We start from the raw sequence: 115,343 nt of genomic DNA, 5'->3' as shown, positions 1-115,343 counted from the left end.
ACCCACGCATCCTGGTGTGCGGTCTCAATCCCCATGCCGGCGAGAGCGGGCATCTGGGGCGCGAGGAAATCGACATCATCGAACCGACTCTGGAGCGCCTGCGCAGCGACGGCCTGGACCTGCGTGGTCCGCTGCCTGCCGACACTCTGTTTACCCCCAAATATCTGGAGCACTGCGATGCGGTGCTGGCGATGTACCACGATCAGGGCCTGCCCGTACTCAAGTACAAAGGCTTCGGCGCAGCCGTCAATGTGACACTGGGCCTGCCGATCATCCGTACGTCCGTCGACCACGGCACCGCGCTGGACCTGGCGGGCAGTGGCAAGATCGACACCGGCAGCCTGCACGTCGCACTGCAAACCGCCTACCAGATGGCCGAGACCCATTCATGACCGAGCTATACCAACACCGGGCGCGCAAGCGTTTCGGGCAGAACTTCCTGCACGACGCAGGCGTTATAGACAAGATCCTGCGCGCGATTCGTGCCAAACCCGAAGACCGCCTGCTGGAAATCGGTCCGGGCCAGGGCGCATTGACGGAAGGCCTGCTCAACAGCGGTGCCCACCTGGATGTCGTGGAACTGGACAAGGACCTGATACCGATCCTCAACAGCCAGTTCGCCGGCAAGCCGAACTTCAACCTGCATCAGGGTGATGCGCTGAAGTTCGACTTCAACAGCCTGGGTGCCGAGCCTCGCAGTCTGAGAGTCGTCGGCAACCTGCCGTACAACATCTCGACGCCGCTGATCTTCCACCTTTTGCAGAACGCCAGTCTGATCCGCGACATGCACTTCATGTTGCAGAAGGAAGTGGTCGAGCGCCTTGCAGCCGGCCCTGGTGGCGGTGACTGGGGTCGCCTGTCGATCATGGTTCAGTATCACTGTCGCGTAGAGCACCTGTTCAACGTCGGGCCTGGTGCGTTCAACCCGCCGCCCAAAGTGGATTCGGCCATTGTGCGCCTCGTGCCTCACGAAACCCTGCCCCACCCGGCCAAGGATCACCGCCTGCTGGAGCGCGTCGTACGCGAAGCCTTCAACCAGCGTCGCAAGACCCTGCGCAACACCCTGAAACTGCTGTTGAGCAGTGATGACATCACCGCTGCTGGCGTAGATGGCAGTCTGCGTCCGGAACAATTGGACCTGGCCGCTTTCGTTCGTCTGGCCGACAAGCTGGGCGAGAAAGCCCTCGCGGAGTAAGCATTGGTAACAGGTAAACGGCAGACGGCCATTGGTCATTTTCCGTTTACTTGTCCTAGACTGATGCTGCTGTTGAGCACTCCGTTTTTTTCGCTATGGATTTCAAGGCCTACTGAATGTCCGATTCCCGTTATCAGGTCGACGTCAGCGTCGTCACGCGCTTCCTCGCAGAACAGTCCCAACCCGAGCAGAATCGCTTCGCGTTCGCCTACACCATCACGGTCCAGAACAATGGCGAGCTGCCTGCCAAGCTGTTGTCCCGGCACTGGGTCATCACGGATGGCGACGGTCACGTCGAAGAAGTCCGTGGCGAAGGCGTGGTGGGCCAGCAACCGCTGATCAAGGCTGGTCAGAGCCACACGTACAGCAGCGGCACTGTGATGACGACCAAGGTCGGCAACATGCAGGGCTCGTATCAGATGCTGGCCGAAGACGGTAAACGCTTCGACGCCGTCATCGCCCCGTTCCGCCTTGCCGTTCCGGGTGCCCTTCACTGATGGCGGTGTACGCCGTCGGCGACCTGCAAGGTTGCCTGGATCCGCTGAAGTGCCTGCTTGACGATGTGCAGTTCGACCCTGAAAAGGATCAGTTGTGGCTGGTGGGCGATCTGGTCAACCGCGGCCCCCAGTCGCTGGAGACACTCCGGTTCCTGTACGGCATCCGTCAATCGTTGGTCTGCGTGCTGGGCAATCATGACCTGCACCTGCTGGCCGCCGCACGCAGCATCGAGCGCCTGAAAAAAGGCGACACGCTGCGTGAAATCCTTGAGGCGCCGGATCGCGACCAACTGCTGGGCTGGATACGCCAGCAGAAACTGATGCACTACGACGAATCGCGCAACGTCGCGATGGTCCACGCCGGAATCGCACCGCAGTGGTCGCTGAAGAAAGCGCTCAAGCATGCAGCCGAAGTCGAACAGGCTCTGCAGGACGACAATCTGTACGAACCGTTTCTGGACGGCATGTACGGCAACGAGCCTGCCAAGTGGGACAACGATCTGAACGGCGTCACCCGGCTACGGATCATCACCAACTACTTCACGCGGATGCGTTTCTGCACCAGCGATGGCAAGCTCGACCTCAAGGGCAAGGAAGGCGTCGAGACGGCCAAACCTGGCTATGCGCCCTGGTTCAGTCACAAGAACCGCAAGACCCGCTCGGTGAAGATCATCTTTGGTCACTGGGCGGCACTTGAAGGTCGCTGTGACGAGCCGGACGTCTTCGCGCTCGACAGCGGCTGCGTGTGGGGCGGTGCCATGACGCTGCTCAATGTCGACACCCTTGAACGTCATCAATGCAATTGCGATGCTGTCGGCCATGTAGCAACACCGACCATCACCCGAATACCGGCAGACGCCAGCCGTCATCAGCCGCCACAGGCTCAGGAGCCCACGCAATGACCGATTTCAAACGCATCCCCCCCGAACAGGCTCAGGCACTGCGCGAGCAAGGCGCGGTCGTGGTCGATGTTCGTGACGCCCAGACGTTCGAGAGCAGCCACATTCCCGAGTCACAGCACCTGGACAACCACTCGATCGCCGACTTCATCGCCAAAGCCGATCTGGACAAACCCCTTGTGGTCATCTGCTATCACGGCAACTCCAGCCAGAGCGCAGCGGCCTATCTCGTGGGTCAGGGATTCTCGGACGTGTACAGCGTGGACGGCGGCTTCGAGCTGTGGCGCTCGACTTTTCCTGCCGAAACCGTACAAGGCAACTGAAAAATATTTTTATGACAGTCGATCCCGCGTTCTACGCGGGCTCGCGCCCCAACTGACGAACGGTCAGCCCGTCTTCTCGCTCATCCCTTCTTTATCTTTCCGAATCCGAACTATCCTTAGCCTAGGCCATCCGTAATCAGGGGAGAGCCGGTACACCGGCGCGTGGGTCATCGGTAGTTACTTTTATGGTGTTCTGGGGGGTAAACGGCATCTGGATACTCAGCTGCTGCCAGCATCGACTGACGATCCGCCGCCGGCTCAACGTATCGAGCGAGGTGACGTCATGAGTATTTTTAGCCACTTCCAACAACGCTTTGAAACCACACGTCAGGAAGAGCTCTCGCTGCAGGAGTATCTTGAGCTCTGCAAACAGGATCGCAGCGCATACGCTTCGGCGGCAGAACGTCTGCTGTTGGCCATAGGCGAACCTGAGCTGGTGGACACCTCCGCCAACTCGCGGCTGTCGCGAATTTTCTCCAACAAGGTGATACGTCGTTATCCGGCGTTTGCAGACTTCCACGGGATGGAAGAATGCATCGACCAGATCGTCTCGTATTTCCGCCATGCCGCCCAAGGCCTGGAAGAAAAGAAGCAGATCCTCTATCTGCTCGGCCCGGTTGGCGGTGGTAAATCGTCTCTGGCTGAAAAACTCAAACAACTGATCGAAAAAGTCCCCTTCTACGCCATCAAGGGCTCGCCGGTATTCGAGTCGCCATTGGGCCTGTTCAATGCCAATGAAGACGGTGCCATTCTCGAAGAAGACTTCGGCATCCCGCGGCGCTATCTGAGCACCATCATGTCGCCCTGGGCGACCAAGCGTCTGGCTGAGTTCGGGGGCGACATCAGTCAGTTCAAGGTCGTGAAACTCTATCCATCTGTTCTCAACCAGATCGCTGTGGCCAAGACCGAACCGGGTGACGAGAACAACCAGGACATCTCGGCGCTGGTCGGTAAGGTCGATATCCGCAAGCTGGAAGAGTTTCCGCAGAACGACGCCGACGCCTACAGCTATTCGGGCGCACTCTGCCGGGCCAACCAGGGCCTGATGGAATTCGTCGAGATGTTCAAGGCGCCGATCAAGGTCCTGCACCCGTTGCTGACTGCTACTCAGGAAGGCAACTACAACAGTACCGAAGGGCTGGGCGCGATTCCGTTTACCGGCATTCTGCTGGCGCACTCCAACGAATCGGAATGGCACAGCTTCCGCAACAACAAGAACAACGAAGCCTTCATCGACCGTATCTACATTGTGAAGGTGCCTTACTGCCTGCGGGTCAGCGACGAGATCAAGATCTACGACAAGCTGCTGTTCAACAGCTCTCTGTCCAAGGCGCATTGCGCACCGGACACGCTGAAGATGCTGGCGCAGTTCACCACCCTGTCGCGCCTCAAGGAGCCGGACAACTCCAACATCTACTCCAAGATGCGGGTGTACGACGGCGAGAACCTCAAGGACACCGATCCGAAAGCCAAGTCGATTCAGGAGTACCGCGACAGCGCAGGCGTCGACGAAGGCATGAACGGTCTGTCGACCCGTTTCGCATTCAAGATTCTGTCCAAGGTGTTCAACTTCGACCCGCATGAAATCGCGGCCAACCCGGTGCACCTGCTGTACGTGCTGGAACAGCAGATCGAACAGGAGCAATTCCCCGCCGAGACGCGCGAGCGTTATCTGCGCTTCATCAAGGAATACCTGGCACCGCGCTACATCGAGTTCATCGGCAAGGAGATTCAGACCGCTTACCTGGAATCCTACAGCGAGTACGGGCAGAACATTTTCGACCGCTACGTGCTTTATGCGGACTTCTGGATTCAGGATCAGGAGTACCGCGATCCGGAAACCGGCGAGATTCTCAACCGCGTAGCACTGAACGAGGAACTGGAAAAGATCGAGAAACCGGCCGGTATCAGCAACCCGAAAGATTTCCGCAACGAGATCGTCAACTTCGTGCTGCGCGCCCGCGCCAACAACAACGGCAAGAACCCGACCTGGCTCAGCTACGAAAAGCTGCGTGTCGTGATCGAGAAGAAAATGTTTTCCAACACCGAGGATCTGCTGCCGGTCATCAGCTTCAATGCCAAGGCCAGCAAGGAAGACCAGCAGAAGCACAACGACTTTGTCACTCGAATGGTTGAACGGGGCTACACCGATAAACAGGTACGTCTACTCTCCGAATGGTATCTGCGCGTACGCAAGTCGCAGTAATGGCAGCGGCAAGCGGCAGGCTGTAAGCCTCAGGCGGGCGTAGGTTCGTCTGAGGTGCTGTTTTTGTGCCAGCGCTTGCTTTTAAGCTTCAGCCTCACGGCTTGAAGCTTGCAACTTGAAGCTGCCCGGAGGGCCTATGAGCTATGTGATTGACCGACGTCTCAACGGCAAGAACAAGAGCACGGTAAACCGGCAACGGTTTCTGCGGCGTTATCGTGACCACATCAAGAAGGCCGTGGAAGAAGCTGTCAGCCGCCGCTCCATTACCGACATGGAGCACGGCGAGCAGATCAGCATCCCCGGCCGAGACATCGACGAACCTGTGTTGCACCACGGACGTGGCGGCAAACAGACCGTCGTTCACCCTGGTAACAAGGAATTCACCACCGGCGAGCACATCGCCCGGCCGCAGGGCGGTGGTGGCGGCAAAGGGCCTGGCAAGGCGAGCAATTCCGGCGAGGGCATGGATGAGTTCGTGTTCCAGATCACCCAGGAAGAATTTCTCGAATTCATGTTCGAGGACCTGGAGTTGCCCAACCTGGTCAAACGCAACCTGACCGGCACGGACACCTTCAAGACCGTGCGTGCAGGGATCAGCAATGAAGGCAATCCTTCACGCATCAACATCATCCGTACGCTGCGCTCCGCCCACGCACGGCGCATCGCCCTGTCCGGCAGCAGCCGGGCAAAACTCAAGGAAGCCAACAGCGAACTTGAGCGCATGAAGCGCGAAGAACCCGACAATTTCGGAGACATTCAAGCGCTTGAGGTGGAGATCGAACGCCTGAAGGCGCGCATTCGTCGTGTGCCGTATCTGGACACCTTCGACCTCAAATACAACCTGCTGGTCAAGCAGCCCAACCCCAGCTCCAAGGCCGTGATGTTCTGCCTGATGGACGTCTCTGGCTCCATGACGCAAGCGACCAAGGACATCGCCAAACGCTTTTTCATCCTGCTGTATCTGTTCCTCAAGCGTAACTACGACAAGATCGAAGTCGTGTTCATTCGCCACCACACCAGTGCCCGCGAAGTGGACGAGGAAGAGTTTTTCTATTCTCGGGAAACCGGCGGCACCATCGTCTCCAGCGCCTTGAAACTGATGCAGGAGATCATGGCCGAGCGTTATCCGAGCAGTGAATGGAATATTTACGCGGCCCAGGCTTCCGACGGTGACAACTGGAACGACGACTCGCCGATTTGCCGCGACATCCTGACCAAGCAGATCATGCCGTTCGTGCAGTACTACACCTATGTGGAGATCACGCCACGCGAACATCAGGCACTTTGGTATGAATATGAGCGCATCGGAGAGGAATATGCCGACACGTTCGCCCAGCAGCAGCTTGTCTCTGCCGGTGATATCTATCCGGTATTCCGCGAACTCTTCCAGCGAAGGTTAGTGTCATGACCGCCAGAGAGCAGAAACGCCAACCCATTTCCACGGGGTCAGAGTGGACGTTCGAACTGATCCAGACCTACGACCGCGAAATCAGCCGTATCGCCGATCGTTATGCGCTGGACACTTATCCCAACCAGATCGAAGTGATCACCGCCGAGCAGATGATGGACGCCTATGCCTCGGTCGGCATGCCGTTGGGCTACCACCACTGGTCCTACGGCAAACACTTCCTCAGCACTGAAAAATCCTATACGCGCGGCCAGATGGGTCTGGCATATGAAATCGTCATTAACTCCGACCCGTGCATCGCTTACCTGATGGAAGAAAATACCATCTGCATGCAGGCCTTGGTGGTGGCGCACGCCTGTTACGGGCACAACAGCTTCTTCAAGGGTAACTACCTGTTCCGCACCTGGACCGATGCCAGCTCGATCATCGATTACCTGGTGTTCGCCAAGCAGTACATCATGCAGTGCGAGGAACGCCATGGCATCGACGCGGTGGAAGACCTGCTCGACTCCTGCCATGCATTGATGAACTACGGCGTGGACCGCTACAAGCGTCCGTATCCGATTTCGGCGGAAGAGGAGCGGCGTCGGCAGAAGGATCGGGAAGAGCACCTGCAGCGCCAGATCAATGACCTGTGGCGCACCATCCCGAAAAGCGCGAAGGAAGGCGGCAAGGAAGACAACGCGCGCTTCCCTGCCGAGCCTCAGGAAAACATTCTCTACTTCATCGAGAAACACGCGCCGCTGCTGGAGCCCTGGCAGCGTGAAGTGGTGCGCATCGTGCGCAAGATTGCGCAGTACTTCTATCCCCAGCGACAAACACAGGTGATGAACGAAGGCTGGGCCACGTTCTGGCACTACACATTGATGAACGACCTCTATGACGAGGGTCTGGTTACCGATGGCTTCATGATGGAGTTTCTGCAGTCGCATACCAGCGTCATTTATCAACCCGGCTTCGACAGCCCCTACTACAGCGGCATCAACCCTTACACGCTGGGCTTTGCGATGTATCAGGACATCCGCCGGATGTGCGAGCACCCGACCGAAGAAGACCGTCAGTGGTTTCCGGAGATTGCCGGCACTGACTGGCTGACCGCGATCAAGTTCGCGATGAGCAGCTTCAAGGACGAGAGCTTCATCCTTCAGTACCTGTCGCCCAAGGTCATACGCGACCTCAAGCTGTTCAGCATCATGGACGACGACCTGAAAGACGATTTGCTGGTCCCGGCCATCCATGACGAGAACGGCTACCGCACCATTCGCGAAATACTGGCCGCGCAGTACAACCTGGGTAACCGCGAGCCCAACATCCAGATCTACAGCATCGACCGGCGTGGGGATCGCTCCCTGACCCTGCGTCATCAGCAGCACAACCGCAAACCGCTGGGCGACTCCACCGATGAAGTGCTCAAGCACTTGCATCGTCTCTGGGGTTTCGACATCCATCTGGAAACCCTGCAAGGCGATCAGATCGTGAAAACCCACCACGTACCACCGAGAGGCGAGCACGCCGACAGTGAATATCCCCGGCTCGATTTGGCGGTTGTACACCTCTAAATCCTGAAGACGTGAAGCTTAAACCGGTCATCGTTCGGTTTTAGCCTCCGTAAGGACGACGCAAGGTTTATCCTGTCGCGCTTACGGAGGTTTTTTATGCAGATTTTTAAAGTGGGCGGCGCCGTACGCGACCGCCTCCTGGGTTTACCCGTCACCGATATCGACTGGGTGGTCGTCGGCGCGTCGGCCGAAGACATGCTGGTCAAGGGCTATCGCCCGGTCGGCACCGATTTCCCGGTATTTCTCCACCCGCTGACGGGCGAGGAATATGCGCTGGCACGCACCGAGCGCAAAAGTGGCGTGGGGTATGGCGGCTTTGTTTTTCATGCCAGCCCTGACGTCACGCTCGAGCAGGACCTGATCCGTCGCGACCTGACCATCAATGCGATGGCCGAAGACAAGGACGGCAATCTGACCGACCCCTATCACGGCCAGCAGGATCTCGAAGCACGCATTCTGCGTCACGTTTCCCCCGCGTTCGCCGAAGATCCTCTGCGTGTACTGCGCGTCGCTCGTTTCGCCGCTCGCTACGCGCCGCATGGTTTCAGCATCGCTCCCGAGACGCTGGACCTGATGCGGCAACTGAGTGAATCCGGCGAGCTCAAGGCGTTGACGCCCGAGCGCAGCTGGAAGGAAATCTCTCGCGCGCTGATGGAAAAACAACCACAGGTGTTCATCGAGGTGCTGCATGAGTGTGGCGCGCTGAAAGAACTGATGCCCGAAGTAGAAGATTTGTTCGGCGTGCCTCAGCCAGCCGCGCATCACCCGGAAATCGACACTGGCGTGCATGTACTGAGCGTGCTGGAGCAGGCTGCCCTTCATGAGCATCCGTTGAGCGTGCGCTGGGCCTGCCTGCTGCACGATCTGGGCAAAGGGCTGACACCGGAATCGGAATGGCCAAGGCACATCGCCCACGAGCACACCGGCTTGCGCCTGATCAAGGCCGTCAACGAGCGCTTCCGTGTGCCGAGGGAATGCCAGGAGCTGGCCCTGCTGGTCGGTCAGTACCACACCCACGGCCACCGGGCGCTGGAACTCAAGCCCTCGACCGTACTGGAACTGCTGCACAGTTTCGACGTGTACCGCAGGCCGCAGCGCTTCGAGGAATTCATCGCCGCATGCGAGATGGATGCGCGAGGCCGTCATGGTTTCGAGCAGCGCAGTTATCCACAGGCGGAGTATCTGCGTGGCGCGGCAGAGGCGGCACGGGCTGTGTCTGTACAGCCGCTGCTCGAGAAAGGCTTGCAGGGTCAGGAACTGGGCAACGCCCTGAAAAATGCGCGACTGGATGCGCTGAAGGTGTACAAGGCGGAGCATGGCAATCGGTAGGTTGATCGTTTCCTAGGCTCCAACGCTCATCGTTATACACAAGTCCGCAGGACGCGCAAAACGGGGGCCTAAACGAAAGGGACTGACTGAATGCATACCCCGTGGGAGGCGGCTTGCCGGCGATGGCGTCAGTTCAGTCACTGACAGGTCGCTTCAGAAAAAGCATCGCCGGCAAGCCGCCTCCCACAGTCCGTGGTCGTAGCAAGACTCGGGTATAACTCGNACAAGCATGGGCATGATCGGCGTGCTTGAGATCACGCTGATCGTTCCTACGCTCCGCGTGGGAATGCCGCTAAGGACGCTCTGCGTCCGCTCTCGATGTGGTGCAGATGCGTGGCCAAGCTCCAGCGTTACTCACGTCATGCGCTCGGCTCACTGAGTCCGCAGTCTGTGCCATTTGTGACGTGGTGCGTCACGGGAGGCATGCCCACGCGGAGCGATGGGCACGATCACTGTTGAGGCGGACTTATGTATAACGCCGAACGCAGAGCGTGGGCACGATCATAAGCCCTTGAGCAACTCCGCAGGCGTCAGCGCCTGGCCTTTCCACTCGAACGCCACAGGCCACAGCTGCTGATCGATCTGCGCGTCAGCCCACAACGTGCTGAACGGCATGCCGACACCTGGGTGCAGACGATCCGGGGCGATCAGCGATAATGGCCACAATACGAAGGCGTTCTTGAGGATTTCGGCGCGAGGCAGGATCAGCCCGTCGAAATTGCCGACCTGCTCGCCATACAGCAGCACGTCGATGTCCAGCGGCAGGCCCTTGCGGTCCGGGGCGTAGCGGCCGTTGTCGGCCTCGATGAATTTCAGACGGCGGTCCAGCTCCATCAACGGCAGATCGGTCAGAGCCGACACCACCAGGTTGAAAAACGGACCGCTCTTGATGCCCACCGGGTGACTCTCGAATACCGGCGAACAGCTCAACTCGCTCAGAAAGCTGTACAGCGCATCGAGCCCGGCATGCAGGTGCGTTTCGCGCTCGATGTTGCTGCCGAGCCCGAGGAAAATCCGCGTCAGCGACATCCGCGCTCGATCTCCACGCCCACACCGGCAGCGGCAGCGACCGCACCGGGCTTGGTCAGCCTCAGGTGCAGCCAGGGGATATTGAATTCAGCCATCAGCACCTCGGCCAGGCGCTCGGCAAACGTCTCGACCAACTGAAACTGCGCCTGCTCGGCAAAGGCCTGGATGCGGGTCGAAACACTGGCGTAGTCGAGTGCCTTGCTCAGGTCATCGCCCGCAGCGGCAGGTCGGTTGTCCCAGGCAAAACTCAGGTCAAGACGCAGGCACTGACGAATGCCGCGCTCCCAGTCGTACGCGCCGATCACGGTATCGACCTCAAGACCCTGAATGAAAACTCTGTCCAAGCACTACTCTCCACTGCACGACAAGGGCGCGATGCGCCGTTAGAATCAGGGCATCCTCGCCCGGAATGGTTAGCATGTTTTGGTTACTGGCGACCTTCGCCTACCTGCTCGGCTCACTGTCCTTCGCCATCCTGCTCAGTCGCCTCAATGGCGGTCCCGATCCGCGTGAAAGCGGCTCAGGCAACGCAGGCGCGACCAACATGCTGCGTCTGGCCGGTAAAAAAATGGCCATCCTCACGCTGATCGGCGATCTGTGCAAAGGTCTGGTCCCGGTACTGATCGCCAGCGCCTGGGGGCTTGATCCTTCGCAACAGGGCTGGATCGGCGTGTGCGCCGTACTGGGCCATCTGTTCCCGCTGTACTTCCGCTTTCGCGGTGGTAAAGGTGTCGCCACGGCTGCCGGCGTGCTGCTCGGGCTTTATCTTCCCGCTGCTGCGCTGGCCATCGCCGCCTGGCTGCTGACGTTCCGCCTGACCCGCACCAGCTCGCTGGCCGCGCTGATCGCCACCCCCCTCACACTGCCATTGCTGGCCTGGCAGGAACCTCGGGCATTGCTGCCCATGAGCGTCCTGACCCTGCTGATCGTCTGGCGACATCGCGGCAATCTACGCGACCTGCTCGCCGGGCGCGAACGGCATTTCTGATCGGTGTATTACAGCCCCGACAGTTGCTCCATTGGCCAGCGCGCCTGCACGCTGATGCTCAGGTCTTCCTTCTGGCCTGCCTGCAAACGCTGACAGCCCGCATAAGCAATCATGGCGCCGTTATCGGTACAGAACTCGGGACGCGCATAAAACACTTGCCCGCGCAGATCGCCCAGCATGCTCTCCAGCGACAGACGAAGCGCCTTGTTGGCGCTGACACCGCCCGCGATGACCAGGCTCTTGAGGTCCGTCTGCTTGAGCGCGCGCTTGCACTTGATGGTCAAAGTCTCCACTACCGCCTGCTGGAAGGCCAGAGCGATGTCGCAACGGGTTTGCTCACTGTCGTCCCCGGCACTCTGGCACTGCTGCCAGGTGTTGAGTGCAGACGTTTTCAGACCGCTGAAGCTGAACATCAGGCCCGGACGATCCGTCATCGGCCGCGGAAACGTGAAGCGCCCCGCCACACCCTGAGTCGCCAGTCTGGAAATCTCCGGACCGCCCGGGTATTGCAGGCCCATCATCTTGGCCGTCTTGTCGAATGCTTCGCCTGCCGCGTCATCGAGCGTCTCGCCCAGCAACTCGTACTGGCCGATGCCATCGACACGAACCAGCTGCGTGTGGCCGCCGGACACCAACAAAGCGACGAACGGAAACTCGGGTGGATTTTCTTCCAGCATCGGGGCCAGCAGATGGCCTTCCATGTGATGCACGCCCAGCGCCGGAATGTCCCAGGCGAACGCCAGGGCCTGTGCGCAGGACGCACCGACCAGAAGAGCGCCCACAAGGCCCGGCCCTGCGGTGTAGGCAATGGCGTCGATGTCGGTCGCCACGCAGTCGGCCTCGGCCAGCGTCTGGCGAATCAGGGGCAGCATGCGCTTGACGTGATCGCGCGAAGCCAGCTCCGGCACCACACCACCGTAGGCGCGGTGCAGGTCGATCTGACTGAATAATGCATCGGCCAGCAAACCGCGTTCACTGTCGTAAAGCGCGACGCCGGTTTCATCGCAGGACGTTTCTAATCCCAGTACTAGCATGGGTTTGCGCCTTGTAGGGGGCAGATTCGAAGGCGCGCATAATAGTCGTCGACCGAGGTGCCGACCAGCGGTTTTCGATCAGAGGCTTTGCATTCCTCTCAATGAGGGGTTAACATCCGCAACCCTTAAAAACCGACGTACTTTTGTGCAGTGTTTGCACGAAGCGTTGACCCCGGTAATGAATGAAGGTAGCTCTGGATGCCAGCCGTCAAAGTTAAAGAGAACGAACCCTTCGACGTAGCTCTGCGTCGTTTCAAGCGCTCCTGCGAAAAAGCCGGTGTTCTGGCTGAAGTTCGTAGCCGCGAATTTTACGAGAAGCCGACTTCCGAGCGTAAGCGTAAGGCAGCTGCTGCTGTCAAACGTCACGCCAAGAAAGTTCAGCGCGAGCAGCGCCGCGCCGTTCGTCTGTACTAATACAGACTTACGTCGAAAGCTTCTGCCTTGCCCGACCTTACAGTCGGGCTGTCGGCAGTTGCAGTTATAGCATCACGCTAGATTGACCGAGCAGCCAAGGCAGCACATGCGACCAGGGCTTCAGTCAAGCACGTCCCGCCTGCTTACAGGCAACATTGGTCATGCCCTCTCGGGCAGCACATCGATCAATGGACAAGACGAGTATGCCTTGATGACTTCGCAAGAAGCTCAGCCAAGGCAGCGTCTCGTGCATATGAAAATCCCTTTTCAGGCCCAAGCACCGACCTTCGGATGCCAAGACGTGCCCGCTTGTTGCAGTGCCTTTCAAAAAGGCGGCTGACAGGCCGACGGAACGCTCGTAGAGTCACCACGATAATTTCGCGACACGCTTGATATGAGAATGCCATGGCCGGGCTGATTCCCCAGAGCTTCATCGACGACCTTCTGAACCGTACCGACATCGTCGACGTGGTCAGCTCGCGTGTGCAGCTCAAGAAAACCGGGAAGAACTTCAGCGCCTGCTGCCCGTTTCACAAAGAGAAAACACCCTCTTTCAGCGTCAGCCCGGACAAACAGTTCTATTACTGCTTTGGCTGCGGCGCAGGTGGCAACGCCCTTGGTTTCATCATGGACCACGACAACCTGGATTTTCCCCAGGCCGTCGAGGACCTCGCCAAAGCCGCCGGCATGGAAGTGCCCCGCGAGCAGGGCGTCAAAGGCCAGAAGCCGCGGCAGCCCACCGATTCGCCGCTCTACCCGCTGCTGACCGCCGCCGCAGAATTTTACCGTCAGGCCCTGAAGAACCATCCGACGCGCAAAGCTGCGGTGGACTACCTCAAGGGCCGCGGCCTGTCAGGCGAGATCGCGCGGGACTTCGGCCTCGGCTTCGCACCTCCAGGCTGGGACAACCTGTACAAACACCTGAGCAGCGATACCCTGCAGCAAAAAGTGATGATCGACGCCGGCCTGCTGATCGAAAACGCAGAAACCGGCAAGCGCTATGACCGCTTCCGTGATCGGGTGATGTTTCCGATTCGCGATTCACGCGGGCGGGTCATCGCGTTTGGCGGCCGGGTACTGGGCGACGACAAACCCAAATACCTGAACTCGCCGGAAACACCGGTCTTCCATAAAGGCCAGGAGCTTTACGGCCTGTTCGAAGCCCGCAAGTACAATCGCAATCTCGATGAAATCATCGTCGTCGAAGGCTACATGGACGTCATCGCACTGGCTCAGCAAGGCCTGCGCAACGCCGTGGCCACGCTGGGTACGGCAACCAGCGAAGAACACCTGAAGCGTCTGTTCAGGGTCGTGCCCAACGTGCTGTTCTGCTTCGACGGCGACCAGGCAGGCCGCAATGCCGCCTGGAGAGCACTTGAAGCGACACTGTCGAGCCTGCAGGACGGAAGACGGGCGCGTTTTCTGTTCCTGCCCGAAGGCGAGGACCCGGACACCCTGGTGCGCTCGGAAGGCACTGACGCATTCAGGGCGCGCATCAACCAGCACGCGCAGCCGCTGGCGGATTACTTCTTCGAGCAACTGACCAAGGAAGCCGACCCGCGCTCGCTCGAGGGCAAGGCCCATATGGCCACCCTCGCCGCCCCACTGATCGACAAGGTGCCCGGCGCGAACCTCAAGACCCTGATGCGTCAGCGCCTGACCGAAATCACCGGCCTGAGCGGTGAAGCGGTCAGCCAGCTGGTGCAGAGCGCGCCCTCGGAAGCGCCGCCCAGTTACGATCCGTATGTCGATTATGACGCGATGCCTGATTTCGCCGACTACCAGCCGCAAGGCGGTTATGAAGCGCAGCAGGAATGGACGCCAAAGAAAACCGGCGGTCCGAATCAGAAAAAATGGGAAAAGAAACCCTGGGACAAAAAAGGCAAACGTGGGGACTTCGAACCGCGCACGCCACGTGTGCCGACAGCGGTTGAACCACCGATGCAGGCCGCACTCAGAACATTGCTGCACCACCCCGAACTGGCCGAGAAAGTCGAAAATGCCAGCCATTTCGCGGCAGAAGACCAGTCTCAGGCGCAATTATTGGTTTCTCTTATTGAAGCCCGGCAAAAGAATCCCAATCTTCGGTCGTTACAGTTGATAGCGCGGTGGCATGGAACCGAACAGGGCCGTTTGCTGCGCGCATTGGCCGAAAAGGAATGGTTGATCGAGGCCGATAACCTTGAACAACAGTTTTTCGACACTATAACTAGCTTATCCGCTCGCCAACGCGAGCGTAGCCTGGAACATCTGATCAGCAAAGCACGTCAAACCGAACTGAGTGCAGAAGAGAAAATTCAGCTTCGGGACCTGCTAAATCGCAATGTTCCTGCACAAACCCCGACCTCAACTGGCGCGTGAGGTCATAGCTCGGGTATAATCCTCGGCTTGTTTTTTGCCCGCCAAGACCTTCAGTGGATAGGGTGTTATGTCCGGAAAAGCGCAACAGCAGTCTCGTATCAAAGAGTTGATCACCCTGGGTCGTGAGCAGAAGTATCTGACTTACGCAGAGGTCAACGACCACCTGCCCGAGGATATTTCAGATCCTGAGCAGGTGGAAGACATCATCCGCATGATCAACGACATGGGGATCCCGGTACACGAGAGTGCTCCGGATGCGGACGCCTTGATGCTGGCCGACGCCGATACCGATGAGGCAGCCGCAGAAGAAGCGGCCGCAGCATTGGCAGCGGTCGAAACCGACATCGGTCGTACCACCGATCCCGTTCGCATGTACATGCGTGAAATGGGTACCGTTGAACTTCTGACCCGTGAAGGCGAGATCGAAATCGCCAAACGTATCGAAGAAGGCATCCGTGAAGTGATGGGCGCAATTGCGCACTTCCCTGGCACGGTTGACCATATTCTTTCCGAATACACACGTGTCACGAGCGAAGGCGGTCGCCTGTCCGACGTTCTCAGCGGATACATCGACCCGGACGACGGCATTGCGCCGCCTGCCGAAGTGCCTCCGCCTGTCGATCCCAAAGCCGCCAAGGCCGAAGGGACCGACGACGACGAGGAAGAATCGGCGGACGCTTCCGATGAAGAAGACGAAGTCGAAAGCGGCCCGGATCCGGTCATCGCTGCACAGCGCTTCGGTGCTGTCTCCGATCAGATGGAAATCACCCGCAAGGCCCTGAAGAAGCTCGGTCGCGAAGACAAGCACGCCATTGCCGAAATGGTTGCGCTTGCCGAACTGTTCATGCCGATCAAGCTGGTTCCAAAGCAGTTTGAAGGTCTGGTAGAGCGGGTACGTGGTGCTCTCGACCGTCTGCGTGCTCAGGAACGCGCCATCATGCAGCTGTGTGTACGTGATGCACGTATGCCGCGCGCCGACTTCCTTCGCCAGTTCCCTGGCAACGAAGTCGACGAGAGCTGGACCGATGCGCTGGCCAAGGGCAAGAGCAAATACGCTGAAGCCATTGGTCGTCTGCAGCCTGACATCCAGCGTTGCCAGCAGAAGCTGTCCGCGCTCGAAGAAGAAACCGGTCTGAAGATTGCCGAGATCAAGGACATCAACCGTCGCATGTCGATCGGTGAGGCCAAGGCCCGCCGCGCGAAGAAAGAGATGGTTGAAGCGAACCTTCGTCTGGTGATCTCCATTGCCAAGAAGTACACCAACCGCGGTCTGCAATTCCTCGATCTGATCCAGGAAGGCAACATCGGTCTGATGAAGGCGGTGGACAAGTTCGAATACCGTCGTGGTTACAAGTTCTCGACTTATGCCACCTGGTGGATCCGTCAGGCGATCACTCGCTCGATTGCCGACCAGGCACGCACCATCCGTATTCCGGTGCACATGATCGAGACGATCAACAAGCTCAACCGTATTTCCCGCCAGATGTTGCAGGAAATGGGTCGTGAACCGACTCCGGAAGAGCTGGGCGAACGCATGGAAATGCCTGAGGACAAGATCCGCAAGGTACTGAAGATCGCCAAAGAGCCGATCTCCATGGAAACCCCGATCGGTGACGACGAAGATTCGCATCTGGGTGACTTCATCGAAGACTCGACCATGCAGTCGCCAATCGATGTCGCCACGGTCGAAAGCTTGAAAGAAGCGACACGCGAAGTGCTGTCGGGCCTCACGGCTCGTGAAGCCAAGGTTCTGCGCATGCGTTTCGGCATCGACATGAACACCGACCACACGCTGGAAGAAGTTGGCAAACAGTTCGACGTGACCCGCGAGCGGATCCGTCAGATCGAAGCCAAGGCACTGCGTAAACTGCGTCACCCGACCCGTAGCGAACACCTGCGTTCGTTCCTCGACGAGTAATACGCGCAGCACGCTATGCGTTCAAACTGAACCCCCGGCCCGCCGGGGGTTTTGCGTTTCAGGCCCGCCGAAATTTCAAAGCGCTCTATCTCGGGTGTTTCATTGAACTCCCCTCGAAAACACGCCTGTCAGCCGTCGCCCGGCAGGCAAAATTCCGAAACCTGACCTACAACTATGTGTCACTGCAGGCAAAAAGCCTGCTCGTGATCCTTTGGCCTATCGGTTGTTGCCAGGATATTTACCGCAGCATCGTGCGCAGACTTGCCGCGATGTTGAGACCTTCTGCTAGCAATAAATCAGCAGCGGTAATGACCACAACCCTGGCCCGCTCGTGCGCAACGATACGGAGCAAGTGCTGTGGCCCCCGCGATATCGGCAGCCAGACCAAGCACGGACGTGAGCACTTATGCGTGGATTAATGACCGACATCAGTGACATCAAACAAACAGAAGAAGCGTTGCGTCTATCTGAAGACAGGTTTGCCTCCGTCTTCGCCCACTGCCCGGACATCATGGTCATCGCCAGCCTCATCGATGGCCAGATTCTGGAAGCCAATAAAGCGTTCGTAGAACAATCGGGACTTACCGCCGAAGAAGCCATTGGCAAAACGCCCACGCAGATCAACGTCTGGGCCGTTCCCGGCATGGGTCCGGGCCTGCTTGAGCAACTGCAAAAAGGCACTATCCGCAATCTGGAAGTGCCCTTGCGGCGCAAGGACGGACAGACCTTTTCCGGACTCATGTCCGCCCAGCCCTTCGAACTGGGCGCCAAGCCCGCTGTGCTGGTGGTGGTCCGCGACATCACCCCGCTCAAACAGGCCCAGCGACAACTGCAGCTCTCGGAAGAAAAATTCGCCAAGGCCTTCCACGCCTCCCCCGACGGGCTGACCATCAGCCGTGTGCGCGATGGGGTGATTCTCGAAGTCAACGAAGGCTTTTCCCGCATCACCGGGTACACCGAAAAACAGTGCCTGGAACGCTCCACGCTCGACTTGGGCATCTGGGCCGACCTGAGCGAACGCCAGGCCATGATCGAGCACATCAAGCGGCATGGCTCTGTACATGAGTTTCGCACCAGAATCCGGGGCTCCGAAGGCAACATCCGACTCTGTGAACTCTCTGCGCACCCGGTCCTGATCGACGGCGAAGACTGCCTGCTGACCATCAGCCGTGATGTCACCGAACGCCAGTACATGCAAGAAAAACTGCACCTGGCTGCCACCGTGTTCGAAAGCACCGCTGAAGGCGTGCTGATCACCGACACGCGCCAGCGCATCCATGCCGTCAATCGCGCCTTCAGTGAGATCACCGGTTACAGCGAGGCCGAAGCCATTGGCCACACGCCCCGTCTGCTTGCCTCTGGCCAGCACGACAGCGCCTTCTATGCCGCGATGTGGCATCAACTGACTGCAGAAGGCCACTGGCAAGGCGAGATCTACAACCGCCGCAAGAACGGTGACATCTACCCGAGCTGGCTGACCATCAGCGCCGTGCGCAACAAGGACGACCTCATCACCCACTTCGTCGCCGTGTTCGCCGACATCTCCAGCCTCAAGCACGCTCAGGCACGCCTGGACTACCAGGCACACCACGACCCCCTCACCGGCCTGCCTAACCGCACGCTGTTCGAAAACCGCCTGCAAACCGCCCTGCTGCACAGCGAAGAGTCCGGCAGCTTGGGCGCCGTGCTGTTTCTGGACCTGGACCGCTTCAAACACATCAACGACAGCCTCGGCCACCCGGTCGGCGACCTGCTGCTCAAAGGCATCGCCCAGCGTCTCAAGGAACACCTGCGCGACATCGACACCGTCGCCCGGCTCGGCGGCGATGAGTTCATCGTCCTGCTGCCCGGCCTGCTGCAACCCAGCGACGCCGTCAGCATCGCCAACAAACTGCTGGCCTGCTTCAGCGCGCCCTTTCAGGCGGGCGAACACGAATTCTTCATCAGCTCCAGCATCGGCTGCAGCCTGTTCCCCATCGACGGCACTGACGTCGCCACGCTGGTCAAAAACGCCGACGCGGCCATGTACCGCTCCAAAGCCAAGGGACGTAACCGTGTCGAAAGCTACACCCGCGACCTCACCTCCCAGGCCAGCGAACGCATCGCGCTCGAGCAGGAACTGAGACGCGCACTGGACCGCAACGAACTGAGCCTGTCGTTCCAGCCCAAGACCAGCCTGCACACCAACAGCATGGTCGGCGCCGAAGCCCTGATCCGCTGGAGCCACCCGACCTTCGGCGAAGTGCCGCCGGAACACTTCATACCGCTGGCCGAAGAGAACGGCATGATCCTGCAGATCGGCGACTGGGTCATCGAACAGGCCTGCCTGCAGATGCACGCATGGCGCAAAACCCACAAGCCGTTCGGCCCACTGTCCGTCAACCTCGCCGGCGCACAACTGCGCCAGCCGCACCTCGTGACCCGCATCGAACAACTGCTGGCCGACAACGGCCTGGAGCCCGGCTGCCTGCAACTGGAAATCACCGAAAACTTCATCATGAGCCAGACCCAGGAAGCCCTGGCCGTACTGCACAAACTCAAGAAACTCGGCGTCCAACTGGCCATCGACGACTTCGGCACCGGCTATTCATCGCTCAGCTACCTCAAACGCCTGCCACTGGACATCCTCAAGATCGACCAGTCCTTCGTCCGCGGCCTGCCCGAAGACACCCACGACGCCGCCATCGTCCGCGCCATCATCGCCCTGGGCCGCAGCATGCAACTGACCGTCATCGCCGAAGGCGTGGAGAACAGCGAACAGCAGCAATTCCTGGCCGCAGAAGGCTGCGAACAGATGCAGGGCTACATCGTCAGCCTGCCCTTGCCACCCGAGGAATTCTGCGCCAGGTTTCTTCTTATGAACGTTTAGGACTTTTCGGATAGCACAGCCGCGAAACCGCCGTTATAATCCGCGTCCTGCTGAGGGCCCATAGCTCAGTTGGTTAGAGCAGAGGACTCATAATCCTTTGGTCCACGGTTCGAGTCCGTGTGGGCCCACCAACCTTGAAGCCGCGTATTACGCGGCTTTTGGCTTTTTGGGTTTGTGGCAGCCGGATCAGTCCTATGGTCCGAAGGTACAAATTAGGTACAGTGCGGCTTCGCTTGCACGCCTTTGGAGTCCTTCAGATGGCCACAATCGTCAAAACCCCTGCCGGCACCTGGAAGGCCGTCATCCGCAAGACCGGATGGCCGACCAACGCCAAAACCTTCCGCACCAAACGCGACGCCGAAGATTGGTCACGACGCACCGAAGATGAAATGGTGCGGGGTGTCTATATCCAGCGCAGCGGGTCCGAGCGACTGACACTCGAAAATGCGCTGCAGCGATATCTGCGTGAAGTCAGCCCTACCAAAAAGCCCACCACGCAGAAGGCTGAGGCAACCAAGGCTCAGCAGTTGATCAAACACCTGGGCAAATACTCGCTGGCGGCTCTGTCATCCGAGGTTATTGCCAACTATCGCGATACACGCCTGGGCTCCCTGACCAACCGCGGCCAACCCACCAGCAATAACACCGTGCGGCTAGAGCTTGCCCTCCTTAGCCACCTATTCACTGTCGCAATTCAGGAATGGGGCCTCGGACTCACATACAACCCTGTGCTCAACATTCGCAAACCGAGCCCAGGTGAAGGCCGAAATCGTCGGCTTACAGCAGACGAGGAACGTCGCTTGCTGAAAGAGGTAAACAAGCACAGCAACCCTATGCTCGGATGGATCGTCAGCATCGCCTTGGAAACGGGTATGCGGTCGTCTGAAATCACAGGACTACGTCGGCATCAGGTCGATGTCAAAAAGCGCGTAGCACGCCTTCTGGTAACGAAGAACGACAGCGCCCGGACTGTGCCACTTAGCAAGCTCGCTGCAGCAACATTCCAAGCAGCGCTTCAAAACCCTGTGCGCCCCATCGATTGCGATTTGATCTTTTTTGGTGAGCCTGGAAAGGACGGAAAGCGGCGCCCTTATGCCTTCACGAAAATCTGGGGATTGCTCAAATCTAAGCTGGGCATGCCAGATTTCCGCTTCCACGACCTCCGCCATGAGGCAGTCAGCCGATTGGTTGAAGGTGGACTTTCAGACCAAGAGGTTTCTAGCATCAGCGGCCACAAGTCAATGCAGATGTTGAAACGATATACGCATCTTCGCGCGGAGGACCTGGTGGTGAGGCTCGATAGCTTGAAAGCTAAAAAATAGGCAAAAAATAATTTCTATTACACATTCGACAACAATAGATTTCAGGAAAAGCCCTATACACATTAGCTTTTCAACACCTGCCAATTAGCCAAAACTATATATTTTGGCAACCACAGACTAACAAAGTCTTTAATCCAAACTAATACGCCTTGGTCGAAAACCGAGGCGTAGCCATTTGACGACTGCGCATCATTACCCAAAGATACGCCTAACTATTAGCAACTATGGTTGATTGACAATGACGACCGAACAATATTTGCTTGAGCGCTTTGGCCCACTAATGGGCATCGTAGACATTGCCGCGATATTAGGCCGATCTCCAGAAGGAGTTAGAGTGGCCCTTTACTCGAACACCGAAATTTCTAAAAGACTCAAACCTACGATGCTCAAGATCGGCCGGCGAGTTTATTTCCGCACCCTCCAAGTCAAGGAGGTATTGTCGCTCGACGGAGAGCGTGGAATTGCAATCCCATGAGCACGGATCAAACCTTCAAAGTCAAAAGGCCGCCCTACTGCATTGTTCCAGCAAGCGTCCTAACGGAGAGTAGGCTGAGCTGGCGCGCGCGCGTGGTCTTGTCTTGGATGCTGGGTCAGAACGAAGGCTGGGAGCTTAGAGTCGGCCACATACGTGGAAAATTTGGCCTCAGCGAGCAGCAATGGAGTGCCACAAGCAAGGAGCTAAGGGCGCTAGGCTACTTCAAGCAGGAGCGTTTCCAGAATGAATCAGGAAAGATCATCTGGGAGAATTTTGTCACCTATACCCCCAGTGAACCATCCCCCCAAAAACCAGGGGATGGTCGATCATGCCATGGTGAGCCACTGCCCGGGAAACCATCCCTTGGCCCCAAGGGGGATATACCAATAAAAAGAGAAAACAATACAAACCATACCAATATAAAAGAAACTAGAACAAAACCTAACACCAGCGAGATTTTACCGAAGCATACGCTCACATGGCCAACACTGGCCGCCACAGAGCGGAGCCTCATTGAGGCTTTATTGATAGATGTGGATCAACAAGCCGCTCAGATGCTTCTTGATGAGCTAGCAGGTAACCTGGAAGCAGGTAGAGTTAAGGCACCTAACAGGTGGTTTAAAGCAGTTCTCAAACGCTACAGGGAAGGTAAGTTCTCACCCACGATTGCACGCGCCATGGCAAACAAGCAGAGTTCGTCATTGCCAGACCAGCCCCCCAAAACGAAGCGGGTAATTAAGACGAGATCGGTTGCGGATGCAAACATCTCCGGCATGCCAAAGCACATAGCCGCAGTTCTGAATAGAAAATATCAGCAGCCACAAGCGTAGGAGCGGAGCGCTGTGAAACCTCGCCTTTATTCGCCGTTCATCTCCGCGCTTCGCTTGGGCAACCCCTTCGGTTGCATTCCGCGTCCTATCCTTGCCGGACAGGCGGCAGGGGCAGGTCCGGCGGCTTCGCCTTGTTCCTTCCCCTGTCGCTAGGCTTGGTCGCTTACAGCTGCATCAAGGGTAAAGGCTTTGCCCATCATCCTCACCCGTTCGGTGCTCGCCCTTCGGGCTCCGCTCCGCTGCGGCCTGCGGTGATGCCCTTGACCCAGCTTCCAGCTATTGAGCGATTTCTACAGAGATAAATTCAGCAAGGGTCAGCTTGCCGTTCACGAAAGCCTGGGCACGTTGCTCTTCATCATTGCTGATTACAAAACCCTCAAGCGCAAGCGACGCGCGAGCGTAATCAACTGCTTTTTGACGACGAAGCATTTCCGCATCCGAAACGTCGATGATTTCTGGAGTATTCATGGGCCCTCCAAGTACTCAATGATTAAAAACAAGACAATTTCAGCGCTAGATAGGCAGAGGGAGGGTCAAGGGCGGCAACGGAGGCCGCAGCCCGCGAAGCGGGACCGGGCGAGGATGACGGCGAAGCGAACCCTTGACGCAATGCAATCCAAATCCTATCTGCGGGGGCTGCTGGGCGCTCTCCCCAGCGGCCCCTGCTACCGGCGAGGGCGGGAAGTCCAGAGGGGCAGAGCCCCTTTGGGTAAGCCCGCCAGGGCGCGCAGCGCGATTCACAGCACTGCTGTTTTACGCTGCTAGCTACTCACCTTCCCTCCCCTTGCCTTACCCCAGTTACGCCCAAGGTTTTGCATCACGTGCTGTCGATAAGCCGGGTTCCAAGCAGTGTTGCCAGCGACCCAGTGATTGGCAGCCCTCGCGCTGGTCATCATGCCTGACTGAAGATCACGCCGTGTTGTCATGGGATTAACAGCGTTATAAACCGCCTTCGCGGGATTTATCGCGGCTTGGGCCATCTGCCTCAGCGTAATCGCGCTGGACGATAAACCACCCGCAAGTTGACTTCCCAAGGAGCTGGCTTGATAGACCATGTAGAGGACTATCCCACTCAGCGCCAAGACCTCCAACATATCGGTCGCAGGGCCATTCCCCGCAGTCGGCTGGATGTCCGTCAACATCGTGGTGAAAAACTTCATACCTAGCGTCAGCACGGACGTTATCGCCGCGCTCTGCATAATGTAGTTCATCACCTGCGCAAACCATTGGTCGAACCACTTGCCGGTCATTTGGCCGAAGAGCAGCATTGCGATGAAGATCGGGCCACACCCCAGCAGAAACGACATCAGCACCTTGGCGGTAATGATCATGGCACCAGCAGGCAGCGTGATCAGAAATGTTGCGACGAGCATCGTGCCAGCCATGAGCAAGTCATAGCACATCATGCCTATCTCCGTTACGCCTCGCCTCCCTGCACGGGCAAGGAGATCAGAGGCAATTTTGAAACCATCAGTCATAGCCCTGTCGATTACCTGATAGACAGACGTCGCAGTAGCTCCCTTTCCATTGGGGGAAAACGCATCAGCCAACCCAACCTCCAAGCCACGAATCGCTTCCACAACCCACCCAAGGTATGTGTTCACGTTTAATGCCAGACCGCCAATGAACGCCCATTTAATTGCGATTTTGAAAAGATGTGGTAGAGGTTGCTCAATAAAGCCGCCGACAGACAATAGTCCCATCGTCATGAAAAATAGCGCGCCACCCAAGGCGAGCAAAACGGAGAAGTCGCCAATGACACTCTGCGCCATGAGCTGAACGTATTCGTTTAATACGACATCGATAGATCCACCTACCCATTCGTAGAAATTGGATTCCATAGTCACCGCTCCTTCAAATCTAAAGTCTCGCGCTTACGGAACCCTCGCTCGGCAAGCCGCAGCTCATTCTCGGCCTGCTTGGCATTGACGCAATTCGGCGTCAACGCAAGCCTTCCCGGATCAAGCTCACATTCCGAGATCTGAATCGCCCTTTCTGCGTTATGAGCCTTATACCAATCGACAGAACGGACAGGTTCATCCGCTCCGCACCCTGTGAGCAGTACGGGAAACAAAACCAACCAACGAGAGGTAATCATTCCTGATCCTCCCGCTCGACAACGCTCAGGTTCCGGGGCGATGCGCAACGCGCCTTAGCTCGAAACTGTTCTGCGTATTTAAGGGAGTAAGCGAGTTCGGCAGCATCGATAATCTGCAAAGCGGCAAGCGTGCGCAGGGCACTTTCTCTTGTGCCAGCCCAACTACCAGCAATGCGAGCTTCGGCCTTCGAAACCAAAAGAGCCGAGGCAAGCGCGCAGGCAAATGAAATCAAAACTGCAAGCGTTGATGAAATCGGGCCTGTTGCTCTAGGCGGGACTATCTGGAGCCAATCAGCAAGCGCCAAGAGGAATGGCATCACTGCCGTAGCGGCGGCGAGCAGATCACTCTGAATCAGTTCTGGAGCACGCCGCGATACCTCTTTCAGAGCGCCGAACCGGCCGATACACAACCAGAATCTACGCAATGACGTGAGAATGAAGAAGCAAACGATGATCGGGAGGATGTGAGCGTACGAAACCATTTCAATTTCCCCCCAGGTTCAGCATGGTGCGAGTTTTGAATCCTCGCTTATCAAGAATCTGGGCATTCAATTCACGCTGCCTCTGCTCCTGTACCTTGTCCTCTGCCTGAGCCACCATTTGGAACATCTGCAACTTGGTCTGCTCGTTTTGAATCATTGCTTGCTCTGCAGCAATGCGCCCCTGTAGCTCGGCGATGCCTTTGGGGTCTTGGGTTTTATCAATTTGCCCCATGAGCTGATCAAGCTGACGCAGCCTACCTTTGGCTTGATCATAGGCATCCAATGCGAAAGCCTTGTCCTGTGATGGTTTTACGGCTTTCGCCTGGCAGGCAGTACGTTGTTCATCCTGAGCGAAACTTTGGCATGCATCGAACACCTTGTTATCTGCATAGATCGTCTCTGCACGGCCATCTAGGCCTGTATAACCGCCACGTTTCACTGAGTCATACACCGCTTGCCATTCTTGAGGCAGATACTCTCGGAGCTGAGGATCATCGAACACTCTTCCGAGCCCTCGCGAGCCAGTGATCGCTCCGTACTGCTGCTTCATCTGGTCAATCTGAGAAGCCATCTGTTGGACCTGCTGGCTCCAACGGGTGGAGTTAGAAGCAAACTCAGCGATAGTCATCGGGGATTCGGTTACCTGGCTGGTAACGGTTACAGGAATTTGTGCAAAGCACTGCTGCGCGCACATCAACGATGAAAATGCGGCAGCAATACGAAGCGGCTGTTTGCCCATACGAGTCAAACACTTAAACAGATCCATAGTCACCTCTCCATTAGAAATGGTGAACGCTGGACCGTCTGTCCGGCCTGTCGATCTGTTTAGGAATCGCACCCGGCACGGCGTTGCCGTCCTTGGGGTGACTATGCGCCAGTCTTACCCGGTGTAGGCCCCGTCTTTTAAGGGCCGCGCCCATAATGCAAGCAGCATCAGCGAGGCGGTTTCAGCGTTCGTTTCAGAAACCAAAAAACAGTATTTTGGCGAAATAATTATCTCATTATGGTGCCATGACCTGAAGTACCGACCGTCCAGGAAATTTCGTCATGACGAAGTTTTTCTCTGTCCAAAAGCTAGTGACACATCAGCTAAAACCAAAACACCATATATTGGCAAACCAACTATATAACCTTGGCTAAACCGTCGAATAATAGCTTCCTAGCTCTTCGTCATGACGAAGTTTTAATTGTCACGAAGTACTAGTGCAGGATAGGCTAAACGCCGGGTAAATGTCATACATTCCAGATGTAAAACGCACGTAACATGCTTGATATATTTAATGAAGAGAATCCCTTGCCGAGACATGCCATGCGAGATCTTAACTAATCAACCATAGCCGACTTACCGACGATCTCAGTCCAAAACACACATTGCCGACGCCTTGGGACTACATCCGTAGCGCTAAGGCAGGCCGCTGCTTCAGTTAGGAGGAAAACCGCGACAAGCGATGGCGTTTCAGAGCTCTGCATTCAGGTGTGAAATGTCACTGTGACTTTTGAAGTGGGCGTGATTGCCAGGGCTTCAAATATCTGTGCGTAGAGCTGTCACTGCCGCCAGGCGACGCGGCCCCGGCGTTCTTAAGATCTGCTCGGCTGGATTAGGGCTTCATACGCAATATTTGAGGCATCCACGCACCATTTCTCAACCCATTTGCGAACGAAGATCACCTGTCAGACGACGCCATTTTGTGCTATCAAGATAGTAGCACAGCGTAAGAAGCCGTAATCTGCCGTAGCCTGTCTAGGTCCCACGGCAGCCATGGCCCGTATTGATTCTTGAGGAATAGCAGTGGAAGCGCACAAAGGACCAGTGATCGATGCCTTATTAGTTAAGTGGTTGAATAACGGTGGACCATTCCCTCCTACCTTCGACCTGATCACCAACGCGGACGGGTCGAAAACCACCTATGAGATCGCTGATCGGGATGAGCTTGGTTTCGTCCAAGGGCTCCTAGAACGTACGGGCAAAAAAGGATTTGTATTACGGGTAACCGATTCATTAACTAAACGGGATTTGGCAGCCAAATTCTGCATCCCAAGTGACTATCAAGATAAATCTCCAAGTCTTGAAGTTGAATTGGCCTCCAAGCTGAAAGGAGGAGGCGACTTTATCCACTTGTTAGCCACTGTCGGTCGGGCGTCTCCGTTCCCTGATCAGCCCTCTACAAAAGATAAACGCGATTGGGTCTGCTTCCTCAGCGATTGGTTAGACGGTACTACTCTCAAAGACTATATAGATAAACAGCCTGAAAAAATTACTCCAATGCTTGTGGCTAAAGTTGCAGAAACACTTATATCTGCTGTTCTATTTTTAGAACTGAAAGGATACAAGCACGACGATTTACACTTAGCAAATATTATGCTTGTAGATACGGATCCTGACCGGCTTGCGATTGATCCTACCTTACCTCCTACCTCTGTAAAAATAATTGATTTAGGCAGTGTAAAAGCGTTAGAGAAAGATACTAAAAAAGCTGATGATGACTGGTCATCAATCGCAAAATGTTTAGCACAACTACACAATCATCTACACAGAAATAGAGCAATTGCGTCACGCCACACTGCGTTTCTAACATGCCTGAGAGATTTAATTGAAGCTTTTGCTGACGACGATCCGGGTCGTCATTTCCCAGAGCCCTCCATGTATGTCGCAAAAATCAAGGAAGCGGCCAATACACTGACAATGTTTCCTAGGCCAGTTGCAAAATTCCATCCATTTGAAGCAATCAGTGCCGAGCATTTAGCGAGCGATGAGCTCCTACTGCAACTTTTTGTAGATCACCTTCCATGGATCAGCATGCTACAAAACCCAGAGCCATCGGTTTTAGTAGGACCGCGAGGATGTGGAAAGTCGATGGTGTTCCGTCATCTGAGCATTAGAACGCATGTGTCAAAATTGGAAAGCAATCCTAGTATATTAGACGCGCTAGGTTTTTTTGGTGTCTATATTGGCTGTGCAAGTGACCTACAGAATGATCTTTTGTGGATATCTCGAGAAAAAGACCGTGCGAAGAGACTTGGGGAAGAAATAACTACGTATTTTAATCTGGTCTTAGCGCGAGAGCTGTTCCGGTCATTAGCAATGTGCGCATCTAACAAGACAATGACAAATGCGCTTGAAATGACAGAGGATGCCAGAATAAAGCTATCCAAATTTGTCACTGAACAAATTGGCGAAAACGCCGAGATAGTTAGAGTTGCCGGAATGGATCCACTGCAAGCCGGAGCAGACATGCTAGATCGCTTGCGCCTCAAGGTTAGCAAAGACCTACTGGACCAGCAAAAATCCTCTATAAAGCTATCGCCGACATTTATCAGGGAGATATGTAGGCACGCGCGTACATTGATTCCGGGCCTCAAAACTTGGCGAATTGCTTTTTTACTTGATGACTACACATCGCACCGTCTCTCCCCAGAAATACAGTCAATTCTCAATACTGTTCTTTGGCAAAGGGACGAAAGCCACGTATTCAAGGTATCAAGTGAGCCCTATGGATTTATTTCAGACCATGTTGACAACGTCCGAATCGACGTCAATCGAGAATACGCGTTGATAAATGCGGGGGAGCTTTCGATACCTGCGGAGCGAGAAGGTGAGCGACGGAAATTTATTACTAACCTCCTCGACAAACGCCTAGAAGCAGCTGAATACCTGGGAAAAACTGAGTCTCTTATCGGTAGCAGTGAATTTAAGCACGACAACGAGCTAGCAGCAGCTATCCGATCAACTAAAGGCGCTCGTGCAGGCCAAAAAAGTTTTTATTATGGCATACACGTTCTTTCTAATGCATGGAGCGGCGATGTATCAACCATCCTCCACATGGTCCGAGAAATGTTTGCACGCGCTGCAGTCGATAGCCAGTCCAACAAACTAATTCCAGATCATGTACAGCACAAAGCCATAACCAAAGTATCAACGGCACTTAGAGAGCGCGTTAGTGCGTACCATCCATTTGGGGCTGAAATGAGCAAGATACTTTCCAGCTATGGAGAGCTCGCTAAAAAACTTCTAGTGGACGCACCTACGCGGAGAAATAAAGATGGAAAACTTGTAATCCAGCGACGTTATCGAATTGAGATGAGTTTACCATCCGGCATTGACCTAGATGACGAACTTAGAAATCTCGCCAACGGAGAGAATCTGGTTGCATTAAAACGCGAGCTTATCAGGCGTGCAATTTTTATCGAATTACCGCCCAGCCGCGGAAAAGAGTCTGCCAGTACCCAAACTGTCCGATGGCAACTGCGCTCTTCGCTGCTGCCGAGCTTCGGAACATCTCTGCTTCGAAAAGACTATATTGATGTCAAACATCTAGATGACTTTGCGGAACTGCTAACCAACCCTCAAAGTTTTGCAAACAAAGCCTATATAAGGTATTCCCACTCCCCCGATTCTCTATTTGGCGATTTATTTTCGGAAGAAGAAGAATGAGTGTCAGAAAGAAATTTCTAGTAAAACCTATATTGGTCAAAAATGTAATCTCTACTCTACCAGTTATTCAAAAATACGATCAACTACCTCTTAAAATAGACTTATTCATTGGTACGTGTGGTTTTGAAGAGAGGGTTTTAGCGGCTCCTAAGTCACTTCGCGACAATAGCTCAAAAATAGATAGAGTAGCTTTGGGTTTGTACAGCACAAACCCCGAAGACAACATGCGTCGGCAAAATGAGTTACGACCTGTACTTCAGGAAATGACTACCGATATTACTTACTTCGAGGCAGAGGCTCCAGAGAACATCTATCGTTCCATTTCTAGTCTGATCCCCAGCACCAATGTAGGCGCGCTAACTGTCGGTCTGGATATAAGCGGTGGCTCCGCAACCTTCATCACATCAACTATTTTGTCTTTAACACGACTGAATAGAGATATTAAACTAGTTGTTTTTTACACTACTGCTGCCGAATATCATTCACCATGCGAAAAGAGCAGAACTGAGCCAGTCTCACTTTGGAGCGACAAAGACCTAAGGGAGCGGGGCGTTCAGGATGTCTCAGCCAACGAGTTGGCACCGGGCATTCAGCACGATCACTTCCCTAATTATGCAATTGCCTTACCATCAATGTTTCCAGCGCGACTCCAACGGAGCCTTAGCTTCTTGGGGATCGGAACGCTAGGAGGCGTTGAAAAGAATGTTTTTTGGATTCTTCCAAAAACTGATGATGTATATCATCAGTGGCGTCAGTCTCAAGTAAAACTTTCTCTGATAGAGATGATATACGGTAAGCCGGATGAGGCTAACGACCAAAGCCAGCAATCATTACCCAGCGGACAATACGAGTATTGTGACGTCCTAAGCTATACTGAATGTACACGAATTATAATTGAGCAAGGCCAAAAAAACCCAAACACGAATATATCTATCATTCACGCCGGAACCAAAATTCAAGCAGTCGGCGCTGCTCTCGCGATCGCCGCTAGACCTGAAATAGCTTTAGTAAAGGCCCGACCTCAAGAATTTTCTGCCGGCAACTACTCCCAGGGCATTGGTGATATATTTACAATTTCATTTGAAAGCCTCCGAGAGACATGTGCTTCATTAGCAGCAATTGGACAGTTTGAGGTCGAAAATAATTGAACGCAGCTTACAATAACACCGGCCCTAGCAGGACTAACTCTGCATATAATTCTGTAGACAAGATTATATTATGCGCCACTTCGCTTCATCATCGTAGATATGTCGAAGATATTATACATGTGATAGGTCTACCGATCGGCGCACATGTTAGATTACGATACAGGAAGCCTTATGTGGATCAAGCCTACTGGGATATGCTCAACGCGGGAACTCTATCAAACAACTTCAAAGCTCTAGTCGCGGTCAGCGGATTGAATAGCCACGGCGCACCTAGCATTATACCCCTAAGAAAGGGCTCAATTGTTTCTGCACGATGCGATGGTGATCTTGCCACTGTAGACATCTCCCTAGAAGAATACATATTCACTACCTCACCTGGGTCAAGCTTTTTGGATTCGTTGAGTGTTATAGCTAAGAATCTGCCAAACGCAAAAAACAACACCGCACTGTATTTACAGCCGCTATCTACATCCCCGAAAGGCCTGTCTGCAAACAGCACAGTCAAGGGCTGGGAAAGGGTGGCAGCAGCTTTTTTCGAGATAGACAACCCAACAAGCGATAAACATACGGATAGTCTTGTCCCATTTTTATATCATATAAGAAAACCAAGTGACACAGTAACAAAGAAACTAAAGAAGCTTGGTCAGTTGTTCATTAAAATGGGTGACAAATTTGACATGGAGTTCCATACGATTGCTCGCCCCACGACAAACGCCATAAGAAATCCACTGGGTGAAATCGTAGTCGACTTGTCACACCCCGCAGCCAGTTTTATAAGTTCTCGGAGGGTTAGAGTCGATTCAAGTAGGGACGTAAAGACTTTGGGACTCACTACAACACCACTTTTTAGTAACGCTGATGGACATCTTTCCATTCGCACGAATATCTTCCAATACGAGAAATCCGACCCTACCTCTGTCAGTGAAAGCCTCATACCTGCTTCTAAACGCATTGAGATAACACTTGCCAGGTACGACTTCCCCTTACGCGTAGGCGGGATCAGGCCAGTCCTTGCTTCTGCCCTTATCGCAGGAGCAGCTGCGCTCTCGGTCTATAAATTTACGACACAAGGTGAATTAAAAGGCCAAGACGCGTTAATACCAGCTGTGATTTTTATTCTGACATTTTTCGGCTTGACTTTAGGCATAATAAAAAAATAGCCCTACCCGAGCGCTGTGAGAATCAAACTTTCAGTATCGACTGACTTCCAGCGCTCATCCCGGATTGAGCGCGGGAGACACCAACGAGATTGCCAGTACTCGACCCACAACTGATCATCAAACTTAGCAGTATCTGGAAGTGCATCATCTCTGCAAACCGCAAGTAGGTTGTGTACCAGCTCAAAAATAAATACTTCTCTCTTTATTCCATGTGAAAGATAGTTTCTTGACATGCCCAAATCATTCAAAGCACGCATAATATTTTGCCAGCGAACTTTTGGGCCGTTTCCAAACCCTGCAGGAACATGACGACCGGTACTTTTCAACCACTCCACCATCTTCGGATAGAGCTGTTCAAGATGAATCGTACCATATCCTTTTGTATACCCCAGAGAGGTTGCGAGAGGTCGATCAGAGTATTTTAGTCGATTATAAATTGAGCTACGGCCAAATGCACTTGCAGTCGTGATTGCCAAAAGCGGTTGCGGAGCTCGCCTGCCTAGCTGGGTACTTAGTTTGTTACCGTAAAGAGACCAATAGGCTTGTCTTATTTTTTCGGAATGTAAGTGCCCCGCTACTAGCTTCCCGCCAAGCAACGCAGAATAAGCCGGCGTAGCGCCAATAGTATAGGCATCTAAAGTGTTATTTATAAATTCTAATTTTTTAGCTTTAGGTGCACCCAAGTACTCATCTCGGCAAGCGAGATCCGCAGATGGAGACTGCAGTCCTATTATCCCCACTACTGCGTCATGATAAGTATCCATTAAAACGAACCGTATTCTTCTTCCATAGCCACGAGAATATGGCATTGACCAATACCCCCGTACAATTTTGAAGAGCTTTTCTTCCAAAGATCGTTCTTTTACAAGTACAAGTTCGGTTCTAATTTTAGATGGATCAATTTTACTGCCATGAGGAAAATAACTGGATAGCTTAGTCAGCTGAAGCTTAAGAGCAACGTAGTCCACAGAGCGGTCCCACTGCTTGGCGGCCAAATGCAATGATCGGATAACATCCTTATCGCCTGCTTCACTGGATTGTTGGCATAAGGCCCAAGCGTCGTGAATCTGCTCACCAAGAAGCGCCTTCATCTCTTCATCATGACGCGCGACTACCGATTCGTCGTCGGCGATACCCAAGCTTGAAAGCAGGTCCATTTGTGAAGCAGATGTCGTCACTGAATGCTGCACCAAATTTGAGCCAAAACCCGATGATAATGCCAAATACCTGACCTAAATGTCAACGGATATTCACAGCATCTACCATATCTGGATGTAGTTCAGCTTCGATTAAGGTACAATTGCGGTACACAGCCAACGTTCATGGTGTTTCAGCAAACTTCGCCAAACTACTATTTCACGGTAGTTTGCACTTGTGTTACTTACTTCTAGCTTGTGTAGATTTCATTGAATATACCTATTAGCTTGGCAACTCATAATCCTTTGGTCCACGGTTCGAGTCCGTGTGGGCCCACCATACTCAAAGCCGCGCATTGCGCGGCTTTCGCGTTTCTGGGTGGTGCATAATAATTACAGTTCTATGGACTATTGCAGAGATGACCCACTACTCGCTGTCAGCTTGCTGAATACCCCTGACAACGCATATGAATCACGAAACCGAGGGCCTACCAAATGGTGCTCGCCCTCAATCAGATTGCGCCCCACCCTATCCAAAGTCGACATTACCTGGCTTTTTCATCTCTGTAATAGAGACGGCCAAACCCGTTCACTTAACTATTTCCACTGCATTGGTAGTGATGAAGTATTGAAGGGCGATGCAAGCCAGCCTGTAGCCCGCGAGCCACCAGCTATCAAAAAAATACTTATTTGTAGCTATTGGGCCACATTAATCGGGTAAACCATTGCGCCAATGTAGCCCATAAGCTACATTTTTCGATATTACATCTGTTTCTGACGCTCAAGGGCCACAAGTGACCTCTCTATACGATATTTCCGAGATGCTCAAACACGCGCGCGGTGACGCGAAGCTGAGCCAAGAGACGCTGGCCAGCCGTGCCGGTGTCTCGCGCTCCACCGTGGCACGCATGGAAACGCTGGCTAAAGGCGACATGAGCGTTTCGGCGCTGGTTCGGCTGTTGGAAGCTGCGGGCTATGATCTGAAACTGGTTAAGACCGGACACCAACGCACAGTTGAAGACATCCTCAACGAGCAGCGATCAGGGAGCGCTTGAGCATGATGCTGGACGTCCACGTCAGCGCAAGGTTGGTAGCCAAGCTCTACCGGGAGCGCGATGAATACATACTGAAATACCTTCCAGACACAGCACCTGAAGACTTTGTGAGCCTGACGATGCCTGTTCGTGAAGAAGCATGGCGCTGGCCCCGCGACCTGTTCCCGTTTTTTCGGCAAAATCTTCCCGAGGGTTATTTGCTCAGTGTTATCCGCGAAGAATTCGGCCCTTTGCTCGACGGCACTGATTTGTCACTGCTGGCCGTAGTGGGAGGCACCGGTATCGGTAGAGTCTCGATCACTCCTGAGGGCGTGCGGCCTGGAGTCGAGATGGCCCCCTTGGAGATAGAACGCTTGCTCAAAACGGAGAACACTAGCGAACGGTTCGCCACATTGGTACGGCAATATGCTCGAGTAGCCATATCAGGGGTCGTGCCGAAATTCATTGCCGCCGACACCGCCGGAACTCAGGAGCCGCTAGGCAAACCGACTCTGCGTACCGGCCTTCACATCATCAAAGGCTCCGACGACACAACTCCTTTTCTGGGTTTTAACGAGTTCTATACCATGCGCGTACTGGCCAGGCTTAATGTCGTGCCGGTCGCAGCCTGTCGTATGTCAGAGGACGGCAAAGTATTGGTAGTGGATCGCTTCGATGTGGACGACCGCGGCATCCCAAGCGGTGGAGTCGAAGATGCCTGTGGGTTGCTGGGTTTACCACCCCATGAGAAGTACGCCCCCACCACCGAGCGACTATGGAATGCTACACGCCCCTATATTCCTGCTGACCGTCTGCAAACACAACGCGAGCATCTGGGCTGGCAACTGCTTACCAACTACGTCGTGCGTAATTCAGACTGTCACGCGAAGAACATCGCACTGCTTTACACCTCACGTGCGGACGTGGTTTTTACCCCGGTCTATGATCTAGTGACCACTCAGGCCTACCCACGCTTCGCCAGCAACCCTCCCGGTCTTTCCATAGGCGGCAGGAAAACCTGGACACCAGGTCGCTCGGTAGAAACGTTCTTCAAAGCTGTCTTAGGCATTTCACCGCGCCAGTACGCTGCAATGGTCGAACAGCTCTGTGAGTCGGCTATAGCCGTCGGTAAGGAAGTGATCGAAGCGTCAAAGAATGAGCCAGCTTGGCGCGATGTAGCCAAACATATGGTGCACGCTTGGAATGAAGGGATGGAGACATTGCGCAGCCCCAAGGCTGCCCCGCATTTTCGCGGTCTGGATACTTTCATCGAAGAAGCCGGCTTATCAGGGCCGAGCAAATCAGAACGCAGTCGTGACGTGATTGGCCGCTCTGAATTACTAGCAAAGAAGCGCTGAAATTTATAAAGAGGTGAACTGGCCCAATGATCCCGGACACCTCTATAGGACGGTGTGACTCTACCCCGCTCCACACATGACTAAATTGGACTCACCTGCCCGCACTCAGCCACCACCTCCCCCGAAGTCAACCAAAGCGCATACTTCCTGAACCGCTCATGGTTAGCCACCTTCAGAAAAGGCTGCAGCCCCATCTCGGTGATCCCCGCCTCGTATTTCTTCCAACTGCTGATACTGATCCCCACGACCTCGCAGAACTCGGTCTGGGTCAGGCCTTCCTGCTTACGGATGGCTTTCATTTTTGCTGGCAGATCCACTTTTTATCTTCCCTGTTGAAAACCACAAAACTCGGGGAGCGCTAAATCGTTCAGGCAAGCGACCTTCAAAACAGCCCAGTCAAAAAGCCGTTTTCAGTACGAGGTCTGGAGCGGCAATACGACGAGAAACTAACATGCGGTGCTCCTGACACACTGCGTCGACTGCATCGCCGGCAGGCCGCCTCCCACGGTTGAGCGTTTGGTCGAAGACGCGGTGGAGCCTCCCAGGCACGGCGATTAACGGCGCACTCATCAATCAACAGATGGCCCAGTCCTCAGCCCTACTCCGCACCAACCTGACCACAATCAGGAGCGGTTTCACCCGTCATCAACCACAGAGTGTACTTCTTGAAATCCGGGTGATTGCTCACCTTGCACAGCGCCCCGTAGCCCATCTCAAACATCGAGGCCTCGTATTTTTTATACGTGCTGAGGCTGATGCCCACCCGGTCGCAAAACTCGGACTGGGTTACCCCTTCCGTGCGCCGGATTGCTTTCAATTTAATAGCCAGGTCCACGATTCACCCTCTTAACAGGATCCTATATGGGGCACACCATTTGGAACCTATATAGGATCCATATTTGCCATCACAGCTGGAGAGATTATCAGAACGCCGCTCTTGACCGGTTCGGTCTGCGTAACCGCAGGTGAGCGGGCTGACTTTGTTACCTGAAAGCAGCCGATAACTCAGCCCCAAAAAACACATCAAACAAAAAACGCTGCACCAGCGCCAACGGGATTGGCTCGCCCGAAAAACGCCCAAACCCCGCATCTTCAATTATCCAAGGAGGTATCACATGACAAAAATCACACTGCACTGCCTGTCGCAACTCCAACCCCGCCCCGAGCACGCCACTGATCACACCGGCAAACGTCGAGGGAAGTTGACGGCGATTGAGTCCCTGCGCCCAGTTGGACGTCAGCGTCTATAGCGCACACACATCTCACCGCCCAGACTGTCTCCTTCAGGTTGACAGACAAACCTTTTTCAAGCGCTTTTTCAACGCTCAGATGGACATTAATCTAGCAACACGTTGAAACGACAGCCACTCACCACTTCGAAAAAGGATTCCATCATGACTAACGCCACTTACAACCGCCTGAACAAAGACGACGCCATCGTTCTGCTGGTCGACCACCAGACAGGTCTGATTTCGCTGGTACAGGACTTCACGCCGAATGAGTTCAAGAACAACGTTTTGGCATTGGCCGACGTGGCGAAGTTCTTCGAACTGCCGACCATTCTGACCACCAGCTTCGAACAAGGCCCGAATGGCCCGCTGGTACCGGAACTCAAGGAGATGTTCCCGGACGCGCCCTACATCGCTCGCCCTGGCCAGATCAACGCCTGGGATAACGAAGACTTCGTCAAAGCGATCAAGGCCACCGGTCGTAAGCAATTGATCATTGCCGGTGTGGTGACGGATGTCTGTGTAGCGTTCCCGACCTTGTCGGCGCTGGCTGAAGGGTTTGACGTGTTCGTGGTGACTGACTCGTCCGGCACGTTCAATACAGCTGTGCAGCAGGCCGCCTGGAACCGCATGACGCAAGCAGGCGCGCAGATGATGAACTGGTTCTCGGTGGCGTGTGAGCTGCAGCGCGACTGGCGCAACGATATTGAAGGTTTAGGCAATCTGCTGTCCCAGCGTATTCCGAACTACCGCAATCTGATGAACAGCTACGCAGCCTTGACTGCACGCTGACAGATCGTCGCAGGAGGGCATTTTGCCCTCCTGCTTGCACCTCAATATCAAGCCTGACTAAAGCGATGCCACCGCGCGCTTAATGCGCCACGATCAGTCCAGCATTCCCTTCAGCCTGTCTACCTCGCCAACCTGATTCACCCTCTCCTCCGCACTCAACATCCGCTCGCAATACTCACGACTCACAAAAAGTATCACGTCGTTTCCATCCGGCTCAGCGGCATACTCAGGATGCGCTGCTATCTCTGCGAGCAATGCCTTGGTTACTGGCACCACATGAAAATGCAGATTGAAGCCTGCCGAGAAACCCAGTTTGTAGACGATCACTTTCCAGGGTTCATACACCCGCATCAGAAGCTGTTCGGTCCTGCGCAAAACACCTCCCAGCTCAGCCAGCGCCTCGTCGCCAAGGTCTGTCAGGTCAGACGCCGACGCAACGGACGCAACCATCAAATAGCCGTTGTATCGCGCATCACGTCGATGGCTGACACGCCAGTGCCCGGTCTCAAAGATGTCCCACTCGGTCATAAGTCAATCCTCTGGTTCTTCATCTGCACCTGACTCGCAGCGGGAGAATATGACAGCGCACCTCAGGCGTGCGAGATTGCAGGCACTTTGTCATTCACCGCGCCAGCAGGAACACGTTCAATGGACCTGAAATTCAGCCACATCGACGTCCTCGTCACCGACCTCGAAGAAGCCTGCGCTTATTACGCGCGCGTCCTGCAAGCCAAAATATCCAAGACCCTGGTCTGGGAACGCGGCGGTCTGCATGTGCGTTATGCCATCGCGATGATCGGCACGGAGCGTTTCATGCTGGTCCAGCCGTTGGCGGGGAATCTGAAGGAGCTGCTGGATACGTCAGGCGAGGGCATGATTTATCGGCATTGTTATTCGACGCCAGATATCGAGAAGGTTTACGACGAACTGATCGCAGCCGGTGTGCAGCCGGAAGACGAGAACGGCAAGCCGCTGGCGCGTTCGAACCTGCAAACGCCATCCGGGGGAAGGATTATCTGGCTGCCCAAGCGGTTCGGGCATTTCTCGATGGAGATTCTGGAGGAGAAGACGCTGGAGGCGTTTATCGAGGCGGCGTTTGCGGATTAGCATGTAACACACACATTGCCTGACTGTGAGCAAGCGTCAGGACCGCTCTGCCACTCTGCTAGGGTGCGAAAAACCTTGGAGATACCCATGGAAACCGATCCGATTTGCCTTGTTTTCATACCTGCGTTGGTAGCCATTCTTACAGCCGTAGAAAACGAAAAAGGCTCGCCACTCACGGAGGAGGAAGTTATCGGCATCCGGGACAAGGCGACGTGCATGGCGGTTCGGTTCAGTGTCGCGCTCAGTATGGAACAGGAGCGGGGCTATCCGGATATCGTTGCGGAGAACTGCTGGGAGGAATGGCAGCGCCATCGCGAACAACGCGCCTGATTTTTTTACTGCGAGCGCGCGCTGTATCAAAGACATATAGGCGTCTTTTCTGCTCCACGCCGCTGCGTCGAGGAGGGCCTCCTACAACCCGACGTTAGCCACGACGCTGTGCAAAATCCCCCTCCCCTCGCTATTTCCAGAATCACGACTAAACCTAGTACACAGGTATTTCATGCACGTCGTCACCCAACTGTCATCAACCGGACGGATGGCGTCCGTACGGTCTAAAGTTGCCATGATCGAGGCAGATAACCCCTAAGTTGCTTTCATCCGCTGCAATGTTCAAGGATCGAACCCATGACGTCGAGTCAGTACGGTAGTACTCCAGGTCAAAGTCATCCCCGCTTCCTCTGGTTTCCGCTGGTCCCGGTCATCCCGGCCATTGCCTGGATTCTGACTCAGTCGGGCACCTCCTCTGCCAATCTTGCTGCATGCGCCGTACTGGCCGTTCTCGGCGTGAGTACCGGGGTGTGGAGCGCGCGTTCGCAACGTGAACAGGCCGTGCGTCTGACGGCGGATGCGCTCACACAGCGTCAGGCCAATGACGCTGCAATCGGCGCGAAGGCTTCTCGGGCGCAGCTCAATGAAGTGTTGCTGGGTGCGATGCCGATCTGGGCCAAGCAGGTCGAAAGCTCGCGTCAGCAGACCGAGACCGCCATTGTCGAGCTGACCAGTCGGTTCACCGGCATTTCCGAGCGGCTGCAGGAGACTGTTCAGGCGTCGCAGCAGGCCGCGGGTGAGCTGGACGGGCAAAATGCCGACGGCGCACTCAAGGTGCTGGCGCAGAGCGACAGCGAGCTGAGCCAGGTCATCGATTCATTGAAAGCCACGCAAGCCAGCCGCGACGAGACGCTGACTCAGGTGCGCAGCCTCACGGCCTATACCGGCGAGCTGCGTACCATGGCGGCCGACGTTGCCGCCATCGCGGCGCAGACCAACCTGTTGGCCCTCAATGCGGCCATCGAAGCAGCGCGTGCCGGTGAAGCCGGGCGAGGCTTTGCGGTGGTGGCCGATGCGGTGCGCAGCCTGTCGAGCAAGTCCAGCGAGACCGGTCAGCAGATGTCGGCCAAGGTCGACATCATCAACAATGCCATTACCCAACTGGTTCAGGCTGCCTCCAGCGGCGCGGATCAGGACAGCCATTCGGTGGCCGAGTCCGAACAGAGCATTCAGCATGTGCTGCAGCGTTTCCAGAGCATTACCGGACGCCTGGCCGAATCCGCCGACCTGCTGAAGCAGGAAAGCTACGGTATTCGCGACGAGATGACCGAGGTGCTGGTCAGCCTGCAGTTCCAGGACCGGGTCAGTCAGATCCTCACCCATGTGCGCGACAACATCGACTCGCTGCACACCCATTTGCAGCAGTCCAGCCAGTCTCCGGACGAGGCCGTCGCGATCAATGCCCGCGAGTGGCTGGCGCGCATGGAGTCGACTTACGCCACTGACGAACAGCGCCGCACGCACCGCGGCGAATCGGCAGCGCAACAGAATTCTCAGGAAATCACGTTCTTCTAGGAGCGAATCATGGCTAAGAGTGTATTGGTGGTCGACGACTCGAGCAGCGTTCGGCAGGTCGTCGGCATTGCGCTGAAAAGTGCTGGATACGATGTGATCGAGGCCTGCGACGGCAAGGATGCACTGGGCAAGCTCAGCGGGCAGAAGGTGCACCTGATCATCAGCGACGTGAACATGCCGAACATGGACGGCATCACGTTCGTCAAGGAAGTGAAGAAGTTGGCCAGTTACAAGTTCACGCCGATCATCATGCTGACCACCGAGTCGCAGGAATCCAAGAAGGCCGAGGGCCAGGCCGCTGGTGCCAAGGCCTGGGTGGTCAAGCCGTTCCAGCCTGCACAGATGCTGGCAGCGGTCTCCAAGCTCATTCTGCCCTGAATGTCCGGGCCACGGAGGCCAGCATGCCGATGTTGAGCGAAACCACTGCTGACACCCTGCGTGTCAGCATCGATGGCGAACTGACGATTTATACCGTGACCGAACTCGCTGCCGGACTACTGCCGCAGATGGGTAGTGCGCCACGCATGCAGATTGACCTGTCGCAGGTGACCGAAATGGACGGCGCAGGGTTTCAACTGCTGGCGGTCATTGAGCGCGAGGCTGGCAAAACCGGCACCGCACTCAGCCTGACCGGGCAGAGCAAGGCGGTCGTGGAAACATTCGAACTGTGTCATCCGGGCGCCTTCGCTTAGCGCCCGTTGCAGTGTGGTTCAGTGATCGAAAAGGAAGTTCACGTGAGCATTAATCTTGATCAGGCACAGCAGACGTTCATCGTCGAGGCGCGTGAGCTGTTGCTGGCCATGGAGGAATCCCTCCTGCAACTGGAAAGCGAGCCGGGCGATCAGGATGCCATCGGCGCGGTATTCCGTGCGGCCCACACCATAAAGGGCTCTGCTGGGTTGTTTGGCCTGACTCCGATTGTCAGCTTTACCCATATTGTCGAAGACGTGCTCGACCGGTTGCGTGAAGGCAGCGTGTCGGTGGATGCGGAGTTGATCGCGGTGCTGCTCAAGTCCGGCGACCACATGCTTGAGCTGATCGAGGTGGTGGCCAGCCGTGGCGAGCAGCTTCAGGCCGCGGCGCTGGAGCGTGAAGCCGCGTTGCGTCAGGCCTTGCAGGCGTATCAGGCACCTGCGCAAGCGGCTGCACAGCCTGTGCAGACGGAAACTGTCAGCGATATTCAGGCAGAAAGGCTGTGGCACATTTCCCTGCGTTTCGGCGTGGACGTGTTTCGCAACGGCATGGACCCGCTGTCGTTCCTGCGTTACCTCAATACGCTGGGCCAGATGGTCCAGGTCACCACCGTGACCGACAGCATTCCGACCGTTGAGGAGTGGGACCCCGAATCCTGCCATCTGGGTTTCGAGATCGATTTCCGCTCGGCAGCCGGATATGCGGCAATCAATGAAGTGTTCGATTTCGTGCGCGAAGACTGCGCCGTAGAGATCACTGCCCTGGATGAAACGGCGGAATCCACAGGCACTGACCTGGTGTCGCAGGACGACACCAGCCCGGTCATCCACAGTGGCGAGTTGCTGGGCGATCAGCGCGCCGTGCCGCGAGGCCCCGCCCAGGTTTCCACAGAGCGGGCATCGTCTGCGAACGAACAGAAGAACAAGGACGGCCGCTATGTGCGGGTCAACGCCGACAAGCTCGATGAGCTGATCAATCTGGTCGGCGAACTGGTGATCGCCAGTGCCGGGGCCAATCTGCTGGCCCGCTCCTGCAACAATGCGCCGCTTCAGGAAGCCAGCTCGACGGTATCGGGACTGGTCGAGGAAATACTCGACGGCGCCCTGCACCTGCGCATGATCCCCATCGGCGATACCTTTAACCGCTTCCGCCGCGTGGTGCGCGATGTCAGTCAGGAACTGGGCAAAGACATCGACCTGATTATCAGTGGTGCAGAGACCGAGCTGGACAAAACCGTGGTCGAGAAAATCGGCGACCCGTTGATGCATCTGCTGCGCAACGCCATGGACCACGGCATTGAAAGCGCTGAAGCGCGCCGTGCTTCAGGCAAGTCGGCAAAAGGTCATTTGAGCCTCAATGCCTACCATGACTCAGGCAGCATCGTGATCGAAATTGCCGATGACGGCGCAGGCCTGAACCGCGAGCGCATTCTGGAAAAGGCGCAGGAGCGCGGCCTGGTCGCGAGCGGCGCGGTGCTGACCGATCAGGAAATCTACAACCTGATTTTCGAGCCCGGTTTTTCCACGGCCGAGGCGGTCACCAATCTGTCGGGGCGCGGCGTTGGCATGGACGTGGTCAAGCGCAACATCACCCTGCTGCGCGGCACCGTGGACCTGGACAGCCAGCCCGGCCAGGGCACCATCGTGCGCATTCGTCTGCCGCTGACGCTGGCGATCATCAACGGCTTTCTGGTCGGCATCGATCAATCGACCTATGTCATTCCCCTGGACATGGTTCAGGAGTGCATCGAACTCGACGAACAGGACCGTCAGTCCAGCCGCGACAACGGCTATCTGGACCTGCGCGGCGAGGTGCTGCCGCTGGTGTACCTGCGTGACCACTTCAACCATGAAGGTCCCGTCGCGCGGCGCCAGAACGTGGTGGTCGTGCGTTATGCGGAGCACAAGGCCGGGCTGGTGGTGGACGACCTGCTCGGCGAGTTCCAGACCGTGATCAAGCCGCTCGGCAAACTGTTCGGCGGCCTGCGTGGCATCAGCGGCTCGACCATTCTGGGCAGCGGCGCGGTGGCACTGATTCTCGACATACCGGCGCTGCTCAACCAGATCGTCCAGCTGGAAGCCCGCTCGACCCAAACCCCTTATTCGCTGTCGGCTGCGGCCCGCTGACGCGCCTGCATTTCCATGGAGGTAACCCCGATGAAATGGTTTTACGATCTGAAGATATCCACCAAGTTGATCACCTCCTTTCTGGTCGTGCTGGCGCTGACGGCGGCCATGGGCGTGTTCGCCATCATTCAGCTCGGGCAGGTCAACCAGACTGCTCAGGACATGAAGGAAAACTGGATGCCCTCCATGCGTGCTGCCTCGGGCATGCGCTTTTACGCGGCCAGCTATCGCCTGAAGGAAAACCGGCACATCGCGGCCGATACGGCGCAGGAAAAGACCCAGATGGAACAGGAGGCTGTCGAGGCGCGCAAGCAATTCGAAACCCGCCTGGCCACCTATGAACACCTGTTGTCCAACGACACGGATCGCCAGTTGTTCAACAGCGTGACCACTGCATGGTCAGCGTACCTGGTGGTTAGCAAAGAGCTGTTCGACCTGTCTCGGCAGGGTCTTGAGAATCAGGCGCGCACGCTGTTGAAGGGCGAGTCCAAGCTGCACTTCGATGAAGCGACCAACCAGTTGCAGAAAATGGTCGAGCTCAACGATGCAGGCGCAACCACGGCCAGCGAGAAAGGCGCGGCCCTGTATGAAAATGCGCGTATCTCGATCATTGCGGTGCTGGTCGCTGCGCTGTTGATCGGACTGGGTCTGGCGCTGTTCATAGCTCGGATCATTTCCCGCCCGCTCAAGGACGCTGCCATCGCCGCCGAGCAATTGGCTGAAGGCAACCTGAGCGCGCAGATAGCGGAAGGCTCGAAAGACGAAACCGGTATGGTGCTCAACGCCATGCGCAACATGGTCGGCAAGCTGTCGCACATCATCGGTGAAGTGCGCAACGCGGCCGACAATCTTGCCAGCGCCTCTGAAGAGGTCAGCGCTACAGCTCAGTCCATGAGCCAGGCGACCAGCGAGCAGGCCGCCAGCGTTGAAGAGACCAGCGCTTCGGTCGAACAGATGAGCGCCAGCATCAACCAGAACACCGAGAACGCCAAGGTCACCGACGGCATGGCCAGCAAGGCCGCCAAGGAAGCCACAGAAGGTGGCGACTCGGTGCAACAGACCGTGGTGGCGATGAAGAAAATCGCCCAGCGCATCAGCATCATCGATGACATCGCCTACCAGACCAACCTGCTGGCCCTCAACGCCGCCATCGAAGCCGCCCGTGCGGGCGAGCACGGCAAGGGCTTTGCCGTGGTTGCCGCCGAAGTGCGCAAGCTGGCTGAGCGCAGCCAGGTGGCGGCTCAGGAAATCGGCGAGCTGTCTTCGAGCAGCGTGGACATGGCCGAGAAGGCCGGCAAGTTGCTGGACGAGATGGTGCCGTCGATCAACAAGACCTCGGATCTGGTGCAGGAGATCAGCGCAGCGTCCGAGGAACAGGCCGCGGGCGTGGCACAGATCAACACCGCCATGACTCAGCTCAATCAGGTAACGCAGCAGAACGCGTCGAGCAGCGAAGAGCTGGCGGCGACCGCTGAAGAGATGAGCAGCCAGGCAGAACAGTTGCAGCAGGCCATGAGTTTCTTCGTCCTGAGTTCGGCATCCAGAACGGCCGTGAACGACTTAAGCGTCGACACCTCCGGCAGCGCCCCGCCTCGCCAGCCATCGCGACCGGTCAAGCCCGCCCCTAAAAAGGCGTTTGCCTACAACATGGCCAGCGCGCCGGATGAATCGGAATTCACCCGTTTCTGATCGCAGACCGGATACAGGTCACACAGGGAGAACGACATGGGCGCACTGGCCAAGACACACCAGACCGCAGCCGCAGTGGAAGAAGAGGCGCAGTACCTGACGTTCATGCTCGGTGGCGAGATGTTCGCCATCGGCATTCTGGGCATCAAGGAAATCATCGAGTACGGCAGCCTGACCGTGGTGCCGATGATGCCGTCGTTCGTGCGCGGCGTGATCAACCTGCGCGGCGCCGTCGTGCCGGTGGTCGATCTGTCGGCGCGGTTCGGCCGGCAAAACTCGGAAACCACGCGACGCAGCTGCGTGATCATCATTGAAGCCAGCACCGAAGACGGTCAGCCGCAGGACATCGGTCTGCTGGTCGATACGGTCTCGGCGGTGCTGGAAATTCCCGCCTCGCAGATCGAGCCGCCGCCGAATTTCGGCGCACGCATTCGTGCCGACTTCATCAGCGGCATGGCCAAGGTCGAGGGCAAGTTCGTCATCGTACTTGAGGTCGAGCGCGTGCTGTCCATCGACGAGATGTCGAGCCTGGCCGAAGCCGGTCAGACACCCGCTCTCGATTTCGACGCGCACTGAGATCCGCATATGCCTGACACAGCCGCACTCAACGACCGCGAATTCGGCCAGTTCCAATCCTGGCTGTATCGCGCAGCGGGTATCAATCTGTCGCCGGCCAAGAAGGCGCTGGTAGCCGGCCGCCTGTTCAAGCGCCTCAAGCACTATGAACTGAAAAGCTATGGCGACTACTTCAAGCTGATCATGACGGACCAGCGCCACGGTGAACTGCAGGTCGCGCTGGACCTGCTGACCACCAACGAGACGTACTTCTTCCGCGAGCCCAAGCACTTCGATTTTCTACGCCAGAACGTGTTGCCCATGGCGACGCCGGGCAAGACGTTCAGGCTGTGGAGCGCCGCCAGTTCGTCNCTCGGACATCAGCACCCAGGTGCTGGCCAAGGCACGCACCGGCCATTACCCCATGGAGCGCGCAGGCACCCTTCCTCAGCCGTTGCTGGTCAAGTATTGCCTGAAGGGCACAGGCCGTCAGGAAGGCACCTTTCTGATCGAGAAGTCGCTGCGCAACAGGGTCAATTTCGTTCAGGTGAACCTCAATGAAACCTTGCCCGATCTGGGCGAATTCGACGTGATATTCCTGCGCAACGTGATGATCTATTTCGATCAGGAAACCAAAAGCAAAGTGGTCGCGCGCCTGCTGCCACGTCTCAAGCCGGGCGGTTTCTTCATCATCAGTCACTCGGAAAGCCTCAACGGTGTAAACGACACGTTGAAGCTGGTCGCCCCCTCGATTTACCGCAAACCATGAAAAAGCCTGTCGGCGCGGCCGAAGTAGTGCTGGCTCCTGGTGAGGTGAGCTTTGCGACCCGCCCTACCCGCCTTCGCACCCTGCTCGGGTCCTGCGTGGCCATTACCTTCTGGCATCCGTTACGGCATATCGGCGGCATGTGCCACTTCATGCTTCCGGGACGCATCCGCAGAGGCCAGCCCCTGGACGGCAAGTACGCCGATGAAGCCCTCGAACTGCTCATCCGTCACGCCCACATCAACGGCACTCGGCCAGAGGACTATCAGGTGAAACTGTTCGGCGGCGGCGAGATGTTTCCCTGCCATCGTAACGGCTTGCATATGCATGACGTTGCCAACCTCAACATCCGCGCCGCGCTGGAGCTCGCCGAGCAGCACCATTTGCACCTGATGGCGCAGGACATGGGCAGCACCGGCTACCGCAACATCATCTTCGACCTGTGGAACGGCAACGTCTGGGTCCGGCACACATCAACAGGGACCATCGATAAAGATGCCAACCAAAAAAATCAGCGTACTGCTGGTCGATGATTCGGCCGTGGTTCGTCAGGTACTGCTGGCGATCCTCAACGACACCCCCGACATGCATGTGATGGGCGCCGCTTCGGACCCGATTTTCGCAATGGACAAGCTGGCCCGGGAATGGCCGGACGTTATCGTGCTGGACGTGGAGATGCCGCGCATGGACGGCATCACCTTTCTCAAGAAGATCATGAGCGAGCGCCCGACGCCGGTGGTGATCTGCTCGTCGCTGACGCAGAAAGGCGCAGAGACCTCGCTGCAGGCATTGTCCGCCGGAGCGGTGGAAATCATCACCAAACCCACCACGGGCCTGAAGAACTTTCTGATTGAGTCGGCAGCCGAATTGGTGACAGCGATCCGTGCGGCGGCCAACTCCAACGTCAGGAATCTGGGAAAGCGCGCGGTGGTTCCGGTGCTGGTACCCGCCAGCAAGCTCACCGCAGATGCCATCCTGCCCGCAGCCAACGGCCACGCCATGGCCCAGACGACCGAACGGATTGTCGCCATTGGTACATCGACCGGGGGAACCCAGGCGCTGGAAGCCGTGCTGACGTCCTTGCCTCGGGTGTGTCCCGGCATGGTGATCGTCCAGCACATGCCGGAGAAATTCACCGCATCCTTCGCGGCCCGCCTCAATGATCTGTGTCAAATAGAGGTTCGCGAGGCGAAGAACAACGACCGTATTCTGCCCGGACTGGCGCTCATTGCGCCGGGCGGCAAGCACATGATGGTGACCCGCAGCGGTGCCTACTATCACGCCCAGGTCATCGACGGCCCGCTGGTCAACCGGCATCGGCCTTCGGTGGATGTGCTGTTTCGTTCAGTGGCCAAATTCGCGGGCAAGAACGCCACCGGAATCATCATGACCGGCATGGGCGACGACGGCGCACGCGGCCTCAAGGAAATGCTTGATGCTGGCAGCTCGACCGTCGCTCAGGACGAAGCGAGCTGCGTGGTGTTCGGCATGCCCAAGGAAGCCATCAAACTCAACGCTGCACAACGCATCATGCCGTTGCAGGAAATCCATCAGGCGATATTGCACCGATAGGGCCGGGCGTCAGGAAACCGAACCTGCTGAACGGCCCCGGCTTCTGCGGGAGGCGCCACCACATCTTCGACATAGCGCTGTCGCGCGGCAAACACCGGACCGTGGGAGGCGGTTTGCTGGCGATGAACGATGACGCGATTTTACTGACCTACCGCGTCGACTGCATCGCCGGCAAGCCGCCTCCCACAAAAACGTGTTCATTCAGCAGATCACGTATTGTTTGACACGAAGAACGCCCCGCCCATCAATCGTAAAACGGCGCAACCAGCACCCGACTGCCCACGAAAAAGCTGTCCGCCACCAGCCGCAATGGCTGCAGGTCCAGGTCGCTCTTTTTACCGACAATGAGTTGCTGAAAATGCCGGTACACCACCGTGTACTCACCCTCTTCCGCCACCGTCTGACGCACGCCATCGATGCTCAACAGTGCGCCGCCATTGTCCAGCCGAAGGACGCCTTCTGCGCAGCGGATTTCGATGCTCCACAGTTCGTTCTGACCATGGTCGAAGTCGAATTCGGCGCGAATGTCGAGGTGGCGGGCGTCGGACATTTTGATGTCAGCGGCGATGGGCGACTGGCAGTTGTCGGGGACGCGCAGTTCGGCAGACTCAACGAACAGTTGCAGCGGCAGCAGGTGGGTCACGATCGACAGGGCATTGATGCCCGGATCGAAGACGCCAAGACCGCCGGGCTGCCAGATCCAGGTCTGGCCGGGGTGCCATTTACGGACGTCTTCCTTCCACTCGATTTTCACGCTTTCCAGCGTGCGCGTCGCGAGCCAGTCGCGCGCGGTTTCGATGCCGGGTGCGTAACGCGAATGCCAGGCAAACAGGCCGGTGACGCCCTGTTCGTGTACCTGATTCACCAGTTCCATGGCTTCGCCCAGCGTGGCGCACGGCGGTTTTTCGACCAGCACGTGTTTGCCAGCGGCAATGGCTTGCTGCACCAGAGCGAATCGACCTTGAGGAGGTGTGCAGAACGCGATGGCATCGACCTGCGGCCCGTTTTCGAGCAGCTCGGTCAGGGACTTGAAGTTCTGAACGCCCGCACAAGGCTGACCCTGAGTAGCGACGGACACCAGCGTGAAAGCGGGATTGGCGAGAATCGCGGGAACATGCTGATCCTGAGCGATCTTGCCGTAGCCCACCAAACCGAGACGAATGGGTTGCATCGGTGACTCCTGATTCTTGTACTTATTAGAGGGTGCGATTAATAGTCATACTAAATAGGGAGCAAACTAGACGTAAATGGCGCGCCAGACAATGGGCAAGCGCGACATACGTGAGTTTTCCGCTCAGGCTGCGGTCACGACGTTGGCAATCCTGCCCAGAAACGGGTCGAGCCGCTCGCGTGGCGCGTCTTGCTCGACCACCAGCGCCGACACGTCTTCGCACTGGGCCACTTGGTAATGAGCGACGCTGGACAGCTTTTCGTTGGTCACGGCCACCACAATCTGGCCGCTCGCGGCGACGACGGCGCGCTTGAACTCGGCGTCTTCCAGCCCGAATGCCGTGACACCGTTGTCCGGATCCAGCGCGCAGGCGCCGAGAAAGCACAGGTCGAAGCTGAACTGGCGCAGTTGCTGGACCGCCGTCAGACCGATCACGCCCCCCGCCGTCGGGTTCAGGCGACCACCCAGCAGAATCACTTCGGCATTGGGCAGTGTCATCAGTTGCACGGCAATCAACGGTGAGTTGGTGGTGAGGGTCAGGTGAAGCCGGGGGTCGATAGCGCTGGCGATGGCGAAGTTGGTGGAACCGGCGTCAATGAAGACGTGTTGTCCGTCGCTCAGCAAAGATGCTGCGGCCTGTCCGAGGCTGTCCTTGCGTGTGGTGTCCTGCTGCACGCGCGCGGCCATGGGGCCTTCAGCGCTGCGCAGCAGAATCGCACCGCCGTAGACGCGCTTGCACACACCCGAGGCAGCCAGCGCACTGAGGTCGCGGCGGATCGAGTGTTCAGACACATTGAATTCGCTGGCCAGATCAGCCGCAATCACCCTGCCGTAACGGGCCAGGCGTTCACTGATCAACTGCTGGCGTTCGCCGGGAAAGGTTTCGTGAGTCGGAGTCATGACAATCTGAACCTGCATAAACGAGCATTAACGATCACAAACGAGCGCTAATATGCCGGGCAGGGTATGAGGCGTCAATCAGTGCGTGGCGACCATTGGACGCGGAGCATGAGCACGATCGGTGTCGAGGGATGATCGTTCCTACGCTCCGCGTGGGAATGCCGCTCAGGACGCTCTGCGTCCGCTCTTGAATGCGTTGCAGAGCGTCCTGTTCACGCCGGATCAGGCCTTCAGATCAAAGCTTCGGCAATTGCCCGATACGCCCCATCATTTCCGTCACGATCTGCAGGTCGAGCAGAAACTGCTCGGTGGTCTTGAACTCGCTGTCGGTGTGTCCGGTGTATTTGGCTTCGGGCATGGCCAAGCCGAACTGCACGCCGTTGGGCAGGTTGTGGACCGAGGTAGCGCCCGCCGAGGTGCCGAACGTGTGGGGCATGCCCAGGTTTTCGGTAGAGACGGCCAGCAGTGCTTTGACCCATTCACCCTCAGGGTTACGGTACATCGGTTCGGCGATGGAGTAATCGAACGCAGGCGCAATCTTGCTCTGCTTGCTCCATGCCGTCAGCTTTTCGGCGATCTCGGCCTTGAGCTTCTCAGGCGACTTGCCTTTCGGCACGCGCAGGTTCACCGCGAGTTTGAAGGTCTTCGCATCCATCCCCACGAAGGTCAGGGAAGCGGTCAGCGGGCCCATGAACTCGTCCGAGAAACCGACCCCCAGTTTGCTGCCCAGATAATCCAGACCCCAGTTGTCAGCCGCATACTGAGCCGCGTCGGTGATGTGGTTGTGCTTCAACTCAACCTTGCCGTCGAGGCTGTTGATGAAGTCGAGTATTCGGGCCACCGGGTTGACGCCCGACGCAGGATCGGACGAGTGGGCCGATACGCCAGTGACGGTCAGCTTCACGTCCTTACCCTCGACCGCTGCGTCCACCTGGAAGTCGCCACCGTTGCGCTTCGCGTACTCGGCACCCGCCTTTTGCAGCTCAGCGGCCAATTCTGCGGGTTTGTCCGTCACCAGCGTGGCGACCGATTTCGATGGAATCTGATTGGTCGCCGCGCCGCCGGTCAACGAGGTGATTTCGGCGCCCTTGCCCTCACCCTTACGCACAGGGAAATTCGCCATCACGGTGCCGTAACCTTTCTCGGCAATGACCACCGGGTAACCGCCGTCCAGCGCCAGGTTGTAGTTCGGCGTCGGGTTGCGCTCGAAGTAGTACGGAATCGCGTCGCCGGAGGTCTCTTCGGTGGTGTCGATCAGCAGCTTGAAGTTTCGAGCCAGCGGCAGCTTTTCTTCCTTGATGACTTTCATGGCGTACATCGCAACCACGATGCCGTTCTTGTCATCCTCGGTGCCACGACCGTACATGCGGTCGCCAATCAACGTGACCTTGAACGGGTCGAGTTTGGTACCGTCCGGCAGCACCCAGTTCGCAGGCGTCACCGGCACCACGTCAGCGTGGGCATGAATACCGACGACTTCCTCGCTGGAGCCCTCGAGCGAGACTTCATAGACGCGGTTGTCGATGTTGCGGAATTTGAGATTGAACGACTCGGCGAGCGTCTTGAGCTTCTCGGCGATCTTGATGAACTCGGGATTGTCGTGCTGGGCGACGCCTTCAACGGCAAAGGTCGGGATGGCGACCAGTTCACGCAGGGTTTCATTCGCAGCACTGCCGTACTTCACACGGGCGTAAATGCCCAGCAGCCGATGGATTTCGTTCTGCTGTTCGGCGGTCAGAGTCTTGTCGTCGAGAAAGGCACTGATCGCGGGTTCGAGATCGGCAGTTTTGGCCAGATCGCTCTTCGCGACGCTCCCCAGAAACTGTCTGAAATCAGTCGCCGACTTTTCATTGAATGTTTTCAGAATGGCGGCGCTTTGTTGCGGCGTGATATTCGCCAGAGCGGAGGGGGCGACGGCTGAAAGGCTGGCGAGCATCAGTGTGGAAGCGGCCAGATGCTTGAGTGAAAGGTTCATTGCTAAGGGCATTCCTTTGCGAAGAGTGTGTGGGAAATAGCTGATCATGTGATCAGAAACGTCCTCAAAATAACACCTCACAGGATGAATGCGGGAGCCTGCCAAACGCTTCCTGTCGCCTTGCCGGTCAAAAGCGACGCAGATATGCAAACCCGTTTGAGGGCACTTGAAGTGGTGCACAACAAAAAATACATGTCCTGAACAGACGCTTAAAACAAATCAGGTTTTAAACAACCTTCAAACTTCGAATGATCAAGCAGCCGTTCAGAAAACATACCCACACCTTCCCCAGCTTAAAATATTCCCAAGACAAATAAATGAATTCAAATTAAATAATTCACCAATCCGTGAGAAAGCTGTCGCCCGACTTAACGGCGTCGAGTTTTCAGCACGGCGCCCGTCATTTGGATCAACAATGGTGCCCGACAAGGCCGGAGCATCCTCGACAACTGCTGCCCTGCCCCGCAAAACCGGCAGTCATATCGATGATGAAATACGTCATGTCCAACACCGCCACGGATTAAAAAACAGACGCTCCATTAACTTTTATTTATAGACCGATAACAGACGTTAATTACAACGCTTATTACATTTAACCCTGAGTCGCGCAGCGACTGCGGCGCAGTGCGCACGTAGCGAAGCACACACTTAACGTTATTGGCCCGCGTGGAAAACATAGTGATGAATCAGGCTTTTCTTCCATTTTCGCGTCCGTCCGTGGGCGATGAAGAGATTGCGGCAGTGACGCGCGTATTGACGTCGGGCTGGATCACCACCGGGCCGGAATGCCAGAAGCTCGAAGAACAGTTCGCCGAGCGTGTCGGGGCGCTGCATGCCATTGCGCTGTCATCAGCGACAGGGGCCATGCACCTCACGCTGCTGGCTCTGGGCGTCGGTCCTGGCGACGAAGTGATCACCCCGTCCCAGACTTGGGTTTCCACCGCCAACATGATCTGCCTGCTGGGTGCCACGCCGGTGTTCGTCGATGTGGATCGCCACACGCTGATGGTTGATGCCGCACACGTCGAACAGGCCATCACGCCGCGGACCAAAGCCATCATTCCGGTGCATTACGCGGGCGCCGCACTTGATCTCGACCCCCTCCATGCGCTCGCCAACCGTTATGGCCTCGCGCTCATCGAAGACGCGGCCCATGCGGCTGGCACTGAATACAAAGGGCGTCCGGTCGGCTCACGCGGTACGGCCATCTTCTCTTTTCACGCCATCAAGAACATGACCTGTGCAGAGGGCGCGATGCTCGTCACCGATGACGACGCGCTGGCAACCCGTGTGCGCCAGTTGAAATTCCACGGCCTGGGTGTCGATGCCTATGACCGCCTGACACTGGGGCGCAAGCCGCAGGCCGAGGTCATCGAGCCCGGTTTCAAATATAACCTCGCAGACCTCAACGCCAGTATTGCCCTGGTGCAGTTGCAGCGCCTGAATGCGATCAATGCCAAGCGCCAGATGCTCGCCAATCGCTACCTCGAAAGGCTGGCCAGCAGCGCCGTTTTGCCGCTGGCGCAACCCGGCTACGCGCAGCGTCATGCCTGGCACCTGTTCATTCTGCGTATCGACGCCGAGCGCTGCGGCCTGGACCGCGATGCGTTCATGAAAGCGTTGCAGGCGTACAACATCGGCAGCGGCATTCATTTCATCGCCACTCATCTGCACCGCTATTACCGCCAGCGTTTCCCCGACGTTCATCTGCCGGACACCGAGTGGAATTCGTCGCGCCTGTGTTCCATCCCGCTGTTTCCCGACATGACCCTGGACGATGTCGAGCGGGTCGTGGACGCCATTGAATCAATCGTGGAAGCCCGCCCTTGAGACCCTACCCTATCCATTGTGTGTCGATCGTCATCCCGGTCTACAACGAACAGCAAAGCCTGCCCGAATTGCTGCGACGCACCGAGGCAGCGTGCGCGCGGCTGCGCCATGACTATGAAATCGTACTGGTCGATGACGGCAGTCGAGACCAGTCCGCCGAGATTCTGCAGCAGGCGGCCGAGCGTGACGGCAGCCGGGTGGTCGCGGTGATCCTGAACCGCAACTACGGCCAGCACGCGGCGATCATGGCCGGTTTCGAGCATTGCAAAGGCGACGTGATCGTCACCCTCGACGCCGACCTGCAAAACCCGCCGGAAGAGATACCGCGCCTCATCGCGCTGGCCGAACAGGGCTACGACGTGGTCGGCACCGTGCGCAACAACCGTCAGGACTCGGCTTGGCGACGCTGGCCGTCGAAACTCATCAACCTCGCCGTCCAGCGCTCGACCGGGGTCGCGATGAGCGACTATGGCTGCATGCTGCGCGCCTACCGACGCACCATCGTTGACGCGATGCTGGCCTGTCGCGAGCGCAGCACGTTCATTCCGATCCTCGCCAACAGCTTTGCCCGGCACACCACCGAAGTGCTGGTCGAGCACGCCGAACGCGAGCACGGCGATTCGAAATACAGCCCCATGCGGCTGATCAACCTGATGTTCGACCTGATCACCTGCATGACCACCACACCCTTGCGACTGCTGAGCATCGTCGGTTTCAGCATGGCGTTTCTGGGCCTTCTGTTCGCCGTGATGCTCATCGTGCTGCGGCTGATCTTCGGCGCGCCATGGGCCGAGAACGGCACCTTCGTGCTGTTCGCCGTGCTGTTCGTGTTCACCGGCGGGCAGTTCATCGGCATGGGCCTGCTGGGTGAATACCTGGGCCGCATGTACAGCGATGTGCGGGCCCGGCCGCGCTTCTTCATTGAAAAGGTCGTGCGCTGCTCAACCGAGACGACGACCGACCGTGTGGATTCCTCCGCTTCTCCTTATCTGAACAAGGTTGCGCCATGAGCATTAAAGCTGTCGTTTTCGCTTACCACGATATTGGCTGTGTCGGGCTGCAGGCGCTGCTGGAGAGCGGCTATCAAATCGCTGCGGTGTTCACCCACGCCGATGACCCTGCTGAAAAAACCTTCTTCGGCTCGGTCGCTCAACTGTGCGCGCAGCATGACATCCCGGTGCACGCCCCCGAAGACCCGAACCATCCGCTGTGGATCGAGCGCGTCGGCAAGCTGGACCCGGACTTCATCTTTTCCTTCTACTACCGCCAATTGCTCAGCGAGCCCTTGCTGGCCTGCGCCAGAAAAGGTGCCTTCAACCTGCACGGGTCGCTGCTGCCGCGCTATCGCGGTCGAGCACCGGCCAACTGGGTGCTGGTCAACGGCGAACGCGAAACTGGCGTGACCCTGCATCAGATGGTCAAACGTGCGGACGCTGGCCCCATCATGGCGCAGCAACGGGTGCCGATCAGCGCACTGGACACGGCGCTGACCTTGCACGGAAAACTGCGCAAGGCCGCCGCCAATCTGCTCTCCGACGCGCTTCCGTTACTGGCGCGGGGCAGATTGCCCGGCACGCCACAGGACGAATCCCAGGCGACCTACTTCGGCCGTCGCACAGCCGCCGACGGGCTGATCGACTGGGCACGCCCCGCTGCGCAACTGAACAACCTGATCCGCGCCGTGACCCAGCCCTACCCCGGCGCTTTCTGCCCGGTGGGCGAGCACAAACTGATCGTCTGGGGCGCCCGCGTGGAAGAGGCCGACCATGGCCTGGCGCCCGGCACCGTGATCGACTGCGACCCGCTGCGCATTGCCTGTGGCGAGGGCGCGCTGGTGATCGGTGCAGGCCAGCGCGGCGCTGACGGCCTCTACCTGAGTGGCGTGCAACTGGCCCGCGAGTTCGGGCTGGTCCAGGGCTCACGTCTACAGGGCCAGAACCAGAGCCGTCCGACGCGCCGCACCCGTGTGCTGATTCTGGGCGTCAACGGCTTTATCGGTAATCACCTGTCAGAGCGTTTGCTGCAGGATGACCGCTACGAGATCTATGGCATGGACATCGGCTCGGACGCCATCGAACGTCTACGCACCAAGCCCAACTTTCACTTCATCGAAGGCGACATCAGCATCCACACCGAGTGGATCGAGTACCACATCAAGAAGTGCGACGTGGTTCTGCCGCTGGTGGCGATTGCGACGCCCATCGAATACACGCGCAATCCGCTGCGGGTGTTCGAGCTGGACTTCGAAGAAAACCTGAAGATCGTTCGCTACTGCGTGAAGTACAACAAGCGAGTGATTTTCCCGTCCACCTCCGAGGTGTACGGCATGTGCCAGGACGCCAGTTTCAGCGAGGACACGTCGAACCTGGTGGTCGGCCCGATCAACAAGCAGCGCTGGATCTATTCGGTGTCCAAGCAATTGCTGGACCGGGTGATCTGGGCGTACGGCCAGAAAGGCCTGCAGTTCACGCTGTTCCGCCCGTTCAACTGGATGGGCCCGCGTCTGGACCGTCTGGACTCAGCACGCATCGGCAGCTCGCGCGCCATCACTCAGTTGATCCTGCATCTGGTGGAAGGCACACCGATCCGGCTGGTGGACGGCGGCGCGCAGAAGCGCTGCTTTACGGACGTGGTCGATGGCATCGAAGCCCTGGCGCGCATCATCGAAAACCGTGGTGAGCGCTGCAACGGGCAAATCATCAACATCGGCAACCCGGACAACGAAGCCAGCATCCGGCAATTGGGCGAAGAGCTGCTGCGCCAGTTCGAAGCGCACCCGTTGCGCTCCAACTTCCCGCCGTTCGCGGGGTTTCGTGAAGTGGAAAGCCAATCCTTTTATGGCAAGGGCTATCAGGACGTGAGCCATCGCAAACCCTGTGTCGACAATGCCAAACGACTGCTGGACTGGACGCCCACCATCGAGCTGAGCGAAACCATCGGCAAGACGCTGGATTTCTTTCTGCGCGAAGCTATGGCTGAAAAAGCGGATCAGCGCTGATGCAGGCAGGCCTGAGAATCGACGTCGACACTTACCGTGGCACCCGTGAAGGCGTGCCGCGTTTGCTGGACATGCTGGAAGAAGCGCAGGTCAAGGCGACGTTCTTTTTCAGCGTCGGCCCGGACAACATGGGTCGCCATGTGTGGCGGCTGATCCGGCCGCAATTCCTGTGGAAGATGCTTCGTTCTCGGGCTGCCAGCCTTTACGGCTGGGACATTCTGCTGGCGGGCACCGCCTGGCCGGGCAAACCCATCGGTCGCGACCTCGGCCCGTTGATGCGCCGCGCTCTGGACGCAGGCCATGAAGTGGGCCTGCATGCCTGGGACCATCATGGCTGGCAGGCCAATGCCGGGCATTGGAACCCGGCGCGGCTGCACGCGCAGATGCGCCGGGGTGTCGATTGCCTGAGCGACATTCTGGGCGGGCCGGTGACCTGTTCGGCAGCGGCTGGCTGGCGTGCCGATGAACGTGTGGTGCAGGCAAAGCAATCGTTCGGATTTCGCTACAACAGCGACTGCCGGGGGCACTCGATATTTCGTCCGACCCTGGCTGATGGCACGCCAGGCGCCCCACAGATTCCGGTGGACATGCCAACCTTTGACGAGGTGGTCGGCCCGCACCTTGAGGCGCAAGCGTTCAACCGTTTCATTCTCAGACGTTTCAAGCCTGACCAACTGAATGTGTATACCTTGCACGCCGAAGTCGAAGGCATCGTCATGGCTGACGACTTCAGACAATTGCTGGCACTGGCAAATGCTCAGGGCATCCGCTTCCAGCCACTGGGCAACCTGTTGCCGGACGACCTTGAGCACCTGCCAGCAGGTCAAGTGGTGCGCGGCACGCTTGCGGGACGCGAAGGCTGGCTCGGGGTGCAGCAATGACGGCAAGCCGTAATCGCGACATTGCACTGCTGTTGCTGGCGTTCGTGGTCGCCTATCTGCTTCCGCTCGGCTCCCACGGGTTGTGGATTCCGGACGAGACGCGCTACGCGCAGATCAGTCAGGAAATGCTCCACAGCGGGCAATGGACCGCGCCGTATTTCATGGGTGTGCGGTACTTCGAAAAGCCTGCAGCCGGTTACTGGTTGATCGCCGCTGGCCAGGCGCTGTTCGGCGAGAATCTGTTTGGCGTGCGGATCGCTTCGGCGCTGAGCACCGGCCTGAGCGCCCTGCTGGCCTACCTGATCGCTGCCCGGATATGGAACGAGCCGCGCAAAAGCTTTGCCAGCGCGCTGCTGTTCATGAGCTTCGGCTTCGTTGCAGGCCAGGCCGGTTATTGCAATCTCGACCCGCAATTCACCTTGTGGGTCAACCTGTCGCTGGTCGCCTTCTGGTACGCCGTCAACAGCAGCGGCCATTCGCGGCTGGTCGCGTGGACGGTACTGGGGTTCGCCTGCGGCATGGGCTTCATGACCAAGGGTTTTCTGGCCTGGGCGCTGCCGGTACTGATCGCGCTGCCCTACATGCTGTGGCAGAAACGTTTCGTCGAGTTGATCCGCTACGGGCTGCTCGCGGTCATCGTCGCCATGGGAGTGTGCCTGCCCTGGGTGCTGGCGGTCCACGCTCAGGAGCCCGATTACTGGCGCTTTTTCTTCTGGCACGAGCACGTGCGCCGCTTCGCCGGTGAAGACGCGCAGCACGCACAGCCCGTGTGGTTCTATCTGCCAACGCTGATTGCCGCCAGCCTGCCGTGGGCGTTGTTGCTGCCCATAGCGTTCAAACAGGCGTGGCAGCAACGGCGCCAACCCGCTATCGGTTTCCTGCTGATGTGGACGCTGCTGCCGTTGGCGTTTCTGAGCCTGAGCCGGGGCAAGCTGCCGACCTACATTCTGCCCTGCCTGTTGCCACTGGCCTTGCTGATGGCAAACGCGCTGGTCGAACGGCTCAAGCACGGCCAGGTCACAGCGCTACGCCTCAATGGCGGGTTCAATGCCGTCGTCGCGCTCGTCGGCCTTCTGGTGTTGTTGTACCTGCAGTGGAAGAACCCGGTCTACGACCACGAACCCATCCATCTGCTGCTGGCCATCGGTGTGCTGACGGTCTGGATGCTGACCAATGTGCTGCAAGCTCTGCGTCCTCTGTCGGCCTGGGCGATGCCGGCGGCAGGCAGTCTGCTGCTGGTGGCGCTGCTGCCCGCAGCGCTGCCGTACACCCTGGTTTATGACAAGACACCCGACCAGTTTGTAGCCCGGCATTTCTCTGAGCTGGCGGCCAGCCAGTCGCTGTTGAGCAACGACCTGGGGGCGGCTTCAGCGCTGGCCTGGCGGTTGAAGCGCTCGGACATTGCCTTCTTCAACACCGTGGGCGAACTGAAATACGGCCTCGACTATCCGGATGCCCGTCCGCGGAAAATCGATCTTAAAGACATTGATGCCTGGATGACCGAAGCCCGGCACAAGGGCCAGGTCGCGGTGATCATGCGTGGCGACGGCAAAGAGGAACTGCGCGAACTCGGTGCGCTGCCCAAAGGCGGCAAGCGTTACGAAGAAGGCGATCTGGTCATCGTGATCTACGGGCAGTCGGAATCATGACCTGGCTTTTGCTGCTCACCGCGTGCGCGCTGACCTGCCTGGGCCAGATCGCACAGAAACTTGCCGTGGAGGGCTGGCGTGGTCATTTCCCGGGCCTGTTGGCCGCCGCGCGTTCGGCCTGGCTGTGGCTCGCGATGGCGTGTCTGGGCCTGGGGTTGCTGGTCTGGCTGATGGTGTTGCAGCGCCTGGACGTTGGCATCGCGTATCCCATGCTGGGCCTGAATTTCGTACTGATCACCCTGACCGGACGTTACCTGTTCAATGAGCCGGTCGACCGTCGGCACTGGCTGGGCGTGGCGCTGATTCTGGCGGGCGTCGTTCTGTTGGGACGTCAGGCATGAGCCGCCCCGGCGTGACGCTGGCGCTTGGCAGTGTGGCGCTGGTCAGCCTCGCGCAACTGGGCATGCGCTGGAGCATGAGCCGTCTGCCCTCGCCGACGCAGTTGCTCGAATACCCGGCTGTCGCCTCAATCGATTTCAAGGCCCTGGCCGTCATCGGCGTCGCAATCGGCGCCTACGCCCTGTCGATGCTGTTGTGGCTGCTGGCCCTGCGCAGCCTGTCCCTGAGCCGCGCCTACTCCTTGCTGAGCATCAGCTACGGGCTGGTGTACGTACTGGCCGCTGGCCTGCCGTTTTTCCACGAGACGTTCACAGTTTCGAAAACTGTGGGTGTCATCCTCATCGTGATGGGGGTTCTGAGCATCAACCTTCGGCGCGTCTCTCGCATCTCTCTTCAGGGTTCTTCCCATGAAAATCAGCGTTTTCGGTAGCGGATATGTAGGTCTGGTACAAGCAGCCGTGCTTGCCGAAGTCGGCCACGACGTCGTGTGCATGGACATCGATAAGGCCAAGGTCGAACAACTGAGCCAGGGACAGGTGCACATCTTCGAACCCGGCCTCGCCAATCTAGTACGGGAAAACCTGGACCATAACCGGCTGGTTTTCACCAGTGACGAGCAGATGGCCGTCGAACATGCCGAGGTGCTGTTCATCGCCGTCGGCACGCCGTCCTGCGAGGATGGGTCGGCGGACATGCGCAGCTTCTTCGCCGTGGGCGAGAGCATTGCCCGGCACCGCAGCAAGCCGCTGATCATCGTGGAAAAATCCACGGTACCGGTGGGCAGTGGCGATGCGCTGCGCGCGCACATCGACAAGGCCTTGCGTCAGGCCGGACGCCTGCTGCAGTTCGATATCGTTTCCAACCCCGAATTTCTCAAGGAAGGCTCGGCCGTGAAGGATTGCCGCCGCCCGGACCGCATCGTCATCGGCTGCGAAAGCGAAGCGGTCAGAAAAGTCATGCGCGAGCTGTATGCACCGTTCAACCGCAATCATGACCGCATCATGTTCATGGACCTGCGCAGCGCCGAACTCACCAAATACGCGGCCAACTGCATGCTGGCGACCAAGATCAGCTTCATCAACCAGATTGCCGAACTGGCCGAGCACCTGGGTGCGGACGTCGAAGCGGTCCGACTGGGCATCGGTGCCGACTCACGCATCGGTTACGACTTCATCTACCCCGGCTGTGGCTACGGCGGCTCATGCTTTGGCAAGGACATCCGCGCGCTGATCCACAGCGCCCGCGAGGCCCATTGCTCCAACGACCTGCTGTCGGTCGTCGAGGCTATCAACGAGCGGCAGAAGAACAAGCTGTTCGAGCGGGTCAACGCATTCTACAAAGGTGATCTGCGCGGCAAGACCTTCGCCTTGTGGGGCCTGGCGTTCAAGCCCAATACAGACGACATGCGCGATGCGCCCAGCAGAGTGTTGATGGAAGCCTTGTGGGCGGCGGGGGCAACCGTTCGCGCGTTCGACCCCGAGGCCATGCAGGAAACCCAGCGGATCTACGGCTATCGCAAGGATCTGGTGCTGATGGGCACGCCGGAATCCACTCTGGACGACGCCGACGCTCTGATCATCTGCACCGAGTGGCAGCAGTTCAAGGCACCGGATTTCGACCTGATACAGCAACGGCTCGGCGCCCCGGTGATCTTCGACGGACGCAACCTGTACGACACCGAACGCCTGTCAAAAAGCGGCTTCCATTACTTCCCTATCGGCCGTGGCGAGTCGTGCGAGCTGCCGATTCCGCAGAAGCAATGGACAGCGGTGCAGCCGGTCGTCAATCGCCAGACAATCTGACCTCAGCTGCCGGGCGTCGAGCGGTCGTAGCTGACGAAATAGTAGCTGCGACTGCCGACCTTTACGTGCTGGATGGCCTTGAGCGGCGGCGCAGGCTCGCTTGTGCGCTCCATGATCGCCACGTTACGCGGATCGCTCATCAGGAAACGGTTGACGCTTGCGTCGCTGTCGTAGGCATCCAGCACGGTATGCACGTAAAACGCGCTGGCCCCCGACAACCGCTCGCTGGGCTGAAACAGAGCCACTTGATGCCCCTGAGCCTGCAGTGCCTGAACAGTCGTGGCCAGCGGCACGAACGAGAAATGCCGGTCTTCCCGAGGCATCAGCCACACCGCCGCCGACAGGTAGGCCGCGACGGTCAGCGCGATGCCCGTGGTCATCAGCGCGCGTTGGTGGCGTACCGCAAACGCCGCAATCGCCGAGCTTCGGGAATGCGCCTTGAGCCGTTCGCCCAGCACCGCTGCGTACTCTGCTGCAATCACCGCAGCGGCAGGTGCTGACGACATCAGATAGACCATGCGTTTGCTGGACGCCAAGGTCAGCAGCACGAACTGCGCGACCAGCCAGAGGCTGAAGAACAGCAGATACCGGTTGGCGAGCAGTTGCCTGCGAAAGTGCCAAAGCCCCAGATACACCAGCAGGTTCCAGGGCATGAACGCTTCGGGCAGTTTGGCGATGTAGTAGTAGAACGGCTCGTAGTGCCCGGCCTCTTGGAACGAACCGTCGAAGCGACCGACACTGTTGGTCCACAGCACATCCTTGAGCGACTGCACGCCGCCCTGCCCGTACAGGAAATACAGCCAGACCATCAGCGGTATCAACCCCAACAAAGTGAATGCTGCCGGACGTAGCCAGTCGGCTAGAATCAGCCGTCGTTGTTGCACCGTTTCGCAAAGCAGCCAGGCGAAAATCACTACGCCCGGCAACGCCAGCCCGAGCACACCCTTGCTCAGTGTCGAGATGGCGATACCCAGCGTGAACAACCACCAGGACCACGTTGTTCGAGGAGCCGACGGCGCTCGATTGACCGCGTAGACATACATCAGCAAGGCCATGGTCACGCCCAGCGCCAACAGCGCGTCTTCACCGACCTGACGTGAGTTGGACCAGAAGCTGGCGAGGGTCGCCAGCATGAACGCGGCCAGCCAGGCGATGGGCACCGGACGCCCCATGCGCTTGAGCATCGCGTACAGCAACAGCACGCTGAACAACCCCGCGAACGCCGAAGCCAGCCGCACCGCCCAGGGCGTGGCCCCGAACACCCGGATCGCGCTGGCATCGAGCCAGACACTCAGCGGCGGCTTCTCCAGAAACGGCTGTCGGCTCAAGGTCGGCGTGACCCAGTTGTCTGTCAACTGCATCTCCATGGCGATACCTGCCACGCGCGGCTCCGTTGAGCTCTGCAATTGATGATTACCCAGTGCAAAGAAGAACAGCAGGACGCTCAGCATCAACAACCACAGCGTGCGAGAAGCCAGCATTGCAGCGATCCGGTAGGCAAGGAGGGCTCGCAGTATAGGCACGCGGATATGCACGGCTCATGAAACAAAGCGTCTTGTTCAGGTGTGTCGCGCGTCTTCGAAGGTGCCTTTGGAGCGAATTCCGAAACAGTCGATTGCCCCTTGAAACATTTCCTGGGAACTGTCGAAATGCCCCACCGAATCGTCTGCTTCAGGGCTCGACCTGTTGGCGGGCGGGCGGTGTCTTAGGAGCCCCGGCCGGCATGGCAGAAGACACTTACGCACGCTATATCCGCTTTCATACCCCGGACATCAGGCTCAGCCATCGCGAGCAGTCGGCGATGACGGCCGAGGAGCTGGCAGCCGCGCGCAGCCACGCGTTCATGCAGCGCTCCGACTGGCTGACGCTGCTGTTCGTGCCCTTTCTGCTTGGCGCGGTGCTGCCGCCGTTCATTTACCTGTTGGGCGGACTGGTTTACACGAACTGGTTTGCTTCAGGTCCTGATGTTGATGAAGCCCTTTATGCCCACTTCGGCTGGACAGGGGTCGCCAGTGGGCTCCTCATTCTGTGCTGGTCGCGTTACCGAATCGTGCGTGCCAGATACGACGTGAAGGTGTGCTACTGGAAAACCATGCCGGATCAAGAGCGGGTGGATGTAGAGACCCACACGCTGACGCATGCGCTCAATCTGTGGTCGTATTGCTTCGATCCGGATTGCAGCACGATGGACCGTTGGGTGGACGGGAAACTCAAGTCAGTGCCAGACAGCGGAGTCTCGCAATGGCTGCTGGCACGCACCATCACGGGCGAGTGGCTGGTACTGCGACACGCCATAGAAGGTGCCATGTCCATTATGCGAGAGCCCGAAAAACCGCCAATAACCCTTCAACTACAACCCACTGAACACCTCGCCCTTGCCTTCGCACCTCAGACCAACCTGTGCCTGGGCAAGCGCTTCTCCGGTAACCCACTGCGTGTTGCACAGACCAGTCTCTGGCTGAGTCATGCGGAAACACAGCATCTGAGCGAAATCGCTCATCACTGGCAATTTTTCTACCCGCAGCGCTATGGCGTGGTGAGTCAGGAAGATGCCAGGTGGGTCGATGAACTGGTCGAACGGGCACGCCGTAACCGTCTGACGACCTAGCCGCTTCATGAACGGTGCGTTGGATTCAACACTCCAGCGACTTATAGAAATGCGCCCACAAGCCAGCCAAACGGGTCGGCTTGCAAACGATGCTCCAGGAGTTTCAGTCGGCATGGCAGAAAGCGATTACCAGCGGTACATGCGTTTTTTCACGCCAGACATCAGGCTCAGCCACCGCGAGCAATCGGCGATGACGGAACAGGAACTGACAGCGGCGCGCGATTACGCGCTTGGGCTGACAACCAACTGGGTGCTGGTTCTGTTCGTACCCGTTTTATTTCTCGCAGCCCTGCTCGTGATGCCTGCCGATTTCCCGGGCTGGCTCGGGCTGACTGCGGATATCGATCAGATGACTGATCACCGTCAAGGCTGGATTCTAAACGTCGCTGCGCTCGTGCTGGCTTGCTGGGCGATCTACAACATCATCAACGTCAAATGCAGCGTCGCGGCCCGTTATTGGAAGACCATGCCCGGGCAGTGCCTGGTTGACCTGGAATCGCACAGGCTGGTCTCGGCAATCAACCTGTGGTCAGCATTTATCGATTACGACGTCTGCGTGGTGAATAAGTGGGTCGATGGCAAACTCACCACGGTCTACTACACCGGCGTGTCGCAATGGCTGCTGGCAAAAACCTCCAACGGCCAGTGGTTGGTACTGCATCACGCCATAAAGGGCGAGATGCTGAAGGGAAGCCCTGCAGTCCCCGCAGACGATCTACAGCTACACCCTACTCAAGACCTCGTATTCGCCTTCGCACCCCGGACCAACCTTTGCCTGGGAAAACGCTTCGTTGGTCATGCATTGCCTGTCGCCCAGTCAGGGCTGTGGTTAAGTGAGTGGGAACAAAGCTATCTGAGCAAAATCGCCCATCATCACGACTTTTTCTGCCCACAGCGTTATTGCCTGGTGAATGAGGAAGACGCGCTCTGGATCGATGCACTGGTCCAGAAGACGCAATGCAGCATCCCGCCGATTGCCAGCAAAGACGCAGGTTGACGCAACGTCCAGCCGTCCAGGCTGGACGATGAGCCGAATAGCTCGCACAATCGGCTCATTCCATGAGCCGATTAAACTTTCTATTCGGCTCGGCTCAGAGCACACCTTTCATGTCTGAACATCTCTGGATCTGGCAACAACCGCAATGGCCTGCATTCACCTGGAACGGTGACCGTCTTGCAGCCCTGCTGCGCGAATGCACCCAAGCGCAAGGCCGCTTGCTGGGCATGAGCCGTGTTGCCAACGACGATACGGCCCTTCAGGACACTCTGGACACGTTGCTGCAAAACATCATCACGTCCTCTGCGATTGAAGGTGAGCAACTGAACGCCGGATCCGTCAGATCGTCACTGGCGCGTCGCCTGGGCCTGGACGATGATGGCAAGCGCAGTCCTCGCAGTGAAGGCCTGGCGGAACTGATGCTGGATGTCACGCAGGCCAACGCTCAGCCGCTCACGCTCCAACGTCTGTTTACATGGCATCGCTGGCTGTTTCCAACTCAGGAAACGCTTGCCTCTCATCAGGTTCAGGCAGGCCAGCTGCGCGGTAATGAGCCCATGCAAGTGGTATCCGGTCGCCTTGATCGGCCCACTGTGCATTTCGAAGCCCCGCCACGTTCCCGGCTCGAACCACAGCTAAATGACTTTCTGGACTGGTTTGCCGCCAGCCGGAACGATGCACACCTTGACCCGCTGGTTCGGGCAGGCATCGCGCACTTCTGGTTTGTCACGCTGCATCCATTCGACGACGGCAACGTTCGTCTGACCCGTGCACTCACGGACCTGGCTCTGGCTCAGGGCGAGCAGCAGACGGTGCGCCTGCACGCCATGTCCGCCAGCATTCTCGAAGACCGCTCGGGTTACTACCACATTCTGGAGCGCAGCCAGAAAAGCACGACCGACATCACCGACTGGCTGGAGTGGTTTTTGCGCACCTTTCTGCGAAGCGTTGAACATGCGCTGGCACGTATAGAGCGAGTCCTGGCAAAAACACGCTTCTGGCAACTGCATCAGGCTGATGCTTTATCCACTGAACAGGTGAAAGTACTCAATCGCCTGCTCGATGGCGGCGAGCGTGGTTTTGAACAGGGCATCAACGCGGCGCAGTATCAAGCCGTAACCAAAGTCTCAAAAGCGACTGCCACTCGCCACCTTAGTGATTTACTGGCAAAGCACTGCATCGTCCGCCTGCCCGGCGGCGGTCGCAGTACGCGTTATCAAATCAACTGGCCTTGACGATCAAGAATTCCTGGATCCGTCCGAAAGCCTTTCAACCCCCCGCCTTGCCTCCCTGCCCATGGAAAGGATTCCAGATGAATTACACCGCCATATTCGGCCCAGCCTTGAACATGCTTATCTGGCTGGTTCCGGCCGTGCTGTTCGTCGCGTTCCTGAAGTCGCCCTGGGCGAAAGGGCAGATCGGTGAGTTCTGGATACGTCTGTTCACATACTGGAAGCTGGATAGAGCGGTCTATCGTCGTCTGCACAACGTCACGCTGGACACAGCCGATGGCACGACGCAGATCGACCATGTGTTCATCTCGCCTTTCGGCATTTTCGTGCTGGAAACCAAAAACATGAGCGGCTGGATCTTCGGCGGCGAGAAACAGCCGCAGTGGACGCAGAAAATCTATCGTCGTACTTACAAGTTCCAGAACCCGCTCAGGCAGAATTACAAACACCTGAAAGCGCTTGAGGCGACATTGGGCGTCAGCCTGGAGCATCTTCACTCCGTGGTCAGCTTCGTCGGCGAAAGCACGTTCAAGACACCGATGCCCGCCAACGTGACGCAAGGCATCGGCTACATTCGTTACATCCGCTCGTTTCAGCAGCCGGTATTCAGCGACGCGCAGGTCGACGCCCTGATGCAGACCTTACTGAGCAGCAGGCGAGCGCCCACGCGAGCAACCCACCGTGAGCACGTGCAGAACCTCAAGCGCCGCCGATGATCGTTTCAGCGCCGTCAATCACCCACAAACCAGCCGCATGCATCATCAAATGTGGCTTACTGGCAGTCATCGCCATCCAATCAGGGATTTCTTCCCTACCCTCGCGGTCTTTTAACGCATGACGAATTCGCGCTCTGCTTACATACCTTCCTGGCTTCGCCCTGTTCTGCGTCCCTTGCTGGATCCGTATCGCCGTTATCGAAATGCGCGACTGATCCACGCGGCGCGGATTTCGGTGGGTTTGCTGGTGACCATTCTGCTGACCACCGGGCTCAATCTGCCCCATGGCGAGTGGGCGTCGGTGACAATGCTGATCGTGATTGGCGGTCTGCAGCACCACGGCAACATCGGCAAGAAATCAGTCGAGCGCGCCTACGGGACCCTGATCGGGGCGGGGCTGGGCCTGATGGTCGTGGTGCAGCAGGGCTATCTGGAGATACCGCTGCTGACCTACGCAATCATGTCAGTGCTGTGTGGTTTCTTTGCTTATCACGCGATTGGCAAGGGCGGTTATACCGCGCTGTTGTCGGCCATTACGCTGTTCATCGTCGCGGGTCATGGTTACAACCCGATCAGCGACGGGCTGTGGCGCACCGTGGATATCCTGATCGGTATCGCTCTGGCGCTGGCGTTCTCCTTTGCCCTGCCGCTGTACGCTGTGTTTTCGTGGCGCTACAACCTGGCCAGCGGTCTGCGTGATTGCGCCAAGGTTTATGGACGGATCGTGCAGGGCCAGCCGGTGACGGCTGATGAGCATTTGAAGCTCACCGCCAAGCTCAATGGCACGATGCTGCAACTGCGCTCGCTACTTCCGTCGGTGTCCAAGGAAGTGAAGATGTCCATGGTCGAGCTGGACGCCATTCAGGGACACTTCCGCATGTGCCTGAGCACGCTGGAAATCCTCGCCAACATTCGCCCGGCCAATCTGGACCAGATAGCGGGAGAATCGTTGAAGGCATCGCTGGATACCGAGTACAGGCAGGTCCGTCGTCAGTTGATCGGCATGGCCCGAGCGCTACAGACCGGCGCGACCGACCGGCTGGCACGCTCTTCGGAGGCGAACCCTGTGAAGCCTGAAGTTCCCGCTGAGTTGGTGGGCTATCAACTGATGACTCAGCAACTGGCGCACAACCTTGACGGTCTGCAGGCGCGTCTGGCCAAGACAGCCAGGCGCTGGAAGTTCTGATGCAGCGCTGACTCACTGCAAACTTACGGCAGTGGGAGGCCTCCCGCAAAAAGTGTTTCGTCAGTAGCCTATGTTTTTGATGGAGAGTCCCGTGTCCACTTCCCACCCGCCAGTACTGGACGAAATCGACCGCAAGCTGATCGCGGCCCTGCAGATCAATGCCCGCGAAAGTGTCGCGACACTGGCCCGCCAGCTCGGCATTGCGCGGACCACGGTCACGTCGCGTCTGGCCCGTCTGGAGAGCACCAAAGTGATCACCGGCTACGGCGTACGTCTCGGCCAGCGTGTGGTCGATGGCGGTTTGCAGGCGTATGTCGGCATCACTGTGCAACCGCGTTCGGGCAAGGAAGTGCTGCGTCGGCTGAGTGTGCTGGCGCAGGTGCAGCAGCTGTGCGCGGTCAGCGGCGAGTTCGATTACGTGGCCTGGCTGCGCACCGACTCACCCGAGCAGCTGGACGAACTGCTGGACCTGATCGGCAGCGTGGACGGCGTGGAAAAGACCACAACCTCGATCATCCTCAGCAGCAAGATCGACCGGGGCCAGCCGGTGTGATGCTGATCAAAACGACGTACCCCTGCCCAAAATAACCGCCAAGCTCGTCACTTTGCACAAACAAACATCATATCGACGACACTTTGCGTCTTATTAACGTGCGCGCGCTTATCTAGACTGTTGTTTTTCGCCGTTGCCCACCAAGGTCAGTCATGAAAAACAACCGTCACCCCGCCAACGGCAAGAAGCCGATCACCATGTTTGGTCCCGATTTTCCGTTTGCCTTCGATGAGTGGATCGAGCACCCGAAAGGTCTGGGCAGCATCCCCAAGGAACAGCATGGCGCGGAAGTGGCGATCATCGGTGCCGGTATCGCCGGGCTGGTAGCGGCTTACGAGCTGATGAAGATGGGCCTGAAACCGGTGGTCTACGAAGCGTCCAAGATGGGCGGACGGCTGCGCTCGCAGGAGTTCGAAGGCGCCAAGGGCATCGTCGCCGAGCTGGGTGGCATGCGCTTTCCGGTGTCATCAACAGCCTTCTTTCATTACGTCGACAAACTGGGCCTTGAGTCCAGACCCTTCCCCAACCCGCTGACGGCGGCCTCGGGCAGTACGGTCATCGACCTGGAAGGCACCACCTATTACGCACAGATGCTGTCGGACTTGCCCGCGCTGTTTCAGGAAGTCGCCGACGCCTGGGCCGACGCGCTGGAAAGCGGCTCGCAGTTTGCCGACATTCAGCAGGCGATTCGTGACCGCGATGTGCCGCGCCTCAAGGAGCTGTGGAACAAGCTCGTCCCGCTGTGGGACGACCGCACGTTCTATGACTTCGTCGCGACGTCCAAAGCGTTCGCCAAACTCTCGTTCTACCACCGCGAAGTGTTCGGCCAGGTCGGTTTCGGCACCGGCGGCTGGGACTCGGACTTCCCCAACTCGATGCTGGAAATCTTTCGCGTGGTCATGACCAACTGCGATGAACACCAGCACCTGATTGTCGGCGGCGTGCAGCAGGTGCCGGTCGGCCTGTGGAGTCACGTGCCCGACCACTGCGAGCACTGGCCCAAAGGCACCAGCCTGTCCTCCCTGCACCGCGGCGCTCCCCGTCCCGGCGTGAAACGCATCGCCCGCAGCGAAGACGGCAACCTGACCGTGACCGACAACTGGGGCGATACCCGTCAGTACGCCGCTGTGCTGACCACTTGCCAGAGCTGGCTGCTGACCACTCAGATCGAATGCGAGGAAACGCTGTTCTCGCAAAAGATGTGGATGGCGCTGGACCGCACGCGTTACATGCAGTCGTCGAAAACCTTCGTCATGGTCGACCGCCCGTTCTGGAAAGACAAAGACCCGGAAACCGGCCGCGACCTGATGAGCATGACCCTCACCGATCGTCTGACCCGTGGCACCTACCTCTTCGACAACGGCGACGACAAGCCGGGCGTGATCTGCCTGTCGTATTCGTGGATGAGCGACGCGCTGAAAATGCTGCCGCAGCCCATCGACAAACGCGTGAAGCTGGCACTGGATGCCCTGAAGAAGATTTACCCGAAAGTCGATATTGCGGCACGGATCATTGGCGACCCGATCACCGTTTCGTGGGAAGCCGATCCGCACTTCCTCGGCGCGTTCAAGGGTGCGCTGCCCGGCCATTACCGCTATAACCAGCGCATGTACGCCCACTTCATGCAGCAGGACATGCCCGCCGAACAGCGCGGCATGTTCATCGCCGGTGATGACGTGTCCTGGACGCCAGCCTGGGTGGAAGGCGCGGTACAGACGTCGCTGAATGCGGTGTGGGGCATCATGAATCACTTTGGCGGCAAGACTCACGCCGAAAACCCCGGCCCCGGCGACGTGTTCAATGACATCGGCCCGATTGCACTCGCCGACTGACAGAAGGAAATCCCCATGCGTGTCGCGCTGTATCAATGCGAGCCCTTGCCACGGGACGTCAGCGGCAACCTGATTCGGCTGGAACGTCAGGCACAGGCCGCGGACGCGCAAGGTGCGCAGGTGCTGGTCTGCCCGGAGATGTTTCTGACCGGCTACAACATCGGCGCCAAGGCCTGCGCCGAGCTGGCGCAAGCGCAGGACGGACCTGCCGCGACGCGCATTGCAGAGATTGCCCGGCAGTACGGGATTGCGATTCTGTACGGCTATCCGGAGCGCAGCGCCGAACAGCGGATCTACAACGCCGTGCAGTTGATCGACAGTCAGGGCGACCGTTTGAGCAACTACCGCAAGACGCACCTGTTCAGCGATCTCGACAAGTCGATGTTCAGCGCGGGAGAGGATCTTTGCCCGGTGGTCGAGCTGAACGGCTGGCAACTGGGGATGCTGATCTGCTACGACGTGGAGTTTCCCGAAAACACCCGTCGCCTGGCGCACGCCGGTGCCGAGCTGATTCTGGTGCCGACCGCCAACATGGCCCCCTTCGATTTCGTCTGCGACGTGACGGTGCGGGCGCGAGCGTTCGAAAATCATTGTTACGTGGTGTACGCCAATTACTGCGGCAACGAGGGCGAGATTCGCTACTGCGGCCTGAGCAGCGTCTGCGCACCGGACGGCAGCCGTCCTGCTTTGGCGGGCCAGGATGAGGCGTTGCTGATCGCCGATCTGGACCGGGCGCAGTTGACGCAGGCCAGAGTGGTGAATGACTACTTCAAGGATCGCAGGCCGGATTTGTACTTATCGCGCTAAGCTCGCACCAATCGTTCCCACGCCTGCGCTCGTCGTTATACACAAATCCTAAAGACGCGCAAAACAGGACAGAAACGAAAGTACCTAGCTGAATGCATACCCCGTGGGAGGCGGCTTGCCGGCGATGGCGTCAGTTCAGTCCCTGATAGGTCGCGTCAGAAAAAGCATCGCCGGCAAGCCGCCTCCCACAGTAGTCCGTGGTTGCAGTAAGACTTGGGTGCAGGGGCATGATCGGCGTGCGTGAGATCACCCTGATCGTTCCCACTCCTGCGTGGTAACGCCTCTCAGGACGCTCCGCGTCCATTCTGGAATGTGACGCAGAGCGTCGTGGGTTGCACGTCCAGGCTCCAGCGCTCGTCGTTACACAGGTAATGCGCCCGGCTCACTGAATCCGCAAGCTGTGCCATTTGTGACGCGGAGCGTCACGGGATACATGCCCACGGAGCGATGGGCACGATCAGTGTTGAGGCGGATTTGTGTATGCGATGAGCACGGAGCATGGAAACGATCAGGTTCGGATCTGTTAATCACACTCGGCACCTCGTGAAGCGTCCTGATTATCCGCTAGCATGACGCTCTGTTTCCCCAGCCCTTGCGACCCGCCATGCCCTCCTCGCACACGTCTGCCATCGAACGCATCACCCTGGCCAACGGCCTGAGCGTGGTGCTGTGCCATGAGCCGCGGCTCAAGCGCTGCGCCGCTTCGTTGCGGGTCGCGGCAGGCAGTCATGATGTGCCGCAGGCATGGCCGGGGCTGGCGCATTTTCTGGAGCACCTGTTCTTTCTCGGCACCGATCGTTTCGCCAGGGAGCAGAACCTGATGACCTTCGTGCAGCGCCACGGTGGTCAGATCAACGCCAGCACCCGCGAACGCACCACCGACTTCTTCTTCGAACTGCCGCCCGCTGTTTTTGCCGACGGTCTGGAGCGTCTGTGTGACATGCTCGCTCATCCGCGCATGACAGTTTCGGACCAATTGCGTGAACGCGAAGTACTGCACGCCGAGTTTATCGCCTGGCGAGGAGATGCCGAGTCCCGCCAGCAGAACCATCTGCTGGCGTCGGTAAATCCGCGGCATCCATTGCGCGGCTTTCATGCAGGCAATCGCTACAGCCTGTCGGTGCCCAATCCAGCGTTCCAGCAGGCGTTGAAAGACGTCTACCAGCGCTTTTATCAGGCCGGGCAGATGACGCTGTGCCTGAGCGGGCCCCAGTCACTGGCCGAACTCGAAACGTTGGCAACGCGCTACGGCGCATTGTTCGCCAGCGGCCAGCGCATCGAGCAGCACGCTCCGCCGCCATTGGCTGAAAATGTTGCGCCCGTGTCGGACACCGATTCCCGACATCTGCACCTGTTATTCGCCTGCGAAGGTTTGCCGGAGAAGGCTGACGAGGCTGTCGCATTCCTTTGCCACTGGATGAACGCTGCGAAGCCGGGCGGTCTGGTGGCGACGTTGACTGAGCGGGGGCTGATCGATTCGCTGAAAACCGCGCCGTTGTATCAGTTCGGCGGGCAGTTGCTGCTGGATGTGGCGTTTGAGAAAAGCGCCTCAAGTACGCTCACGCCCGTTGAGGCGGCGCGTCTTTTGTTCGATTGGCTTTCGTTTTTCAGGCAGAACTGGCCCTCGCTCACAGAAGAATACCGGCGTGTTCAGCAACGTCAGTTGCAAGTCAGTGGTGCCTTGGCGTTGGCCCATCACTATTGCCGCGATCTTCCGGCAGAGCTGAGCGAGCAAGGCGCCGAAGCGTTGCGCACATTACTGAACCAGCTCGGTCGCGACACGTTCATCAATCTTCCGGCTGTGGATAACTCGACGCCTGAACACATTGTCTGGCACCTGCCTGCACCCAATCCGTTTCTGCTGCCGGTTCCAGACGCCCAGCCTGTCGCCATCGAAGCGGCCGTGTACTTGCGCTGGACATTGCAGCACCCGCAGCCCGCGCTCTGGCAACTGCTAAATGACAGCCTGAAAGACCTGATTGAAGACGCCCGACAGGCCGGCGTGACCCTGACGTTCAGTGCTTACGGCACGTACTGGCAACTCGGACTGGTCGGACTTCCTGAGCCGTTTGCCGCCGTTATCGAACACTGTCTGCATCGATTGACGCATCCAGCCCCTGAAACGCTGGCCCGCTACGGACAAACGGCAAGTGAACCGACGCTGATCCCGATTCGCCAGTTGCTAAAGAAACTGCCTGATCACTTTTTACACACACCGGCAGGACCAGAGACCGGCGATCTGCAGTGTGTCTGGGCCGCGTCAAACTGGACGAGCCTTGCCATAAAGCTGCCGGGCAGCTGCAAAACTCGCGTGAATGCAGCGCTGGCCAGCGCGCCAGGCAGTCCGCAAGCACAGTTGCCAACGCCCAAGGCGAATCAGCCAGACAAGCGCTGGCAAACGCAAGCGTCGCCGTCTTCGGAAAGCGCAGTCGTGCTGTTCTGCCCGGCACCCAGCGCATCGGCTGAGGATGAGGCTGCGTGGCGGATGCTTGCTCACCTGCTTCAAGCGCGCTTCTACCAACGGCTGCGGGTCGAGCTGCAACTGGGCTACGCGGTGTTCAGCGGCATCCGGCAGATAGACGGAACAACCGGACTGCTGTTCGGTGTTCAGTCACCGGTGTGCGATGTCGATCAGCTTGTCGCGCATATCGAGGACTTCTTGAGTGCCCTGCCTGAACTGATAACCAACGCCGATCTGCCTGAACAACGCCAGGCGTTGGGCGCGCAGCTGGACCCGTCGACGCTGCCCCACGAGCAGGCCGCCGAAGCGCGCTGGCAGGCACACCTCGCCGGGCACGCCGAAAGTCATACGGATTGCTTGCGTGTCGCTCTGTCAAATCTGGATACACACTCGTTAAACGCGGCCGCACGTCAGTTGAGTGATGCCAGCACAGGCTGGCTCATCCTCGCCAATCGCCCACCAGCCCCAGCCTGCAAGGATCGTTACCTGAACGGTAACGGTCTTTCGTAGAGATTTGGCCCCTCCGGGATTGTTAAATTGAGTAAGATAGCTCCCTAAGCATCTGAACGTATGGCGTTACCCGTGCACTAAGATGTAGTCACCAACCGCAGCATTATCTGAAGGAGCTTTCCCATGTCGTGGACTAAACCTGCTTACACTGATTTGCGCATCGGTTTCGAAGTCACCATGTACTTCGCAAGCCGCTGATTCCAGTGCGCTGTAAAGCCTCGGTTCGCCGGGGCTTTTTTTATTGTCGGGCTGCTTTTGTTTTTGTTTCGGGTCATGTGGTAGGGAGCTGACATGTACATCCAGATTCTAGGTTCCGCTGCCGGTGGTGGCTTTCCCCAGTGGAACTGCAACTGCGTCAACTGCGCAGGCTTTCGCGACGGCAGCCTGCGGGCGCAGGCGCGTACTCAATCGTCCATCGCGCTGTCCGACGATGGCGTGAACTGGGTGCTGTGCAATGCTTCGCCGGATATTCGCGCCCAGCTGCAGCACTTTGCACCAATGCAACCGGGCCGCGCGCTGCGTGACACCGGGATCAGCGCCATCGTGTTGATGGACAGCCAGATCGACCACACCACGGGCCTGTTGAGCCTGCGCGAAGGCTGCCCGCATCAGGTGTGGTGTACCGACATGGTTCACGAAGATCTCAGCACCGGCTTTCCACTGTTTGAAATGCTCAAGCACTGGAACGGTGGTTTGGACTGGAACCGCATCGAGCTGCAGGGCAGTTTCGTGATCCCGGCCTGCCCGAACCTGCGCTTCACGCCGTTCCCGCTGCGCAGCGCCGCTCCGCCCTACTCTCCGCACCGTTTCGATCCGCACCCGGGCGACAACATCGGTCTGCTGGTGGAAGACACCCGCACCGGCGGCAAGCTGTTCTATGCACCGGGCCTGGGCAAGGTCGATGAAGCACTGGCCGAGAAGATGCGCGACGCCGACTGCCTGCTGGTCGACGGCACGATGTGGGACGACGACGAGATGCAGCGCCGTGGCGTGGGCACTCGCACCGGCCGGGAAATGGGTCATCTGGCCCAGAACGGTCCCGGCGGCATGCTCGAAGTGCTGGAAGGTTTCCCGACCCAGCGCAAGGTGCTTATCCACATCAACAACACCAACCCGATCCTCGACGAAGACTCTCCCGAGCGCGCCGAACTGGTCCGCCGCAACGTCGAAGTTGCCTTCGATGGCATGAGTATCGAGCTTTAGGAGCCGACATGAGCGAAGCCACTGCGCTGTCCCCTGCCGAATTCGAGCAGGCCCTGCGGGCCAAGGGCGCTTACTACCACATCTACCATCCCTATCATGTGGCGATGTACGAAGGCCGCGCGACCCGCGAACAGATTCAGGGATGGGTCGCCAACCGCTTCTACTATCAGGTGAACATCCCGCTCAAGGACGCCGCGATTCTGGCCAACTGCCCGGACCGCGAGATTCGCCGCGAGTGGATTCAGCGCCTGCTCGATCATGATGGCGCCCCCGGTGAAGACGGCGGCATCGAAGCCTGGCTGCGACTCGGTCAGGCAGTGGGCCTGGACCCGGATCAGTTGCGCTCGCAAGAACTGGTGCTGCCGGGCGTGCGTTTTGCCGTCGATGCCTACGTGAACTTCGCCCGCCGCGCCAACTGGCAGGAAGCAGCCAGCAGCTCGCTGACCGAGCTGTTCGCACCGCAGATTCACCAGTCGCGCCTGGACAGCTGGCCCCAGCACTATCCTTGGATCGACCCCGCAGGGTACGAGTATTTCCGCACCCGCCTGGGCCAGGCACGCCGCGATGTGGAACACGGTCTCGCAATCACGCTGCAGCACTACACTACGTATGAAGGCCAGCAGCGCATGCTGGAGATCCTGCAGTTCAAGCTCGATATTCTGTGGAGCATGCTTGATGCGATGTCCATGGCGTATGAATTGAACCGCCCGCCCTATCACAGCGTCACAGACCAGAGGGTCTGGCATAAGGGAATCGCGCTATGAACGTTCATACTCACAAAGACAATTCGAACCCGGAACGCCTGGCATTTCGCAACAAGGTCCCCAAATGGCGTCAAGGCTACCGCTTCCAGTTCGAGCCTGCCCAGAACGGCAATGTGCTGCTGTACCCCGAAGGCATGATCAAGCTCAATGACAGTGCCGGCTGGATTGGCGGGCTGATCGATGGGCAGCGAACGGTCGCTGCCATCATTCAAGAACTGGAACACAAATTCCCCAACGTTCCCGAGCTGGGCATGGACGTCGATGACTTCATGAAGGTCGCCCAGGAAAAACACTGGATCACTCTTGACTGACATGACACTCGCAACCTCCAGCCCACTGATACCGCCCAGGCCGGAAACCGGCCTGCCGCTGTGGTTGCTGGCCGAACTGACCTACCGCTGCCCGCTGCAATGCCCGTATTGCTCGAACCCGCTCGACTTCGCAAAACAGGGTCAGGAGCTGACCACCGAGCAGTGGTTCAAGGTGATGCAGGAAGCCCGGCAGATGGGTGCGGCACAAATCGGCTTTTCCGGCGGAGAACCGCTTGTGCGTCAGGACCTGGCCGAACTGATCGCCGAGGCGCGACGGCTGGGTTACTACACGAACCTGATCACCTCAGGGATTGGCCTGACCGAAGAGAAAATCATCGCGTTCAAGGAAGCCGGTCTGGACCATATCCAGATCAGCTTTCAGGCCAGCGACGAGCAGGTGAACAACATGCTCGCCGGCTCGAAGAAAGCCTTCGCGCAGAAGCTGGAAATGGCCCGCGCCGTGAAGAAGCATGGCTACCCAATGGTGCTGAACTTCGTGACCCATCGGCATAACATCGACAAAATCGACAAGATCATCGAACTCTGTCTGGCCCTTGAGGCGGATTTTGTCGAGCTGGCGACCTGTCAGTTCTACGGCTGGGCGCACCTGAACCGCATCGGCCTGCTGCCGACCAAGGATCAACTGGTGCGCGCCGAAGCCGTCACCAATCAATACCGTGAACAGCTGGAAGCGGAAAATCATCCGTGCAAACTGATTTTCGTCACACCCGATTACTACGAAGAACGCCCCAAGGCCTGCATGAACGGCTGGGGCAGCATCTTCCTGACCGTGACACCCGACGGCACCGCCCTGCCGTGCCACGGCGCACGTCAGATGCCTATCCAGTTTCCCAACGTGCGCGAGCACAGCATGCAGCACATCTGGTATGACTCGTTCGGCTTCAACCGCTTCCGCGGTTATGACTGGATGCCCGAGCCCTGCCGGTCCTGCGACGAAAAGGAAAAGGACTTCGGCGGCTGCCGCTGCCAGGCGTTCATGCTGACCGGCGACGCCGCCAATGCCGATCCGGTGTGCAGCAAGTCCCAGCACCACGGAATGATCGCGCAGGCTCGCGACGAATCCGAGACTGCCACCCAAACCATTGAAGAGCTGGCCTTCCGCAATGAACGAAACTCACGACTCATCGCCAAATCGTCCTGAGCCGCTTTCCGCGGCCCAGGCCGTCGCTGCAGGCGTGGACTTTGCCGAACTGGATGTCAGTTCGGCAGGCCTGTTCTGGAATGAATTCCGCCCTGAAGACGGCGCCTGCCGCATATGGCAATGGTACGCAGGCGATAGCCGCTGCCTGACGCCCGATGGCTTCAGCGTGCGCAGCCGGGTATATGAGTACGGCGGAGGATCGTTCTGTCTGGCCGATGACGCGGTGGTGTTCGTCAACGAGCGCGATCAGCAGCTGTATCGTCAGCCGCTGGATGGCAGCACGCCGGTGTCGCTGACTCAGGGCGATAAACGCTACGGCGGTGTATTCCATACCAATGGCCAGATCCTCGCCGTTGAAGAAGACCATAAAACCCACCGGCTGGTGAGCATCGACCTGGCTGACGGGCAGCGTCGATTGCTGGCCGAAGGCGCGGACTTCTACGCCTCGCCAGTCGTCAGCGCTGATGGCAGGCGGCTGGCCTGGGTCGAGTGGCAGCGCCCGCATCAGCCCTGGACGGTTACGCGGCTGATGTGCGCAGCGAAGCAGGATGACGGCAGTTGGGGTAAGACGCTGTGCATCGCGGGCGATGACGCAGAGGAATCCTTGCAGCAGCCACGCTTCGATGCGCAGGGCCGTTTGTATTGCCTGACCGACCGGGCCGGGTTTTGGCAGCCCTGGAGTGAGTCCGCGTCCGGCTTCGTCCCCTTGAAAGCGGCGGCGGCGGACCATTCGCCAGCACCCTGGCAGTTGGGCGGTTGCACATGGCTGCCGCTCAGCGATGGTTTTCTCGCCTGTTGGTCGCAGGACGGCTCGGGGATTCTGGGCTTGAGCGACACCGAGGGTTCGGTGACTGACTTCAGCGCCGGTTACAGCCGCTTTCGCAGTCTGGCGCTGGATGAGGAATACCTCTATTGCATCGCCGCGTCGGCCATCAGCACGTCGGCGGTGCTCGCCATTTCACGTGCCGACAAAAGCGTGCAGGTTGTGGCTGGAGGGACGTCGCCTCTGCCGCCCGAGCAAATCAGCCGTCCCGAGTCGCTGTGCTACCCGAGCGGTGATGCCGAGGCTTACGGATACTTCTACCCGGCCATGACCGGTGCAGAAAAGTCGCCGCTGGTAGTGTTCATTCACGGCGGCCCGACCTCGGCGTGCTATCCGGTGCTCGACCCACGTATTCAATACTGGACCCATCGCGGTTTCGCCGTGGCCGACCTCAACTATCGAGGCAGCACGGGCTATGGCCGTGAGTATCGCCAGGCCCTGCACCTGACCTGGGGCGTGGCGGATGTCAAGGACGCCTGCGCAGTCGTTGCCCATCTGGCCGACAGAGGCTTGATCGACGCGAATCAGGCGTTCATCCGTGGCGGCAGCGCCGGTGGCTACACCACGCTGTGCGCACTGGCGTTTCAGGACGTCTTTCGAGCGGGCGCAAGTCTGTATGGCGTCAGCGACCCGGTTGCACTGGCACGGGCGACTCACAAGTTCGAGGGTGATTACCTGGACTGGCTCATTGGCGACCCGGTTGAAGACATTGAGCGCTACGAGGCGAGAACACCACTGTTGCACGCTGACCGCATCAGCGTACCGGTGATCTTTTTTCAGGGCGAACTGGATGCCGTTGTGGTCCCGGCGCAAACCCGCGACATGCTCAAAGCATTGCAGGACAAGGGCATCAAGGCCGAAGGACACTTTTATCCAGACGAATACCATGGCTTCCGCAAGGCGGCGAACCTGGCAGATGCGCTGGAAAAGGAATGGCGTTTTTACCGGGATGTTCTGGACGCCGCCGTATGATCGCTCCCGCGCCGGGAACGATCAACCGCAGCACCTTTAAGCGCTGACTGCTTACTTACGCGAAACGATGATGTAGATCGCGTGGATGATGCCCGGGATGTAGCCGAACAGGGTCAGCAGGATATTCAGCCAGAAAGCGCCGCCCAGACCCACTTGCATGAACACGCCCACCGGGGGCAGCAGAATGGCGAAGATGATACGAATGATGTCCATGGAAAGCTCCTGAGTGATTGGCTCTGATTGGCCATACAGCTAATCGACCCTGGGCATCGATGAGGGTTCAACCCGCTCTGGCACGACGCCAGCATTCTTCGGCATAAATCGTTGGGTGAACGGCGAGAGAACCTGACACTGATCGTGACCATCGCTGCGCGTGGGCACGTATTTCGTGACGCTCTGCATCACATTCAAGCGCAGACGCGGAGCGTCCTGGGCGGCGTTACCAAGCAGGACCGATCAACCTTGACACTGGGCGGGGGATATAAAACACGCGCACAAAGAAAACCCCGCCGAAGCGAGGTTTTCCAGACTGTTTCCCTGACATCCCTTTCGTCCCACCATCCTGGCAGGCTTCCCTACGTGTCCCTGTTATGTTTGATTGCGCATCCTGCGCTACGTCCATGGATTTAGAGTAACTTTGGATCCGAATTAAAGGAAGAGGCCAAATGGCAGCACGACGTGTAAGCAAATGCTTACACGCTGCTACTGTTTCAAAACTGTTCGGCGTCCAGCAGGAACAACGACTCGCTACCCGCACGCACCGATGCGTTCAACGAATGGATGCGCGGCAGCAGGCGGGCGAAGTAGAAACGCGCCGTACCCAGCTTGCTGGCATAGAAGTCTTCCTGCGCTTCCTTGCCCACGGCGGCCTTGGCCATCATCGCCCACATGTAGGCGTACGCTGTGTAACCGAACAGATGCAGATACTCCACAGAAGCCGCACCGATCTCATTGGGGTTGCTGCGCGAACGGTCCAGCACCCAGTTGGTCAGCTCGTCCAGCATGTCCAAGGCTGATGCCAGAGGACGGGTGAACTCGCCAAGCGAACTGTCCGAAGCGGCGATGAACTCACGCACCTCATCCGAAAACAACTGGTAGAACGCGCCACCGGAACCGACGATCTTGCGGCCGACCAGGTCCAGCGCCTGAATACCATTGGTGCCTTCATAAATCTGGGTAATGCGCACGTCACGAACCAGTTGTTCCTGGCCCCACTCACGAATGTAGCCATGACCGCCGAATATCTGCTGGCCATGCACGGTGGTCTCCAGGCCGACATCGCTGAGAAATGCCTTGGCGACCGGGGTCAACAGGGCAACCAGGTCATCGGCGCGCTTGCGATCCGTGTCGTCTTCGCTGAACTTGGCGATATCCAGTTGCAGGGCGACGTAGCTGGAAAACGCACGGCCGCCTTCGTTGAATGCCTTCATGGTCAGCAGCATGCGCCGCACGTCAGGATGGACGATGATCGGATCAGCGGCCTTTTCCTTGTTCTGCGCACCGGTCGGCGCACGGCTTTGCAGGCGGTCGAGGGCGTATTCAACCGCGTTCTGGTACGAGCGCACGCCCGACGCCAGCCCCTGAATGCCGACACCCAGACGTTCGTAGTTCATCATGGTGAACATCGCCGCCAGCCCCTTGTTAGGCTCGCCGATCAGGTAGCCGACCGCGTCATCGAAGTTCATCACGCACGTGGCCGAAGCCTGAATACCCATCTTGTGCTCGATGGAGCCACAGCTCACGGTGTTGCGCGCGCCGACACTGCCGTCGTCGCCGACCATGAACTTGGGCACGAGAAACAGCGAAATGCCTTTCGGGCCTGCTGGTGCGTCCGGCAGCTTGGCGAGAACGAGATGAATGATGTTCTCGGTCAGGTCATGCTCACCGCCGGTGATGAAAATCTTGCTGCCGGTGATCTTGTAGGCGCCGTCGGTCTGCGGCTCGGCCCTGGTGCGGATGATGCCCAGGTCAGTACCGGCGTGGGCTTCGGTCAGGCACATCGAACCGCACCAGACGCCCGAATACATGTTCGGCAGGAATTTGGCTTTCAACTCTTCGGTGGCATGGGTGTTGATCGACACGCAGGCACCCGACGTCAGCATGGGGTACAGACCGAATGCCAGACTGGCGGAATTGAGCATCTCCTCGACCTGAGCCGAGACCACCTTGGGCATGCCCATGCCGCCGAAATCAGGATTGCCACCAACGCCGACCCAGCCGCCTTCGGCATAGGTGCGATAGGCTTCAGGGAAACCCGCTGGCGTGGTCACGACGGTGTCTTTCCAGTGACAGCCTTCCTCGTCACCCTTGCGGCTCAGTGGCGCGATGGTCTTGCTGGTGACCTTGCCTGCTTCTTCAAGAATGGCATCGACTGTCTCGGCATCGACCGTTTCAGCCAGCGCCGGCAATTGGGCCCAGCGTTTGGAAACCTCGAACACTTCATTGAGGACGAAGCGCATATCGCGCAGCGGCGCTTTGTAATCAGCCATGGCAAACCTCGTGAAAACGGAGCGAGAGACCTGTAAATGCTGATTCGTTGCGGTCGGGAACACGGATCAGCCGTCGATAGACACGAGTCTACCCGAACAACATTTCAGACACATAGGGTCGTGTCGTGACCATTAGGTCATAACAGGTCACTGGTCAGAAACGTTTTATCAGGTCGCCGCTTCGGTGGTTCGCACGGCTCCGCGCCGGCTCTGCTGCTGGTGAGAAATCACACAATTGCGCCCGGCGCCCTTGGCGGCGTAGAGCGCCTGGTCGGCAGCCTTGAGCACTTCTTCAGGCGTGCGATGTTCCGGCTGACGCTCGGCCACACCGATGCTGACAGTGACCGACACGGTGCCGGTGTGCGCGCCACCTCGGCGTTGACGACCTTGCTGGTCGTCCTGTGGCCGACTGTCCTTGTTGCGCAGCTGGATTTCGTAGCTGGCAATCGACTCGCGAATCGCCTCCAGATGCGGCAGGCATTCGTCGATGCTCTTGGCCGCAAACACGATGGCGAACTCTTCACCGCCATAGCGATATGCCTTGCCACCGCCATTGGTGATTTTCGACAGCTTACTGGCCACCAGACGCAGCACCTGATCACCGACGTCGTGACCGTGGGTGTCGTTGAATTTCTTGAAGTGGTCGACATCGCTCATCGCCAGTACGTAATTGCGCCCCAGACGCTGCATGCGTTCGTTCAGCGCACGACGTCCGGGCAAGCCGGTCAGTTCGTCGCGGAAGGCCATCTGATAGGCCTCATGAGCAACGGCCGCGGCGATCATCAGCATCACCTGGCTGCACAGAATATTCAGCGTGAACGGCAGAATGAAGGTCTTGGGCAACGCCCAGAACAGACCCAGCAGACCGACGAGTTGCGCCGCGTGCAACGGCCTGGGTTTTTCCAGGTACTGCCAGAGCAATACGGCGAACGAGATCAAAAACATCGCATACGACAGCTGGATCAGGCTCATCCACGCGCCGTGCAGTGCAGGCCAGCGAATGTCGGCAAGCCAGGTCTGCAACGCCATCGGGTAACTCTGCTCGAGCCCCAGCGCGACGCTGCCCACGGCCAGCAGCACCGCAAGCCGTGCGACCAGATCCTGAAACAGATGCGTGCGCTCTTCCCACGCGGCATAAAGCCCGTAGAGCACAGGCAGCAGCAGGCAGACCAGATGAAAGATCACCGCAGCGTCTTCGCGCACCTTGCCGAAGTCGCGGTAATAGTCGGTCTGGGTGTCCAGCAGGTAATAGGCGATGTACACGGTGATCATCAGAAACAGCTCGCGCTGACGCCGATAGACACCACAGTAGGCACCGCCCAACAGCAGCACGAGAGTCGGCAGCACGTTGAACAGCGAGGCGAAGAACACGTTCAGGTCTTTGACATACGCAGCCGCCAGCCCCGCCACCAACAATGCCAGTGACGGCAGAAAATGACTCAGTCGCGCAGCAGATGGACGTAACAAAAGAGGCTGTCTCCTCGCCGGAATCCGAGTAATCACCCGAATTGGTAGCATTGTGCCTTCATCCTGAAAACAATGCATTCAGCAGGATTGAACAGTGACTGAATCTGTAACGGCAGGAGACGGAAAAGGTTTATCGATTGATGGTGAATAGCCATACAACGCTGAGTGATCGCAGACAGGCGGCGTCTGATCGTTCGTCACGCTCCATGCCCAGGTGTACACGCTGAAATCCCTGTGACCCGACCATTTGGGACGCGGAGCGTCCCGGGCTACATACCCACGCGGAGCATGGGCACGATCAATACCGAGAGCATGATCGTTCCCACGCTCTGCGTGGTAACGCCTCCCAGGACGCTCCGCGTCCGCTCTCAATGTGACGCAGAGTGTCATGGGCACGATCAAATCCGGGACCAAAAAAAGCCGCCTGATCAGCGATCAGGCGGCCTGGGTGACTCGGACCGGACTCAGTAAGCCAGGCCGAAATCTTCCTCTTTCATTTCCATCAGGTTGCCAGCACCGGACAGCATGGTGGCGACGTGAGTGCGGGTGCGCGGCAGGATGCGCTGGAAGTAGAACCGTGCGGTCTGGATCTTGGCGCGGTAGAACGCCTCGTCCGACGTACCGGCTGCCAGCTTCTCGGCCGCCAGACGCGCCATGTCTGCCCAGAAGTAGGCGAGGCAGGCGTAGCCCGAATACATCACGTAGTCGACCGAAGCAGCGCCGACTTCTTCACGGTCCTTCATGGCGGCCATTCCCACTTTCATGGTCAGTTCGCCCCACTCCTTGTTCAGCGCTGCCAGCGGAGCCACGAATTCCTGAACGGACTCGTTGCCTTCGTTAGCCTGGCAGAACTTGTGCACGATTTTGGTAAAGCCCTTGAGCGCTTCGCCCTGGGTCATCAGCACCTTGCGGCCCAGCAGGTCGAGTGCCTGGATACCGGTGGTGCCTTCGTACAGCATCGAAATACGGCTGTCGCGAACGTTCTGCTCCATGCCCCACTCGGCGATGAAGCCGTGGCCGCCGTAGATCTGCACGCCGTGGTTGGCGGCTTCGAAGCCCACTTCAGTCATGAACGCCTTGGCGATCGGAGTCATGAAGGCCAGCAGCGCATCGGCTGCTTTCTTCTGATCGGCATCTTCGCTGTACTTGACGATGTCGACCTGCTTGGCCGTGAAGTACACCATGGCGCGTGTGCCTTCGGCGAACGTCTTCATGGTCAGCAGCATGCGACGCACGTCCGGGTGAACGATGATCGGGTCAGCCGCTTTTTCAGGTGCCTTGGGGCCGGTCAACGAACGCATCTGCAGGCGCTCACGGGCGTATTTCAAGCCACCCTGGAACGCCAGCTCAGCGTGAGCCAGACCCTGCAATGCAGTACCCAGACGCGCCGTGTTCATGAAGGTGAACATGCAGTTCAGGCCTTTGTTCGCCGGGCCGATCAGGTAGCCGGTCGCGCCGTCGAAGTTCATCACACAGGTGGCGTTGCCGTGAATGCCCATCTTGTGTTCGATGGAGCCGCAGTTCACTGCGTTGCGCTCACCGACGCCGCCATCGGCAGACGACAGGAACTTGGGCACGATGAACAGCGAGATGCCTTTGGTGCCAGCCGGAGCATCCGGCAGGCGGGCCAGCACGATGTGGACGATGTTATCGGCCATGTCGTGCTCGCCAGCGGAAATGAAGATCTTGGTGCCGGAAACCTTGTAGGTACCGTCAGCCTGAGGCTCGGCCTTGGTGCGCAGCATGCCAAGGTCGGTGCCGCAGTGAGGCTCGGTCAGGCACATGGTGCCGGTCCATTCGCCAGACACCAGTTTGGTCAGATACGCCTCTTGCTGCTCGGGCGTACCGTGTTCGGAGATCGTGTTCATCGCACCATGCGACAGCCCTGGGTACATGCCCCACGACCAGTTCGCTTCACCGACCATCTCGCTGACTGCCAGACCCAGCGATTCAGGCAGGCCCTGACCGCCGTGCTCGACGTCATGCGCCAGGCTCGGCCAGCCGCCTTCGACGAACTGTTTGTACGCTTCCTTGAAACCGGTCGGCGTCTTCACGCCGGTTTCGCTCCAAGTACAGCCTTCGATATCGCCTACCCGATTCAGCGGAGCCAGCACCTGCTCACAGAACTTGGCGCCCTCCTCGAGAATGGCGTCAACCATGTCCGGGGTAGCGTCCTGGCAGGCTGGCAGACTCTGATAGTGCGCTTCGTAGCCGAGCAGTTCGTCACGAACGAAACGAATATCACGCAAGGGGGCCTTGTAATCAGGCATAGCGATTAACCTCTGCTGATGAATCCTGGAACGAATGACCGGGCGGTGACTGGAAGCATGCTTCCAGAATCAGACAATCTCGTATGCCTTACGGTCAAACAGGTGTTTGAAACATACGTTTACGCCCAAACCTTGTCAATAGCGGCGCACGCACCATTCGTCCACGATGCGCTGCAGACCACGCAGGCAACGGAAAGCGGCGTTATGTAAACGATTGTGTGGAGTCTAGTTGAGCGGCAAGGGGCTGCAGCGGCGATACAGGATGGTGATACGGGGAGATTCAGCGCACGACGCCGTGCACGCAAGGCACGGCGCGAAGGTTACAGACAGTGATCAGGCGTAGGTATCGATCAGCGTGCCCAAGGCTTCATTACTGGCTCTCTGCGCAGCAAGTCCAGCTTCGATCTGCGATTTGCCAGCCGCCAGTTCGACGATGTTGGCGGGCAGGTCGGAGCGCTGGCTTCGATCGACCGAACGCAGGTTCTCGAGTTGGAAGTCCGAAGACTGGCTCCGACCCGACACTTCGATGTTGCTGCTGGCGATCTGCGTGGCCGCCTGATCGACACGGCTCTGCCCGACCTGCATGGCGCTCAGACCTGGGTAGAGGGTGTTGTTCATGGTGATTTGCATAAGCCGATCCTCGGTTCAAATAGCGAACAGGTTTCATTGAACCAGTAACGGCGGGGAAATGCTCGACAAATAGACTAATGGCACTAGGCCTGTTAATAGCCTGAGCCTTGAACAGTCAAAACATTCAGGCGAGTCAATGAGATAGCTGCGCTACGCATCGAGAAGCTCCAGATGCAGACAATGCGCCACGTTTTCGGCGTCGGGGTTCTTTAGCCGTGGCACCCGCCCAAGGCACGGCGCCGGAAGACGCTCGGCCAGCGTAGCGAGGTTTTCTTCCAGCCGCGATGTCTTGCCGTCAATGATGTTGGCGACCCAGCCCGCAAGGTGCAGCCCGTCTCTGGCAATCGCCTCGGCCGTCAGCAACGCATGGTTGATGCAGCCAAGCCGTACGCCAACCACCAGAATCACCGGCAGCCCCAAGGCAATGGCGAGGTCAGACAGGTTGCTCTGATCGGCCAGCGGCACGCGCCAGCCTCCAGCACCTTCGATCAGGGTGAAGTCCGCCTGTTTGCTCAGGATGTGCTGCATCGGTTGCAGCAGGGAACGAACGGTCAATCCCACGCCCGCTTCACGCGCAGCCAGATGAGGGGCGATCGCGGGCTCGAAGGCCACCGGATTGACTTCGTCATAGCTCAACGTGATGGAGCACTCGGCCTGCAACGCCAGCGCGTCGGAGTTGCGCAGCCCCTGGGGCGTGACAACACAGCCTGACGCGACCGGCTTGCCCGCCGCCGTGCTCAAGCCGCTCAGTCGTGCGGCATGCAGCAGACCGGCTGCAACCGTAGTTTTGCCAGCATCCGTGTCAGTTCCGGTGATGAAATACGCAACGCTCATCTCGGCGGCCTTCCCTTTATGAAGTGAACCCGGTCAGGTTTTTTCAAGTACCGCATAGACCACCTGATAGGTGGCGGGCAGCCCTGCGTTCTGGCGAAAGCGCTCGTACGCCCGCACCAAGCCTAGAATCCGTTCGCGCCCCGTCAAGCCGCTGGGCCGTCCGGGGTTGAGGTTGTGGGCGCCGAGCGCTTTCAGCTCATGGGTCAGGCTGCGTACGTCCGGGTAATGCAGCACATGCGGACGCACTTCAAGGCTGCTGACGCTCAAACCGCTGGCTGCGCACAACTGACGATAGTCGTCCCCACGCCGAAAACGGTTCACATGCACGCGACCATCAACCGCCTGCCAGCTTTCGCGCAGTTCATATAACGTTCCTGTGCACAGGCTGGCGAAGGCAAACACCCCGCCCGGCTTCAGCACTCGAAACGCTTCGCTCAGCACAGCCCTGAAGTCCGCGCACCACTGCACGGCCAGGCTGGAGAAAATCAGCTCGCAGGATGCATCGGCCAATGGCATGCGCTCGGCATCGCCTGCCACAAAATGCCGGGCGCCGCCCAAAGGTTGAGCATGACGCAGCATGCCTTCGGCGATGTCCAGCGCGACACCTTCACTGGCGTCGAATCTCTGCGCCAGCACGCGGCTGAAATAGCCGGTTCCGCTGCCCAGATCCAGCCAGCGTGAGGGAGCGCATTCGGTTGGCAAGCGGGACATCAGCTCATGCCCGACGGCGCGCTGCAATTCAGCGACGCTGTCGTAACTGCCCGCTGCACGGGAAAAGGAGGCCGCGACCTGACGCTTGTCAGGCAGCCCTGAAGACAGCACGGCGTGTGAAAGGTCAGTCATGGTCCGACTCATGTTCCGATTCATGTAGAAAAACCTGGATCGCAGCGGCCACGCCGTGAGGGTTTTCCAGAAGGAAGGCATGGCTGGCCTGTTCGATCACGCCGACTTCAACGTCCGGCAACAGGTCCAGCAGATCGCCCGCAGCTTCGGCCGGTACGAACGCATCGAGCCCGGCAAACAGATGTAACTGGGGTCCACGATAGGTCTGCAAGGCGCTGCGTGTGTCGAGTTGCTGCAGGATCTTCAGCCCGTCGATCAGCGCAGTGGGCGAGGTATGCGGCGCACCCGCCTTGAGCAGTCGGGCCAGACCGCGTGGATCTTCCGCACCTTGGGTGCACAGCAGACTGAAGCGCTTGAGCGTTGCATCAGGATCGGCAGCGCAACCAGCCAGAAACGCTTCGAAGTCCTGCGCAGGCATCGCATGCGGCCAGGCACCCCGCGTGACGAAACAGGCATTGCTGGCCAGCGTGAAAAGGCCACAACAGCGTTCGCCGCGCCGGGCCGCCAGTTCTCCCGCGAGCATGCCGCCCAATGACCAGCCGCCCAGCCAGGCGTCGTCGGGAAGGTTGGCGTCCAGCTCATCGAGCCAGTCGTTCAGCTCACAGCTGTCGATGTCTGGAAGCGGCTCGACCTCGACGCGCAAATGCTCGTCCAGCCCGCGCAACGCAGCCGCCAGCGGTTCAAGTGGCGAAACACCCAGGCCCCAGCCCGGCAGCAGGATCAGACGATCACGCATGATCGGGCTCCATGGATTCAACCGCGTCCAGCAGCGGGTAACACTGCTCCAGTGCATTCAACAATAGCTGCACTTGCGCCTCGGTGTGCGCCGCCGACAGTGTCACTCGCAGACGCGCGCTGCCGACAGGCACGGTGGGCGGGCGAATGGCAGTCACCATCACGCCACGCTCGCGCAGCAGTTGCGACAGGCGCAAGGCACGTCCGGCATCGCCGATCAGAATCGGCTGGATGGGTGTGAAGCTGTCCATCAGTTGCAGGCCCAATTGCTCTGCGCCGTGACGGAATTGGCGGATCAGGTGGGTCAGATGTTCGCGACGCCAATGCTCGGTGCGCAGCAGCTCCAGGCTTTTAAGCGTCGCGCAGGCCAGCGCAGGCGGCTGGCTGGTGGTGTAGATGTAGGGCCGGGCGAACTGGATGAGGGTTTCGATCAGCTCTTCACTGCCCGCCACGAAAGCCCCGGACGTGCCGAAGGACTTGCCGAGCGTACCAATCAGCACCGGCACATCCTCCATGCTCAGGCCGAAATGCTCGACAAGCCCGGCACCGTTGGCGCCCAGCGGACCGAAGCCATGCGCATCATCAACCATCAGCCACGCGCCTTTAGCTTTGGCGGCACGTGACAAAGCAGGCAGGTCGGCCACGTCGCCATCCATGCTGAACACGCCGTCGGTCACCACCAGCGTATCGCCCACCGATTTCTCCAGCCGGGACTCGAGGCTTGTCACGTCGTTGTGCAGATAACGGGAAAACCGCGCACCGCTGAGCAGACCGGCGTCCAGCAGCGACGCGTGATTCAGACGGTCTTCCAGCACGGTATCGCCCTGACCCACCAACGCTGTGACAGTGCCGAGATTGGCCATGTAGCCGTTGGAGAACAACAGGGCGCGCGGCCGACCGGTCAGTTCGGCCAGGGCTTCTTCCAACGCATGGTGCGGCGTGCTGTGGCCGATCACCAGATGCGAGGCTCCGCCGCCGACACCCCAGCGCTCGGCGCCCGCCTGCCACGCGGTAACCACCTCGGGATGATTGGCCAGCCCCATGTAGTCGTTGTTGCAGAAGGCCAGCAGCGGCTTGCCGTCGACCACCACCTGCGGCCCTTGCGGGGTCTCAAGCAGGGGTCGCTGGCGATAGAGATGTTCGTTGCGGCGCGCCTCGAGTCGGGTACGCAGATCGAAAGACATGCAGGCTCCGCTCCAGAGGGTCAGGCAGACGCTGCGTCGTAGAACAGCGCACTGCTTTGCTGCTCGACCAGCGCCTGCTCGATGGCGGCCTGATGCACTTCGTCAGGATGCTCTTCGCCCGCTTCCGGCTTGATGCCCAGACGGGAGAACAGCAGCATGTCCTTGTCGGCCTGCGGGTTGGCGGTGGTCAGCAGTTTATCGCCGTAGAAAATCGAGTTGGCACCGGCGAGGAACGCCAGCGCCTGCATCTGCTCATTCATCGCCTCACGGCCAGCGGACAGGCGCACATGGGATTTGGGCATCAGAATCCGCGCCACGGCCAGCATGCGGATGAAGTCGAACGGATCGACATCTTCGGCATTTTCCAGCGGCGTACCGGCAACTTTCACCAGCATGTTGATCGGCACCGACTCGGGGTGCTCCGGCAGATTGGCCAACTGGATCAGGAGACCGGCGCGGTCATCGAGCGACTCGCCCATGCCCAGAATGCCACCCGAGCAGATCTTCATTCCGGCATCGCGTACGTAGGCCAGGGTCTGCAGGCGTTCGCCGTAGGTACGGGTGGTGATGATGCTGCCGTAGAACTCCGGCGAGGTGTCCAGGTTGTGGTTGTAGTAATCAAGCCCCGCGGACGCCAGTGCGGCAGTCTGGTCCTGATCCAGGCGGCCGAGGGTCATGCAGGTTTCCAGGCCCATCGCCTTCACACCTTTAACCATCTCCAGCACGTACGGCATGTCTTTGGCCGACGGATGCTTCCACGCCGCGCCCATGCAGAAACGGGTCGAGCCGATGGCCTTGGCGCGAGCGGCTTCTTCCAGCACCTTTTGAACTTCGAGCAGCTTTTCCTTTTCCAGGCCGGTGTTGTAGTGACCGGATTGCGGGCAGTACTTGCAGTCTTCGGGGCAGGCACCGGTCTTGATCGACAGCAGGGTCGAAACCTGAACGCGGTTGGCGTCGAAATGAGCGCGGTGCACGCTCTGCGCCTGAAACAGCAGGTCATTGAATGGCTGTACGAACAGCGCCTTGACCTCGGCTAAAGTCCAGTCGTGACGCAGAGTGGCGGTGATGCTGGCGCTCATCGGGCGGCTCCTTGGTGGTTCTGGGGGCTGAGCGCGGGGACGAAAAGACCACAAGCGCTACACGGATGTTCGGCATATTTAAGGAAGAGCGATGCGCTGTCAACCAAACCACAAGCATGAGGTTTACATCTGGTTAAGAAACAAACAGACCTGTTTGTTATGCGATGAACGCAGCGATGTCCCGTTGCCCATTTGCATGCCGTGCGAAACGGAGCTGCCGTGGCTCGGCGACCAATGCGAGTGCTGCGCCCTGCCCTTGCCGATGTTCGGCATGAGCTGCGCGCAGTGCATCAGAAAGCCGCCAGCCTTCACTCAGGTGGTCGCGCCCTGGCTGTATGACTTCCCGATCGACAGTCTGATCACTCGCTTCAAGCACAACGGCAAGTGGCCCATGGGGCGGTTGATGGCTGAACTCCTCGCGCAGTTTCTGCAGCATCGTTTTGACGAGGGCCTGCAACGTCCTGATTGTCTTGTGCCTGTACCGCTCGCCAGCAAACGCTTTCGCCAGCGAGGTTACAACCAGGCTGCCATGCTCGCCGCCTGGCTGAGTAAAGAACTTCAACTGCCGATGGACGAGCGCCATGTGCTGCGAATCCGTGACACGCCCAATCAACAGGGTCTGGATGCCAAGGCACGCAAGCGCAACCTGCGTGGCGCGTTCGCTTTGGTGGATGCCGAATGGCTGCGCGGCAAGCATATCGCGCTGGTCGATGACGTACTCACCACCGGCTCCACCGCCGACGTGATTGCCCGCTTATTGACCGGTGCAGGTGCCAGCAGGGTGGACGTCTACTGCCTGGCCAGAACGCCCAAGCCGGTGGAAGGGTCATAGTCCTCCAGCACACCGATCGTGCCCATGCTTCGCGTCACATGCAGCCGTGACGCTCTGCCTCACATCAACAGCGTCAACAGCGTCAACAGCGGACGCTGGAGTGGGAACGATCAGCGTGAAGTTGACGAAACGAACACAGGGCATGGGAACCATCAGATGTTTTACACTCGTGCCACCTGCCGGAGCGTTCAATCACCATGCCGTTACCACCCCTGCTCACCCAACACATGGCCCGCCGCCCGCAACGCATTGCGCTGCTGCAGCACATTGACGAGCAGGGTTCGATCACCCGTGCGGCCAAGAGCGCGGGGCTGAGTTACAAGGCGGCATGGGACGCCATCGACGAGTTGAACAATCTGGCGCAGAAGCCTCTGGTCGAGCGCAGCGTTGGCGGGCGCGGCGGCGGTGGCGCGAAGTTGTCGGCAGAGGGCGAGCGGGTGCTGCGGCTTTATCAACGGGTTCAGGCGCTTCAGGCACAGGTGCTGGAAGCCGCCGAAGACAGCAGCGACCTCGACCTGCTCAACCGCCTGACCCTGCGCACCAGCGCACGCAACCAATTGCTGGGGCGGATCGTGAGCATTACCCGGCAAGGCCATAACGACACGGTTCGCCTGCACTTGGCGGACGAGGTGTTCATTGACGCGCAAATCACTCACGACAGCAGCCTGCGCATGGAGCTGATTGTCGGGACTGAAGTCGTCGCCCTGATCAAGGCCGGATGGCTGGAATTGTTCGCGGCGGACCACTCTGAAACATCGGGAAACAATTGCCTTTTTGGACAGATCGAAGAAGTGATCGACGCCGAAGACGGTCCCAGCGAAGTGCGCATCTTTCTGCCCAGCGGCCATACCCTGTGCGCCCTGGCGGGCCGTGACGTGTTACACACGCAGCAGTTGGAAACCGGCAATCCGGTGCAGGTTCGCTTCGCGCCTTCACTGGTTCTGCTGGGCACGCCGCTCTAACGATTCAGGGCCATTGTTACGACACAATTCCGTCATACACGCGCTTTAAGGTAGCCACCACATTTGTGGGAGCCGTGATGATGAAACTATTAGAAGAAAATCAGTCCACCGATCTTGAAAACATGGTCGGTCTCACCCGCCGGGGCTTCATCAGCGCGGGCGCCCTGTGCGGCGCTGCGATGTTTCTGGGCGGCAACCTGTTGACCCGTAGCGCACTGGCCGAAGGCATCAGCTCGGCTTCCCGCAGACTGCTGGGTTTTGAAAGCATTCCCGCCGCCACCGCCGACAGCATCAGCCTGCCGGCGGGCTACACCTCCTCCGTATTGATCAGCTGGGGCCAGCCGCTGGAGGCGGGCGGCCCGGCTTTCGATCCGAGCGGCAAAGGCTCCGCCCGAGCGCAGGAAGTGCAGTTCGGCGACAACAACGACGGCATGAGCCTGTTCCCGATGCGCGGCCGCAAGGATCGCGCGCTGATGGCGATCAACAACGAATACACCAACTATCGCTACCTCTTCGATCACGGCCAGACGCCGCAATCGGCCGAAGACGTGCGCAAGGCCCTGGCCGCCGAAGGCGTTTCAGTGATCGAAGTCCAGCAGAAGAACGGCAAATGGCAGTTCGTGCAGGGCTCGCGCTACAACCGTCGCATTCACGGCAACACGCCGATCAAAGTGAGCGGCCCGGCCGCTGGCCATGAGTGGCTCAAGACCGAAGCCGACAGAACCGGCACCCGCGTGCTGGGCACCTTTCAGAACTGCGCCAACGGCAAGACGCCGTGGGGCACTTACCTGACGTGCGAAGAGAACTTCACCGACTGCTTCGGCAGCACCAATCCTGATCAGGTCTTCGATGCAGGCATGAAGCGCTATGGCGTGACAGTTGCCAGCCGGGATAACAACTGGCACCTGTACAACCCGCGCTTCGACGTCGCCAAGAACCCCAACGAGATCAACCGTCACGGCTGGGTGGTGGAGATCGATCCGTTCGAGCCCGACTCCATGCCGGTCAAACGCACCGCGCTGGGTCGCTTCAAGCACGAGAACGCCGCCTTCACCCTGACCAAGAGCGGCCGTGCCGTGGTGTACATGGGCGATGACGAACGCGGCGAGTTCATCTACAAGTTCGTCAGCCGCAACAGGATCGATCGCATCAATCCGAAGAACAACCGCAACATGCTGGACCACGGCACGTTGTACGTGGCGCAGTTCGACGGTGGCGACAACAACCCGGACCACCCGAAAGGCAAGGGCCAGTGGATCGAGCTGACCCATGGCAAGAACGGGCTCGACGCAACCAACGGTTTCAACAATCAGGCAGAAGTGCTGATCCACGCGCGCCTGGCCGCCAGCGTCGTGAAAGCCACCCGCATGGACCGCCCGGAATGGATTGTGGTCAGCCCCAAGGATGGCCAGGTCTATTGCACCCTGACCAATAACGCCAAGCGCGGCGAGGATGGCCAGCCGGTCGGTGGTCCGAACCCGCGCGCCAAGAACCAGTACGGGCAGATCCTGCGCTGGCGTGAAACGAAAGATAACGCCTCGTCCCTGACGTTCGAGTGGGACCTGTTCGTGGTCGCGGGCAACCCGACCGTGCATCCGGGTACGCCGCAGGGTGGCTCCAGCAACATCACCCCGCAGAACATGTTCAACAGCCCGGACGGCCTGAGCTTCGACGCGGCCGGTCGCCTGTGGATCCAGACCGATGGCGACTCCAGCAACAAGGGCGACTTCGCGGGCATGGGCAACAACCAGATGCTCTGCGCCGACCCGGCCACCGGTGAAATCCGCCGTTTCCTGGTCGGGCCGGTCGGCTGCGAAATCACCGGCATCAGCTTCGCGCCGGACTATCGCACGATGTTCATCGGCGTTCAGCACCCCGGCGAGAACGGCGGTTCGACCTTCCCCGAGCACCTGCCCAACGGCAAACCGCGCTCATCGGTAATGTTGATCACCCGCCAGGACGGCGGCGTCATCGGCGCCTGACGCAGCCACNATCGTTCCCACGCTCTGCGTGGGAATGCCTCCCAGGACGCTCCGCGTCCGCTCTCGAATGTGGCGCAGATGTGCGCCCAGGCTCCAGCGTTAGCCACGTCATGCGCCCGGCTAACTGAATCCTCAGTCTGAACCATTTGTGACGCGGAGCGTCACGGGATGCATGCCAACGCGGAGCGATTGGCACGATCAAGCCTGACCAACCTCAGTCAATCAGTCCATTGGCATCGTAGAACGGATACGGCCCTTCATATTCCCCGAACACCGCGTTGTGGCTGACCAGCCCTTCCTGAGGATGCCAGCGGTGCAGCACGTAACCCGCAGGTTCCAGATTGAAATGCGCAGGCGCGGCTTCGTCCAGGTCGAGCACGATCTGGTGTGAAGTGCCGGGGCAGACGCAGGTCAGGCTGCCACCGAAACGACGCTGCATCGGCCGGTGCAAATGCCCGCACAACAGACGCTCCACCTGCGGGTGCCGGGCGATAACCCTCTCCAGCTCCACCGCGTTGCCGAAAGGCTTGTGATCCATGTGACCGATGCCGGACATGAACGGCGGGTGATGCAGGATGATCACCGTCGGCACATCGGGGCGACGCGACAGTTGAGCGTTCAGCCAGTCAAGCTGGCAATAATCGAGTTGCCCGCCATGCTCGCCGGGGATGGTCGAGTCCAGGCCGATCAGACGCACCGGATGCTGCTCGACCACCCAGTCCAGCGAACCGTCTGCGGACAGCGGCAGGTACACGTGATCCGCAAACGCAGCCAGCAAATGCTCGCGGTCGTCGTGATTGCCGGGTACCAGATAGAACGGCATCTGCAGACGCTCCAATTCCGGCCTGAGCACCGCGTATTCATCGGCCCTGCCGAAGTCCACCAGATCGCCGCTGATCACCACAATATCCGGGCGCTGTTTGCTGGCATTGATGTGTTCGACAGCGCGGCGCAACGCGCCCAGCGTGTCGACGACCCCGTAGGTCAGACGGCCATCGGCCTTGAGGTGCAGGTCACTGATCTGGGCAATAAGAAACGGACGATTCAAAATAATTTCTCGACAGAAAAACGGCTTACGAATGCAGGGTGAACAGCACTTGCGGATCGACACTCAAGCCGAGATGCGCGCCTGCCGCATGGATCAGGTTATCCGGGCTGTCGACCAGCAACGGCTGAGCGCCGCCGACGTCCACCAGCAGACGACTCTGCGCGCCCTGAAAGAACTGACCGACCAGCCGGCCCTGCAACTGCCCGCCTCCGGACGTCAGGCGCAGGTGCTCGGGACGGCAATACACCGTGACCGGTTGATCGACGCCCGACCATGGCAACTCACCGCCACTGACCTTGAGACCTGACTCGGTACGCCCGAGCACGCTGAACGCATTGAGGTTGCCAACGAACCCGGCCACGAACGCGTTGGCGGGCTGCTGGTAGATTTCCCTCGGGGTCGCCAGTTGCGAAACACAGCCCTTGTCCATGACCAGAATCCGGTCACCCAAGGCCATCGCTTCGCCCTGATCGTGGGTCACGAATACCGAGGTAATGCCCAGCCCGCGCAACAGTTGATCCAGCTCGCTGCGCAGGCGCTCGCGCAATTGTGCGTCCAGCGCGGCCAGCGGTTCGTCGAGCAGCAACACCCGAGGACGCGGCGCCAGCGCACGTGCCAGCGCAACGCGCTGACGTTGCCCGCCGGACAGTTCATGAATGCGGCGCTTGCCGTGATCGGTCAGGCCGACCAGTTCAAGCAACTCATCACAGCGCTTGTTGCGCTCGGCGTGGGACAGACCTCGAATCTTCAAGCCGTAGACGATATTGCCCGTCACATCGAGGTTGGGGAACAACGCGTAATTCTGAAACACCATGCCGACATCACGCCGTTCGATGGGCAGGCGCGTCATGTCCTGATCATCGAACAGCACCTGCCCGACGTCGGGACGCTCAAGCCCGGCGATCAGGCGCAACGTGGTAGTTTTACCGCAGCCCGACGGGCCGAGAATCGCCAGCGTTTCGCCGGGCTCAATGGTCAGGTGCAGGTCCTGTACAGCAACGGTGCCGTCGGCAAATGCCTTGCGGCAGCCCTTCAGGCGTATGGTCGTGCCGCTCATCGGCTGTCTCCTCGGGCAAGACGGGCGCTGATGGCCTGCAACGCAATCAGCAGCGGCACAATCAGCAAAAGAAAAAGCAGGGTGTAGGCGCTGGCCACTTCCAGCCGCGCCGACGCGTAACTGTCGGCCAGACCGACCGGCAGGGTTTTGGTCATGGGGGTGTGCAGCATCCAGGTCAGGTTGAATTCGCCCAGCGACAACGTCACCACCATCAGCACGCCGGCCAGAATCCCGGCGCGGCAGTTGGGCACCACCACGCTGAAGAAGCGCTTGATCGGCCCGGCGCCCAGACTTGCCGCCGCCTCTTCCAGCACCGGCAGTTGCTGGCGCTGCATCACAGCCATTACCGGACGTACCAGAAACGGCAGGGTGAACAGCACATGGCCAACCAGAATGAACAGCCAACTGCCGCGAAAGCTGCCGAATTGCCCGTAGGTCAGCAGCAATGCCAGAGCACTGGCCAGCCCCGGCATGGCGACCGGCAACACCATCAGCTCTTCGAAGGCGCGGCTGAACCGGTTATTCATGCGCACCAGCGCATAAGCGGCGGGTACGCCGATCAGGCAGACGCACAGCGCACAGGCCAAGGCCAGTTGCAGCGACAGCCAGACCGTTGGCGAATAGGCCTGCCAGACCTGCACCAGCCAGTCGAAGGTCAGCCCGCTGGACAGGCCCTGAAAATAATTGCGCGTCAGGCCGGCCAGCAGCGAAAGCACCACGGGCACCAGCATGAACGCGCAGACCAACAGGGTGAACAGCAACTGCGCAGCAAACAGAGGAGAACGTTTCACAGGGCGATCCCCGAATTCTTGACCAGACGGCGCGCCAGCAACAGCACCGCCCAGGTCACCAGGCCGAGGATCACCGACAACGCAGCGGCGACCGTGAAGTTGGCGTAGTTGGTGAACACGTTATAGATCGCCACCGGCGTGACATTCAGGCGTGTGCCCAGCGTGAACGCCGTACCGAATGCGCCCATGGACGTCGCAAAGCAGATCGCGCCGCAGGACACCAACGCAGGCATCAGGCCCGGCACAATCACGTCGCACACCACACGCCAGTGTCCTGCGCCCAGCGAATGCGCTGCTTCCTCCAGACTCCGGTCCAGACTTTCACAGGCCGCCATGACCGTGAGGATCACCCGCGGAATCGAGAAGTACAGGTAGCCAATGAACAGGCCGGTCAGCGAATAGGCGAAGATCCACCGTTCACCTGCCAGTTCCAGGCCGAGCGCGGCAAAGATGCCTTGCCGACCCGCCAGCAGGATCACCAGAAAACCCACCACCACGCCAGGAAACGCCAGAGGAAAGGTCAGCAGCGCGACCAGCGCGGAGCGGCCGAAGAACTGATTGCGGGCAAGAAACACACCGCTGATTCCACCAACCAGCAAGGCGGCCAGTGTCACCACGGCAGCCAGCACACAGGTCTGCGCAAGACTGCCCATGTATTGGGCGCTGCTCAGCACTTGCCAGTAACCGCTGCCATCCACTTCGTTGCCCTGCACACCGAGCACGATCAGGTGCGTCAGCGGCAGCAGCCAGAACGCCACCAGCACGGCCATCGCCGGGGCAAGCGCCACGGCAGCGGTCGGGCGCAGGCGCAGCCTGGACAATCCGCTCGAACGCAAAACAACGGCGTCTCCCAGCGAGGCTGACATTACTTCACCTCACGCAGGTAACGGGCCGCGAAAGCTTCCTGCACCGCCGCCATGTGCTGGTAATCCACCACACCTGCGCGGGCATAGTCGCTGTCCGGCAGGAACTGCGCGGCCACCTCGGCAGGCATGTTCGAGCGCACCGGACGCAGATAAGCCTTGGCCCACAGAGCCTGACCTTCGTCGGACAGTACGAAATCCAGCACCTTCTCGGCGTTGGCGCGATGCGGCGCCTTGGCCACCAGACTCATCACGTACGGCACACCGATGGTGCCTTCCTTGGGAATCACGAACGCGACGTTGGCTTTGTCCTTGTAGCGGGCGCGGTAAGCGTTGAAGTCGTAGTCGACCAGGATCGGCAACTCACCGGACAGCACGCGGGCATAGGCCGTTTGTTTGGGCACGATGGGCGAGTTTTTCGCCAGTTTCTGGAAATAGTCGATGGCAGGCGCAAAATTATCCAGCGTGCCGCCCATCGCCTGGTTGATCGCCACAGCGGAGACATAACCCACGAATGCGCTGGACGGATCAAGGTAGCCGACCATGCCCTTGTACTCAGGCTTGAGCAGGTCTGCCCAGCTCTGCGGCACAGGCAGGCCGCCCAGTGCGTCGACGTTGACCATGATGCCCAACGTACCGGAGTGAATGGCGAACCAGTGCCCCGCCGGGTCTTTCAGGCCAGCCGGAATATCATCCCAGTGCTTGGGCTTGTAGGTGTCGACCACCCCGGCCTTCTGCGCCTGCAGACCGAAGGTCACGCCGTAATACACCACGTCGGCAACCGGTGCAGCCTGTTCGGCAACGATCTGCGCCAGCGCCTGCCCGGAGTTCTTGTTGTCGAGCGGCACCTGCACGCCGGTGCTGTCGGCGATGGCCTTGAGCTGCGAGCCCCAGTCCGCCCACTCGGGCGGGCAGTTGTAGCAAATCGCGGTTTCGGCGGCCTGAGCGAGGCTGGCCGCGCCACACAACAACAGTGCCGCGAGGGTTTTACTGAAGCTGAGCATGAAGCGTCTCCTGATAGGACTGGGTACTTTCACCGGGCCGGATATGGCACGGCAGGCAGTGGGAAACCGGCGCAGATCCAGCGATCTGCGCCAGCAATTGATCAATAAGGGTGTGCGCCAGCTCGGCAATGGGCTGAACGACGGTGCACAAGGTCGGGTGCATCTGGGTGCCCAGAGCAATGCCATCGAAGCCCATCACCGAAACGCGGCCGGGAACCTCCAGACCGTTGCGCCGCAGTTCGGCAATCAGGCTGATGGCCAGCAGGTCGTTGGAACAGACCAGCGCTGTCGGCGCGTCGGGACCGCGCAACAGAGGCTCGATTGCGGCGAAATCCGCCTGGGTGTGAGCCGGCATTTCAATGACCGGCAGTTGTTGAAGCCCCTGCGCAAGCATCGCCTCGCCATAGCCCGCGTAACGCAGGCGCGCACGGTCGGACTGCATGGCCGGACCCGCGACCATGGCGATGCGCGAGTGCCCGAGTTCGATCAAATGGCGTGTGGCCAGCGCCATGCCTGCCCGGTTATCCACCGACACTGCGCTGTAATCCGGGTTGCTGGTCTGGTGGTAGGCGAGCACGAAAGGCGTGTCTTCATTGATCAGGCTTTGCAGGACCTGATTGTGCTCGGCGTCGGTCACCGTCAGCACCAGTCCGTCCACCCGCTGGCGCAACAGCTCTTCCACCACGTCGCTTTCACGCTCGCTGGCGTAATCGGTGGTGACCAGCAGCAGGTTGTACCCGCAACGACGGGCGGCGCTTTCCATCGCCTGAAACTGTTCGGCGAAGACCGGGTTATGAAGGTTGGGAACGACCACGCCGATCAGGTTGGTGGTCTGCAGGCGCAACTGACGGCCCAGCCGGTTCGGACGGAAGCCCAGCTCGCGTGCGGCGACGAATATTTTTTCACGCGTGTCGGCGCGCACCACATCGGGCGTCGCAAAGGCGCGGGCAGCCGTGGCCCGGGAAACCCCGGCCAGTCTCGCAACCGCTTTCAGATCCGTCATTGTCGCCCCTTTTTGAGATCGATCTCATTGGCGGCGACTCTAGTGATCCCATATGGCTGAACAGAGAACGGACGATGAACGTTTGGTGACAATCGAATGCTTGCGCAGATAAACCATCAGGGCTTTGGCGAACCGGGACCGGTCTGCGTTAACATCAGCGGTCCGACGCGGCAACCTGCTGCGCGCAGGAGTAGTCATGGCTCATCCGTTCGCAACACTTACTCCCGATCTCGTCCTCGATGCCGTCGAAAGCATCGGTTTTCTCAGTGATGCGCGCATCCTGGCGCTCAACAGTTATGAAAACCGGGTGTATCAGGTCGGTATCGAAGACGGCCAGCCGCTGATCGCCAAGTTCTACCGCCCGCAACGCTGGACCAACGAGGCGATTCTCGAAGAGCACAGCTTCACGCAGGAGCTGACCGCAGTCGAAGTACCCGTGGTCGCGCCCATGGTGCACAACGGTGAAACCCTGTTCGAACATGCGGGCTTTCGCTTCACCCTGTTCCCACGTCGTGGCGGGCGCGCGCCCGAGCCGGGCAATCTCGATCAGTTGTACCGCCTGGGCCAGTTGCTGGGCCGCATCCATGCCGTCGGTGCAACCAAGCCGTTCGCGCACCGTGAAGCGCTGGGCGTGAAGAATTTTGGCAATGACTCGGTCAACTACCTGCTGGAAAACGACTGCATCCCGCGCAGCCTGTTGCCCGCCTACGAGTCGGTGGCGCGCGATCTGCTCAAGCGGGTCGAGGACGTCTACGCCGCAACGCCGCACACCAACATTCGCATGCACGGCGACTGCCACCCCGGCAACATGATGTGCCGCGACGAAGTGTTCCACATCGTCGACCTGGACGACTGTCGCATGGGGCCTGCGGTGCAGGACGTCTGGATGATGCTGGCCGGTGATCGCCAGGAACGTCTCGGCCAATTGTCCGAGTTGATGGACGGCTACAACGAATTCCACGATTTCGACCCGCGCGAACTCGCCCTGATCGAGCCGTTGCGCGCCCTGCGCCTGATGCACTACAGCGCCTGGCTGGCGCGCCGCTGGGATGACCCGGCATTCCCGCACAGCTTCCCCTGGTTCGGCACCGAACGTTACTGGGGCGACCACATTCTGGCCCTGCGCGAGCAGATGTCGGCGTTGAACGAGGAGCCACTGAAGCTGTTTTGAACACTCAATAATCGTTCTCACTCCTGCACTCTTCGTTACGCACACGTCCTGAAGACACGCAAAACAGGGCTAAACGAAAGCGTCTGACTGAATGCAGGCCCCGTGGGAGGCGGCTTGCCGGCGATGGCGTCAGTTCAGTCATCGATATGTCGCTTCGGAAATCGCATCGCCGGCAAGCCGCCTCCCACAGTCCGTTGGCTGCAGCAAGACGTGTGTATAACCATGAGCACTGTGCGCGGGCACGATGAAACACTTATAAAAACCTGCTTTTAAGGGACGACCCATGCAAGCTGCAAATCCGCGTCGCGGATACATTCTCGGCCTGAGTGCTTACACCATCTGGGGTCTGTTCCCCATCTACTTCAAAGCCATCGCCGCCGTACCGGCCATCGAGATCATCATTCACCGAGTGCTCTGGTCGGCGCTGTTCGGCTCGATCGTGCTGATGTTCTGGAAACACCCCGGCTGGTGGCGCGAACTGCGAGACAACCCGAAACGCCTCGCGGTGCTGGCACTCAGCGGTTCGTTAATCGCAGCCAACTGGATTGTGTACGTGTGGGCGGTGAACAACGGGCGCATGGTCGAAGCCAGTCTTGGGTATTACATCAATCCGCTGGTCAACGTGCTGCTCGGCATGGTGCTGCTCGGCGAACGGCTCAGGCGTCTGCAATGGCTGGCAGTGGGTTTTGCAGCAGCCGGGGTGGCGCAGCAGGTCTGGCAGGTCGGCAATCTGCCGTGGGTCTCGCTGGTGTTGCCGCTGACATTCGGCTTCTACGGGCTGATCCGCAAGAAAGCCCCGGTCGCTGCCCTGCCCGGGCTGGTCGTGGAAACCTGGATGCTGGTGCCGCTGGCACTGATCTGGCTGGCGCTCAATCCGGGCGCACTGAGTGCGCAGGCCGAGTTCTGGACCACCTCCCAGGCCATCTGGCTGGCAGCCGCAGGCCCGGTCACGCTGATTCCGCTGGTGTGTTTCAACGCTGCTGCCCGACATCTGCCTTACACCACGCTGGGGTTTCTTCAGTACCTGGCACCAACGCTGGTCCTGCTGCTGGCCGTGTTGCTTTACGACGAGCATATGAACGCCAGCACCATCGTCACCTTCGCCTGCATCTGGGCGGGTCTTGCGATTTACAGCATCGACGCCTGGCTGAGTCTGCGCCGCCGAAGCTGATCAAAAAACATACAGAACCTTGCAAGCCACGTTCTACGTGGCCTGCAAGGGGTTCTCCAACGGTTATCCACAAGCAGACTCACGCTATTTGTGCACAAGCCGTTGAAACTGTAGAATTTTTGATCAGTTCTCGCAAAGCCGCGCTACACATGGCGTGCAACGCGATTCCCCCAGCTTATCCACAGGCAGGTGCAGGATAAGCGTGGATAAGCCTCAGCGTGGGTTGTCTTCTGAACGCAACACCAACTCCACCATCAAATCATCCGCCAGTGTTTCCAGCCGGGCCTGCAGGTCGTCCAGCGACAGGCTCAACGGCACGCCAAGCAACGCATCGGCATGAAACAGCAGTTCGCTGCTCATGGGCGCAGGCGATACATCGGTGATCAGCCGTTCGACGTTGACGCCCTGCTCCGCCAGCACACGGGTGATGTCGCGCACGATACCGGCGCGGTCGTTGCCGACCAGTTCCATGCTGATCGGTCGAGTCTGGCCGGTGGTCTCGACCACGCTTTCGGCGAGCAGCATGCGGATGCCATGAGTGGAGAGCCCATTCAGCGCGGCGATCAGGTCATCGTACTTTTCAGGTTCCACGCCCACTTTCAGAATGCCTGCGAACTGCCCGGCCATGCGGGACATGCGGCTCTCCAGCCAGTTGCCACCCTGCTCGGCGATGCATTGGGCAATACGCTCGACCAGTCCGGGCTTGTCAGGTGCAACCAGCGTTACGACGAGATGATCCACAGTCAATTCCTCTTGTTGTTCACAATGCAAGGGTTGGATGAGTATAGGCACGGTTGCGCAGCGGACCGCGAATGGCAAATCGTGTACCGTTCAACACGACATGTGGAACAATCCAGACGGCTTTTGAGCACAGCACGAAGAAAGCGTGACCGGATAAGACAAACCAGTCGTTCTATCGACATATTCGCCAGCGTTTTCACAAGGCTGCCGCTCATGTAGTATTTCGCAGCGCGCACTACATAACACCGAAACCAATAACAGAGCGCTCCTTGAGTGAGCTCGACCCTGCTGAGCAGAGTGAGGCAAGTGCAATGACTGAGTACGTTCAAGTCGGTGGCCTGCGGGTCGCCAAAGCCCTGTATGACTTCGTTCAGAACGAAGCCATTCCCGGAACCGGCCTCAGTGTCGATGCGTTCTGGGCCGGTGCGGACCCACTGATCCACGACCTCGCTCCGAAAAACCGCGCTCTTCTCGAAAAACGTGACGACTTGCAGGCCAGAATCGATGCCTGGCATCAGTCCCATGCCGGACAGGCCCACGACGCCTCGTCTTACAAGGCATTCCTTCAGGAAATCGGTTATTTGCTGCCAGAAGCGGCGGATTTCCAGATCACGACGCAAAACGTCGATGAAGAAATCGCCACCATGGCTGGCCCGCAACTGGTCGTGCCGGTGATGAACGCACGCTTTGCGCTCAACGCATCCAACGCCCGTTGGGGCTCGCTGTACGACGCGCTCTATGGCACCGATGCCATCAGCGAAGCGGGCGGAGCCGAGAAGGGCAAAGGCTACAACAAGGTGCGTGGCGACAAGGTCATTGCCTTCGCACGCGCCTTCCTTGATGAAGCCGCGCCGCTGTCAGCGGGCTCGCACGTTGAATCGACCGCCTACAGAATGATCGACGGCAAGCTGGTGGTCAGCCTCAAGGGCGGCAGCAACACCGGGCTCAGGAACGACTCACAACTGATCGGCTTCCAGGGCGATGCCTCGGCACCGATCGCCGTGCTGCTCGAACACAACGGCCTGCATTTCGAAATCCAGATCGACGCGTCCAGCTCCGTCGGACAGACCGATCCTGCAGGCGTGAAAGACATCCTGATGGAAGCCGCGCTGACCACCATCATGGACTGCGAAGACTCCATCGCTGCGGTCGATGCCGACGACAAGGTCATCGTGTATCGCAACTGGCTGGGCCTGATGAAAGGCGATCTGGCCGAGTCGGTGTCCAAGGGCGGCGAAACCTTCACCCGCACCATGAACCCGGACCGTGTCTACACCACGCCTGCTGGCGGCGAAGTGACGCTGCACGGACGCTCGCTGCTGTTCATCCGCAACGTCGGTCACCTGATGACCATCGATGCGATTCTGGACAAGCACGGCAACGAAGTGCCAGAAGGCATCCTCGACGGTCTGCTGACCAGCCTCGCGGCGATGCACAACCTCAACGGCAATACCACACGCAGCAACAGCCGTCGCGGCTCGATGTACATCGTCAAACCGAAAATGCACGGCCCGGAAGAAGCGGCGTTTACCAACGAGTTGTTCGGCCGTGTCGAACAGGTACTGGGCCTGCCACGCAACACACTGAAAGTCGGGATCATGGACGAGGAACGCCGCACCACGGTGAACCTCAAGGCCTGCATCCAGGCTGCCAGCGAGCGCGTGGTGTTCATCAACACCGGTTTCCTGGACCGCACGGGCGATGAAATTCACACCTCGATGGAAGCAGGTCCGGTGGTGCGCAAGGCGCAGATGAAGGCCGAAAAATGGATCGCGGCCTACGAGAACTCCAACGTCGATATCGGCCTGAAATGCGGCCTGCAAGGCAAGGCGCAAATCGGCAAGGGCATGTGGGCGATGCCTGACCTGATGGCTGCAATGCTGGAGCAGAAAATCGCTCACCCGCTGGCCGGTGCCAACACCGCGTGGGTGCCTTCGCCGACGGCTGCTGCCTTGCATGCGCTGCATTATCACAAGGTCGATGTGTTCGCCCGTCAGGCCGAACTGGCCCAGCGCGAGCCGGCGTCTGTGGACGACATTCTGACCATCCCGCTCGCACCGAATACCCACTGGACGCCTGAAGAAATCCAGAACGAACTGGACAACAACGCGCAGGGCATTCTGGGTTACGTGGTGCGCTGGATCGATCAGGGCGTAGGCTGCTCGAAGGTGCCGGATATCAACGACATCGGCCTGATGGAAGACCGCGCAACGCTGCGCATTTCCAGCCAGCACATGGCCAACTGGCTGCGCCATGGCGTGGTCACTGAAGCGCAGGTGCTGGAAAGCCTGAAACGCATGGCGCCGGTGGTGGATCGGCAGAACGCAGGCGATACGCTGTATCGTCCACTGGCTCCGGACTTCGACAGCAATATTGCCTTCCAGGCAGCGGTTGAACTGGTGATCGAAGGCACTCGCCAGCCGAACGGCTACACCGAGCCGGTGCTGCATCGTCGTCGTCGCGAGTTCAAGGCTAAAAACGCTCAGTAACGCCGCAGGTAAACCGCGCTCCAGGGCTCAGGCCCTGGCGGCGCACCTCATCTCACATCCCCAATTCCCGCCTGATCAGCTTGACCAGTTGCTTGGTATTGAGCGGCTTGAGCAGAAAATCCACAACGTTCAGGTGCATCGCATCGATGGCGTCACGCACATTGGCATCGCCTGAAACAATGATGATAGGCAATTCGGCGCGATCGGATTCGCGCACCTGACGTATCAGGTCCAGACCATCGGATGGCGCCATGCGCAGGTCAGTGATCAGCAGCCCAATGGACTCACGCGTCCTGATCAGCTCAAGCGCCCCGTCAACATCGGACGCTGTCATGCAGCTGATGTCGTTGAGGCTGAGAATTTCGGCCAGTAGCTCGCGCGCGTCGTTGTCGTCATCGACGATCAGCACGCGTTGTGGCGCATCGCGGTCAGGCTCCAGCATGACCTCAGTGAGGGCTCTGCGCTCTTCGTCGCTCAATATGTCGTGGTCAATCATCGCAATCTCATCATTCCCTGAACCTATCCGACAGCAGATAAAGTAGACCTGCACTGTATTTCGTCGGCTTCCCGGCCAATGATCGTTCGCGCTCCAGTGCGTTCGTTCACCACTCTCTGGCAACAGCGTGACCCATAACGTTCAGCAAAGGCGTAAGACTTACGTCCAATGGGCACTGTGCTGCAAGCGGCCGACCATGAGCGTCAATAACAAGAACGCGGAACAGCTCATGAGTAAAGCAGACGCTTTCACCCAGGCAGGCAAGACAGCGGTGCTGCAGAACATTCACGGCACCATGCAGTTCCTGCAACGATTCCCGCCTTTCAACCAGATGGAAAACGCCCATCTGGCCTACCTCGTCGAGCAATGTCAGCTCAGGTTTTACGCTGCCGATGAGAGCATCATCAAGCCTGGCGATGGGCCAGTAGAGCACTTTTATATCGTCAAACAGGGCCGAGTGGTAGGCGAACGTCCGCATTCTGCCAAAGGCGGTACCGAAACCACCTTTGAGATCACTACCGGCGAATGCTTTCCACTGGCGGCATTGCTGGGCGAACGGGCCACGCGCACCGAGCATCTGGCGGCCGAAGACACGTTTTGCCTGCAACTGAACAAGCAGGCCTTCATCAAGCTGTTCGCACTGTCCACGACCTTTCGCGACTTCGCCTTGCGCGGCGTCAGCAGTTTGCTGGATCAGGTCAATCAGCAGGTTCAGCAACGTGCCGCTGAAACCCTGGGGACGCAGTACTCCCTGAACACTCGCCTTGGCGAACTGGCCATGCGACATCCCGTCATGTGCGGCCCCGACATGCCGATGCGTGAAGCCGTGAAGCTGATGCATGAACAGCAAGTGGGCAGCATCGTGATCGTTGATGAACGTCAGGCGCCGCTGGGCATTTTCACCCTGCGTGATCTGCGCGAAGCAGTCGCCGATGTCTCTACCGACTTCGGTGCCGAAATCCGCCACAGCATGAGCCAGTCACCCTTTCACCTCAGCCCCGACGCAAGCGCATTCGATGCAGCCATCGCGATGACAGGGCGGCACATTGCCCATGTGTGTCTGGTCAAGGATGGACGCCTGTGCGGCGTTGTTTCCGAGCGGGATCTGTTCTCCCTGCAACGGGTCGACCTGGTGCATCTGGCGCGCACCATCCGCAATGCGCCACGCATCGAAGCGCTGACCGGACTGCGCGGCGATATCATCCAACTGGTCGACCGCATGCTGGCCCACGGGGCGTCTTCGACCCAGATCACGCAGATCATCACGCTGCTCAACGACCACACCGTCTGCCGGGTCATCGAGCTGACGCTCGAAGAAAAGGGTGATCCCGGCGTGCCGTTCAGCTGGCTGTGCTTCGGCAGCGAAGGCCGACGCGAGCAGACGCTGCACACCGACCAGGACAACGGCATTCTGTTCGAGGCCGCCGACGCCGCAGAAGCCACTCGCATTCGCGCCCTGCTGCTGCCGATTGCCGAGCGGATCAACCAGAGTCTGGCGCAGTGCGGCTTCACGCTGTGCAAAGGCAACATCATGGCCAGCAACCCTGAATTGTGTCTGTCGCGCGCCGAATGGTCCCGACGGTTCGCGTCGTTCATTCGGGAAGCCACACCCGAGAATCTGCTGGCCTCGAGCATCTACTTCGACCTGCGTGTGGTCTGGGGCGATGAAAGCGGCTGCGAGCAACTGCGTCGCGGCATTCTCGAACAGGTCGCGGACAACAAACTGTTCCAGCGCATGATGGCTGAAAACGCACTGCGCCAACGTCCGCCCGTGGGCCGTTTCAAGGACTTCGTGCTGGCCCGCAAGGGCAGCGAAAAAGACACGCTGGACCTGAAAACCGAAGGCCTGACGCCGTTCGTGGATGGCGCGCGACTCTTGGCGCTGGCCAACGGCATCGGGGCCAACAATACCCTGGAGCGCCTGCGGCAACTGGTCGAGCGTGAGGCCATCGACCCGCTGGACGGTGCGGCCTATGAAGAGGCATATCACTTCATCCAGCAGACGCGCATGCAGCAGCACCAATTGCAGAGCCGTCAGAACCTGGCGTACTCCAACCGCATCGACCCGGACACCCTGAACCATCTGGACAGGCGCATCCTGCGTGAATCGTTTCGTCAGGCGCAGCGTCTGCAAACCAGCCTGACAATGCGCTATCAACTGTGAATATCGACGTCCTATGAATCTGTTCGACTGGCTGAAGCCTCGCCCCAGGACCGCACCGCTGGACAACCAAGAGGTGCAGCGGCTCAACGCACTGCCAAGCTGCGCGAAGCTGAGCGACAAGCCATTGCGCCAGCAGCGCTGGGTGGTGCTGGATCTGGAAACCAGCGGCCTTAACATGAACCGCGACCAGGTGCTGTCCATCGGCGCGGTGGTGATCGAGGACGGTGCCATCGATCTGGGTCAGCAATTCGAGCGCACGCTGTTGCGCGTCGATCACAAGGTCAGCCCGGCGGTGTTGATTCACGGCCTGGCACCCAGTGCGATTGCAGCGGGCAGTGAGCCGGTCGAGGCGCTGCTGGATTTCATGGAGTTTCTGGGCGACAGCCCGGTGCTGGGGTTTCATGCGCCGTTCGACCAGCACATGCTGTCGCGTGCCTTGAAAGACAGCCTGAATTACCGCCTGCAGCATCCTTTCTTCGACGTTGCGGAAATCGCCCCGATGCTCTGCGAGCAGGCCAACCTGCGCCACGCCGGACTGGACGACTGGACCCGCTTCTTCGGTCTGCACGCCGAAGAGCGCCACAACGCCAGCGCCGATGCACTGGTCACCGCCGAACTGGCTCTGATCCTCTTCAGCCACGCCCGCCGTCAACAGATCGACAGCCCGGTTCGTCTGGAGGAATGCCTGGGCCAGTGGCGCAGGCGCAAGCAGTCGCATTCGTTTTGATCATGTGATGCGGCGTCATTGGGACGCAGAGCGTCCCGGGCTGCATTCCCACGAGCGTAGGAACGATCATCAGCGGATGCGGAACGTCCTGGACGGCGTTACCTGGCAGGAGCGTAGAAACGGTCAGGCAGCCGAATGTGCCGCTCAGCCGACAGACGCCAATTGCCACTACCCACGCGCCCTGTCACAATCGCGAATGATTCTCTTTAGTTAGATTCTTCTCATCGAGGCCGTTCGTGTCGTCAGTCCCAAGTCCTCATAGCCAGATCGTTGGAGCGTTGTATCGCGATCACCGTAGCTGGCTGCTGGGTTGGCTTCGGCGCAACGTTGCCTGCCCGCAGCGTGCGCAGGATCTGAGCCAGGACACGTTCGTGCGCTTGCTGGGGCGTGATGAACTGGAGGCACCCAGAGAGCCGCGGGCGTTTCTGGCGACGGTTGCGAAGGGCCTGATGTTCGATCATTTCCGTCGTGCTGCGCTGGAACAAGCGTATCTGTGCGAACTGATGCAAGTCCCGGAAGCCGAACAACCCTCTCCCGAAGAGCAATTACTGATTCTGGAAGACCTGAAAACGATCGATCGCCTGCTGGCCACCTTGTCGAGCAAGGCGCGTGCGGCCTTTTTGTATAGCCGTCTGGATGGCATGAGCCATGGCGAAATTGCCGAAAGGCTGGGCGTCTCGGTGTCGCGGGTCAGGCAGTATCTGGCCCAGGCCATGCGTCAGTGCTATGTGGCGCTGTATGGCACGCCGACATGAATGCCAGTCCGGTATCGGCGCGCGTGCTGGATGCAGCCATCGAGTGGCAACTGAATCTGGATTCGACCAGCGGCAACGATGCCGAGCGGGCCGAGTTCGCCCGCTGGCTGGCGGCCGATGAAGAACACGCCCGTGCCTGGAGCCAGTTGGGCATGCTCAACCAGCGTTTTTCCGTGCCGTCAGGTCCGGCGCGCAAGGCCTTGCAACAATCGCCCGGCACCCTGCGGCGCAGTCTGCGCAAGCTCGGTGGCGGTCTGGCCGGGGTGTTCCTGGCCTGCGGTCTGGCGCTGTTCACCGCTGACCGTTACCTCGTGCTGGACTACTGGCTCGCCGATCAGCGCACAGCGACCGGCGAACAGCGCGATGTGCGTCTGGCCGACAACACCGTCATTCGCCTCAACACCCACAGCGCAATTGATGTGCGCTTCGATGCGAATCAGCGTCGAGTGATCCTGCAGGACGGCGAGATACTGGTGCAGACCGGCGATCATGACGATCCCCGGCCCTTCATCGTGGAAACCCCGGACGGCAATATGCGCGCGCTCGGCACGCGTTTTCTGGTCAGGCGCGATGCCGACGGCACGCTGCTCAGCGTGCTGCAATCGGCTGTCGCCGCCAACGCGCGTGATCTTCCTCAGGAGCAGATTCTGCGCGAAGGCCAGCAGATCCGCCTGACCCGTGACGGCCTGGGTCCACTGCTCGCCCTGCCGATGGGGGCGGACGCCTGGACCCGCGGCATGCTGGTGGTGGACAACGCCCGCCTGCAGGACATGCTGGGGGAGTTGGGTCGTTATCGAGCGGGGCATCTGGGCGTCGACCCGCAGGTGGCCGACCTGCGCATCACCGGCAGTTTTCCGCTGACCGATACCGACCTGGCGCTCAAGGCGTTGTTGCCCGCGTTGCCGGTGCGGATCGAAGAACATACGCCCTGGTGGGTCACGGTCCTGCCAAGGAATGACACCGCTGCGGCAAAACTCTGAAACACAGCGGCGAGTCTCGACCGTGCCCTGTGCTGACACTTTTCAGGTTTCATGCGGCTCAGCCTTAACGAGCCCTGCCCTTTCGCCTGTGGATACCCCATGAAAAGCCAAACCGTGCGTCGCTGGTCTGTCGTCCATACCTGGAGCAGCCTGATCTGCACACTGTTCCTGTTGATGCTGGCCATTACCGGTCTGCCGCTGATCTTTCACCACGAGATCGATCACCTGCTGGGCGATGCGCCGCATTACAGGGAAATGCCCGCTGACACGCCTCACCTGAACCTGGAGCAATTGGCGAAGGCCGCCGAAGCGCATCGTCCCGGTGAGGTGATGCAGTATTTCGGCTGGGATGACGAAGACCCCAATGGCGTGATGGCGATCACGGCAGCAACGGCCGGAACCGAGCCCAACTCGTCCCACACCTTTGCGCTGGATGCGCGCACTGGCGAAGCGCTGGAAATGCCGTCGGCCAACGGCGGCTTCATGATGGTCATGCTGCGCCTGCACGTGGACATGTACGCGGAACTGCCGGGCAAGCTGCTGCTGGCCTTCATGGGATTGCTGTTCGTGGTGGCGATTGTGTCCGGGACGGTGCTGTATTCGCCGTTCATGCGCAAGCTGGAGTTCGGCACGGTCCGGGCGAGCAAGTCCACCCGGACCCGCTGGCTCGACCTGCATAACCTGATTGGCGTCGTGACCCTCACCTGGGCGCTGGTGGTGGGCGTCACGGGCGTGATCAGTGCCTGTGCCGACCTGTTGATTGCTTCGTGGCGCAATGACGCGCTGGCAACCATGATCGCGCCCTATCGCGACGCACCGCCGCTGACGCAACGCGCCCCGGCCACACGCCTGCTGGAAATCGCCGAATCTGCCGCGCCCGGCATGCAAGCCGATTTCATCGCCTTCCCCGGCACGCGCTTCTCCAGCGAGCATCACTACGCGGTCTTTCTCAAGGGCAACACACACCTGACCGCGCACCTGGCAACACCTGTGCTGATCGATGCCCAGACCCTGCAAGTCACCGCCGTGGTCGAACGACCCTGGTACATGGACGCACTGGGCATGTCGCAGCCGCTGCACTTCGGTGACTACGGCGGCATGCCGATGAAGATCCTCTGGGCCGCTCTGGATGTGTTGACCATCATCGTCCTCGGCAGCGGCGTTTACCTGTGGTGGGTCAGACGCCGCGCCGCCCGAACAGCGAGCGCAACTCAGATCCCGGTGACGCAATGAGTGGCAAGCCGTCCCGGTTCTGGAAAACCTTCGCCAAACCCGCATGGATCGCACTGCTGACAGGCGCAGGTCTGTTTGCGGCGCTGCTGGGCGATGGCTGGTGGGACACACTGGCGTGGGCAGGCATGGGGATAGCTGCGGGGTTGAGTATCCGGGGATTGCTGGTGCGACACTGAGAGAGCGGACGCGGACTTGAAATCGAGCTCGCTCAAGGCCAATCCAATCAACCCGATTGCAGTCCCACCACTCGCTGACTAGTCTATGGACCTGTCTCAGTCGAGGAACACCCATGTCTGCCCCCCAGATGACGTTGTATTTCAACGCGGCCTCTCCCTTCGCCCGCAAAGTGGTGGTGATGCTTCATGAAACCGGTCAGGTTGACCGCGTGCACTTGCATCCCACGGTGCTGACACCCGTCAATCCGTCTGACGAGCTCAACGGCGACAACCCGGCAGGCAAGCTTCCGGCGCTGCGCCTGGCCGACGGCAATGTGATCCACGACAGCCGCGTCATCCTCGATTATCTGGACCATCAACATGTCGGCAATCCGCTGATCCCGCGCGACGGCTCGGCACGCTGGAGACGACTGACCCTCGCCTCGCTGGCCGATGCCATACTCGATGCCGCCGTCCTGATCCGCTATGAAACCGCCCTGCGCCCTGCCGAGAAGCACTGGGATCTGTGGCTGGAGAATCAGCAGGCGAAGATCGAACGCACGCTCACCTACCTTGAGCAGGACGCCATCACCGAACTCAGCTCGTCATTCGATGTGGCGTCCATCAGCGTCGCGGCGGCTCTGGGGTATCTGGACTTTCGCCAGCCTGACCTGCGCTGGCGCGGCGCCTATCCTCGTCTGGCCAACTGGTACCTGGAAGTCAGCCAGCGACCTTCGATGCTGGCGACTCAGCCACCGGTCTGAGGCTGCGTGATCGATTGCCGGGGCATGCACGGGATCGTGGCGGCTCCGGTAACTGACCGATGATCATGCAGATCAGACAGCGCGCCCTGGCCTGATCCTCGCGCAAACCCAGCCACTTACTCATGACGGGCCTCCAGAGCCGCATCGAGCGGCTGGGTCGGACGACTGATCGCAATGCCGTACCAGTCCAGCTTGCGGGTCAGGACCATGAACACACTCAACAGGCCGAACAGCAGCAAGGCGCCCATCAGCAACGCGTAGTCCTCGGCACTCAGCAGTCCGTACAGCAACCCATACAACGCGCTCAGGCCCGCCGCAAAACCCGCCCCGTGAAGCACGCTGCGCAGCACGTGACTGACATAGAACCCGATCAGACACACACAGGCGCTCGCCGACAGCACGTAGGCCATGGCAAAACCCAGATGCTCGGACAGCGACAGCAGCATCAGGTAGAACAACGCCAGCGCCGCGCCCACCAGTGCGTATTGAACCGGGTGTACGGCCATGCTTTTCAGCACTTCGAACAGAAAGAACCCGGCAAACGTCAGTGCGATGAACAGCAGCGCGTATTTGATAGCCCGATCACTCTTGAGGTACTGATCCACCGGATCGACAAAACTCACACCGAAACTGCGACTTTTAAAGTCTTCGCATGTCTGCGCTGTCAGGCAGCGGCTGAGTGCGTCTTCCAGATTGGTAGAAAAGAACGAGGCCTGCCATGCGGCACTGAAGCCCTTATCGGTGATCTCGCGCTGGGTCGGCAGGTAATTGCCGATGAAACTCGGGTGCGGCCAGTCCGCATTCAACTGCACGCGACTGGACTTGCCCACTGGCGCGACCTCGAACTGACCCGTGCCCTGCAGGCGCAGATCGAATGCGAAATCCAGCGTGACCTGCTCGCGCCCTTCCAGCATCGGCAGGTTGGCGCTCACCCCTTCGCCAAGCCACTCGACCCGCGATCCCGGCAGCAGGTCCAGCGTCTGCCCGTTCATCTGCAGTTTCGGCGAGCTTTCGATACCCCGAACATCACTGATGCCCAGCGCCAGATAAGGCTTCTCGAAGGTGTAGTCGGCAAAATCACCCGTCACACCCAATTGCTCGGGCAATACGAACTGACCGCTGATGTGGTTATCGGCATGGTAAAGCCGCGCCTCGTAAATGCCCCGCGAGCGCAGCTCGGTCTGCACTTTGCCATCCAGCTCGAAACGCTCCGGCAGGAAGTACAGAAAGCCACGCTGGGAAGCGGTTTCAAGGTAACGCTCCTGGGTCTGGGCGTTGGTCTTCCAGAGGCGGATGTTCTTGCGATACGGCACGACCAGCAGCGGGCCGGTCAGGCGTTGACTGAAGCTTGAGCTGCGCGCGATATCGTCCAGCACCCCGTCGCGCTGCAACTGCCGATCCGTGATCAGGCTGCCGATCATCAACAATGGAATCAGCAGCAGAATGATCAGAAACGCGATGGTGCCCAGTTTTACAGCCAGATTTCGGTTCATGGGGCTCTCCCTATTTTTCGATGGAGAGAGTCTGAAATGGGCATATGGAGGCAGGATGGGCGTTGTGTGGAGATTGTGTGGTGACGCTTAAACCTGAGCTGGTCTCGCAGCAAACACCGGACTGTGGGAGGCGGCTTGCCGGCGATCTGCCCGGAACCGGCAGCAGCACTGACACACGCGGTGTGTCAGATACAACCTGGGGCCGCTGCGCAGCCCATCGCTGCCGTCGTAACCTCCGATAGCTCCCACGCCCTCCGGGCAGAAGCAGACTTACGTGCATTTCAATAAATTACAGAGTGTTTGATAAGAGGCGCAGGTTTATTAGTGGGTTCTACTGGATACCACACGGCAGCAACAACCTCACCTCGACC

The 115,343-nt window shown here is 58.8% G+C and carries 103 protein-coding genes, 1 tRNA gene and 2 pseudogenes (2 of these 106 cut by a window edge); 70 read left to right on the top strand and 36 right to left on the bottom strand.

Features of this window, described 5'->3' with window-relative positions:
- From pdxA to AO065_RS26045, 9 genes are all read left to right on the top strand, one after another.
- Positions 1–392, top strand: partial view of a 4-hydroxythreonine-4-phosphate dehydrogenase PdxA gene (pdxA, locus tag AO065_RS26085; RefSeq protein WP_004885337.1) — the final stretch only. It extends 598 nt beyond the left edge of the window; the window shows 392 of its 990 coding nt (coding positions 599–990); the start codon falls outside the window, past its left edge; its stop codon occupies positions 390–392.
- Positions 389–1,195 carry a 16S rRNA (adenine(1518)-N(6)/adenine(1519)-N(6))-dimethyltransferase RsmA gene (gene rsmA, locus AO065_RS26080; RefSeq protein ID WP_004885336.1) on the top strand — a complete coding sequence of 269 codons (807 nt, stop codon included), beginning with the start codon at positions 389–391 and terminating at the stop codon, positions 1,193–1,195. Before pdxA ends, rsmA begins: the two co-directional genes overlap by 4 nt.
- A 116-nt stretch (positions 1,196–1,311) precedes the next feature.
- The gene (apaG, locus tag AO065_RS26075; RefSeq protein ID WP_004885335.1) at positions 1,312–1,692 is read left to right on the top strand and encodes a Co2+/Mg2+ efflux protein ApaG; all 381 of its coding nucleotides are present in this window, start codon (positions 1,312–1,314) and stop codon (positions 1,690–1,692) included.
- Entirely contained in the window at positions 1,692–2,594 is a 903-nt protein-coding gene (locus AO065_RS26070) for a symmetrical bis(5'-nucleosyl)-tetraphosphatase (RefSeq protein ID WP_004885334.1), read from the top strand. The genes apaG and AO065_RS26070 overlap by 1 nt, the downstream gene beginning before the upstream one ends.
- Complete coding sequence (gene glpE, locus AO065_RS26065; RefSeq protein ID WP_004885333.1) at positions 2,591–2,914, top strand: thiosulfate sulfurtransferase GlpE; 324 nt, start codon at positions 2,591–2,593, stop codon at positions 2,912–2,914. The genes AO065_RS26070 and glpE overlap by 4 nt, the downstream gene beginning before the upstream one ends.
- A 283-nt stretch (positions 2,915–3,197) precedes the next feature.
- Entirely contained in the window at positions 3,198–5,120 is a 1,923-nt protein-coding gene (locus AO065_RS26060) for a PrkA family serine protein kinase (protein WP_004885332.1), read from the top strand.
- Between the two features lie 136 nt (positions 5,121–5,256).
- A complete protein-coding gene (locus tag AO065_RS26055) occupies positions 5,257–6,528 on the top strand; it encodes a YeaH/YhbH family protein (protein WP_004885330.1) in 1,272 nt (423 codons plus the stop codon).
- Positions 6,525–8,087 (top strand): SpoVR family protein, encoded by a 1,563-nt coding sequence (locus tag AO065_RS26050; RefSeq protein WP_004885328.1) that lies wholly within the window; start codon positions 6,525–6,527, stop codon positions 8,085–8,087. Before AO065_RS26055 ends, AO065_RS26050 begins: the two co-directional genes overlap by 4 nt.
- A 96-nt stretch (positions 8,088–8,183) precedes the next feature.
- Positions 8,184–9,416 carry a multifunctional CCA addition/repair protein gene (locus AO065_RS26045; RefSeq protein WP_004885326.1) on the top strand — a complete coding sequence of 411 codons (1,233 nt, stop codon included), beginning with the start codon at positions 8,184–8,186 and terminating at the stop codon, positions 9,414–9,416.
- A gap of 501 nt (positions 9,417–9,917) precedes the next feature.
- Here AO065_RS26045 and folK read toward each other — a convergent pair.
- Both folK and folB read right to left on the bottom strand, forming a co-directional pair.
- Positions 9,918–10,445: a 2-amino-4-hydroxy-6-hydroxymethyldihydropteridine diphosphokinase gene (gene folK, locus AO065_RS26040; RefSeq protein ID WP_004887802.1), complete on the bottom strand. Its 528-nt coding sequence runs from the start codon at positions 10,443–10,445 to the stop codon at positions 9,918–9,920.
- Positions 10,436–10,789 carry a dihydroneopterin aldolase gene (folB, locus tag AO065_RS26035; RefSeq protein WP_004887801.1) on the bottom strand — a complete coding sequence of 118 codons (354 nt, stop codon included), beginning with the start codon at positions 10,787–10,789 and terminating at the stop codon, positions 10,436–10,438. The genes folK and folB overlap by 10 nt, the downstream gene beginning before the upstream one ends.
- 74 nt (positions 10,790–10,863) lie before the next feature.
- Here folB and plsY point away from each other — a divergent pair, with 74 nt between their 5' ends.
- Complete coding sequence (gene plsY, locus AO065_RS26030) at positions 10,864–11,433, top strand: glycerol-3-phosphate 1-O-acyltransferase PlsY (protein ID WP_004887799.1); 570 nt, start codon at positions 10,864–10,866, stop codon at positions 11,431–11,433.
- 8 nt (positions 11,434–11,441) lie between these two features.
- Here plsY and tsaD read toward each other — a convergent pair whose 3' ends face one another.
- Positions 11,442–12,467, bottom strand: a complete 1,026-nt coding sequence (gene tsaD / locus AO065_RS26025) for a tRNA (adenosine(37)-N6)-threonylcarbamoyltransferase complex transferase subunit TsaD (RefSeq protein WP_004887798.1) — start codon at positions 12,465–12,467, stop codon at positions 11,442–11,444.
- 198 nt (positions 12,468–12,665) lie between these two features.
- On the opposite strand from tsaD, the gene rpsU reads away from it, so the two are divergent.
- The 7 genes from rpsU to AO065_RS25985 all read left to right on the top strand — a co-directional run bounded on the left by rpsU (position 12,666) and on the right by AO065_RS25985 (position 22,656).
- Positions 12,666–12,881 carry a 30S ribosomal protein S21 gene (rpsU, locus tag AO065_RS26020; RefSeq protein WP_002551877.1) on the top strand — a complete coding sequence of 72 codons (216 nt, stop codon included), beginning with the start codon at positions 12,666–12,668 and terminating at the stop codon, positions 12,879–12,881.
- A gap of 405 nt (positions 12,882–13,286) precedes the next feature.
- Positions 13,287–15,242: a DNA primase gene (gene dnaG / locus AO065_RS26015; protein ID WP_004887797.1), complete on the top strand. Its 1,956-nt coding sequence runs from the start codon at positions 13,287–13,289 to the stop codon at positions 15,240–15,242.
- A gap of 67 nt (positions 15,243–15,309) precedes the next feature.
- Entirely contained in the window at positions 15,310–17,160 is a 1,851-nt protein-coding gene (gene rpoD, locus AO065_RS26010) for an RNA polymerase sigma factor RpoD (RefSeq protein WP_004887794.1), read from the top strand.
- Between the two features lie 418 nt (positions 17,161–17,578).
- Entirely contained in the window at positions 17,579–20,029 is a 2,451-nt protein-coding gene (locus AO065_RS26005; protein WP_004887792.1) for a sensor domain-containing protein, read from the top strand.
- Positions 20,030–20,083: 54 nt separating this feature from the next.
- Positions 20,084–20,160 (top strand) — tRNA-Ile (locus AO065_RS26000).
- Positions 20,161–20,286: 126 nt separating this feature from the next.
- A complete protein-coding gene (locus tag AO065_RS25995) occupies positions 20,287–21,351 on the top strand; it encodes a tyrosine-type recombinase/integrase (RefSeq protein WP_004887790.1) in 1,065 nt (354 codons plus the stop codon).
- A gap of 471 nt (positions 21,352–21,822) precedes the next feature.
- Positions 21,823–22,656, top strand: a complete 834-nt coding sequence (locus tag AO065_RS25985; RefSeq protein ID WP_004887786.1) for a hypothetical protein — start codon at positions 21,823–21,825, stop codon at positions 22,654–22,656.
- A gap of 276 nt (positions 22,657–22,932) precedes the next feature.
- On the opposite strand, the gene AO065_RS25980 is transcribed toward AO065_RS25985, so the two are convergent.
- The 5 genes from AO065_RS25980 to virB5 all read right to left on the bottom strand — a co-directional run bounded on the left by AO065_RS25980 (position 22,933) and on the right by virB5 (position 26,002).
- Positions 22,933–23,124 (bottom strand): antitoxin VbhA family protein, encoded by a 192-nt coding sequence (locus tag AO065_RS25980; protein ID WP_004887784.1) that lies wholly within the window; start codon positions 23,122–23,124, stop codon positions 22,933–22,935.
- 293 nt (positions 23,125–23,417) lie between these two features.
- A complete protein-coding gene (locus tag AO065_RS25970) occupies positions 23,418–24,497 on the bottom strand; it encodes a TrbL/VirB6 family protein (RefSeq protein WP_004887783.1) in 1,080 nt (359 codons plus the stop codon).
- 2 nt (positions 24,498–24,499) lie between these two features.
- Positions 24,500–24,754 (bottom strand): EexN family lipoprotein, encoded by a 255-nt coding sequence (locus AO065_RS25965; protein ID WP_004887780.1) that lies wholly within the window; start codon positions 24,752–24,754, stop codon positions 24,500–24,502.
- Positions 24,751–25,236 carry a hypothetical protein gene (locus AO065_RS25960; RefSeq protein ID WP_004887778.1) on the bottom strand — a complete coding sequence of 162 codons (486 nt, stop codon included), beginning with the start codon at positions 25,234–25,236 and terminating at the stop codon, positions 24,751–24,753. Before AO065_RS25960 ends, AO065_RS25965 begins: the two co-directional genes overlap by 4 nt.
- A gap of 1 nt (position 25,237) precedes the next feature.
- Entirely contained in the window at positions 25,238–26,002 is a 765-nt protein-coding gene (virB5, locus tag AO065_RS25955; protein ID WP_004887776.1) for a P-type DNA transfer protein VirB5, read from the bottom strand.
- A 1,023-nt stretch (positions 26,003–27,025) separates the two neighbouring features.
- Between virB5 and AO065_RS25950 the strand changes: the two genes are divergently transcribed.
- The 3 genes from AO065_RS25950 to AO065_RS25940 all read left to right on the top strand — a co-directional run bounded on the left by AO065_RS25950 (position 27,026) and on the right by AO065_RS25940 (position 31,976).
- Positions 27,026–29,668: an ORC-CDC6 family AAA ATPase gene (locus tag AO065_RS25950; RefSeq protein WP_004887774.1), complete on the top strand. Its 2,643-nt coding sequence runs from the start codon at positions 27,026–27,028 to the stop codon at positions 29,666–29,668.
- Positions 29,665–30,816 carry a hypothetical protein gene (locus AO065_RS25945; RefSeq protein ID WP_004887772.1) on the top strand — a complete coding sequence of 384 codons (1,152 nt, stop codon included), beginning with the start codon at positions 29,665–29,667 and terminating at the stop codon, positions 30,814–30,816. The genes AO065_RS25950 and AO065_RS25945 overlap by 4 nt, the downstream gene beginning before the upstream one ends.
- 173 nt (positions 30,817–30,989) lie before the next feature.
- Positions 30,990–31,976: a hypothetical protein gene (locus tag AO065_RS25940; protein WP_004887770.1), complete on the top strand. Its 987-nt coding sequence runs from the start codon at positions 30,990–30,992 to the stop codon at positions 31,974–31,976.
- A gap of 2 nt (positions 31,977–31,978) precedes the next feature.
- On the opposite strand, the gene AO065_RS26895 is transcribed toward AO065_RS25940, so the two are convergent.
- On the bottom strand, positions 31,979–33,199 hold the full coding sequence (locus tag AO065_RS26895) for a Druantia anti-phage system protein DruA (RefSeq protein ID WP_235811630.1): 1,221 nt from the start codon (positions 33,197–33,199) through the stop codon (positions 31,979–31,981).
- A gap of 707 nt (positions 33,200–33,906) precedes the next feature.
- Between AO065_RS26895 and AO065_RS25935 the strand changes: the two genes are divergently transcribed.
- On the top strand, positions 33,907–34,167 hold the full coding sequence (locus tag AO065_RS25935; RefSeq protein ID WP_004887765.1) for a helix-turn-helix domain-containing protein: 261 nt from the start codon (positions 33,907–33,909) through the stop codon (positions 34,165–34,167).
- A 2-nt stretch (positions 34,168–34,169) separates the two neighbouring features.
- Positions 34,170–35,504, top strand: coding sequence for a type II toxin-antitoxin system HipA family toxin (locus AO065_RS25930; protein ID WP_004887763.1), 1,335 nt, complete (start codon positions 34,170–34,172; stop codon positions 35,502–35,504).
- Positions 35,505–35,584: 80 nt separating this feature from the next.
- On the opposite strand, the gene AO065_RS25925 is transcribed toward AO065_RS25930, so the two are convergent.
- Positions 35,585–35,821: a helix-turn-helix domain-containing protein gene (locus AO065_RS25925; protein ID WP_004887761.1), complete on the bottom strand. Its 237-nt coding sequence runs from the start codon at positions 35,819–35,821 to the stop codon at positions 35,585–35,587.
- A gap of 281 nt (positions 35,822–36,102) precedes the next feature.
- On the bottom strand, positions 36,103–36,339 hold the full coding sequence (locus AO065_RS25920; protein WP_004887760.1) for a helix-turn-helix domain-containing protein: 237 nt from the start codon (positions 36,337–36,339) through the stop codon (positions 36,103–36,105).
- Positions 36,340–36,898: 559 nt separating this feature from the next.
- On the opposite strand from AO065_RS25920, the gene ycaC reads away from it, so the two are divergent.
- On the top strand, positions 36,899–37,525 hold the full coding sequence (gene ycaC / locus AO065_RS25915; protein WP_054540870.1) for an isochorismate family cysteine hydrolase YcaC: 627 nt from the start codon (positions 36,899–36,901) through the stop codon (positions 37,523–37,525).
- 93 nt (positions 37,526–37,618) lie between these two features.
- Here the strand turns inward: ycaC and AO065_RS25910 are convergent, their stop codons facing one another.
- The gene (locus AO065_RS25910; RefSeq protein ID WP_004880028.1) at positions 37,619–38,053 is read right to left on the bottom strand and encodes an HIT family protein; all 435 of its coding nucleotides are present in this window, start codon (positions 38,051–38,053) and stop codon (positions 37,619–37,621) included.
- Positions 38,054–38,173: 120 nt separating this feature from the next.
- Here AO065_RS25910 and AO065_RS25905 point away from each other — a divergent pair, with 120 nt between their 5' ends.
- The 11 genes and pseudogenes from AO065_RS25905 (at position 38,174) to AO065_RS25855 (ending at position 47,878) form a co-directional block, all read left to right on the top strand.
- Positions 38,174–38,632: a VOC family protein gene (locus AO065_RS25905; RefSeq protein ID WP_004880030.1), complete on the top strand. Its 459-nt coding sequence runs from the start codon at positions 38,174–38,176 to the stop codon at positions 38,630–38,632.
- Positions 38,633–38,719: 87 nt separating this feature from the next.
- Complete coding sequence (locus AO065_RS25900) at positions 38,720–38,962, top strand: hypothetical protein (RefSeq protein ID WP_004880035.1); 243 nt, start codon at positions 38,720–38,722, stop codon at positions 38,960–38,962.
- A gap of 297 nt (positions 38,963–39,259) precedes the next feature.
- On the top strand, positions 39,260–40,477 hold the full coding sequence (locus AO065_RS25895) for a methyl-accepting chemotaxis protein (RefSeq protein WP_004880037.1): 1,218 nt from the start codon (positions 39,260–39,262) through the stop codon (positions 40,475–40,477).
- Positions 40,478–40,486: 9 nt separating this feature from the next.
- On the top strand, positions 40,487–40,855 hold the full coding sequence (locus AO065_RS25890; protein ID WP_004880039.1) for a response regulator: 369 nt from the start codon (positions 40,487–40,489) through the stop codon (positions 40,853–40,855).
- Positions 40,856–40,878: 23 nt separating this feature from the next.
- Positions 40,879–41,169 carry an STAS domain-containing protein gene (locus AO065_RS25885; protein ID WP_004880042.1) on the top strand — a complete coding sequence of 97 codons (291 nt, stop codon included), beginning with the start codon at positions 40,879–40,881 and terminating at the stop codon, positions 41,167–41,169.
- Between the two features lie 42 nt (positions 41,170–41,211).
- Positions 41,212–43,296: a chemotaxis protein CheA gene (locus AO065_RS25880; RefSeq protein ID WP_004880044.1), complete on the top strand. Its 2,085-nt coding sequence runs from the start codon at positions 41,212–41,214 to the stop codon at positions 43,294–43,296.
- Positions 43,297–43,326: 30 nt separating this feature from the next.
- Positions 43,327–44,985, top strand: coding sequence for a methyl-accepting chemotaxis protein (locus tag AO065_RS25875; RefSeq protein ID WP_004880046.1), 1,659 nt, complete (start codon positions 43,327–43,329; stop codon positions 44,983–44,985).
- A 36-nt stretch (positions 44,986–45,021) separates the two neighbouring features.
- Entirely contained in the window at positions 45,022–45,561 is a 540-nt protein-coding gene (locus tag AO065_RS25870; protein WP_004880047.1) for a chemotaxis protein CheW, read from the top strand.
- A 9-nt stretch (positions 45,562–45,570) separates the two neighbouring features.
- Positions 45,571–46,309 (top strand): annotated as a pseudogene (locus AO065_RS25865) (CheR family methyltransferase).
- Positions 46,306–46,839: a chemoreceptor glutamine deamidase CheD gene (cheD, locus tag AO065_RS25860; protein WP_004880052.1), complete on the top strand. Its 534-nt coding sequence runs from the start codon at positions 46,306–46,308 to the stop codon at positions 46,837–46,839. Before AO065_RS25865 ends, cheD begins: the two are co-directional and overlap by 4 nt.
- On the top strand, positions 46,802–47,878 hold the full coding sequence (locus AO065_RS25855; RefSeq protein WP_004880053.1) for a protein-glutamate methylesterase/protein-glutamine glutaminase: 1,077 nt from the start codon (positions 46,802–46,804) through the stop codon (positions 47,876–47,878). The genes cheD and AO065_RS25855 overlap by 38 nt, the downstream gene beginning before the upstream one ends.
- A 244-nt stretch (positions 47,879–48,122) precedes the next feature.
- Here AO065_RS25855 and AO065_RS25850 read toward each other — a convergent pair whose 3' ends face one another.
- From AO065_RS25850 to AO065_RS25840, 3 genes are all read right to left on the bottom strand, one after another.
- Positions 48,123–49,049: a Gfo/Idh/MocA family protein gene (locus tag AO065_RS25850; RefSeq protein ID WP_004880055.1), complete on the bottom strand. Its 927-nt coding sequence runs from the start codon at positions 49,047–49,049 to the stop codon at positions 48,123–48,125.
- Positions 49,050–49,172: 123 nt separating this feature from the next.
- Positions 49,173–49,949, bottom strand: coding sequence for a DeoR/GlpR family DNA-binding transcription regulator (locus AO065_RS25845; protein WP_004880056.1), 777 nt, complete (start codon positions 49,947–49,949; stop codon positions 49,173–49,175).
- 235 nt (positions 49,950–50,184) lie between these two features.
- Positions 50,185–51,924: a dipeptidase gene (locus tag AO065_RS25840; RefSeq protein ID WP_004880057.1), complete on the bottom strand. Its 1,740-nt coding sequence runs from the start codon at positions 51,922–51,924 to the stop codon at positions 50,185–50,187.
- Positions 51,925–52,605: 681 nt separating this feature from the next.
- Here AO065_RS25840 and arnB point away from each other — a divergent pair.
- From arnB to AO065_RS25800, 8 genes are read left to right on the top strand one after another with little or no spacing between them, the layout of a single operon-like run.
- Complete coding sequence (gene arnB, locus AO065_RS25835; protein WP_004880059.1) at positions 52,606–53,754, top strand: UDP-4-amino-4-deoxy-L-arabinose aminotransferase; 1,149 nt, start codon at positions 52,606–52,608, stop codon at positions 53,752–53,754.
- On the top strand, positions 53,751–54,764 hold the full coding sequence (gene arnC / locus AO065_RS25830; RefSeq protein WP_032650484.1) for an undecaprenyl-phosphate 4-deoxy-4-formamido-L-arabinose transferase: 1,014 nt from the start codon (positions 53,751–53,753) through the stop codon (positions 54,762–54,764). The genes arnB and arnC overlap by 4 nt, the downstream gene beginning before the upstream one ends.
- A complete protein-coding gene (gene arnA, locus AO065_RS25825) occupies positions 54,761–56,752 on the top strand; it encodes a bifunctional UDP-4-amino-4-deoxy-L-arabinose formyltransferase/UDP-glucuronic acid oxidase ArnA (protein WP_004880064.1) in 1,992 nt (663 codons plus the stop codon). The genes arnC and arnA overlap by 4 nt, the downstream gene beginning before the upstream one ends.
- Positions 56,752–57,633: a 4-deoxy-4-formamido-L-arabinose-phosphoundecaprenol deformylase gene (arnD, locus tag AO065_RS25820; protein WP_004880066.1), complete on the top strand. Its 882-nt coding sequence runs from the start codon at positions 56,752–56,754 to the stop codon at positions 57,631–57,633. Before arnA ends, arnD begins: the two co-directional genes overlap by 1 nt.
- Complete coding sequence (gene arnT / locus AO065_RS25815; protein ID WP_004880068.1) at positions 57,630–59,282, top strand: lipid IV(A) 4-amino-4-deoxy-L-arabinosyltransferase; 1,653 nt, start codon at positions 57,630–57,632, stop codon at positions 59,280–59,282. The genes arnD and arnT overlap by 4 nt, the downstream gene beginning before the upstream one ends.
- On the top strand, positions 59,279–59,623 hold the full coding sequence (gene arnE, locus AO065_RS25810; RefSeq protein WP_004880069.1) for a 4-amino-4-deoxy-L-arabinose-phosphoundecaprenol flippase subunit ArnE: 345 nt from the start codon (positions 59,279–59,281) through the stop codon (positions 59,621–59,623). Before arnT ends, arnE begins: the two co-directional genes overlap by 4 nt.
- A complete protein-coding gene (gene arnF, locus AO065_RS25805) occupies positions 59,620–60,051 on the top strand; it encodes a 4-amino-4-deoxy-L-arabinose-phosphoundecaprenol flippase subunit ArnF (protein ID WP_004880071.1) in 432 nt (143 codons plus the stop codon). Before arnE ends, arnF begins: the two co-directional genes overlap by 4 nt.
- Positions 60,029–61,423 (top strand): UDP-glucose dehydrogenase family protein, encoded by a 1,395-nt coding sequence (locus AO065_RS25800; RefSeq protein ID WP_004880073.1) that lies wholly within the window; start codon positions 60,029–60,031, stop codon positions 61,421–61,423. The genes arnF and AO065_RS25800 overlap by 23 nt, the downstream gene beginning before the upstream one ends.
- 2 nt (positions 61,424–61,425) lie before the next feature.
- Here AO065_RS25800 and AO065_RS25795 read toward each other — a convergent pair whose 3' ends face one another.
- Positions 61,426–62,904, bottom strand: a complete 1,479-nt coding sequence (locus AO065_RS25795; protein ID WP_004880077.1) for an ArnT family glycosyltransferase — start codon at positions 62,902–62,904, stop codon at positions 61,426–61,428.
- Positions 62,905–63,146: 242 nt separating this feature from the next.
- Here AO065_RS25795 and AO065_RS25790 point away from each other — a divergent pair, with 242 nt between their 5' ends.
- The 15 genes and pseudogenes from AO065_RS25790 to AO065_RS25725 all read left to right on the top strand — a co-directional run bounded on the left by AO065_RS25790 (position 63,147) and on the right by AO065_RS25725 (position 79,560).
- Positions 63,147–64,031 (top strand): hypothetical protein, encoded by an 885-nt coding sequence (locus tag AO065_RS25790; RefSeq protein ID WP_004880079.1) that lies wholly within the window; start codon positions 63,147–63,149, stop codon positions 64,029–64,031.
- A gap of 112 nt (positions 64,032–64,143) precedes the next feature.
- A complete protein-coding gene (locus tag AO065_RS25785; protein WP_004880081.1) occupies positions 64,144–65,028 on the top strand; it encodes a hypothetical protein in 885 nt (294 codons plus the stop codon).
- Between the two features lie 110 nt (positions 65,029–65,138).
- Complete coding sequence (locus AO065_RS25780) at positions 65,139–66,263, top strand: Fic family protein (protein ID WP_004880084.1); 1,125 nt, start codon at positions 65,139–65,141, stop codon at positions 66,261–66,263.
- Positions 66,264–66,340: 77 nt separating this feature from the next.
- A complete protein-coding gene (locus AO065_RS25775) occupies positions 66,341–66,976 on the top strand; it encodes a nuclease-related domain-containing protein (RefSeq protein WP_004880086.1) in 636 nt (211 codons plus the stop codon).
- A gap of 118 nt (positions 66,977–67,094) precedes the next feature.
- Positions 67,095–68,162 carry an FUSC family protein gene (locus AO065_RS25770; protein WP_004880088.1) on the top strand — a complete coding sequence of 356 codons (1,068 nt, stop codon included), beginning with the start codon at positions 67,095–67,097 and terminating at the stop codon, positions 68,160–68,162.
- A gap of 91 nt (positions 68,163–68,253) precedes the next feature.
- A complete protein-coding gene (locus tag AO065_RS25765) occupies positions 68,254–68,715 on the top strand; it encodes an Lrp/AsnC family transcriptional regulator (RefSeq protein WP_004880089.1) in 462 nt (153 codons plus the stop codon).
- A gap of 152 nt (positions 68,716–68,867) precedes the next feature.
- Positions 68,868–70,547, top strand: coding sequence for a flavin monoamine oxidase family protein (locus AO065_RS25760; RefSeq protein WP_004880091.1), 1,680 nt, complete (start codon positions 68,868–68,870; stop codon positions 70,545–70,547).
- A gap of 15 nt (positions 70,548–70,562) precedes the next feature.
- Complete coding sequence (locus AO065_RS25755; RefSeq protein WP_004880092.1) at positions 70,563–71,354, top strand: carbon-nitrogen hydrolase family protein; 792 nt, start codon at positions 70,563–70,565, stop codon at positions 71,352–71,354.
- Positions 71,355–71,958: 604 nt separating this feature from the next.
- Positions 71,959–74,312: pseudogene (gene pqqF / locus AO065_RS25750) on the top strand (pyrroloquinoline quinone biosynthesis protein PqqF).
- A gap of 136 nt (positions 74,313–74,448) precedes the next feature.
- On the top strand, positions 74,449–74,523 hold the full coding sequence (gene pqqA, locus AO065_RS26885) for a pyrroloquinoline quinone precursor peptide PqqA (RefSeq protein ID WP_003422658.1): 75 nt from the start codon (positions 74,449–74,451) through the stop codon (positions 74,521–74,523).
- Between the two features lie 93 nt (positions 74,524–74,616).
- Positions 74,617–75,528 (top strand): pyrroloquinoline quinone biosynthesis protein PqqB, encoded by a 912-nt coding sequence (gene pqqB, locus AO065_RS25745; RefSeq protein ID WP_004880094.1) that lies wholly within the window; start codon positions 74,617–74,619, stop codon positions 75,526–75,528.
- Between the two features lie 8 nt (positions 75,529–75,536).
- On the top strand, positions 75,537–76,292 hold the full coding sequence (pqqC, locus tag AO065_RS25740; protein ID WP_004880097.1) for a pyrroloquinoline-quinone synthase PqqC: 756 nt from the start codon (positions 75,537–75,539) through the stop codon (positions 76,290–76,292).
- Positions 76,289–76,603, top strand: a complete 315-nt coding sequence (gene pqqD, locus AO065_RS25735; protein WP_004880098.1) for a pyrroloquinoline quinone biosynthesis peptide chaperone PqqD — start codon at positions 76,289–76,291, stop codon at positions 76,601–76,603. Before pqqC ends, pqqD begins: the two co-directional genes overlap by 4 nt.
- A 1-nt stretch (position 76,604) precedes the next feature.
- The gene (pqqE, locus tag AO065_RS25730; protein ID WP_412778706.1) at positions 76,605–77,765 is read left to right on the top strand and encodes a pyrroloquinoline quinone biosynthesis protein PqqE; all 1,161 of its coding nucleotides are present in this window, start codon (positions 76,605–76,607) and stop codon (positions 77,763–77,765) included.
- Positions 77,728–79,560 carry a S9 family peptidase gene (locus tag AO065_RS25725; RefSeq protein WP_004880103.1) on the top strand — a complete coding sequence of 611 codons (1,833 nt, stop codon included), beginning with the start codon at positions 77,728–77,730 and terminating at the stop codon, positions 79,558–79,560. Before pqqE ends, AO065_RS25725 begins: the two co-directional genes overlap by 38 nt.
- A gap of 51 nt (positions 79,561–79,611) precedes the next feature.
- Here the strand turns inward: AO065_RS25725 and AO065_RS25720 are convergent, their stop codons facing one another.
- The 10 genes from AO065_RS25720 to bioB all read right to left on the bottom strand — a co-directional run bounded on the left by AO065_RS25720 (position 79,612) and on the right by bioB (position 91,091).
- A complete protein-coding gene (locus AO065_RS25720) occupies positions 79,612–79,773 on the bottom strand; it encodes a YqaE/Pmp3 family membrane protein (protein ID WP_004880105.1) in 162 nt (53 codons plus the stop codon).
- Between the two features lie 497 nt (positions 79,774–80,270).
- Entirely contained in the window at positions 80,271–82,049 is a 1,779-nt protein-coding gene (locus tag AO065_RS25715; protein WP_004880106.1) for an acyl-CoA dehydrogenase C-terminal domain-containing protein, read from the bottom strand.
- A 168-nt stretch (positions 82,050–82,217) separates the two neighbouring features.
- Complete coding sequence (locus tag AO065_RS25710; protein WP_004880108.1) at positions 82,218–83,516, bottom strand: GGDEF domain-containing protein; 1,299 nt, start codon at positions 83,514–83,516, stop codon at positions 82,218–82,220.
- Positions 83,517–83,980: 464 nt separating this feature from the next.
- On the bottom strand, positions 83,981–85,786 hold the full coding sequence (locus AO065_RS25705) for a phenylacyl-CoA dehydrogenase (protein ID WP_004880110.1): 1,806 nt from the start codon (positions 85,784–85,786) through the stop codon (positions 83,981–83,983).
- Positions 85,787–86,119: 333 nt separating this feature from the next.
- A complete protein-coding gene (locus AO065_RS25700; protein ID WP_004880111.1) occupies positions 86,120–86,416 on the bottom strand; it encodes a hypothetical protein in 297 nt (98 codons plus the stop codon).
- A gap of 150 nt (positions 86,417–86,566) precedes the next feature.
- Positions 86,567–87,250, bottom strand: coding sequence for a dethiobiotin synthase (bioD, locus tag AO065_RS25695; RefSeq protein ID WP_004880113.1), 684 nt, complete (start codon positions 87,248–87,250; stop codon positions 86,567–86,569).
- A gap of 33 nt (positions 87,251–87,283) precedes the next feature.
- Complete coding sequence (gene bioC, locus AO065_RS25690; protein WP_004880115.1) at positions 87,284–88,093, bottom strand: malonyl-ACP O-methyltransferase BioC; 810 nt, start codon at positions 88,091–88,093, stop codon at positions 87,284–87,286.
- Positions 88,086–88,829, bottom strand: a complete 744-nt coding sequence (locus tag AO065_RS25685) for an alpha/beta fold hydrolase (RefSeq protein ID WP_004880117.1) — start codon at positions 88,827–88,829, stop codon at positions 88,086–88,088. Before AO065_RS25685 ends, bioC begins: the two co-directional genes overlap by 8 nt.
- Positions 88,822–90,012 (bottom strand): 8-amino-7-oxononanoate synthase, encoded by a 1,191-nt coding sequence (bioF, locus tag AO065_RS25680; RefSeq protein WP_004880118.1) that lies wholly within the window; start codon positions 90,010–90,012, stop codon positions 88,822–88,824. The genes AO065_RS25685 and bioF overlap by 8 nt, the downstream gene beginning before the upstream one ends.
- A gap of 20 nt (positions 90,013–90,032) precedes the next feature.
- Entirely contained in the window at positions 90,033–91,091 is a 1,059-nt protein-coding gene (gene bioB / locus AO065_RS25675) for a biotin synthase BioB (RefSeq protein ID WP_004880120.1), read from the bottom strand.
- 91 nt (positions 91,092–91,182) lie between these two features.
- Here bioB and AO065_RS25670 point away from each other — a divergent pair, with 91 nt between their 5' ends.
- The 3 genes from AO065_RS25670 (at position 91,183) to AO065_RS25660 (ending at position 94,867) form a co-directional block, all read left to right on the top strand.
- On the top strand, positions 91,183–91,923 hold the full coding sequence (locus AO065_RS25670) for a ComF family protein (RefSeq protein WP_004880122.1): 741 nt from the start codon (positions 91,183–91,185) through the stop codon (positions 91,921–91,923).
- A 197-nt stretch (positions 91,924–92,120) separates the two neighbouring features.
- Positions 92,121–92,885 (top strand): TOBE domain-containing protein, encoded by a 765-nt coding sequence (locus AO065_RS25665; protein ID WP_004880123.1) that lies wholly within the window; start codon positions 92,121–92,123, stop codon positions 92,883–92,885.
- A gap of 80 nt (positions 92,886–92,965) precedes the next feature.
- Positions 92,966–94,867 carry a PhoX family protein gene (locus AO065_RS25660; protein ID WP_004880126.1) on the top strand — a complete coding sequence of 634 codons (1,902 nt, stop codon included), beginning with the start codon at positions 92,966–92,968 and terminating at the stop codon, positions 94,865–94,867.
- 214 nt (positions 94,868–95,081) lie between these two features.
- On the opposite strand, the gene AO065_RS25655 is transcribed toward AO065_RS25660, so the two are convergent.
- Genes AO065_RS25655 through AO065_RS25630 form a run of 6 tightly spaced genes read right to left on the bottom strand, consistent with a single transcriptional unit; the run spans position 95,082 to position 100,633 of the window.
- Positions 95,082–95,915: a phosphodiesterase gene (locus AO065_RS25655; RefSeq protein ID WP_004880129.1), complete on the bottom strand. Its 834-nt coding sequence runs from the start codon at positions 95,913–95,915 to the stop codon at positions 95,082–95,084.
- Positions 95,916–95,940: 25 nt separating this feature from the next.
- Positions 95,941–96,972 carry an ABC transporter ATP-binding protein gene (locus AO065_RS25650; protein ID WP_004880130.1) on the bottom strand — a complete coding sequence of 344 codons (1,032 nt, stop codon included), beginning with the start codon at positions 96,970–96,972 and terminating at the stop codon, positions 95,941–95,943.
- Positions 96,969–97,763, bottom strand: a complete 795-nt coding sequence (locus AO065_RS25645) for an ABC transporter permease (RefSeq protein ID WP_004880133.1) — start codon at positions 97,761–97,763, stop codon at positions 96,969–96,971. Before AO065_RS25645 ends, AO065_RS25650 begins: the two co-directional genes overlap by 4 nt.
- The gene (locus AO065_RS25640; RefSeq protein WP_004880134.1) at positions 97,760–98,629 is read right to left on the bottom strand and encodes an ABC transporter permease; all 870 of its coding nucleotides are present in this window, start codon (positions 98,627–98,629) and stop codon (positions 97,760–97,762) included. The genes AO065_RS25645 and AO065_RS25640 overlap by 4 nt, the downstream gene beginning before the upstream one ends.
- Positions 98,629–99,630: an ABC transporter substrate-binding protein gene (locus AO065_RS25635; protein WP_004880136.1), complete on the bottom strand. Its 1,002-nt coding sequence runs from the start codon at positions 99,628–99,630 to the stop codon at positions 98,629–98,631. The genes AO065_RS25640 and AO065_RS25635 overlap by 1 nt, the downstream gene beginning before the upstream one ends.
- Positions 99,614–100,633: a substrate-binding domain-containing protein gene (locus AO065_RS25630; protein ID WP_004880137.1), complete on the bottom strand. Its 1,020-nt coding sequence runs from the start codon at positions 100,631–100,633 to the stop codon at positions 99,614–99,616. The genes AO065_RS25635 and AO065_RS25630 overlap by 17 nt, the downstream gene beginning before the upstream one ends.
- 196 nt (positions 100,634–100,829) lie before the next feature.
- Between AO065_RS25630 and AO065_RS25625 the strand changes: the two genes are divergently transcribed.
- Both AO065_RS25625 and rarD read left to right on the top strand, forming a co-directional pair.
- Positions 100,830–101,804, top strand: coding sequence for a serine/threonine protein kinase (locus tag AO065_RS25625; protein WP_004880140.1), 975 nt, complete (start codon positions 100,830–100,832; stop codon positions 101,802–101,804).
- A gap of 283 nt (positions 101,805–102,087) precedes the next feature.
- Positions 102,088–102,975: an EamA family transporter RarD gene (gene rarD, locus AO065_RS25620; RefSeq protein WP_004880142.1), complete on the top strand. Its 888-nt coding sequence runs from the start codon at positions 102,088–102,090 to the stop codon at positions 102,973–102,975.
- A gap of 213 nt (positions 102,976–103,188) precedes the next feature.
- Here the strand turns inward: rarD and AO065_RS25615 are convergent, their stop codons facing one another.
- Positions 103,189–103,716: a glycine cleavage system transcriptional repressor gene (locus AO065_RS25615; protein ID WP_004880145.1), complete on the bottom strand. Its 528-nt coding sequence runs from the start codon at positions 103,714–103,716 to the stop codon at positions 103,189–103,191.
- 311 nt (positions 103,717–104,027) lie between these two features.
- Here AO065_RS25615 and AO065_RS25610 point away from each other — a divergent pair, with 311 nt between their 5' ends.
- Positions 104,028–106,205 (top strand): malate synthase G, encoded by a 2,178-nt coding sequence (locus tag AO065_RS25610; RefSeq protein ID WP_004880148.1) that lies wholly within the window; start codon positions 104,028–104,030, stop codon positions 106,203–106,205.
- Positions 106,206–106,257: 52 nt separating this feature from the next.
- Here AO065_RS25610 and AO065_RS25605 read toward each other — a convergent pair whose 3' ends face one another.
- Complete coding sequence (locus AO065_RS25605) at positions 106,258–106,701, bottom strand: response regulator (RefSeq protein ID WP_004880150.1); 444 nt, start codon at positions 106,699–106,701, stop codon at positions 106,258–106,260.
- 229 nt (positions 106,702–106,930) lie between these two features.
- Here AO065_RS25605 and AO065_RS25600 point away from each other — a divergent pair, with 229 nt between their 5' ends.
- The 7 genes from AO065_RS25600 (at position 106,931) to AO065_RS25570 (ending at position 113,479) form a co-directional block, all read left to right on the top strand.
- On the top strand, positions 106,931–108,865 hold the full coding sequence (locus AO065_RS25600) for a DUF294 nucleotidyltransferase-like domain-containing protein (protein WP_004880152.1): 1,935 nt from the start codon (positions 106,931–106,933) through the stop codon (positions 108,863–108,865).
- Between the two features lie 13 nt (positions 108,866–108,878).
- Entirely contained in the window at positions 108,879–109,592 is a 714-nt protein-coding gene (locus tag AO065_RS25595; RefSeq protein WP_004880153.1) for a 3'-5' exonuclease, read from the top strand.
- A 236-nt stretch (positions 109,593–109,828) separates the two neighbouring features.
- Positions 109,829–110,347 carry an RNA polymerase sigma factor gene (locus tag AO065_RS25590; RefSeq protein ID WP_004880154.1) on the top strand — a complete coding sequence of 173 codons (519 nt, stop codon included), beginning with the start codon at positions 109,829–109,831 and terminating at the stop codon, positions 110,345–110,347.
- Positions 110,344–111,327 (top strand): FecR domain-containing protein, encoded by a 984-nt coding sequence (locus AO065_RS25585; RefSeq protein WP_004880156.1) that lies wholly within the window; start codon positions 110,344–110,346, stop codon positions 111,325–111,327. The genes AO065_RS25590 and AO065_RS25585 overlap by 4 nt, the downstream gene beginning before the upstream one ends.
- Positions 111,328–111,426: 99 nt before the next feature.
- A complete protein-coding gene (locus tag AO065_RS25580) occupies positions 111,427–112,560 on the top strand; it encodes a PepSY-associated TM helix domain-containing protein (RefSeq protein ID WP_004880159.1) in 1,134 nt (377 codons plus the stop codon).
- Positions 112,557–112,736, top strand: a complete 180-nt coding sequence (locus AO065_RS25575; RefSeq protein WP_004880162.1) for a hypothetical protein — start codon at positions 112,557–112,559, stop codon at positions 112,734–112,736. The genes AO065_RS25580 and AO065_RS25575 overlap by 4 nt, the downstream gene beginning before the upstream one ends.
- Before the next feature lie 113 nt (positions 112,737–112,849).
- Positions 112,850–113,479 carry a glutathione S-transferase family protein gene (locus AO065_RS25570; protein ID WP_004880164.1) on the top strand — a complete coding sequence of 210 codons (630 nt, stop codon included), beginning with the start codon at positions 112,850–112,852 and terminating at the stop codon, positions 113,477–113,479.
- A 116-nt stretch (positions 113,480–113,595) separates the two neighbouring features.
- Here AO065_RS25570 and creD read toward each other — a convergent pair whose 3' ends face one another.
- Both creD and creC read right to left on the bottom strand, forming a co-directional pair.
- Positions 113,596–114,972 (bottom strand): cell envelope integrity protein CreD, encoded by a 1,377-nt coding sequence (gene creD, locus AO065_RS25565; protein WP_004880167.1) that lies wholly within the window; start codon positions 114,970–114,972, stop codon positions 113,596–113,598.
- 331 nt (positions 114,973–115,303) lie between these two features.
- Positions 115,304–115,343 carry the 3' portion of a two-component system sensor histidine kinase CreC gene (gene creC, locus AO065_RS25560; protein WP_004880174.1) on the bottom strand. The gene runs 1,391 nt beyond the window's last position, so 40 of the gene's 1,431 nt are visible here — the last part of the coding sequence; the start codon falls outside the window, past its right edge; its stop codon occupies positions 115,304–115,306.

Origin of the sequence: Pseudomonas viridiflava (assembly GCF_001642795.1) — a bacterium.
GTDB lineage: Bacteria > Pseudomonadota > Gammaproteobacteria > Pseudomonadales > Pseudomonadaceae > Aquipseudomonas > Aquipseudomonas viridiflava.
The sequence above is the reverse complement of the archived record's forward strand: the minus strand, read 5'-3'. Positions and strand labels throughout refer to the sequence as shown.

Excerpts from the sequence above, each read along its gene's own strand:
- AO065_RS25875 (WP_004880046.1), top strand. The coding sequence starts at position 43,327 with ATGAAATGGTTTTACGATCTGAAGATATCCACCAAGTTGATCACCTCC.
- AO065_RS25660 (WP_004880126.1), top strand. The coding sequence starts at position 92,966 with ATGAAACTATTAGAAGAAAATCAGTCCACCGATCTTGAAAACATGGTC.
- AO065_RS25870 (WP_004880047.1), top strand. The coding sequence starts at position 45,022 with ATGGGCGCACTGGCCAAGACACACCAGACCGCAGCCGCAGTGGAAGAA.
- glpE (WP_004885333.1), top strand. The coding sequence starts at position 2,591 with ATGACCGATTTCAAACGCATCCCCCCCGAACAGGCTCAGGCACTGCGC.
- creD (WP_004880167.1), bottom strand. The coding sequence starts at position 114,972 with ATGAACCGAAATCTGGCTGTAAAACTGGGCACCATCGCGTTTCTGATC.
- rpsU (WP_002551877.1), top strand. The coding sequence starts at position 12,666 with ATGCCAGCCGTCAAAGTTAAAGAGAACGAACCCTTCGACGTAGCTCTG.
- AO065_RS25575 (WP_004880162.1), top strand. The coding sequence starts at position 112,557 with ATGAGTGGCAAGCCGTCCCGGTTCTGGAAAACCTTCGCCAAACCCGCA.
- AO065_RS26005 (WP_004887792.1), top strand. The coding sequence starts at position 17,579 with ATGACCGACATCAGTGACATCAAACAAACAGAAGAAGCGTTGCGTCTA.
- AO065_RS25855 (WP_004880053.1), top strand. The coding sequence starts at position 46,802 with ATGCCAACCAAAAAAATCAGCGTACTGCTGGTCGATGATTCGGCCGTG.
- AO065_RS25780 (WP_004880084.1), top strand. The coding sequence starts at position 65,139 with ATGTCTGAACATCTCTGGATCTGGCAACAACCGCAATGGCCTGCATTC.
- dnaG (WP_004887797.1), top strand. The coding sequence starts at position 13,287 with ATGGCCGGGCTGATTCCCCAGAGCTTCATCGACGACCTTCTGAACCGT.
- AO065_RS26045 (WP_004885326.1), top strand. The coding sequence starts at position 8,184 with ATGCAGATTTTTAAAGTGGGCGGCGCCGTACGCGACCGCCTCCTGGGT.
- pqqB (WP_004880094.1), top strand. The coding sequence starts at position 74,617 with ATGTACATCCAGATTCTAGGTTCCGCTGCCGGTGGTGGCTTTCCCCAG.
- pqqD (WP_004880098.1), top strand. The coding sequence starts at position 76,289 with ATGAACGTTCATACTCACAAAGACAATTCGAACCCGGAACGCCTGGCA.
- AO065_RS25995 (WP_004887790.1), top strand. The coding sequence starts at position 20,287 with ATGGCCACAATCGTCAAAACCCCTGCCGGCACCTGGAAGGCCGTCATC.
- AO065_RS25840 (WP_004880057.1), bottom strand. The coding sequence starts at position 51,924 with ATGAACCTTTCACTCAAGCATCTGGCCGCTTCCACACTGATGCTCGCC.
- bioD (WP_004880113.1), bottom strand. The coding sequence starts at position 87,250 with ATGAGCGTTGCGTATTTCATCACCGGAACTGACACGGATGCTGGCAAA.
- AO065_RS25890 (WP_004880039.1), top strand. The coding sequence starts at position 40,487 with ATGGCTAAGAGTGTATTGGTGGTCGACGACTCGAGCAGCGTTCGGCAG.
- AO065_RS25725 (WP_004880103.1), top strand. The coding sequence starts at position 77,728 with ATGAACGAAACTCACGACTCATCGCCAAATCGTCCTGAGCCGCTTTCC.
- pqqE (WP_412778706.1), top strand. The coding sequence starts at position 76,605 with ATGACACTCGCAACCTCCAGCCCACTGATACCGCCCAGGCCGGAAACC.
- AO065_RS25640 (WP_004880134.1), bottom strand. The coding sequence starts at position 98,629 with ATGTCAGCCTCGCTGGGAGACGCCGTTGTTTTGCGTTCGAGCGGATTG.
- AO065_RS25585 (WP_004880156.1), top strand. The coding sequence starts at position 110,344 with ATGAATGCCAGTCCGGTATCGGCGCGCGTGCTGGATGCAGCCATCGAG.
- AO065_RS25625 (WP_004880140.1), top strand. The coding sequence starts at position 100,830 with ATGGCTCATCCGTTCGCAACACTTACTCCCGATCTCGTCCTCGATGCC.
- AO065_RS25885 (WP_004880042.1), top strand. The coding sequence starts at position 40,879 with ATGCCGATGTTGAGCGAAACCACTGCTGACACCCTGCGTGTCAGCATC.
- arnB (WP_004880059.1), top strand. The coding sequence starts at position 52,606 with ATGAATCAGGCTTTTCTTCCATTTTCGCGTCCGTCCGTGGGCGATGAA.
- arnT (WP_004880068.1), top strand. The coding sequence starts at position 57,630 with ATGACGGCAAGCCGTAATCGCGACATTGCACTGCTGTTGCTGGCGTTC.
- AO065_RS25970 (WP_004887783.1), bottom strand. The coding sequence starts at position 24,497 with ATGGAATCCAATTTCTACGAATGGGTAGGTGGATCTATCGATGTCGTA.
- AO065_RS25580 (WP_004880159.1), top strand. The coding sequence starts at position 111,427 with ATGAAAAGCCAAACCGTGCGTCGCTGGTCTGTCGTCCATACCTGGAGC.
- AO065_RS25965 (WP_004887780.1), bottom strand. The coding sequence starts at position 24,754 with ATGATTACCTCTCGTTGGTTGGTTTTGTTTCCCGTACTGCTCACAGGG.
- AO065_RS25900 (WP_004880035.1), top strand. The coding sequence starts at position 38,720 with ATGGAAACCGATCCGATTTGCCTTGTTTTCATACCTGCGTTGGTAGCC.
- ycaC (WP_054540870.1), top strand. The coding sequence starts at position 36,899 with ATGACTAACGCCACTTACAACCGCCTGAACAAAGACGACGCCATCGTT.
- apaG (WP_004885335.1), top strand. The coding sequence starts at position 1,312 with ATGTCCGATTCCCGTTATCAGGTCGACGTCAGCGTCGTCACGCGCTTC.
- folK (WP_004887802.1), bottom strand. The coding sequence starts at position 10,445 with ATGTCGCTGACGCGGATTTTCCTCGGGCTCGGCAGCAACATCGAGCGC.
- AO065_RS25985 (WP_004887786.1), top strand. The coding sequence starts at position 21,823 with ATGAGCACGGATCAAACCTTCAAAGTCAAAAGGCCGCCCTACTGCATT.
- AO065_RS25715 (WP_004880106.1), bottom strand. The coding sequence starts at position 82,049 with ATGGCTGATTACAAAGCGCCGCTGCGCGATATGCGCTTCGTCCTCAAT.
- arnA (WP_004880064.1), top strand. The coding sequence starts at position 54,761 with ATGAGCATTAAAGCTGTCGTTTTCGCTTACCACGATATTGGCTGTGTC.
- AO065_RS25800 (WP_004880073.1), top strand. The coding sequence starts at position 60,029 with ATGAAAATCAGCGTTTTCGGTAGCGGATATGTAGGTCTGGTACAAGCA.
- bioF (WP_004880118.1), bottom strand. The coding sequence starts at position 90,012 with ATGTCTTTCGATCTGCGTACCCGACTCGAGGCGCGCCGCAACGAACAT.
- AO065_RS25605 (WP_004880150.1), bottom strand. The coding sequence starts at position 106,701 with ATGATTGACCACGACATATTGAGCGACGAAGAGCGCAGAGCCCTCACT.
- arnE (WP_004880069.1), top strand. The coding sequence starts at position 59,279 with ATGACCTGGCTTTTGCTGCTCACCGCGTGCGCGCTGACCTGCCTGGGC.
- AO065_RS25600 (WP_004880152.1), top strand. The coding sequence starts at position 106,931 with ATGAGTAAAGCAGACGCTTTCACCCAGGCAGGCAAGACAGCGGTGCTG.
- AO065_RS26060 (WP_004885332.1), top strand. The coding sequence starts at position 3,198 with ATGAGTATTTTTAGCCACTTCCAACAACGCTTTGAAACCACACGTCAG.
- bioB (WP_004880120.1), bottom strand. The coding sequence starts at position 91,091 with ATGAGCGCCAGCATCACCGCCACTCTGCGTCACGACTGGACTTTAGCC.
- AO065_RS26050 (WP_004885328.1), top strand. The coding sequence starts at position 6,525 with ATGACCGCCAGAGAGCAGAAACGCCAACCCATTTCCACGGGGTCAGAG.
- AO065_RS25610 (WP_004880148.1), top strand. The coding sequence starts at position 104,028 with ATGACTGAGTACGTTCAAGTCGGTGGCCTGCGGGTCGCCAAAGCCCTG.
- AO065_RS25770 (WP_004880088.1), top strand. The coding sequence starts at position 67,095 with ATGACGAATTCGCGCTCTGCTTACATACCTTCCTGGCTTCGCCCTGTT.
- AO065_RS25845 (WP_004880056.1), bottom strand. The coding sequence starts at position 49,949 with ATGACTCCGACTCACGAAACCTTTCCCGGCGAACGCCAGCAGTTGATC.
- AO065_RS25755 (WP_004880092.1), top strand. The coding sequence starts at position 70,563 with ATGCGTGTCGCGCTGTATCAATGCGAGCCCTTGCCACGGGACGTCAGC.
- AO065_RS25790 (WP_004880079.1), top strand. The coding sequence starts at position 63,147 with ATGGCAGAAGACACTTACGCACGCTATATCCGCTTTCATACCCCGGAC.
- bioC (WP_004880115.1), bottom strand. The coding sequence starts at position 88,093 with ATGACTGACCTTTCACACGCCGTGCTGTCTTCAGGGCTGCCTGACAAG.
- AO065_RS25960 (WP_004887778.1), bottom strand. The coding sequence starts at position 25,236 with ATGGTTTCGTACGCTCACATCCTCCCGATCATCGTTTGCTTCTTCATT.
- AO065_RS25595 (WP_004880153.1), top strand. The coding sequence starts at position 108,879 with ATGAATCTGTTCGACTGGCTGAAGCCTCGCCCCAGGACCGCACCGCTG.
- AO065_RS25705 (WP_004880110.1), bottom strand. The coding sequence starts at position 85,786 with ATGCCTGATTACAAGGCCCCCTTGCGTGATATTCGTTTCGTTCGTGAC.
- AO065_RS25630 (WP_004880137.1), bottom strand. The coding sequence starts at position 100,633 with ATGACGGATCTGAAAGCGGTTGCGAGACTGGCCGGGGTTTCCCGGGCC.
- AO065_RS25910 (WP_004880028.1), bottom strand. The coding sequence starts at position 38,053 with ATGACCGAGTGGGACATCTTTGAGACCGGGCACTGGCGTGTCAGCCAT.
- tsaD (WP_004887798.1), bottom strand. The coding sequence starts at position 12,467 with ATGCTAGTACTGGGATTAGAAACGTCCTGCGATGAAACCGGCGTCGCG.
- AO065_RS25670 (WP_004880122.1), top strand. The coding sequence starts at position 91,183 with ATGCGCTGTCAACCAAACCACAAGCATGAGGTTTACATCTGGTTAAGA.
- AO065_RS25905 (WP_004880030.1), top strand. The coding sequence starts at position 38,174 with ATGGACCTGAAATTCAGCCACATCGACGTCCTCGTCACCGACCTCGAA.
- AO065_RS25665 (WP_004880123.1), top strand. The coding sequence starts at position 92,121 with ATGCCGTTACCACCCCTGCTCACCCAACACATGGCCCGCCGCCCGCAA.
- AO065_RS25895 (WP_004880037.1), top strand. The coding sequence starts at position 39,260 with ATGACGTCGAGTCAGTACGGTAGTACTCCAGGTCAAAGTCATCCCCGC.
- AO065_RS25685 (WP_004880117.1), bottom strand. The coding sequence starts at position 88,829 with ATGCGTGATCGTCTGATCCTGCTGCCGGGCTGGGGCCTGGGTGTTTCG.
- AO065_RS25945 (WP_004887772.1), top strand. The coding sequence starts at position 29,665 with ATGAGTGTCAGAAAGAAATTTCTAGTAAAACCTATATTGGTCAAAAAT.
- pqqC (WP_004880097.1), top strand. The coding sequence starts at position 75,537 with ATGAGCGAAGCCACTGCGCTGTCCCCTGCCGAATTCGAGCAGGCCCTG.
- AO065_RS26070 (WP_004885334.1), top strand. The coding sequence starts at position 1,692 with ATGGCGGTGTACGCCGTCGGCGACCTGCAAGGTTGCCTGGATCCGCTG.
- AO065_RS25795 (WP_004880077.1), bottom strand. The coding sequence starts at position 62,904 with ATGCTGGCTTCTCGCACGCTGTGGTTGTTGATGCTGAGCGTCCTGCTG.
- AO065_RS25930 (WP_004887763.1), top strand. The coding sequence starts at position 34,170 with ATGATGCTGGACGTCCACGTCAGCGCAAGGTTGGTAGCCAAGCTCTAC.
- AO065_RS25650 (WP_004880130.1), bottom strand. The coding sequence starts at position 96,972 with ATGAGCGGCACGACCATACGCCTGAAGGGCTGCCGCAAGGCATTTGCC.
- AO065_RS25775 (WP_004880086.1), top strand. The coding sequence starts at position 66,341 with ATGAATTACACCGCCATATTCGGCCCAGCCTTGAACATGCTTATCTGG.
- AO065_RS25785 (WP_004880081.1), top strand. The coding sequence starts at position 64,144 with ATGGCAGAAAGCGATTACCAGCGGTACATGCGTTTTTTCACGCCAGAC.
- arnD (WP_004880066.1), top strand. The coding sequence starts at position 56,752 with ATGCAGGCAGGCCTGAGAATCGACGTCGACACTTACCGTGGCACCCGT.
- rpoD (WP_004887794.1), top strand. The coding sequence starts at position 15,310 with ATGTCCGGAAAAGCGCAACAGCAGTCTCGTATCAAAGAGTTGATCACC.
- arnF (WP_004880071.1), top strand. The coding sequence starts at position 59,620 with ATGAGCCGCCCCGGCGTGACGCTGGCGCTTGGCAGTGTGGCGCTGGTC.
- AO065_RS25760 (WP_004880091.1), top strand. The coding sequence starts at position 68,868 with ATGAAAAACAACCGTCACCCCGCCAACGGCAAGAAGCCGATCACCATG.
- AO065_RS25980 (WP_004887784.1), bottom strand. The coding sequence starts at position 23,124 with ATGAATACTCCAGAAATCATCGACGTTTCGGATGCGGAAATGCTTCGT.
- AO065_RS25635 (WP_004880136.1), bottom strand. The coding sequence starts at position 99,630 with ATGCTCAGCTTCAGTAAAACCCTCGCGGCACTGTTGTTGTGTGGCGCG.
- AO065_RS25850 (WP_004880055.1), bottom strand. The coding sequence starts at position 49,049 with ATGCAACCCATTCGTCTCGGTTTGGTGGGCTACGGCAAGATCGCTCAG.
- AO065_RS26055 (WP_004885330.1), top strand. The coding sequence starts at position 5,257 with ATGAGCTATGTGATTGACCGACGTCTCAACGGCAAGAACAAGAGCACG.
- AO065_RS25720 (WP_004880105.1), bottom strand. The coding sequence starts at position 79,773 with ATGGACATCATTCGTATCATCTTCGCCATTCTGCTGCCCCCGGTGGGC.
- rsmA (WP_004885336.1), top strand. The coding sequence starts at position 389 with ATGACCGAGCTATACCAACACCGGGCGCGCAAGCGTTTCGGGCAGAAC.
- rarD (WP_004880142.1), top strand. The coding sequence starts at position 102,088 with ATGCAAGCTGCAAATCCGCGTCGCGGATACATTCTCGGCCTGAGTGCT.
- cheD (WP_004880052.1), top strand. The coding sequence starts at position 46,306 with ATGAAAAAGCCTGTCGGCGCGGCCGAAGTAGTGCTGGCTCCTGGTGAG.
- plsY (WP_004887799.1), top strand. The coding sequence starts at position 10,864 with ATGTTTTGGTTACTGGCGACCTTCGCCTACCTGCTCGGCTCACTGTCC.
- virB5 (WP_004887776.1), bottom strand. The coding sequence starts at position 26,002 with ATGGATCTGTTTAAGTGTTTGACTCGTATGGGCAAACAGCCGCTTCGT.
- AO065_RS25700 (WP_004880111.1), bottom strand. The coding sequence starts at position 86,416 with ATGCAAATCACCATGAACAACACCCTCTACCCAGGTCTGAGCGCCATG.
- AO065_RS25570 (WP_004880164.1), top strand. The coding sequence starts at position 112,850 with ATGTCTGCCCCCCAGATGACGTTGTATTTCAACGCGGCCTCTCCCTTC.